The 115,343-nt window shown below is 69.3% G+C and carries 93 protein-coding genes, 1 tRNA gene and 5 pseudogenes (1 of these 99 running past the window's edge); 51 read left to right on the top strand and 48 right to left on the bottom strand.

What is annotated here, in order from left to right:
* Together ACTWP9_RS10075 and ACTWP9_RS10070 are read right to left on the bottom strand one after the other, a co-directional pair.
* Window positions 1–741, bottom strand: the 5' portion of a protein-coding gene (locus ACTWP9_RS10075) for an NAD(P)/FAD-dependent oxidoreductase (protein WP_443245693.1). Its footprint begins 702 nt before the window's first position; only the first 741 of its 1,443 coding nucleotides appear in the window; it begins with the start codon at window positions 739–741; its stop codon lies beyond the left edge, outside the window.
* A gap of 44 nt (window positions 742–785) precedes the next feature.
* Window positions 786–1,358 (bottom strand): helix-turn-helix domain-containing protein, encoded by a 573-nt coding sequence (locus ACTWP9_RS10070; protein ID WP_443245692.1) that lies wholly within the window; start codon window positions 1,356–1,358, stop codon window positions 786–788.
* A 689-nt stretch (window positions 1,359–2,047) separates the two neighbouring features.
* Here ACTWP9_RS10070 and ACTWP9_RS10065 point away from each other — a divergent pair.
* Together ACTWP9_RS10065 and ACTWP9_RS10060 are read left to right on the top strand one after the other, a co-directional pair.
* Complete coding sequence (locus ACTWP9_RS10065; RefSeq protein WP_443245691.1) at window positions 2,048–2,230, top strand: hypothetical protein; 183 nt, start codon at window positions 2,048–2,050, stop codon at window positions 2,228–2,230.
* Between the two features lie 132 nt (window positions 2,231–2,362).
* Window positions 2,363–3,856, top strand: coding sequence for a DUF4246 domain-containing protein (locus ACTWP9_RS10060; RefSeq protein ID WP_443245690.1), 1,494 nt, complete (start codon window positions 2,363–2,365; stop codon window positions 3,854–3,856).
* A 680-nt stretch (window positions 3,857–4,536) separates the two neighbouring features.
* On the opposite strand, the gene ACTWP9_RS10055 is transcribed toward ACTWP9_RS10060, so the two are convergent.
* Complete coding sequence (locus tag ACTWP9_RS10055; RefSeq protein WP_443245689.1) at window positions 4,537–4,959, bottom strand: YjbQ family protein; 423 nt, start codon at window positions 4,957–4,959, stop codon at window positions 4,537–4,539.
* A 466-nt stretch (window positions 4,960–5,425) separates the two neighbouring features.
* On the opposite strand from ACTWP9_RS10055, the gene ACTWP9_RS10050 reads away from it, so the two are divergent.
* Window positions 5,426–6,523, top strand: a complete 1,098-nt coding sequence (locus tag ACTWP9_RS10050; RefSeq protein WP_443245688.1) for an NAD(P)-binding domain-containing protein — start codon at window positions 5,426–5,428, stop codon at window positions 6,521–6,523.
* A gap of 25 nt (window positions 6,524–6,548) precedes the next feature.
* Here ACTWP9_RS10050 and ACTWP9_RS10045 read toward each other — a convergent pair whose 3' ends face one another.
* The 5 genes from ACTWP9_RS10045 to ACTWP9_RS10025 form a co-directional block, all read right to left on the bottom strand.
* Window positions 6,549–7,568 (bottom strand): LacI family DNA-binding transcriptional regulator, encoded by a 1,020-nt coding sequence (locus ACTWP9_RS10045; RefSeq protein ID WP_443245687.1) that lies wholly within the window; start codon window positions 7,566–7,568, stop codon window positions 6,549–6,551.
* 169 nt (window positions 7,569–7,737) lie between these two features.
* Complete coding sequence (gene rhaS, locus ACTWP9_RS10040) at window positions 7,738–8,817, bottom strand: rhamnose ABC transporter substrate-binding protein (RefSeq protein ID WP_443245947.1); 1,080 nt, start codon at window positions 8,815–8,817, stop codon at window positions 7,738–7,740.
* Window positions 8,818–8,912: 95 nt separating this feature from the next.
* On the bottom strand, window positions 8,913–9,881 hold the full coding sequence (locus ACTWP9_RS10035) for an ABC transporter permease (protein WP_443245946.1): 969 nt from the start codon (window positions 9,879–9,881) through the stop codon (window positions 8,913–8,915).
* Window positions 9,882–9,964: 83 nt separating this feature from the next.
* Entirely contained in the window at window positions 9,965–11,002 is a 1,038-nt protein-coding gene (locus ACTWP9_RS10030; RefSeq protein WP_443245686.1) for an ABC transporter permease, read from the bottom strand.
* Entirely contained in the window at window positions 10,999–12,618 is a 1,620-nt protein-coding gene (locus tag ACTWP9_RS10025; protein WP_443245685.1) for a sugar ABC transporter ATP-binding protein, read from the bottom strand. The genes ACTWP9_RS10030 and ACTWP9_RS10025 overlap by 4 nt, the downstream gene beginning before the upstream one ends.
* A gap of 248 nt (window positions 12,619–12,866) precedes the next feature.
* On the opposite strand from ACTWP9_RS10025, the gene ACTWP9_RS10020 reads away from it, so the two are divergent.
* The 6 genes and pseudogenes from ACTWP9_RS10020 to ACTWP9_RS09995 all read left to right on the top strand — a co-directional run.
* A complete protein-coding gene (locus ACTWP9_RS10020; protein ID WP_443245684.1) occupies window positions 12,867–16,112 on the top strand; it encodes a family 78 glycoside hydrolase catalytic domain in 3,246 nt (1,081 codons plus the stop codon).
* A gap of 243 nt (window positions 16,113–16,355) precedes the next feature.
* Window positions 16,356–17,549 (top strand): L-rhamnose isomerase, encoded by a 1,194-nt coding sequence (rhaI, locus tag ACTWP9_RS10015; protein ID WP_443245683.1) that lies wholly within the window; start codon window positions 16,356–16,358, stop codon window positions 17,547–17,549.
* Window positions 17,537–19,093 carry a rhamnulokinase gene (locus ACTWP9_RS10010; RefSeq protein WP_443245682.1) on the top strand — a complete coding sequence of 519 codons (1,557 nt, stop codon included), beginning with the start codon at window positions 17,537–17,539 and terminating at the stop codon, window positions 19,091–19,093. The genes rhaI and ACTWP9_RS10010 overlap by 13 nt, the downstream gene beginning before the upstream one ends.
* Entirely contained in the window at window positions 19,084–19,836 is a 753-nt protein-coding gene (locus ACTWP9_RS10005; RefSeq protein WP_443245681.1) for a (Fe-S)-binding protein, read from the top strand. Before ACTWP9_RS10010 ends, ACTWP9_RS10005 begins: the two co-directional genes overlap by 10 nt.
* 112 nt (window positions 19,837–19,948) lie before the next feature.
* A complete protein-coding gene (locus ACTWP9_RS10000) occupies window positions 19,949–21,481 on the top strand; it encodes a lactate utilization protein B (protein ID WP_443245680.1) in 1,533 nt (510 codons plus the stop codon).
* Window positions 21,478–22,113, top strand: a pseudogene (locus tag ACTWP9_RS09995) (LutC/YkgG family protein); the annotation flags it as partial. The gene ACTWP9_RS10000 and the pseudogene ACTWP9_RS09995, both read left to right, overlap by 4 nt.
* Window positions 22,114–22,355: 242 nt before the next feature.
* Here the strand turns inward: ACTWP9_RS09995 and ACTWP9_RS09990 are convergent.
* The gene (locus ACTWP9_RS09990; protein ID WP_443245679.1) at window positions 22,356–23,420 is read right to left on the bottom strand and encodes a LysR family transcriptional regulator; all 1,065 of its coding nucleotides are present in this window, start codon (window positions 23,418–23,420) and stop codon (window positions 22,356–22,358) included.
* A 239-nt stretch (window positions 23,421–23,659) separates the two neighbouring features.
* Between ACTWP9_RS09990 and ACTWP9_RS09985 the strand changes: the two genes are divergently transcribed.
* From ACTWP9_RS09985 to ACTWP9_RS09970, 4 genes are all read left to right on the top strand, one after another.
* Window positions 23,660–24,268, top strand: coding sequence for a hypothetical protein (locus ACTWP9_RS09985; RefSeq protein ID WP_443245678.1), 609 nt, complete (start codon window positions 23,660–23,662; stop codon window positions 24,266–24,268).
* Window positions 24,269–24,400: 132 nt separating this feature from the next.
* Window positions 24,401–25,144 (top strand): MBL fold metallo-hydrolase, encoded by a 744-nt coding sequence (locus tag ACTWP9_RS09980; protein WP_443245677.1) that lies wholly within the window; start codon window positions 24,401–24,403, stop codon window positions 25,142–25,144.
* Window positions 25,145–25,217: 73 nt separating this feature from the next.
* Window positions 25,218–26,024, top strand: coding sequence for an ABC transporter ATP-binding protein (locus ACTWP9_RS09975; protein WP_443245676.1), 807 nt, complete (start codon window positions 25,218–25,220; stop codon window positions 26,022–26,024).
* A gap of 100 nt (window positions 26,025–26,124) precedes the next feature.
* A complete protein-coding gene (locus ACTWP9_RS09970) occupies window positions 26,125–27,225 on the top strand; it encodes a questin oxidase family protein (RefSeq protein WP_443245675.1) in 1,101 nt (366 codons plus the stop codon).
* An 89-nt stretch (window positions 27,226–27,314) separates the two neighbouring features.
* Here the strand turns inward: ACTWP9_RS09970 and ACTWP9_RS09965 are convergent, their stop codons facing one another.
* Window positions 27,315–27,824, bottom strand: a complete 510-nt coding sequence (locus ACTWP9_RS09965) for an O-acetyl-ADP-ribose deacetylase (protein WP_443245674.1) — start codon at window positions 27,822–27,824, stop codon at window positions 27,315–27,317.
* Window positions 27,825–27,995: 171 nt separating this feature from the next.
* Here ACTWP9_RS09965 and ACTWP9_RS09960 point away from each other — a divergent pair, with 171 nt between their 5' ends.
* On the top strand, window positions 27,996–29,297 hold the full coding sequence (locus ACTWP9_RS09960; RefSeq protein WP_443245673.1) for an exo-beta-N-acetylmuramidase NamZ family protein: 1,302 nt from the start codon (window positions 27,996–27,998) through the stop codon (window positions 29,295–29,297).
* Window positions 29,298–29,333: 36 nt separating this feature from the next.
* On the opposite strand, the gene ACTWP9_RS09955 is transcribed toward ACTWP9_RS09960, so the two are convergent.
* Window positions 29,334–31,178 carry an ABC transporter ATP-binding protein gene (locus tag ACTWP9_RS09955; protein ID WP_443245672.1) on the bottom strand — a complete coding sequence of 615 codons (1,845 nt, stop codon included), beginning with the start codon at window positions 31,176–31,178 and terminating at the stop codon, window positions 29,334–29,336.
* A gap of 113 nt (window positions 31,179–31,291) precedes the next feature.
* Between ACTWP9_RS09955 and ACTWP9_RS09950 the strand changes: the two genes are divergently transcribed.
* Together ACTWP9_RS09950 and ACTWP9_RS09945 are read left to right on the top strand one after the other, a co-directional pair.
* Entirely contained in the window at window positions 31,292–31,738 is a 447-nt protein-coding gene (locus ACTWP9_RS09950; protein ID WP_443245671.1) for a MarR family winged helix-turn-helix transcriptional regulator, read from the top strand.
* A 133-nt stretch (window positions 31,739–31,871) separates the two neighbouring features.
* Window positions 31,872–34,841: an FAD-binding and (Fe-S)-binding domain-containing protein gene (locus ACTWP9_RS09945; RefSeq protein ID WP_443245670.1), complete on the top strand. Its 2,970-nt coding sequence runs from the start codon at window positions 31,872–31,874 to the stop codon at window positions 34,839–34,841.
* Between the two features lie 119 nt (window positions 34,842–34,960).
* Here the strand turns inward: ACTWP9_RS09945 and ACTWP9_RS09940 are convergent, their stop codons facing one another.
* The gene (locus ACTWP9_RS09940) at window positions 34,961–36,394 is read right to left on the bottom strand and encodes an alpha-amylase (protein ID WP_443245669.1); all 1,434 of its coding nucleotides are present in this window, start codon (window positions 36,392–36,394) and stop codon (window positions 34,961–34,963) included.
* Between the two features lie 384 nt (window positions 36,395–36,778).
* On the opposite strand from ACTWP9_RS09940, the gene ACTWP9_RS09935 reads away from it, so the two are divergent.
* Entirely contained in the window at window positions 36,779–38,188 is a 1,410-nt protein-coding gene (locus ACTWP9_RS09935; protein WP_443245668.1) for a Gfo/Idh/MocA family protein, read from the top strand.
* A gap of 156 nt (window positions 38,189–38,344) precedes the next feature.
* On the opposite strand, the gene ACTWP9_RS09930 is transcribed toward ACTWP9_RS09935, so the two are convergent.
* The gene (locus ACTWP9_RS09930; protein ID WP_443245667.1) at window positions 38,345–39,187 is read right to left on the bottom strand and encodes a L,D-transpeptidase family protein; all 843 of its coding nucleotides are present in this window, start codon (window positions 39,185–39,187) and stop codon (window positions 38,345–38,347) included.
* A 300-nt stretch (window positions 39,188–39,487) separates the two neighbouring features.
* Between ACTWP9_RS09930 and ACTWP9_RS09925 the strand changes: the two genes are divergently transcribed.
* Entirely contained in the window at window positions 39,488–41,566 is a 2,079-nt protein-coding gene (locus ACTWP9_RS09925; RefSeq protein WP_443245666.1) for an ABC transporter transmembrane domain-containing protein, read from the top strand.
* A gap of 110 nt (window positions 41,567–41,676) precedes the next feature.
* The gene (locus tag ACTWP9_RS09920) at window positions 41,677–43,407 is read left to right on the top strand and encodes an ABC transporter ATP-binding protein (protein ID WP_443245945.1); all 1,731 of its coding nucleotides are present in this window, start codon (window positions 41,677–41,679) and stop codon (window positions 43,405–43,407) included.
* Between the two features lie 26 nt (window positions 43,408–43,433).
* Here ACTWP9_RS09920 and ACTWP9_RS09915 read toward each other — a convergent pair whose 3' ends face one another.
* Window positions 43,434–44,231 (bottom strand): metal-dependent hydrolase, encoded by a 798-nt coding sequence (locus tag ACTWP9_RS09915; RefSeq protein ID WP_443245665.1) that lies wholly within the window; start codon window positions 44,229–44,231, stop codon window positions 43,434–43,436.
* Window positions 44,232–44,406: 175 nt separating this feature from the next.
* Here ACTWP9_RS09915 and ACTWP9_RS09910 point away from each other — a divergent pair, with 175 nt between their 5' ends.
* Window positions 44,407–46,935 (top strand): DEAD/DEAH box helicase, encoded by a 2,529-nt coding sequence (locus ACTWP9_RS09910; RefSeq protein WP_443245664.1) that lies wholly within the window; start codon window positions 44,407–44,409, stop codon window positions 46,933–46,935.
* A gap of 52 nt (window positions 46,936–46,987) precedes the next feature.
* Window positions 46,988–47,911, top strand: a complete 924-nt coding sequence (gene tesB / locus ACTWP9_RS09905) for an acyl-CoA thioesterase II (protein ID WP_443245663.1) — start codon at window positions 46,988–46,990, stop codon at window positions 47,909–47,911.
* A gap of 88 nt (window positions 47,912–47,999) precedes the next feature.
* On the opposite strand, the gene ACTWP9_RS09900 is transcribed toward tesB, so the two are convergent.
* Together ACTWP9_RS09900 and ACTWP9_RS09895 are read right to left on the bottom strand one after the other, a co-directional pair.
* Window positions 48,000–48,998: a DUF6397 family protein gene (locus tag ACTWP9_RS09900; RefSeq protein ID WP_443245662.1), complete on the bottom strand. Its 999-nt coding sequence runs from the start codon at window positions 48,996–48,998 to the stop codon at window positions 48,000–48,002.
* Between the two features lie 102 nt (window positions 48,999–49,100).
* Complete coding sequence (locus ACTWP9_RS09895) at window positions 49,101–49,493, bottom strand: roadblock/LC7 domain-containing protein (RefSeq protein WP_443245661.1); 393 nt, start codon at window positions 49,491–49,493, stop codon at window positions 49,101–49,103.
* A 194-nt stretch (window positions 49,494–49,687) separates the two neighbouring features.
* On the opposite strand from ACTWP9_RS09895, the gene ACTWP9_RS09890 reads away from it, so the two are divergent.
* Window positions 49,688–50,302, top strand: a complete 615-nt coding sequence (locus ACTWP9_RS09890) for a class I SAM-dependent methyltransferase (protein WP_443245660.1) — start codon at window positions 49,688–49,690, stop codon at window positions 50,300–50,302.
* A gap of 54 nt (window positions 50,303–50,356) precedes the next feature.
* Here the strand turns inward: ACTWP9_RS09890 and ACTWP9_RS09885 are convergent, their stop codons facing one another.
* Complete coding sequence (locus ACTWP9_RS09885; protein ID WP_443245659.1) at window positions 50,357–51,277, bottom strand: oxygenase MpaB family protein; 921 nt, start codon at window positions 51,275–51,277, stop codon at window positions 50,357–50,359.
* 133 nt (window positions 51,278–51,410) lie between these two features.
* Between ACTWP9_RS09885 and ACTWP9_RS09880 the strand changes: the two genes are divergently transcribed.
* Window positions 51,411–52,196, top strand: a complete 786-nt coding sequence (locus ACTWP9_RS09880) for a hypothetical protein (protein ID WP_443245658.1) — start codon at window positions 51,411–51,413, stop codon at window positions 52,194–52,196.
* A 64-nt stretch (window positions 52,197–52,260) separates the two neighbouring features.
* On the opposite strand, the gene ACTWP9_RS09875 is transcribed toward ACTWP9_RS09880, so the two are convergent.
* Window positions 52,261–52,443 carry a hypothetical protein gene (locus tag ACTWP9_RS09875; RefSeq protein ID WP_443245657.1) on the bottom strand — a complete coding sequence of 61 codons (183 nt, stop codon included), beginning with the start codon at window positions 52,441–52,443 and terminating at the stop codon, window positions 52,261–52,263.
* Between the two features lie 244 nt (window positions 52,444–52,687).
* On the opposite strand from ACTWP9_RS09875, the gene ACTWP9_RS09870 reads away from it, so the two are divergent.
* A complete protein-coding gene (locus tag ACTWP9_RS09870) occupies window positions 52,688–55,594 on the top strand; it encodes a DEAD/DEAH box helicase (protein ID WP_443245656.1) in 2,907 nt (968 codons plus the stop codon).
* A 35-nt stretch (window positions 55,595–55,629) separates the two neighbouring features.
* Window positions 55,630–56,985, top strand: coding sequence for an SWIM zinc finger family protein (locus ACTWP9_RS09865; RefSeq protein WP_443245944.1), 1,356 nt, complete (start codon window positions 55,630–55,632; stop codon window positions 56,983–56,985).
* 59 nt (window positions 56,986–57,044) lie between these two features.
* Here the strand turns inward: ACTWP9_RS09865 and ACTWP9_RS09860 are convergent, their stop codons facing one another.
* Together ACTWP9_RS09860 and ACTWP9_RS09855 are read right to left on the bottom strand one after the other, a co-directional pair.
* Window positions 57,045–57,845 carry an SGNH/GDSL hydrolase family protein gene (locus ACTWP9_RS09860; protein WP_443245655.1) on the bottom strand — a complete coding sequence of 267 codons (801 nt, stop codon included), beginning with the start codon at window positions 57,843–57,845 and terminating at the stop codon, window positions 57,045–57,047.
* Between the two features lie 153 nt (window positions 57,846–57,998).
* Complete coding sequence (locus ACTWP9_RS09855) at window positions 57,999–58,598, bottom strand: hypothetical protein (RefSeq protein WP_443245654.1); 600 nt, start codon at window positions 58,596–58,598, stop codon at window positions 57,999–58,001.
* A 278-nt stretch (window positions 58,599–58,876) separates the two neighbouring features.
* Here ACTWP9_RS09855 and ACTWP9_RS09850 point away from each other — a divergent pair, with 278 nt between their 5' ends.
* The gene (locus ACTWP9_RS09850; protein WP_443245653.1) at window positions 58,877–61,930 is read left to right on the top strand and encodes a glycoside hydrolase family 2 TIM barrel-domain containing protein; all 3,054 of its coding nucleotides are present in this window, start codon (window positions 58,877–58,879) and stop codon (window positions 61,928–61,930) included.
* A 50-nt stretch (window positions 61,931–61,980) separates the two neighbouring features.
* Here ACTWP9_RS09850 and ACTWP9_RS09845 read toward each other — a convergent pair whose 3' ends face one another.
* From ACTWP9_RS09845 to ACTWP9_RS09835, 3 genes are read right to left on the bottom strand one after another with little or no spacing between them, the layout of a single operon-like run.
* A complete protein-coding gene (locus ACTWP9_RS09845) occupies window positions 61,981–62,790 on the bottom strand; it encodes an SAM-dependent methyltransferase (RefSeq protein ID WP_443245652.1) in 810 nt (269 codons plus the stop codon).
* A 58-nt stretch (window positions 62,791–62,848) separates the two neighbouring features.
* The gene (locus ACTWP9_RS09840; protein WP_443245651.1) at window positions 62,849–63,085 is read right to left on the bottom strand and encodes a DUF397 domain-containing protein; all 237 of its coding nucleotides are present in this window, start codon (window positions 63,083–63,085) and stop codon (window positions 62,849–62,851) included.
* A gap of 3 nt (window positions 63,086–63,088) precedes the next feature.
* Complete coding sequence (locus tag ACTWP9_RS09835; protein ID WP_443245650.1) at window positions 63,089–63,961, bottom strand: helix-turn-helix domain-containing protein; 873 nt, start codon at window positions 63,959–63,961, stop codon at window positions 63,089–63,091.
* Window positions 63,962–64,098: 137 nt separating this feature from the next.
* On the opposite strand from ACTWP9_RS09835, the gene ACTWP9_RS09830 reads away from it, so the two are divergent.
* The 5 genes from ACTWP9_RS09830 to ACTWP9_RS09810 all read left to right on the top strand — a co-directional run bounded on the left by ACTWP9_RS09830 (window position 64,099) and on the right by ACTWP9_RS09810 (window position 68,423).
* Window positions 64,099–64,596: an ATP-binding protein gene (locus ACTWP9_RS09830; protein ID WP_443245649.1), complete on the top strand. Its 498-nt coding sequence runs from the start codon at window positions 64,099–64,101 to the stop codon at window positions 64,594–64,596.
* A 139-nt stretch (window positions 64,597–64,735) separates the two neighbouring features.
* Entirely contained in the window at window positions 64,736–65,554 is an 819-nt protein-coding gene (locus ACTWP9_RS09825) for a transporter substrate-binding domain-containing protein (RefSeq protein WP_443245648.1), read from the top strand.
* Complete coding sequence (locus tag ACTWP9_RS09820) at window positions 65,551–66,330, top strand: amino acid ABC transporter permease (RefSeq protein WP_443245647.1); 780 nt, start codon at window positions 65,551–65,553, stop codon at window positions 66,328–66,330. The genes ACTWP9_RS09825 and ACTWP9_RS09820 overlap by 4 nt, the downstream gene beginning before the upstream one ends.
* Before the next feature lie 14 nt (window positions 66,331–66,344).
* Complete coding sequence (locus tag ACTWP9_RS09815; RefSeq protein ID WP_443245943.1) at window positions 66,345–67,247, top strand: amino acid ABC transporter ATP-binding protein; 903 nt, start codon at window positions 66,345–66,347, stop codon at window positions 67,245–67,247.
* 135 nt (window positions 67,248–67,382) lie between these two features.
* On the top strand, window positions 67,383–68,423 hold the full coding sequence (locus tag ACTWP9_RS09810; protein ID WP_443245646.1) for a sigma-70 family RNA polymerase sigma factor: 1,041 nt from the start codon (window positions 67,383–67,385) through the stop codon (window positions 68,421–68,423).
* A gap of 28 nt (window positions 68,424–68,451) precedes the next feature.
* On the opposite strand, the gene xylA is transcribed toward ACTWP9_RS09810, so the two are convergent.
* Window positions 68,452–69,618, bottom strand: coding sequence for a xylose isomerase (gene xylA, locus ACTWP9_RS09805; RefSeq protein ID WP_443245645.1), 1,167 nt, complete (start codon window positions 69,616–69,618; stop codon window positions 68,452–68,454).
* A gap of 144 nt (window positions 69,619–69,762) precedes the next feature.
* Between xylA and xylB the strand changes: the two genes are divergently transcribed.
* The 6 genes from xylB (at window position 69,763) to ACTWP9_RS09775 (ending at window position 77,178) form a co-directional block, all read left to right on the top strand.
* A complete protein-coding gene (gene xylB / locus ACTWP9_RS09800) occupies window positions 69,763–71,211 on the top strand; it encodes a xylulokinase (protein ID WP_443245644.1) in 1,449 nt (482 codons plus the stop codon).
* Between the two features lie 117 nt (window positions 71,212–71,328).
* Entirely contained in the window at window positions 71,329–72,588 is a 1,260-nt protein-coding gene (locus ACTWP9_RS09795) for an ROK family protein (protein WP_443245643.1), read from the top strand.
* 168 nt (window positions 72,589–72,756) lie between these two features.
* Window positions 72,757–73,413 carry an N-acetylmuramoyl-L-alanine amidase gene (locus ACTWP9_RS09790; protein WP_443245642.1) on the top strand — a complete coding sequence of 219 codons (657 nt, stop codon included), beginning with the start codon at window positions 72,757–72,759 and terminating at the stop codon, window positions 73,411–73,413.
* Window positions 73,414–74,616: 1,203 nt separating this feature from the next.
* Window positions 74,617–74,739 (top strand): hypothetical protein, encoded by a 123-nt coding sequence (locus ACTWP9_RS09785; protein WP_443245641.1) that lies wholly within the window; start codon window positions 74,617–74,619, stop codon window positions 74,737–74,739.
* A gap of 109 nt (window positions 74,740–74,848) precedes the next feature.
* Window positions 74,849–75,619, top strand: coding sequence for a bestrophin-like domain (locus ACTWP9_RS09780; protein WP_443245640.1), 771 nt, complete (start codon window positions 74,849–74,851; stop codon window positions 75,617–75,619).
* Between the two features lie 98 nt (window positions 75,620–75,717).
* Window positions 75,718–77,178, top strand: a complete 1,461-nt coding sequence (locus ACTWP9_RS09775; RefSeq protein WP_443245639.1) for an acyl-CoA synthetase — start codon at window positions 75,718–75,720, stop codon at window positions 77,176–77,178.
* Window positions 77,179–77,210: 32 nt separating this feature from the next.
* Here the strand turns inward: ACTWP9_RS09775 and ACTWP9_RS09770 are convergent, their stop codons facing one another.
* The 4 genes from ACTWP9_RS09770 to ACTWP9_RS09755 all read right to left on the bottom strand — a co-directional run bounded on the left by ACTWP9_RS09770 (window position 77,211) and on the right by ACTWP9_RS09755 (window position 83,447).
* Window positions 77,211–78,380, bottom strand: coding sequence for an MsnO8 family LLM class oxidoreductase (locus tag ACTWP9_RS09770; protein ID WP_443245638.1), 1,170 nt, complete (start codon window positions 78,378–78,380; stop codon window positions 77,211–77,213).
* A 97-nt stretch (window positions 78,381–78,477) separates the two neighbouring features.
* Window positions 78,478–79,155 (bottom strand): response regulator transcription factor, encoded by a 678-nt coding sequence (locus ACTWP9_RS09765; RefSeq protein ID WP_443245637.1) that lies wholly within the window; start codon window positions 79,153–79,155, stop codon window positions 78,478–78,480.
* Window positions 79,156–79,249: 94 nt separating this feature from the next.
* Window positions 79,250–80,527, bottom strand: coding sequence for an FAD-dependent monooxygenase (locus ACTWP9_RS09760; protein ID WP_443245636.1), 1,278 nt, complete (start codon window positions 80,525–80,527; stop codon window positions 79,250–79,252).
* A gap of 229 nt (window positions 80,528–80,756) precedes the next feature.
* Window positions 80,757–83,447, bottom strand: coding sequence for an ABC transporter (locus ACTWP9_RS09755; RefSeq protein WP_443245635.1), 2,691 nt, complete (start codon window positions 83,445–83,447; stop codon window positions 80,757–80,759).
* A gap of 82 nt (window positions 83,448–83,529) precedes the next feature.
* On the opposite strand from ACTWP9_RS09755, the gene ACTWP9_RS09750 reads away from it, so the two are divergent.
* A complete protein-coding gene (locus ACTWP9_RS09750; RefSeq protein ID WP_443245942.1) occupies window positions 83,530–84,984 on the top strand; it encodes a lipase maturation factor family protein in 1,455 nt (484 codons plus the stop codon).
* Here the strand turns inward: ACTWP9_RS09750 and ACTWP9_RS09745 are convergent.
* Both ACTWP9_RS09745 and ACTWP9_RS09740 read right to left on the bottom strand, forming a co-directional pair.
* Window positions 84,952–86,049, bottom strand: a complete 1,098-nt coding sequence (locus tag ACTWP9_RS09745; protein WP_443245634.1) for a glycosyltransferase family 2 protein — start codon at window positions 86,047–86,049, stop codon at window positions 84,952–84,954. The genes ACTWP9_RS09750 and ACTWP9_RS09745 overlap by 33 nt on opposite strands.
* A 474-nt stretch (window positions 86,050–86,523) precedes the next feature.
* Entirely contained in the window at window positions 86,524–87,909 is a 1,386-nt protein-coding gene (locus ACTWP9_RS09740; protein WP_443245633.1) for an NAD(P)/FAD-dependent oxidoreductase, read from the bottom strand.
* A 219-nt stretch (window positions 87,910–88,128) separates the two neighbouring features.
* Here ACTWP9_RS09740 and ACTWP9_RS09735 point away from each other — a divergent pair.
* Together ACTWP9_RS09735 and ACTWP9_RS09730 are read left to right on the top strand one after the other, a co-directional pair.
* Window positions 88,129–88,202: transfer RNA gene (locus ACTWP9_RS09735), tRNA-Pro, on the top strand.
* A 1,001-nt stretch (window positions 88,203–89,203) separates the two neighbouring features.
* Window positions 89,204–89,529: pseudogene (locus ACTWP9_RS09730) on the top strand (transposase); the annotation flags it as partial.
* Between the two features lie 58 nt (window positions 89,530–89,587).
* Here ACTWP9_RS09730 and ACTWP9_RS09725 read toward each other — a convergent pair.
* Window positions 89,588–89,977: a hypothetical protein gene (locus tag ACTWP9_RS09725; RefSeq protein ID WP_443245632.1), complete on the bottom strand. Its 390-nt coding sequence runs from the start codon at window positions 89,975–89,977 to the stop codon at window positions 89,588–89,590.
* Between the two features lie 639 nt (window positions 89,978–90,616).
* Between ACTWP9_RS09725 and ACTWP9_RS09720 the strand changes: the two genes are divergently transcribed.
* The gene (locus ACTWP9_RS09720; protein ID WP_443245941.1) at window positions 90,617–90,934 is read left to right on the top strand and encodes a transposase; all 318 of its coding nucleotides are present in this window, start codon (window positions 90,617–90,619) and stop codon (window positions 90,932–90,934) included.
* 292 nt (window positions 90,935–91,226) lie between these two features.
* Here the strand turns inward: ACTWP9_RS09720 and ACTWP9_RS09715 are convergent.
* The 8 genes and pseudogenes from ACTWP9_RS09715 to ACTWP9_RS09680 form a co-directional block, all read right to left on the bottom strand.
* Window positions 91,227–91,376: pseudogene (locus ACTWP9_RS09715) on the bottom strand (D-TA family PLP-dependent enzyme); the annotation flags it as partial.
* Window positions 91,377–91,665: 289 nt separating this feature from the next.
* Entirely contained in the window at window positions 91,666–92,094 is a 429-nt protein-coding gene (locus tag ACTWP9_RS09710; RefSeq protein ID WP_443245631.1) for an alanine racemase, read from the bottom strand.
* 141 nt (window positions 92,095–92,235) lie between these two features.
* Window positions 92,236–93,654, bottom strand: a complete 1,419-nt coding sequence (locus tag ACTWP9_RS09705; protein WP_443245630.1) for a pyridoxal phosphate-dependent decarboxylase family protein — start codon at window positions 93,652–93,654, stop codon at window positions 92,236–92,238.
* Window positions 93,647–94,273: a helix-turn-helix domain-containing protein gene (locus tag ACTWP9_RS09700; protein ID WP_443245629.1), complete on the bottom strand. Its 627-nt coding sequence runs from the start codon at window positions 94,271–94,273 to the stop codon at window positions 93,647–93,649. The genes ACTWP9_RS09705 and ACTWP9_RS09700 overlap by 8 nt, the downstream gene beginning before the upstream one ends.
* Window positions 94,274–94,428: 155 nt before the next feature.
* Window positions 94,429–94,995 (bottom strand): DUF6262 family protein, encoded by a 567-nt coding sequence (locus tag ACTWP9_RS09695; RefSeq protein ID WP_443245940.1) that lies wholly within the window; start codon window positions 94,993–94,995, stop codon window positions 94,429–94,431.
* Window positions 94,996–95,547: a hypothetical protein gene (locus tag ACTWP9_RS09690; RefSeq protein ID WP_443245628.1), complete on the bottom strand. Its 552-nt coding sequence runs from the start codon at window positions 95,545–95,547 to the stop codon at window positions 94,996–94,998.
* Window positions 95,540–96,118, bottom strand: a complete 579-nt coding sequence (locus ACTWP9_RS09685) for a hypothetical protein (protein ID WP_443245627.1) — start codon at window positions 96,116–96,118, stop codon at window positions 95,540–95,542. Before ACTWP9_RS09685 ends, ACTWP9_RS09690 begins: the two co-directional genes overlap by 8 nt.
* A complete protein-coding gene (locus ACTWP9_RS09680) occupies window positions 96,115–96,330 on the bottom strand; it encodes a hypothetical protein (protein WP_443245626.1) in 216 nt (71 codons plus the stop codon). The genes ACTWP9_RS09685 and ACTWP9_RS09680 overlap by 4 nt, the downstream gene beginning before the upstream one ends.
* Window positions 96,331–96,404: 74 nt before the next feature.
* On the opposite strand from ACTWP9_RS09680, the gene ACTWP9_RS09675 reads away from it, so the two are divergent.
* Window positions 96,405–96,665: a hypothetical protein gene (locus ACTWP9_RS09675; protein WP_443245625.1), complete on the top strand. Its 261-nt coding sequence runs from the start codon at window positions 96,405–96,407 to the stop codon at window positions 96,663–96,665.
* A 396-nt stretch (window positions 96,666–97,061) separates the two neighbouring features.
* Here the strand turns inward: ACTWP9_RS09675 and ACTWP9_RS09670 are convergent, their stop codons facing one another.
* The 4 genes from ACTWP9_RS09670 to ACTWP9_RS09655 form a co-directional block, all read right to left on the bottom strand.
* The gene (locus ACTWP9_RS09670; RefSeq protein WP_443245624.1) at window positions 97,062–97,412 is read right to left on the bottom strand and encodes a helix-turn-helix domain-containing protein; all 351 of its coding nucleotides are present in this window, start codon (window positions 97,410–97,412) and stop codon (window positions 97,062–97,064) included.
* A gap of 127 nt (window positions 97,413–97,539) precedes the next feature.
* Window positions 97,540–97,908: a tyrosine-type recombinase/integrase gene (locus ACTWP9_RS09665; RefSeq protein ID WP_443245623.1), complete on the bottom strand. Its 369-nt coding sequence runs from the start codon at window positions 97,906–97,908 to the stop codon at window positions 97,540–97,542.
* A 44-nt stretch (window positions 97,909–97,952) separates the two neighbouring features.
* Window positions 97,953–98,489, bottom strand: a complete 537-nt coding sequence (locus ACTWP9_RS09660; RefSeq protein WP_443245622.1) for a hypothetical protein — start codon at window positions 98,487–98,489, stop codon at window positions 97,953–97,955.
* Between the two features lie 107 nt (window positions 98,490–98,596).
* A complete protein-coding gene (locus ACTWP9_RS09655) occupies window positions 98,597–98,998 on the bottom strand; it encodes a hypothetical protein (protein WP_443245621.1) in 402 nt (133 codons plus the stop codon).
* Window positions 98,999–99,600: 602 nt separating this feature from the next.
* Here ACTWP9_RS09655 and ACTWP9_RS09650 point away from each other — a divergent pair.
* Window positions 99,601–100,074 carry a HEAT repeat domain-containing protein gene (locus ACTWP9_RS09650; protein ID WP_443245620.1) on the top strand — a complete coding sequence of 158 codons (474 nt, stop codon included), beginning with the start codon at window positions 99,601–99,603 and terminating at the stop codon, window positions 100,072–100,074.
* Between the two features lie 954 nt (window positions 100,075–101,028).
* On the opposite strand, the gene ACTWP9_RS09645 is transcribed toward ACTWP9_RS09650, so the two are convergent.
* Window positions 101,029–103,599: a DUF7737 domain-containing protein gene (locus tag ACTWP9_RS09645; protein ID WP_443245619.1), complete on the bottom strand. Its 2,571-nt coding sequence runs from the start codon at window positions 103,597–103,599 to the stop codon at window positions 101,029–101,031.
* 5 nt (window positions 103,600–103,604) lie between these two features.
* Complete coding sequence (locus ACTWP9_RS09640) at window positions 103,605–104,027, bottom strand: hypothetical protein (protein WP_443245618.1); 423 nt, start codon at window positions 104,025–104,027, stop codon at window positions 103,605–103,607.
* Window positions 104,028–104,837: 810 nt separating this feature from the next.
* On the opposite strand from ACTWP9_RS09640, the gene ACTWP9_RS09635 reads away from it, so the two are divergent.
* On the top strand, window positions 104,838–106,364 hold the full coding sequence (locus ACTWP9_RS09635; RefSeq protein WP_443245617.1) for an alanine/glycine:cation symporter family protein: 1,527 nt from the start codon (window positions 104,838–104,840) through the stop codon (window positions 106,362–106,364).
* Between the two features lie 552 nt (window positions 106,365–106,916).
* Here ACTWP9_RS09635 and ACTWP9_RS09630 read toward each other — a convergent pair.
* The gene (locus ACTWP9_RS09630) at window positions 106,917–107,423 is read right to left on the bottom strand and encodes a MarR family winged helix-turn-helix transcriptional regulator (RefSeq protein ID WP_443245616.1); all 507 of its coding nucleotides are present in this window, start codon (window positions 107,421–107,423) and stop codon (window positions 106,917–106,919) included.
* 94 nt (window positions 107,424–107,517) lie between these two features.
* Here ACTWP9_RS09630 and ACTWP9_RS09625 point away from each other — a divergent pair, with 94 nt between their 5' ends.
* The 6 genes from ACTWP9_RS09625 to ACTWP9_RS09600 all read left to right on the top strand — a co-directional run bounded on the left by ACTWP9_RS09625 (window position 107,518) and on the right by ACTWP9_RS09600 (window position 113,758).
* Window positions 107,518–107,970, top strand: a complete 453-nt coding sequence (locus ACTWP9_RS09625) for an SgcJ/EcaC family oxidoreductase (RefSeq protein WP_443245615.1) — start codon at window positions 107,518–107,520, stop codon at window positions 107,968–107,970.
* A complete protein-coding gene (locus ACTWP9_RS09620) occupies window positions 107,967–108,749 on the top strand; it encodes an SDR family NAD(P)-dependent oxidoreductase (protein ID WP_443245614.1) in 783 nt (260 codons plus the stop codon). The genes ACTWP9_RS09625 and ACTWP9_RS09620 overlap by 4 nt, the downstream gene beginning before the upstream one ends.
* Before the next feature lie 328 nt (window positions 108,750–109,077).
* Window positions 109,078–110,112, top strand: a complete 1,035-nt coding sequence (locus ACTWP9_RS09615; RefSeq protein ID WP_443245613.1) for a zinc-binding dehydrogenase — start codon at window positions 109,078–109,080, stop codon at window positions 110,110–110,112.
* 41 nt (window positions 110,113–110,153) lie between these two features.
* Window positions 110,154–110,876, top strand: a complete 723-nt coding sequence (locus ACTWP9_RS09610) for an HAD-IA family hydrolase (protein ID WP_443245612.1) — start codon at window positions 110,154–110,156, stop codon at window positions 110,874–110,876.
* A gap of 1 nt (window position 110,877) precedes the next feature.
* Window positions 110,878–112,077 carry a flavin monoamine oxidase family protein gene (locus ACTWP9_RS09605; protein ID WP_443245611.1) on the top strand — a complete coding sequence of 400 codons (1,200 nt, stop codon included), beginning with the start codon at window positions 110,878–110,880 and terminating at the stop codon, window positions 112,075–112,077.
* Between the two features lie 892 nt (window positions 112,078–112,969).
* A complete protein-coding gene (locus ACTWP9_RS09600; RefSeq protein ID WP_443245610.1) occupies window positions 112,970–113,758 on the top strand; it encodes an SDR family oxidoreductase in 789 nt (262 codons plus the stop codon).
* A gap of 108 nt (window positions 113,759–113,866) precedes the next feature.
* On the opposite strand, the gene ACTWP9_RS09595 is transcribed toward ACTWP9_RS09600, so the two are convergent.
* Both ACTWP9_RS09595 and ACTWP9_RS09590 read right to left on the bottom strand, forming a co-directional pair.
* Window positions 113,867–114,769 carry a LysR family transcriptional regulator gene (locus ACTWP9_RS09595; protein ID WP_443245609.1) on the bottom strand — a complete coding sequence of 301 codons (903 nt, stop codon included), beginning with the start codon at window positions 114,767–114,769 and terminating at the stop codon, window positions 113,867–113,869.
* Window positions 114,770–114,844: 75 nt separating this feature from the next.
* Window positions 114,845–115,132, bottom strand: a pseudogene (locus tag ACTWP9_RS09590) (transposase family protein); the annotation flags it as partial.
* Between the two features lie 6 nt (window positions 115,133–115,138).
* On the opposite strand from ACTWP9_RS09590, the pseudogene ACTWP9_RS09585 reads away from it, so the two are divergent.
* A pseudogene (locus ACTWP9_RS09585) lies at window positions 115,139–115,343 on the top strand (hypothetical protein); the annotation flags it as partial.

Below are 115,343 nucleotides of genomic sequence, written 5' to 3'. Positions count from 1 at the left end.
GGTCGCGGCAGATACGGTTCCGCGCGTGGTGGTCACGGCACCGGGCGCGATGCGTGTGACGCGCGTGTTTTCGAGGATGCGTACGCCCTTGGCCTCCACGGCCTCCGCGAGCCCGTGTGTGAGCTTGGCGGGGTCGACGCATGCGGTGGTGCGGGTCAGCAGGCCGCCCAGCGCCGGGGCGATGGCCACCCGTTTCTTGACGGCGTCGGCGTCGAGGAGTTCGAGGTCCTCCGGGCGGTATCCGGCTGCGAGGTCCGCCGCGTGGGTCAGCTCCAGGCGTTTCAGCGCGGCCGGTGTGGTGGCCACGCGCAGGTGCCCGCCCCGGTGCTGATCCGCCTGGATCCCCTCCTCCTGAAGTATGCGGAGCGTGTCGTCGATGGCGCCGTCCATCTCACGCTGGAAAGAGGTGACGGCGGCGGCACCGTCCTTCCCCCGCTTGCGCGCGGCCTTGGCGTACACGGCCCGGTTGCCCGGAACGAGAGCTGAGAGCCAGCCGCCGTTGCGTCCGGAGGCGCCGTAGCCGACCTCCTTCGCCTCCAGAACGGTGATCTTCGCTCCGGGGCGTTCCACGGCGGCGTGATAGGCGGTCCACAGTCCGGTCAGACCGCCGCCGACGATGACGAGGTCCTGCATCGCCTCGGGCAGGCCGCCGGACCGGCGGTCCGAGGAGCCGGTCCGGCCGTTCGCGGCGCGGGAGGCCCTCATCCAGTGCGAGATTTCGCCGTTTCGGTAGGCGCTCATGGCTGTCTCCAACGGTGGACGGGCGGTGATCCGGCAGTGCGGACTCAGTAGGTGGGGGGTGCTATCGCCCACAGGACCCGGGCCTCTTGCGTCCCGGTGGTCTCGGCGACGCGGTGGGGGTCGCTGCTGAGGTAGTGGATCGAATCCAGCGCGGAGAGCCTGTGGTGCTGCTCGCCGACCCACACCTCCACCTCACCGGAGAGCACCAGGAGCAGCTCCTCGGAGCTGCCATGGGTGTACGGCTCCACACCGGTGGAACCGCCCGGAGCGAAATGGCCGAGGAGCACCTCCAGGTGATCGAAGGCCCCGGGAGTGAGTTTGATCTTCGTTGCGCCCTCACCGAACGACATGCCATGGGCGTCACGGAACCGCAGAACCGGACTGGCCACGGCTCCGCCCTGATCGAAGAGGTCACCGACGTTGAGCTTGAGGACCTCGCACAACCGCTGAAGCGTGCGCACGCTCGCGTTCACCTGATCGCGCTCGACCTGGGAGAGGTATCCCTCGGTGAGACCGGTCTGGTGGGCCAGGTCCTTGAGTGTCAGATGAAGGGCCCGTCTGCGCCGGCGCAGCCGGGCACCGACGCCGGAACGGGAGTCGGGCTGGTCATTCGGCATGGGCGAGAACCTAACAGTGGTTTGTCCTCACCACAATGAAATCTGCTCTCATCTAAGTTTTCTTTGATGAGGGCGCAGGTTCGCCGAAACGGGTGGCGATGGTCCGGAGCTGTCGAACCGGTGGAGCGAGCGCTCGACGAGGTTGCGGACGGCGAGTCCGGTCCCTACTCCGCTGCTCCCCTGCCGCCTCGGCGGGCGGGGTCAGCCGAAGAACGACAACCTGACCCGGCGTCTCGCGTTGTCGACGTTCGTATCCGCCAAACTCCGTCAGGGCGACCCAGGTCAACCAGCTTCCGACATGCACCAGTCGGGGCTGTGGCCATCCCCTCTGGGGATGGCCACAGCAACCCCATCACCGTCCTGCGCGTGTGCTTGTCGACCCGGTCGGTCCAGAGAAGTACCAAACTCTTCACCTCGGAACAACAACCTGCGGACGTACGTGACCACGGCCTCGCTGTGGAAGCCCAAGAAGTCGTCCCCGTAGGCCCCCTGCGCGTTGCGTGCTTCATGCGATCGTCCAGGGCCGAGCCCAGACTGACGGGTGCCAGCGGTCCACAGCAGGTGCCATTAGGCGAAGGGCTTGCCACAAGCCGCCGCCCTCGCCGAGGGCCGCAGCGCGGCTCATCTCAGCTCTGTTGCGGCATCTGCGTGCGGAGCGGGCGACGTAGGGGGCCGGCATCTTCCGGTGCTTGGGCGAGCGCACGATCTCCTGGCTGTACGGCTTCCGTCGCCCACGAATCCGCTGGGAACGACGCGACGACGTCCACGAAGCCTTCCTCGGCCTCGCAAACTGCCTCAGCATCCATCGCCACGTCCAAGACCCGGAGGACAACGAGTTCTGCGTACTTCGCACCCTGACACCGCAGAACTGACCAAGGATCAAGAGGCATCTTTCGCCCGAGGCCGCGGTCCTGTGCTCTCTCGGCATGCGACGGCGCGGGGGTGTGTCAGTCCCCTGAAGTAGCCTTCCCGCCACCACGCACCACCTGGAAGGACCTAGAGAGTTGACTGACCTGGCCGCGTTCCCACTGCCCTTCGCCGCTTTCCACTCGATGTCGATGGCGCCGCCCAGAACCCGGCGGGAACTGGAGATGATCCAGTGCAGCGCCCACATACGGTCGAAGCCGGACTGGTTCGCCAAGATGAAGGACTCCGAAATCGTCGCCAGGTGGAGGCAGGAAGCGGCCGACCAGGGCATGACCGAGGCGCAGATTCGTTATGTGCTCGCCGAACTGGCGCACTACGCCGAGCTGCGGGACGGGCGTACGGGCATCGAGGTGTCCGCCGTCGACGGCGTGTGGCAGTCGGACGCGCTGGTCGACGACGAGCTCAGGTCCCGGCTGCGTGAGGCGGTTCGGGTCCTGGAAGAGGTCCCCGAAGCGGAGCAGGACTGGCATCCGGGATCCGACGGCCAGGTACTGGATCTGGTTCACCCCTCGCTGTTCTGCAACGTACGTGAGGTGAGCGGCGGACCCGAGCGGGCATGGAAGAGCCCGGCGAGGAACGACTGGACGAAGTACCAATTCTCGGAGAAGTTCCAGTGGCTGCCCACGGACGTCAAGGTCGGTGACGACGGCAACGTTTCCTTCCTCTCCTACGTCAACAACGTCCACCCCGTGGAGCACCGCGAACTCGCCGACGTACTACCGGATTTGTTCGGCCGCATGCTCCCGCTCTTTGAGAACGTACTCACTGATCTGCGCCACCCGCGGCCCCTGCGGATCGAGGCGGATCCGTACTCCTGGTACGACGACAGCGAGCCGGTCGCGCCCGACAACGACGACGCAGACGCGTACGCCACCTATGAGGAAGCCATGGACGACTGGTGGGCCAACCGCCGCCCGGTCGTCCCGGACGCCCCGGAGTTCAGCGCTCCTACGGCACCCGACGACACCGCTCGGGTCGACCTGCGCGGCCGGCGCCTCCAGGTCATAGCGAAGCTCGCCACCATTCAACTCACCCCGGGCAAGCCCGAATACGCCGGCGGCTCCTGGCATGTCGAGGGGATGATGAACGAGCGGATCGTCTCGACCGCCATCTACTACTGGGACAGCGAGAACATCACCGAAAGCCGGCTGAGCTTCCGGGCCGCGATCGACGACCCGTCATACGAGCAGAACGATGACACCGGCATGAGTGACGTCTACGGCCTGGACGACGAGGACCCGCTGAACCAGGTCCTTGGTTCGGCATCGACGCCGGCGGGCCGCTGCCTGGCGTTCCCGAACATCCTGCAACACCGCGTCGGCCCGTTCCGCCTCGCCGACCCCACCCGGCCGGGACACCGCAAAATCCTTGCGTTCTTCCTGGTCGACCCGTCGAAGCAGATCGTCTCGACCTCCGACATACCGCCGCAGCAGCCATGGTCCGACACCTCGACCATGACACTGGAGCAGGCCAAGGGCTACCGCGAGCAGCTCATGCATGAACGCAAGTTCTTCGTCGACGAACAGAACGAGCAGCTCTTCGAGCGAGAGTTCTCCCTCTGCGAGCACTGAGCCACGCCCCACTGCTCACACCGCACGCCTTACTCGGCAACGCAGCTGGGGTCCGTGCAGCGCATCCGCACGGGCCCCAGCACTTGGAGGTTCTAACAAGGGCTTGGACGTGGCGATGGGTGATCGGGCAGGGTCGAGGCAGAGGAAGACTTGGTGGATGTCGTCGCGGCGTTCCCAGACGCGTCAGTTCACGGTGGGCTGCGTCTACTGCCTATTCACCGTCGCTTGGTGTGCGGCGCCTGAAGGTCGGGCGCCGCAGCCGGCGTAGGGCGGTCATGCGTGGGTGCTTTGGTAGGGCTCAAGGATCGTGGAGACGATGCCAGGCCCGCCGGGCACGCGGCGCGGCCTTCGAGAGGCCGCAGTTCGGCCGCAGCTCTGCGGAGCCAATCGCTACAGGGGCCGCCGTGGCAGTGTCGGCGGCGGTGACTTCGACTTGAGCGAGGCCGACCGCCTCAGCAGGCGTGGGTGCGGAGAACTTCGGGGTCCATGCCCCTGTGGCGTCGGCCGTCTCCTTGCGTGCAGTGTCCTCGATGACACGGACCGCACGCCTGGCACCATCCAAGTCCTCTCGGTCATCTGCATGATCTTTGGAGAGGGCGAACCGCCACTCACGTCGTACAGGGAGACCAACTGCGGACCGACTCGGCTCCGTGTAGGGCCATTCCAAGCGAGCTGACGCGCTACCCGAGGAAGCTCAACCGAACCCGACGGTCGGGGTTGTCCCGATTGGTGTCCACCAGGCAGACCGACTGCCAGGTGCCCAGCGCCAGTTCTCCGCCGACGACGGGCAGCGTGGCGTGCGGGGGTACGAGGGCGGGGAGGACGTGGTCGCGGCCGTGGCCGGGGCTGCCGTGCTTGTGCCGCCAGCGGTCGTCCGCGGGGAGGAGGTCGCGGAGAGCGGACAGCAGGTCGTCATCGCTACCGGCGCCGGTCTCCAGGAGTGCCACGCCCATGGTGGCGTGCGGCGCGAAGACGTTCAGCAGCCCGTCCCGGCCCTCAGCGACGTCCCGTAGGAAAGACTCGCAGTCACCGGTCAGGTCATGGACCGTCTCCTGTGAGCCGGTCCTGACGTCGATCTCCAGTGTCGTGAAGCGCTCAGCCATGGGTCGATCTTCTCAAAGAAGGTCCCCGAAGCGGCCGATGCCGAGCGCGGCCAAGGGGCTGAGGGTTTCGGGAAGTGGGCCCAAGAAGTACGGGGGGAACCTCCCGGGCCCAGGGGGTGACTATCGATCACCCATGGAAGTGATGGCCGAACAGTCTCTCGAGCAGTGCCCAGAGGGCGCGTGCCCCCAGCGCGACCGCGAGCCGGCTGCCGACCCCGTCTCCCCTCCCCTTGTGCTGTCGGGAGGTTTGTGACGCTTCTACCACTTCGCACCTCATCTCCGGGGCCGCGTCCCTGCACCGGTGTGAAGGGGCGCCCCCCTCTTCCCGAGATGAGCCGCGCTCAGCATACGAGGCCGTACGGCATGGCCGCAGGACAACCCCGCAAGAATCATGGGGAGTTGGGCACGTAGTCCGCCGACCGGGACCCGCGGGAAGGTTTCGGGGCTCCGGAGCGTTCGCAGAGGCATGAACAACGTGGCGGTCGTGGTCGTCGGTGCAGGTCAGGCGGGGCTCTCCAGCGCGTATCACCTGCGGCGCACGGGGTTGGAGCCCGGTGTGGACTTCGTCGTCCTGGATCATTCGCCCGCGCCGGGCGGTGCGTGGCAGTTCCGGTGGCCGACGCTGACCTACGGCCGGGTGCACGGTATGCATGCGCTCCCCGGCATGGAGCTGACCGGCGCGGATCCGGAGCGTCCGTCGTCCGCGGTGATCGGGGAGTACTTCGCCGCCTATGAGCGCGCTTTCGGGCTGCGGGTACGGCGGCCCGTGGAGGTGCGCGAGGTGCGGGACGCGAGCTGGGGCGGACGGCTGCTGGTGCGGACCTCGGAGGGTGACTGGGCGGCACAGGCCGTGATCAACGCCACCGGCACCTGGGACCGGCCGTTCTGGCCCCGGGTGCCGGGACAGGAGGTCTTCCGAGGCCGGCAGCTGCACACGGCGCAGTACCCGGGGCCCGAGGCGGACACCTTCATGGACAAGCGGGTGGTCGTCGTCGGGGGCGGGACGTCTGCGGTGCAGCACCTGATGGAGATCGCCGAGGTCGCGCGGGAGACGCTGTGGGTGACGCGTCGGCCGCCGCTCTTCCGCACCGGTGCGTTCGGCGAGGAGGAGGGCCGGGCCGCCGTCGCGCTGGTCGAGGAGCGGGTGCGGGAGGGTCTGCCGCCACGCAGCGTGGTGTCGGTGACCGGGCTGCCGATGACCGAGGCGGTGCGGCGCGCCCGGGAGAGCGGGGTGCTGGAGCGGCACCCGATGTTCGCGCGGCTCACCGAGGACGGCGTCGAGTGGGCCGACGGCAGCCGTGCCCCGGCGGACACGGTGCTGTGGGCGACCGGTTTCCGCCCCGTCGTCGCCCATCTGGCGCCGCTGCGGCTGCGTGAGCCGGGCGGCGGCATCCGGCTGGAGGGCACCCGGGCGGTCCGCGACCCCCGCGTCCATTTGGTCGGCTACGGCCCCTCCGCCAGCACGATCGGCGCCAACCGTGCGGGGCGGTCCGCCGCACGGGACGTGCGGGCACTGCTGTCGGGCGCGGAGGAGCGGGCGGCGGTGCCTGCCTCCGCCGCGTAACCCGGCCGGGCGCTGGACTGTGTGGTCAGCCGCGCGACGGCAACGAGGACGCCCGTACGACAAGCTCGGGCTGGAGGACGATGCGCTGGTGTTCGTGGCGGTCCGCGTCCTCGCCGGTCTCCTCGATCAGCAGGTCGGCCGCCGCCCGGCCCATGCGGTAGGCGGGCTGGCGTACGGAGGTGAGGGGGACGGCCGCCGCAGCGGCGAACTCGATGTCGTCGTAGCCCACCAGGGCCACTTCCTCCGGGACGGCGACGCCCGCCCCGTACAGCGCCTGCAGCACACCGAGGGCCATCAGGTCGTTGGCGCAGAAAACGGCGGTGGGGCGCGGTGACATGCCCAGCAGCCGGGCGCCCGCGTCGCGGCCGGCCGCCACGTCCATCCGGGCGCCCTCGATGTGCCGCAGCTGGGCGCCGGTGCCGGAGGTGCGCAGGACCTGGGTGGCGCCGGTGTGCCGGTCGCGGCACTGGCTCAGATGCATCGGTCCGCTGACATAGGCGATGTCCCGGTGGCCGCTTTCGAGCAGATGGCGCACGGCGAGCCCGGCGCCCTCGATGTCGTCGACGGAGACCGAACACCCTTCCGCGCTGGGCACCACGCGGTCCACGGAGACGAACGGGATGCCGTGCCGTTGGAAGGCGGTGAGGTTGTCCCCCGTCGTCTCCGTGGGGGTGATCAGGACGCCGCGGACGCGCTGTTCGGCGAAGAGGGCGAGGTAGTCGGCCTCTTCGCCGGGGCTCTGCGCGCTGTTGCAGAGCATCACGCCCAGCCCGGCGGCCCGCGCCGCCCGCTCGGCGCCCGTGGCGACGTCGACGAAGAACGGGTTGGCCATGTCGAGAACCAGCAGGGCGATGATGCGGCTGCGCCCGGCGCGCAGCTGGCGGGCGGACTCGCTGCGCACATAGCCGAGCCGTTCGATGGCGGACTGCACCCTCACGCGGGTCTCCTCGGCCACCATGGCGGGCCGGTTGATGACGTTGGAGACCGTGCCGACGGAGACCCCGGCCGCGCGGGCGACCTCCTTGATTCCGACCGTCCGGCTCACCTGTGCGCTCCGGTGGCTTCCGATCGCCCGCGCCGCTTCCGCCGCACCTGTCCAGCCCCTCCCTGCCGGCCCGCCCGGCCCCGTCCGAAGTCGACGTCCCGGTTCGGGGTGACGCCGCACGGGCCCAAGTTTCGCAGAGGCCCGGATTTCCTCAGCAGCCGGAAGTTTCTCAGAAGTCGAAGTCGTCGATGTTCTTGCTGGTGAACACCGTGGGAGGACCGAGGACGACTTCGCCGTCCTTGCCGACCGTGTACTCCCCGAGCTTCCCCGCCTTGAACTTCTCGCCCTCCTTGCCGGTGATCTGCCCGGAGGAGAGGGCCGCGGCGGCGTAGGCGCCCAGGTAGCCGAGCTTGGAGGCGTCCCACAGGGAGAACTGCTCGATGGTTCCGTCCTTGATGTACTTGCGCATCTGGTTGGGCGTGCCCAGTCCGCCGAGGGTGACCTTGCCCTTGTACTTGGAGCCACTGACGTAGCGGGCCGCAGCGGCCAGTCCGACCGTGGTGGGCGAGATGATGCCCTTCAGGTCCGGGTACGCCTTGAGCAGTCCCTGGGTCTCCTGGAAGGACTTCTGGTCGACGTCGTCGCCGTACGCCGTCTTGACGAGCTTCATGTCCTTGTACTTCGGCTTCTTCAGCTCGTCCTTCATGATCTTGATCCAGGTGTTCTGGTTGGTGGCGTTCTGGGTCGCCGAGAGGATCGCGATGTCGCCCTTGTAGTCGAGCTGTTCGGCCATGTCCTTGACCAGGCCCCGGCCGATGTCCTCGGAGCCCGCCTGGTTGATGAACAGGTGGCGGCAGTCCTTGCCCGCGTCGGAGTCGTAGGTGACGATTTTGACGTCCTGCTTCATGGCCGCCTTGAGGGGCCCGCACACGGCGTTGGGGTCGTTGGCGGCGAGCAGGATGGCGTCCTGGCGCTGCTGGGTCAGCGTGTTGATGTAGCTGACCTGAGAGGACGCCTTTGCGTCGGAGGGGCCCACCTCTTTGCCCTTGCCGTCGAACTCCTTGGCGGCCTTGATGCCGCCCTTGTCGACGACGGTCATGTAGGGGTTGTTGATCTGCTTGGGCAGGAAGGCGAGCTTGAGACCCTTCTTCAGTGGCGCGTCCGGGTCGGCCTTGGTGTTCTGCGCCTTCTCCTTCGCGTCGTCCTTGGCGTCGCTCTTGGTCGTACCGGAACAGCCCGCGAGGGTGACGCTCAGGGCGCAGGCCGCCGCGGTGACGGCGAGGACGCGGGAGCGGTGATGCGGTCGCATGGACATGGCCTTTCGGGAGGGTGCGGGGGGACCTGCGGTGGAGCTGCGGAGGCGGGTGGGTGACCGCCGGGGGCGCACCCATCGCTGCCGCTGCGTCAGGGGGTCTCGCCGACCGCTTTGCGGCGGTGTTTGCGGGCGGTGAGCAGCGAGATCACTCTGGGGGTGAGCACCGAGACGATCAACAGCACGCCGGTGACGATCACTTGGATCTCGTGGGAGACGTCGTTGAGCGTCAGGAGGTTGTTGAGCACGCCGATGAGCAGCACCCCCGCCACCGCTCCGCCCAGCGTTCCCTTGCCGCCGTCGAAGTCGATACCGCCCAGCAGTACGGCGGCGACGACGGTCAGTTCCAGGCCCAGTCCGTTGTCGGCGCGTGCGCTGCCGTAGCGCAGGGTGTAGACGATCCCGGCGAAGGACGCCACGAAACCGCTGACGGCGAAGAGGATCAGCTTGAGGCGTTTGACCCGGACCCCGGCGAAGTAGGCGGCGTCCTCCTGCGCGCCGACGGCGAACAGAGCACGGCCGAAACCGGTGCAGTGCAGCACGACGGCGGCGGCGACGGCCAGCACGGCGAAGAGCGCCAGCAGATACGGCACGAAGGTGCCCGGTACGGTCTCGGTGTTGCTCGCCCACTGGGCGTAGGTCTCGGGAAAGTCGGCGACGGCCTTGTTGCCCAGCACCACGGAGGCCAGCCCTCGGTAGAGGGTGAGGGTGCCGATGGTGACGGCGAGCGAGGGCAGTCCGACCCGGGTGACGAGCCAGCCGTTGAGCAGTCCGCCGAGCAGCCCGACCACCAGACAGACCGGCACCAGCGTCTCGAAGGTCCACCCCGCATCCCACAGTGCCCCCGCCAGGGCGCTGGAGAGGCCGAGCATGGAGGCGACGGACAGGTCGACCTGGCCCGCGACCACCAGCAGGGTCATCGGCAGCGCCAGCAGGGCGATCTCCGCGGTGTCGTTGAGGGCCGCCGCCAGGTTCGCCGTATCGGAGAAGCCCTCCGTGGTGCCGGTGCCCACCAGGAAGGCGGCGACCAGCAGGGCACCGACAGCCGCGTCCCAGCGCAGGAAGCGGCCCGGGCCGCGACCGGTCGCACGGCGGTCCTCGGCAGGCGGCGTGGGCGTGTCCGCCGGCGCGGCTGGTGGTGCGTTCACTGCCTTCTCCTCTTCCTGAGCGCACGGGTGCTGCGGCTGCGCACGACCCGGTCGGTGCTGATGGCGGCGAGCAGCAGCGCACCGGTGATGGCCTGCTCCCAGAAAGAGCTGACTTTCAGCACGACCAGGGCGCTGCCGATGGTGGTCAGCAGCAGCGCGCCCAGCGCAGCGCCCCACACGGTGCCCACTCCCCCGGTGATGGCCACGCCGCCGACGACGACCGCGCTGACGACGGTCAGCTCCCAGCCGTTGGCCGCGTCGGCGACGACAGTGCCGAAGCGGGCCAGCCACAGCGCACCGGCGAACCCGGCGACGGCACCGGAGAAGGCGTACGCGGTGAGCACCCGGCGGCGGATGGGGATGCCCGCCAGGCGGGCGGCCTCCGGGTTGGAACCGATGGCGTACAGCTCCCTGCCGCTGCGGTAGGTGCGCAGGAAGTAGCCCGTCGCGGCGAGCACCAGTGCGGAGATGAGCGGCAGGTAAGGGACGCCGAGGACGCTGCCGCTGCCCAGGGTGAGGATGTCGTCGGGCACGGTGGCCGCGTTGATCTGTTCCCCGTGCGCCCAGGCATGGTCGACGCCCTGGATGACGTACAGCATGCCGAGAGTGACGACCAGCGCGGGCACCCTGCCGAAGCTGACGAGGGCACCGCTGACGAGCCCGCAGGCGGCGCCCAGGGCGATGCCGAGCAGGACGAGGGTCAGCGGCCCGTGGTCGGTACCGGAGACGAACGAGCCGCAGGCGAACGCGGTCAGCCCGACGACGGAGCCGACGGACAGGTCGATGTTGCGGGTGAGGACGACGACGGACTGTCCGGTGGCGAGCAGCACCAGGATGGCGGAGTTGAGCAGCAGATCCTTGATGCCCTGGTCGTCGAGGAAGGAGGGGTTGACCAGCCAGGTGACGAGGATCAGCAGGACGAGGGCGCCGCCGATGCTGTACTCGCGGACCCGCAGCACGGTTTCGGCGGTGGAGCGGCCGGTGCGCTCCGGCTCGGTGCTGGTGGCGGTGGGGGGCGGCAGGGTGGTGCTCACGCGGCGCCTCCTTCCGGCCCTTGCGGCGTTCCCGAGGTCTGCGGTGCTGCCGCTTCTGCCGGGCCTTCTGCTCCTGCCGGGTCTTCTGGTCCTGCCGGTCGGCTGCGTCCGGTGGCTGCCGCCATCACGCTCTCCTCGTCGGCGCGGTCGCGGGATATCTCGGTGACGAGGCGGCCCTCGTGCATGACGAGGACCCGGTCGGCCATGCCGAGGACTTCGGGCAGGTCGGAGGAGATCATCAGGATGGCGAGCCCTTCGGCGGCCAGTGAGGTCAGCAGGCGGTGCACCTCGGCCTTGGTGCCGACGTCGATGCCGCGGGTGGGTTCGTCGACGATGAGCACCGCCGGCTCGGTGGCCAGCCACTTGGCGAGGACGACCTTCTGCTGGTTGCCGCCGGAGAGCACGCTCACGGAGTCGGAGAGGCGGTCGTACTTCAGCCGCAGTTTCAGCCCCCAGTCCCCGGCGCGGGCCCGCTCGGCGGCACGGCGGACGAGTCCGCCCCGGCCGAGGCTGCCGAGGCCGGTGAGCCCGATGTTGCGCTCGATGGAGGCTTCCATGACCAGCCCGCGTTGTCTGCGGTCCTCCGGTACGAGGGCGACTCCGGCGCTCATGGCGGCGGTGGGTGAGCCCGCGCGGAGCACCTTCCCGGCGACCCGGACCTCCCCCGCGTCGGGGCGGTCGACGCCGAAGACCGCCTGGGCGACCTCGCTGCGCCCCGCGCCCACCAGTCCGGCCAGCGCGACGATCTCCCCTTTGTGCACCTCGAAGGAGATGTCGCGGAAGACGCCTTCGCGGGTGAGCCGGTGCACAGTGAGCGCGACCTCACCGGTGCGGGCCTCCTGCTTGGGATAGAGCTCCCCCAGGTCGCGGCCGACCATCCGGCGGACGAGCTCGTCCTCGGTCAGGCCGGCGAGGGGTTCGGAGGCGACGAGCCGGCCGTCGCGCAGAGTGGTGACGCGCTGGCACAGTTCGAAGATCTCGCCGAGCCGATGGGAGATGAACAGCACGGCCGCGCCCTCGGCGCGCAGGGCCTCGACGACGGAGAAGAGCCGCGCCGTCTCGCTCCCGGTGAGCGCCGCTGTCGGCTCATCCATGATCAGTACCCGCGCGTCGAAGGAGAGCGCTTTGGCGATCTCGACGATCTGCTGGTCGGCGATGGACAGTCCGCGTGCGGCCCGGTCCGGGTGCAGGTCGACGCCGAGCCGCTCCATCAGCGCCGCGGTGGCCTCCCGGACGGCGGCATGGTCGATCCGGCCCAGGGTGCGACGGGGCTGACGGCCCATGAAGATGTTCTCGGCGATGGACAGGTCACCGAAGAGCGTCGGTTCCTGGTAGATGACCGCGATCCCGGCATCCCGCGCGTCGGCGGGACCGGGGAAGGCGGCAGGGGAACCGTCGAGCAGCACGGTGCCGCTGTCGGGGGCGTGCACACCGGCGAGGATCTTGATCAGCGTGGACTTGCCCGCGCCGTTCTCTCCCGCGAGGGCGTGCGCCTCCCCGGCGTACAGCTCGAGATGCACGCTGCGCAGCGCACGCACGCTGCCGAAGGACTTGTTCACCCCCTTCAGCGCGAGAACCGGCGCCTGGTCGGCGCCGGCCGGTGCGGTACTGCTCATGCTTCTCCTCCGGTGCGGGCATGGCAAAGGAATTGACGGCGAGTCAATTGTGGTGAGGCGGAAGTGAAATGATTCAAGATGCGAGAGCAATGGACGGGAAGCTAGCCCCAACTCACAGCCGGGTCAAGGGGGTGGGAGGCAGCTGAATCCCCAGCACTGACGAGGGTATTGACCGCCTCTGGCGAACACCTCTACGTTCCGCAAGCCGGGCACTGAATCGTTTTTAGTACGGCTTCCAGGAGGCGCACGTGATCAGCAGACGCCAGATCCTCGCCACAGCCACCGTCACAGCCGCCGTTTCGGGCACGGTGCAAGCGCTGCCCGAGCTGACCCCGCCCGCTTTCGCGAACACCGACGGGCACGACGGCGAGGGAGGCGAGGAGCTGCACATCGGAAGCACCACTATCGAGTACGCCGACCGGCCCCTCGGGCTGGACACTCCTCGCCCCCGGCTGAGCTGGACCCTCCACTCCCGTACCCGCGGCCAGCGGCAGACCGGCTACCGGATCCGCGTCGCCACCTCCGCCGCCGGGCTGCGTTCCCCCGACGTATGGGACAGCGGCAAGCAGAAGTCGGACCGGTCGGTGCTGGTGCCCTACGACGGCCCGGCGCTCCGTCCCCGGACGCGCTACCACTGGTCGGTCCGCGTATGGGACAAGGACGGCCGGCCTTCCGCGTGGAGCGAACCGACCTGGTGGGAGACCGGGCTCGGCCCACAGGCGGACCGGCACGCCGACTGGATCACCGCGCCCCCCGCGCTGGTGGCACCGCCGTCCGTCGAGGACGCCGCCTGGGTGTGGTTCCCGGAGGCAGGCGGTACCGGACGGGCACCGGCGGCCACCCGCTGGTTCCGCGGCACCTTCGAGGTCTCGGGAAAGGTCGGCAAGGCAGAGCTCGTCCTCGCCGCCGACGACGGCTTCACCGCGTGGGTCAACGGCAACCGGGCGACAGACCGCGAGGCGGTGGGCGTACAGAAGTCCTGGAGCCGACCGGCGCGCGCCGATGTCACCGAGCTGGTGCGCGCAGGCCGCAACGTGCTGGCCGTCTCCGCGCGCAACGCCGAGGCCGGCGCGGCGGGGCTGCTCGCCGTCCTGGAGGTGACCACGGACGCGGGCACCTCCCGCTTCACCACCGGTGCCACCGGATGGCGTGCCACAGCGGATGAACCAGAGGGCGACGACTGGCGCGGCCCGGGGTACGACGACAGCGGCTGGCGACAGGCACAGAAGATCGCGGACTGGGGCGCGGATCCATGGGGCAAGGTGCGCCCCCAGCAGAGCCCCGCACTGCTGCGCCGCTCGTTCCGGCTGCCCCGTGGCCCCGTGGCACGCGCACGGCTGTACGCGAGCGCGCTCGGCCTGTACGAGGCACGCTTCAACGGAGAGCGCGTCGGACGCGACCAGCTCACCCCCGGCTGGACCGACTACCGCAAGCGTGTCGCCTACCAGGCGTACGACGTGACCGACATGGTGCGCGACGGCAACAACGCGCTGGCCGTCACCCTGGCGCCCGGCTGGTACGCCGGGCACGTCGCCTGGTTCGGGCAGCAGCAGTACGGCGAACTCCCGGCGTTGCTCGCCCTGTTGGAGGTCACCTACCGGGACGGCCGCACCGAGCGGGTGGCCAGCGACGGCTCGTGGCGCTCCGCCATGGGGCCGCTGCTGACGGCCGATCTGCTGATGGGCGAGGAGTACGACGCACGCAAGGAGGCGAAGGGCTGGGACCGGCCCGGGTTCGACGACACGGCCTGGCAGCCCGCCGGAGCGATGGCGGGGAAGACCCCGGAGGTGGTCGCCATGACCGATGCGCCGACCCGGGTGATGAAGGAGATCGAGCCGGTCGACGTCAAGGAGATACGGCCCGGAGTCCACCTCTTCGACCTCGGCCGGAACATGGTGGGTTCGGTCCGGCTGAAGGTCGCAGGTCAGGCCGGCGAACGGGTCACCCTGCGCCACGGCGAGGTCCTGGACCAGGACGGCACGCTCTACACCGAGAATCTGCGTACCGCGCGCCCGGTCGACACCTACACCCTCAAGGGCACCGGCCGCACGGAGACGTACGAGCCGCGCTTCACCTTCCACGGCTTCCGCTACGTCGAGGTCTCCGGCTATCCGGGCACCCCTGGCAAGGACGCCGTCACGGGGCGCGTCATGCACACCTCCGCACCGTTCACGATGGAGTTCTCCAGCGACTCGGAAATGCTCAACCAGCTGCACCGCAACCTCACCTGGGGCCAGCGCGGCAACTTCCTGTCCGTACCCACAGACACTCCCGCACGGGACGAGCGGCTCGGCTGGACCGGTGACATCAACGTCTTCGCACCCACCGCCGCCTACGTGATGGAAGCGGCACGGTTCCTCACCAAGTGGCTGCAGGACCTGCGCGACGGTCAGCCGGCGGAGGGGAACGAGAAGGGCGCCTTCCCCGATGTGGCCCCGTTCTTGGGGACCGTCGGCAAGGGTGTCGCCGGGTGGGGCGATGCCGGGGTGACCGTGCCGTGGAATCTGCACCGCGCATACGGGGATGAGCGCGTACTGGAGGAGAACTGGCAGGCGATGCGTGCCTGGATCGACTATCTGGAGGCGCACAGTGAAGGACTGCTGCGTCCTGCGGAGGGCTACGGAGACTGGCTCAACGTCGACGACGAGACCCCCAAGGACGTCATCGGCACGGCCTGCTTCGCGGATGTCACCGATCTGGTGGCCCGTACAGCACGACTGCTGGGCAAGGACGCGGCACCGTACGAGGAGCTGTCCAAACGCATCCGCAGCGCCTTCAACGCCGCCTATGTGGACGGCAACGGCCACATCAAGGGAGACACCCAGACCGGGTACGTACTGGCCCTGTCCATGGATCTGCTGCCGACGGCCGCGCTGCGGCGTGCGGCAGCCGACCGGCTGGTGGAGCTGATCGACGCCCGGGGCGGCCATCTCTCCACCGGTTTCCTGGGCACTCCGCGGCTGCTGCCCGCGCTCTCCGGCGCCGGGCACACAGAGGTGGCGTACCGGCTGCTGGAGCAGCGGACGTTCCCCTCCTGGGGCTATCAGATCGACCGGGGCTCCACGACGATGTGGGAGCGGTGGGACTCGATCAAACCGGATGGCAGCTTCCAGGACGTGGGGATGAACTCCTTCAACCACTATGCCTACGGTTCCGTCGGCCAGTGGATGTACGAGAACATCGCCGGGATCTCACCCAAGGAGCCGGGCTTCCGCGCCATCACCGTGAGGCCGCGGCCGGGCGGCGGTCTGCGCAGTGCCTCGGCGCGGTTCGACTCCCTGTACGGCACCGTCGCCACGCACTGGACGCGCGCGGAGGACGGCAGGTTCACGCTGGATGTGACGGTGCCGGTGAACACCACCGCTCAAGTGTGGGTGCCTGCACGGCAGCGGGAGCAGGTCACACAGGAGGGCGCGAGGTTCCAGCGCGTCGAGGACGGTTGCGCCGTCTTCCTCGCCGGATCGGGGAAGTACCGCTTCGTGTGTCGCGCATAGCTGCCGGCCGGCGCCGCAGCTGCACCGTTCCCAGGGCCCCGGGCGCGGGCAGGCACCGCAACTCCCCTGCCCGCGCAAGCCCTTGACGTCCTCGGCGGGGCGGTCTACTTTCGGTCCGGCCAATGCTCTGAATCGTTTCACTGCACGCTGCCCTCTCCGAGCGGCTCCGCCGGAGATCGCTCTTCCGTGACATCGCCCGCCTCTTCGGCACATATCCAGCGCCGCGTCCACTCAAGGAGCCGTATGCCTGAGCAGAACCTCGCGCTCGTGAAATCCGCGCTGAGCGAACAGCGGATCGAGACGCCGTCATGGGCGTACGGGAACTCCGGTACGCGCTTCAAGGTGTTCGCACAGGCCGGCGTCCCGCGTACGGTCCACGAGAAGCTGGACGACGCGGCACGGGTGCACCAGCACACCGGGGTGGCACCCCAGGTGGCCCTGCACATCCCCTGGGACCGCACGGACGACTACGCCGCACTCGCCGACCACGCCCGCGAGCGCGGGCTGCAACTGGGTGCGATCAACGCGAACGTCTTCCAGGAGGACGAGTACAAGCTCGGCTCGGTCACCAACCCGGACCCCGCGGTACGGCGCAAGGCACTGGATCATCTGATGGAGTGCGTCGACATCATGGACGCCACCGGTTCGCGCGACCTGAAGCTGTGGTTCTCCGACGGTCTCAACTACCCGGGCCAGGACGACCTGCGGGCCCGTCAGGGGCGGCTGGCGGAGGCGCTGTGGGCCGTCTACGAGCGGCTGGGAACCGAACAGCGACTGGTGCTGGAGTACAAGCTGTTCGAGCCGGCCTTCTACGCGACGGACGTGCCCGACTGGGGCACCTCCTACGCGCACTGCCTCAAGCTCGGCCCCAAGGCGCAGGTCTGCGTGGACACCGGCCACCACGCCCCGGGCACCAACATCGAGTTCATCGTCGCCTTCCTGCTGAGCGAGGGGAAGCTGGGCGCGTTCGACTTCAACTCGCGCTTCTACGCGGACGACGATCTGATGGTGGGCGCCGCCGACCCCTTCCAGCTGTTCCGCATCATGTACGAGGTGCGCGCGGGTGGCGGCCTACCCGGCACACCGGAGAGCGCCGAGAGCGACCCGGGGATCGCCTTCATGCTCGACCAGTGCCACAACATCGAACCCAAGATCCCCGCCATCATCCGCTCGGTGATGAACGTCCAGGAGGCCACCGCCAAGGCCCTCCTGGTGGACCGGGAAGCGCTTCGCGAGGCGCAGCGGTCCGGGGACGTGCTGGGTGCCAACGCCGTCCTGATGGACGCCTACAACACCGACGTGAGGCCGCTGCTGGCCGACGTACGGGAAGAGCTGGGCGCCGACCGCGACCCGGTGGCGGCCTACGCGGCCTCCGGCTGGGCTGAGACGATCGTGCGCCACCGGTTGGGCGGCCGGCAGGCGGGATGGGGGGCGTGAGGCACCCCGCCGCTGCCCGGGGCGTGTTCGCCGCCGTCGACCTGGGCGCCTCCAGCGGCCGGGTCATGCTCGGCCGGGCGCAGGACGGCAAGCTGGCGCTGGAGGAGGTGCACCGGTTCGCCAACCGGCCGGTGCGGGTGCTCGGCACCCTGCACTGGGACGTACTGGGGCTCTACGCGGGCGTGCTGGACGGGCTGCGTGCCGCAGGCGCTGCGGCGGGCAACGGCCCGGAAGAGCCGGCCTCCGTCGGCATCGACTCCTGGGGCGTCGACTACGGGCTGCTGGACGCGGACGGCGCCCTGCTCGGCAATCCCGTGCACTACCGCGACGCGCGCACCCAGGACATGCCGGCCGAGGTCGGGAAAGTGCTGCCTGCCGACGAGCTGTACGCGCACACCGGTATCCAGCGGATGCCCATCAACACGCTGTACCAGCTGGCCGCCGCCCACGGCAGCCGCCAGTTCCAGGCAGCGCACCAGTTGCTGCTCGTCCCCGACCTGATCTCGTACTGGCTGACCGGGCAGCGCGGCACCGAGCTGACCATCGCCTCCACCACGCAGCTGATCGACCCGCGGACCCGCAGCTGGTCGGAGCCGGTGCTGGACGCGCTCGGGCTTGATCCGAGCCTCTTCCCCCCGCTGCGCTCCCCCGGGGATCCGGCCGGGCAGCTGCTGCCCGGCGTGCTCGGGGAGACGGGACTGACGGGGCCGGTGCCCGTCACGGCAGTGGGCGCGCACGACACGGCGTCCGCCGTCGCGGGAGTGCCCGCACAGGGCGGCAGGTTCGCCTACATCGCCACCGGCACATGGTCGCTTGCCGGGGTCGAGCTTGCTTCCCCGGTGCTCAGCGAGGAGAGCCGCGCTGCGAACTTCACCAACGAGCTGGGCGTGGACGGCACCGTGCGCTATCTGCGCAACATCATGGGGCTGTGGCTGCTCCAGGAGTGCCTGCGCGCCTGGGAGGCGGAGGGCACACCGCAAGAGCTGGACGCCCTGCTGGAGTCGGCAGCCCGGGCGCCTGGGCTGCGCTCGGTCGTGGACGCGGGTGGTGCGGAGTTCCTGGAGCCCGGGCAGATGCCCCGGCGGATCGCCGAGGCGTGCCGCCGCAGCGGCCAGCCGGTGCCGCGCGACCCTGCCGAGACCGCACGCTGCGTCCTGGACTCCCTCGCCCTCGCGCACCGGGAAGCCGTCTTCGACGCCCGGCGGCTGTCCGGGCAGGAGGTGGAGACAGTGCACATCGTCGGCGGAGGAGCGCGCAACGCACTGCTGTGCCAGCTGACCGCCGACGCCTGCGGGCTGCCGGTCGTCGCCGGGCCCGTGGAGGCCGCGGCATACGGGAACGTGCTGGTCCAGGCGCGTACGGCCGGAGCGGTGACCGGTCCGCTCTCCGCGCTGCGGGACCTGGTGCGCAACAGTGTGCGGCTGCGACAGTATGCCCCGACGGCTGATCACTCCTCGTGGGAACAGGCCGCAGCGCGCGTCCGTACGGACGTGCCCCGGGAGGGCCGGCAGCGCGAGGACGGAAGGGAGGCATCGTGCGCGTAGCACTCTTCGTCACGTGCATCAACGACGCGCTCTATCCACGTACGGGGCAGGCCGTGGTGACGCTGCTGGAGAGACTCGGGGTGCAGGTCGATTTCCCCGAGGCCCAGTCGTGCTGCGGCCAGCCGCAGTTCAACACCGGCTACCGGCACGCCACCGAGCCTCTGGTGCACCGTTACGCCGCGGCGTTCGAGGGCTACGACCACATCGTCGTCCCCTCCGGCTCCTGCGCAGCCATGGTGCGGGAGAACTATCCGCGCATCGGCGCGAAGGCGGCAGCCGAGGGGCGGGGCGGAGTGCTGTCGGCGGTGGCCGAGCGGACGGTGCCGCGCACCTACGAGCTGACGGAGTTCCTGGTCGACGTCCTGGGGGTCACCGATGTCGGCGCCTACTTTCCGCACACCGTCACCTACCACCCGACCTGCCACGGGCTGCGCATGCTCGGCCTGGGCGACCGGCCGCGCATGCTGCTGGAACAGGTGAAGGGCCTCGAACTGCGCGAGCTGGAGGGCGCCGAGGAGTGCTGCGGCTTCGGCGGCACTTTCGCCGTCAAGAACGCGGCCGTCTCCTCCGCCATGGGCGCCGACAAGGCTCGTCATATCGAGGAGAACGGCGCGGAGTCGGTGTGCACGGTGGACAACTCCTGTCTGCTGCACATCGGCGGCACGCTCTCCAGGGTGGGCTCGCGGGTGCGCCCCGTACATCTGGCGGAGATCCTGGCGAGCACGGCGGAGTCACCGCTGTGAGCTGGGGGCACAGCCCAGCGGTAGCTGGGGGAGCATGCGCGGCTGCCGGGCCGCGCCCCGACACAAAAGCCGCAGGCTGCCGCGGGGGCGGAGAAGCGAACGGAGAGGTGCTGTGAGTGTCACTTATTTGGGCATGCCGCCGTTCCCGCAAGCCGCCGCGGTCTCCACCAGGGACGAGCGGCTGCGCGGCAATCTGCGGCACGCCACGCACACCATCCGGGACAAGCGGGCCGGTGCGGTGGCCGAGCTGGCGGACTGGTCCGCACTGCGGACAGCAGGGGCACAGATCAAGGACCGCACCCTGCGCCATCTCGACCACTATCTGGAGCAGTTGGAGGCGTCGGTCACCGCGGCGGGCGGCACCGTGCACTGGGCGGCCGACGCGCGCGAGGCCAACGAGATCGTCACGCGGCTCGTGCGGGAGACGGGTGAACGGGAGGTCGTCAAGGTCAAGTCGATGGCCACGCAGGAGATCGGTCTCAACGAGGCGCTGGGGCGCGCCGGGATCTCGGCGTACGAGACCGATCTGGCGGAGCTGATCGTGCAGCTGGGCGATGATCACCCCTCGCACATCCTCGTTCCGGCCATTCACCGCAACCGCGGGGAGATCCGAGATATTTTCCGGGACCGGATGGGCAGCTGGGGGCGCCCGGCACCGGAAGGGCTCTCGGACCGTCCCGCCGAACTGGCGGAGGCCGCGCGGTTGCACCTGCGGGAGAAGTTCCTGAACGCGAAAGTGGGGATCTCCGGCGCGAACTTCATGGTCGCCGAGAGCGGCACCCTGGTGGTCGTCGAGTCCGAGGGCAACGGCCGGATGTGTCTGACGCTGCCCGAGACTCTGATCTCGGTGGTCGGCATCGAGAAGGTCGTCCCCACCTGGCAGGACCTGGAGGTCTTTCTGCAACTGCTGCCGCGCTCCTCCACTGCCGAGCGGATGAACCCGTACACCTCCACCTGGACGGGAACCACGGAAGGGGACGGCCCGCGTGACTTCCATCTGGTGCTGCTCGACAACGGGCGCAGCGACACCCTGGCAGACCGGGTGGGCCGGCAGACGCTGCGCTGCATCCGCTGCTCGGCCTGTCTCAACGTGTGCCCGGTCTACGAGCGCGCGGGCGGGCATGCCTACGGTTCGCCTTATCCGGGGCCGATCGGCGCGATCCTCACTCCGCAACTCGACAGCATGGAGACTGGGCTGGACGCCTCCTTGCCGTACGCGTCGTCACTGTGCGGTGCCTGCTACGAGGTGTGTCCCGTGGCCATCGACATTCCCGAGGTGCTGGTGCACCTGAGGGAGCGTGTCGTTCAGGGCGGCACGGTGACGGTGCGCGGGCAGCGTACGACTGTGCGGCCCGCCAAGGGACACGCGGCCGAGCGTGCCGCCATGCGGGCGGCCTCCTGGACGTTCGACCATCCGCACGCCCTGCGTACCGGGGAGCGGCTGGCCGCCCGGGCGCGGCGCCTGGTGCCGCGCAGGCTTCCGGGGCCGGGCCGCGCATGGACGGACACCCGGGATGTGCCGCAAGTGCCGGCGGAGTCGTTCCGCGACTGGTGGCGGCGCACCCGCGGGCCCTCGGCCGGCGCCCCGGCGAGCAACAGCAGCCTCAGCACGGACGGCACCGGGCAGCAGGAGGGCACTCGATGAGCGGCCGCGAGACCGTGCTCGGCCGGGTCCGCCGCGCCTTGGCCGATGTGCCCCGCAGCGAGCGGCCCGAGCAGACTCCTCTCGTACGCGATTATCTGCGGGTGCACGGCCGACGCTCCGCGCAGGAGACGGCACGGCTGCTCGCCGCCCATCTGACGGACTACCGGGCGCACGTGCACCACAGCACCCCGGAGGTCCTGCCGGAGACGATCGCGGGGCTGCTGGCGCAGCGGGACTCGCACAGTGTGGTGACACCTGCCGGAGTGCCTGAGGAGTGGCTGCCCGACGGGGTCGAGCTGGTGCGGGACTCCGCGGCGCTGACCCCGCTCGGCCTCGACGCGGTGGGGAGCGTGGTGACGGGATGCGCGGTCGCCGTGGCCGAGACGGGCACCCTCGTGCTGGACGCGTCCGAGGACCAGGGGCGGCGCCGCATCACTCTCGTTCCGGATCACCACATCTGTGTGGTGCGGGTGCCGGAGCAGGTCGTCGACTCAGTACCGCAGGCTCTCGAACGGCTGGATCCGGTCCGGCCGCAGACGTGGATCTCGGGCCCCTCCGCCACCAGTGACATCGAACTCGACCGCGTGGAGGGCGTGCACGGGCCGCGCACACTCGATGTGGTGCTGGTCGCCCCAGAGGGCTGGGCTGACCCGGACGCGGCCGCGGAGGACACGGCGGCCGGACGGACCGGGGCGGACGAGAAGACCGTGGAGGCTGGGCAGACCGGGGCGGCCGGGGCAGACGAGCAGGCCGGGGCCTCCGGGCAGACCCGGGCGGCCGGGTCGGCGGCCGGAGACCGACCGCCGGCGAGCCCGACCGCCGGGCTCCGCCGGTAACGCCGCGCCGGAGGTCGGGCTCGCTGCCTCCCGGCGCATCAGCAGACCGGTGCGGCGAGCGGTGCGGCCTCGCGCCGCGCCGACTCCCGTTCCTCGTCGCGGATCCGGGCGTGCTGGCGGGCCAGCTCCTCCCACAGCAGGCTGACCGGGTGGTCGGGGTCGAGGCTCTCCGGATCGCTCCGGCGGAAGGCACCGACGAGCACTCGCTGGCTCGTTCCCATGTCCTCCGCCAGCGGCAGGGTGCGCAGCCCCTGCGCCTCGGGGAGCCTTCCTTCGGCTATCGCCTCGCCGATGCCCTGGGTGACGAGCATGCTGCCGTACAGCACACGGGAGCTGAGGAGTTCGAAGCCGTAGTGGGCCGAGTCGATCTCGGCAGCTATCCGCATCCGGCGGCGGTACTCGGGGCCGAACCAGCCGCGCAGCACACTGGGGATCAGCCCGTCGCCGGACACCACAAGCGGCAGTCTGGGCAGACTTCGCACGCCCACCGCCCTGCTGCCCTGTCTGCTGTCCGGTGCCAAATCGCTGTCCGGCTGGTTGGTGACCAGGCAGAAGCCGCCGCGCCGCCACTCCATGACCTCGTAGCCGGTGAGCCGGACGTCCTGCTCGGCCGCTTCCGTCGTCTCGGCAGCCCCCGCAGACGCCGAGACGAGGATGCTGCCGCACACCAGGTCCAGTTCATGGCAGCGGAGCTTCTCCAGCAACGCTCCGCTCCGGACGTGCGCCATGGTCAGCTCCACCCCTTCCCTGGTGAACCGGTCGTTGACCTGCTCGACCGCGTTCAGGAGGTAACCGAGTGTGTAGCGGGTCGAGCCGACGCGCAGGCTACGGCCGCGCCGTCTGCGGGCGGTGTCCAGCCCTTCGCGCCAGCCGTCGAGCGTTCCCCGCGCCAATCGGGCGAGTTCCTCGCCGGTGCGGGTGAACTGCACACGCTCGCCACGGCCGCGCTTGCGCAACAGCGGCTCTCCGCAGTGTTCACCCAGTTTGCGATTCATGGTGTCGAGCTGCTTCTGGATGCTGGACTGTTCCCGGCCGAGCCGCCGGGCAGCGCCCAGTGCCGTGCCCTCCTCGTAAACGGCGAGCAGGGTTCGGAGTTGGTCCATCGTTGTATCGAGCAACCCGGGCGGGTAGTCGGACGTGCTTGGCAGGGGCATATGTGCTGTTCACTCTCCTTGATCAGGTGCGGGCAGGGTCCAGCAGCCTAACTTCCCTGTGCTGTCCACGAGTTCATGTGCCCTGTTCTTCACATTCCTTTTCGGAACCGGTGGTTCGACCGGGTGTTCCATGTAAGGGTCGAGCTGTTCGACTTCCCCTATGCAACTTTTGCAAGGAGTTTCCGTTCGTGAACCACCCACAGACCGCCCCCCACAGCGGCATGCCCTCCCCCGTCGGCATGCCGGCCGGCTATCCGGGCACCGGCCACCGGGCAGCCGGGCCGGTCGGGAGACCGGGCCTCGTGGTCGCCATGCTGGCCGTCACCGTGCTGTCCGCCCTCTCCGGAGCACTCAGCGCGCTGGTCGTGTACATCGGCGGCAAGGACCTGGCCGACGAGAACGTCCGCAAAGCGGTGGACAGCGACCCGACAGCGGTCGGACTGTCCCCGGGAACGGATTCGGCCGACATCAAGCAGCTGTCGAGCACCATGTGGGACAGCGTCGTGACCGAGTGGCAGAGCACCATGTCGGCGCGCGCCACGGTCGCCATGGTGTTCGCCGTCGCTGTACTGCTGCTCGCGCTGGGTGCACGGAAGGGCGCCGTATGGGCGCGCGTGCTGCTGACCATCGTCGTCCTGTTGTCGGCTGCCTTCCCGCACGCCCTCGTCCTGCGGGACGCCGCCCCGACCGGGCTGTACTCGGCAAGCCTCGGCGCCATCCTCCTGGGACTGGTCGCGGTCGTGCTGGCCTGGCTGCCGCCGGTGGGGCGCTACAAGAAGGCGCTCCAGGGCCGCTGACGCCTGTCCGCCCTACGTCTCAACGCCGGTGCCGCCGCCCCGCCACAGGCGGGAGTTCGCTGAGCGCGCAGCGGCTAAGCCCCCGGCGTAACGCCATGGAGCCACGCCGGGGGCCCGGCATACGGTCGCGCCATGAAACCCCAGACAGTGCGTCCGCTTCTGCATGTGATCCCGTTTCCTGTCGGGCAGGCGTACCTGTGGCGGGACGGTGACGCTCTCACACTCGTCGACACCGGCCCGCCCGGCAGCGCGGACGCGGTGGAGGACGCCATCCGGCGCAGCGGGGCCGAGCCGGCGGCGCTGCGCCGTATTGTGCTCACCCACTTCCATCCCGACCACGCGGGCTCGGCCGCCGAGTTGGCCAAGCGACACCGGGCGGAGGTGGTGGCGCACCGCGCGGACGCGCCCGTAGTCCGTGGCGATGCGCCCTCCCCGCCGCCGGACATGGCCGACGCACCGGAGTGGGAGCGTGCCCTCTTCGATCAGGTGCACGCCCCGTTGGGCATCACAGCGGACGCTCCGAAGCTGTCACTCGCTCCGCCCTGCCGGGTGGACCGCGAGGTGGACGAGGGCGACGTGCTGGACTTCGGCGGCGGAGCCACCGTGCTGTCCGTTCCGGGGCATACGGAGGGCAGCATCGCGCTGTTGCTGCCCGATCAGCGCACGCTGTTCACCGGCGACACGGTCGCCCAGATCGAGGACGGGCCAGCGCCGGGCGTCTTCAACCAGGACAGAGGGCGCACCGTGGCCGGGTTCCGGCGGCTGTGCGCGCTGAGCGCGAAGGAGAAGGTGGAGACCGTCTGTTTCGGGCACGGTGCACCACTGGCCACTGGTGGCGGTGAAACACTCGCGCGGACTGCTGCAAGGTACAGCTAGTTTGGTCGCCGCACGGCGCGCGGAGCCGGGTGTTCCGTGTGCGTCCACCGCGCAGCAGGTCCGGGAGGCCCCTATGAACCAGCCCTCATCCCGCCAGGTCGCCTCGATCGAGGGGGTCGTCGTCCGGCGCGTGACCTCGGACCAGCTCATTCTCGACGGGATCGACTGGTCGGTGCGGGCCGGTGAGCACTGGGCGCTGCTGGGGGCCAACGGCGCCGGAAAGACCACCCTGCTGAAGCTTCTCGGCGCCGTCATGCATCCCACCGCCGGCAGCGTGGAGGTGCTGGGCAACAGGCTCGGCAGGGTGGACGTGCGCGAGCTGCGCGCCCACATCGGCCATGTGTCCACCGCGCAGCGCGTGCCCCAGGACGCGACTGCCCACACCGTGGTACTGACAGGCGCCACCGGCACCGTGCAGCCACTGTGGCGCAAATACGACGACGAGACCCGCCGGCTGGCGAGCGACCTGCTGTCGGAGCTGGAGTGCAAAGAGCTGGCCGACCGGCCCTTCGGGGTCTGCTCGGGGGGCCAGCGGGCCCGTGTCCTCATCGCCCGGGCCCTGATGCCCGCACCGTCACTGCTGCTGCTGGACGAGCCCTTCAACGCGCTCGACCTGCCCTCCCGCGAGGACCTGATCGACGCGCTACGCCGACTGGCAGCGGACCGCCCGTCCCTGGCGACCGTGACGGTCACCCACCACCTGGAGGAGCTTCCTCCCACCACCAGCCACGCGCTGCTGCTGCGCGAGGGCAGGATCGCCGCGTGCGGTCCCGTCTCCGAGGTGCTGACCGGGGAGCTGATGACGCAGTGCTTCGGCCGCCCCATCGAGGTCACCCGCCAGGACGGCCGCTGGCTGGCCCGCTCCGGCCGGAGGGCGTGACCCCGGGTTCTTCTCCCGGCCTGCCCTAGGGCTTTCGAGGGAGACCGGGTCGGTCTCGCGCCCGTTACCGGGAGCCGTTGCCGGTCGTAGCGTCCCCGGTATGGACCCAGCAACGAGAAAAGCAGGCCGCGGTGACACCACCGGGACGCTGGACGAGGCACTGGAGCGCCTGCACACCAGTGGCCCGGAGCGCGAGGGGTGGCTCAGCAACCATGCGCCCATGGCCGTCGAGGCGCTGGTTCGGCACGGGCAGGCCCCTGTCGTACACCGCTGGATCGACGCCTACCGTGACAAGCTCGAGGACATGCCAGGGCAGGACTCGCCTGTGTCCGAGTCGAACTGGCGCGAGGCTCTGGGCGATCCGCGGCGCCTCGCGGACTGGATCCGTCACTTCACACACCAGGTCGAGGAGCACCCCTGGCAGGAGGTGCTCGCCCTCTGGTGGCCGCGGCTGCTGCCGGGCATCTCCGCAAGCGCCACCCACCCCGTGATCCGTACGGGGCACGCCGTGCGGGCCCTGCTTGCGGACGGCGGCCGGACCGCGCCGCGCCGTGCGGAGCTGGCACACGCGCTCGGGTACTGGGCGGCCCGGCACAGCGTGCTGCCCCGGATCGCACACCTGCCCGTGGAGGGGTCCGCGGAAGCGGGCTACGACGCCGTACCGCTGATCGCCGACCAGAGCGGCGGAATCCGCGAGCGGCTCGCCCGCATCACGGCACTGCCGCAGCGGCCGCACCCTGCGGGGCGTACCGGCCAGAACGGTGCTGCCGGGCCCGGCAGCACGGATCCCGACAGCGCCCGCGCCGACCTGGAGGAGATCGTGCGTGCGGCCACCCATCGGTACGCCACCCACGCACACGGCTCGCCGGTCATGCTGGTGCACGCGGCGACCGCGCCCAACGCCGTGCTGCGTGTCCTGCCTGCTCTTCCGCGCACCCTGTGGGCCGCCGGCGTGGATGCCGCCTGGGCCGCGAGCGCGGCCGTCACGGCCGTGTACGCGCCCGCTGAGGGCGCGCCCGTCCCCTCCGCCCTCTCGGTCGCACCGGAGGAAGCCTTCGCCCGTGCGGCGGTCCACGGGGACGAGCACGCCATCAAGTTCCCGGACACCGCACTGGATGTGGCAGCCCGCGCCGACGACGAGGACCCGCTCGCCGTGACGGCGGTGCTGCGCGCGACGGAGCTGATCGAGCCGGGGGCGTGAACGAACCCCCGGTGGGCGGCGCAGCAGCCGTCACGAGGGCGCGGCAGCCGTCCCGTGCGGCCCCTTGGTTCAGAGGGCGGCCGCGGGGCTCAGAGAGCAGCCTGGAAGGCGTCGTAGGAGCGCTGGTCGAACAGGACGAGACGCAGCTCGGCGAAGCCCTCGCCCTCCTCCCGCAGCGTACGTACCGCGATGCGCGCGGCGTCGTCGAGCGGCCAGCGGTAGACGCCTGTCGAGATGGCGGGGAACGCGACAGTGCGGGCACCGAGTTCGCGTGCCACTCGGAGGGACTCGCGGTGGCAGGAGGCCAGCAGCTCCGAGCGGTCCTCCTCCTGGCGCCACACCGGGCCCACCGTATGGATGACCCAGCGCGCCGGCAGCCGTCCCGCTGTGGTGGCGACGGCCTTTCCGGTGGGGAGGCCGCTCCCGTAGTGCGAGGCGCGCAGCTTGCGGCACTCGGCGAGGATGTCAGGGCCGCCCTTGCGGTGAATGGCGCCGTCCACCCCGCCCCCGCCCAGCAGCGAGGAGTTGGCGGCGTTGACCACGGCGTCGACGTCCTGTTCGGTGATGTCGCCCTGCACCAGGGTGATGTTCGTCGGCATGACCCCATCCTGGCGCCGCACACGTCACCGCGCACACCGGTTACCTGCTGCGCTCCTCCTCCGGGCTCCCGGTCGGCTGTCCGCTGCGCGCCCTCTGGTCGGCGGTCCCGCGTTCGTATTAGCTGGCACTACCGCCTGCTGCACTCCCGGACGCTGGAAGGACGGTCCCTCATGACCGCTGCACCCTCGCGCCGTTCACTGCTGGCCGGTGGCACGGCAGCCGCCGTCGCCGCTCCGCTGCTCGCCCGGTCCGCCGCGGCGGCACCGTCTGGACAGACCGTCGGCGGACACGGCGCACGGCCGGTGACGCCGGGCGCCGATGTCGCGGCGGCCGAGGGCTGGCACATCCTGCGGGACCGGAAGGTGGGTGTCGTCAGCAACCCGACCGGCGTACTGCGGGACGCCGGGCATGTGGTCGACTCGATGGCGGCCCACGACGGACTGAACATCGTGGGTGTCTTCGGCCCGGAGCACGGCTTCCGGGGCAGTGCACAGGCGGGCGAGTCGGAGCCCGAGTTCAAGGACCCGCGCACCGGACTGACCGTCTACGACGCGTACGGCGCCGACGGCGCGAAGATGGCGGCCCTCTTCCGCAAGGCCGGTGTGGACACCGTTGTCTTCGACATCCAGGACGTCGGAGTGCGCTTCTACACGTACATCTGGACGATGTACCACTCCATGGTGGCCGCCCGGCAGACCGGAGCGTCCTTCGTCGTGCTGGACCGGCCGAACCCGATCGGCCGCCGCGCGGACGGGCCCTTGCTGAGGCCCGGGTTCGCCTCCGGGGTCGGGCTCAAGCCGATCATCCAGCAGCACGGTATGACCGTCGGCGAGCTGGCCCGCTACTTCAACGGCGAACTGCTGCCCCACGAGGGGGACGGCGGACAGGCGGAGCTGGAGGTCGTTCGGGTGCGCGGCTGGTCGCCCCGCACGACGGCGCAGCAGACGGGGCTGCTGTGGGTGCCGCCGTCCCCGAACGTTCCGACGCCCGACACTGCGACCGCCTACGCGGGCACCGGGTACTTCGAGGGGACGAACCTGTCCGAGGGACGCGGCACCACGCTGCCGTTCCAGTTCATCGGCGCGCCCTTCCTGGACTACCACTACAGCGACCGGCTCAACGCCCTGCGGCTGCCGGGGGTGCGCTTCCGTGAGGGCTACTTCGTGCCCACCTTCAGCAAGCACCAGGGAAAGACCTGCGCGGGCGTACAGCTGCTGGTGACCGATCCCGTCCGCTACCAGGCCGTACCGACAGCGGTGGCCATGCTGCTGGAGGCGAAGAAGTACGACGGCTTCGCCTGGCGCAAGGATTCCGACCCCGAGCGGCCGTTCTGGATCGACAAGCTCTCGGGCTCGTCCCGGCTGCGGGAAATGCTCGACGCGGGCCGCAGCCTGGAGGAGATCACCGGTGCGTGGCGCTCCGAGGTACGTGACTTCGAACGGACCCGGCAGAAGTACCTGCTCTACCGGTGAAGCGTCGGCCGACGCCCGGCAGGTGCACCCCAGTGGTCACCCGCTCACCGCCACGTCCGCGGTCTCGCTGTCACGCCGCACCAGTGCGGCGTATTTGCCGTCCGCGGCGAGGAGTTCGCTGTGGGTGCCGCGTTCGGCGATCCGGCCACCGTCCAGGACGACGATCTGGTCGGCGTCCCGGATGGTGGAGAGCCGGTGCGCGATGGTCAGCGTGGTACGGCCCTGCGACAGTGCGTCGATAGCCTCCTGGACGGCGCGTTCGGTACGGGTGTCGAGCGCGCTGGTGGCCTCGTCCAGGATCAGCACCGGCGGGTCGCGCAGGATGGTGCGTGCAAGGGCCAGGCGCTGCTTCTCGCCGCCGGAGAAGCGGTAGCCCCGCTCGCCGACGACGGTGTCGTAGCCGTCGGGCAGCGCGGCGATCTGATCGTGGATCTGCGCCGCCCGCGCCGCTTCGCGCAATTGCTCGTCCGTGGCGTCCGGCCTGGCGAAGCGCAGGTTGTCGGCGACGGTGGCGTGAAAGAGGTAGGTCTCCTGGGAGACGACGCCGACGGCTGCCGAGAGGGTCGCGAAATCGAGGTCCCGTACGTCGGCGCCGTCGAGGGTGACGCGGCCCCCCGTCACATCGTAGAGGCGGGGCACCAGGTAGCTGAGAGTGCTCTTGCCGGAGCCGGTGGCCCCCACCACGGCGAGGCTGCTGCCTGCCGGGACGGTCAGATCGATCCCGCGCAGGGTGTACCCGGTGTCGTGCGCGGGGCTGCCGGGCGGGTGGGCGTCGTAGGTGAAGTCGACGTTCTCGAAGCGGACTTCTCCGCACACCCGCGGTAGTGCGACCGGTCGGGACGGCTCGGTGATGGAGACGGGCAGGTCGAGGTATTCGAAGATGCGCTGGAAGAGGGCCAGCGAAGTCTGCATCTCCACGCCGGTGGTGAGCAGCGAGACGGTGGGCCGCAGCAGCCCCTGCTGGAGGGTGACGAAGGCGACGAGGGTGCCGATGGAGAAGGCGGGGCCGCCGAACTGGGTGAGCATGCCCGCCGTCCAGTAGAGCAGCGCGGGAATGGCTGCCATGACGATGCCGATGGTGGACATCCGCCAGCGTCCGGCCATGTTGGAGCGGATCTCCAGATCGACCAGTCTCTCGGACTCGTCGGTGAAGTTCTTGGTGAGCGAATCGGCGCGGCCCATGGTGCGGCCGAGCAGGATGCCGCTGACCGACAGGGACTCGGTGACGATGGCGGACATCGCGGCCATCTGCTTCTGCCGCTGTGTGGTGATGTGCTTGCGCTCCCGGCCCACCCGGCGGCTCACCCACACGAAGAAGGGCAGCAGCACCAGCGAGGCGAGCGTCAGCCGCCAGTCCAGCGCGAGCATGGCGACGATCGTGGCCACCACACTGGTGAGGTTGGAAACGAGCGAGGTGGCCGTAGAGGTGACGGTCGCCTGCATGCCGCCGATGTCGTTGGCGATACGGGACTGGACCTCACCCGTCCGGGTCCGGGTGAAGAAGGCGAGCGGCATCCGCTGGAGCTTGGCGTAGACCCCGGTGCGCAGGTCGTGCATGACGCGCTGGCCGACCGTGGTGCTGATGAGCGTCTGGAGTACGCCGAAGACGCTGGTCACGACGGCGGTGACGATCATGCCGAGGGCGAGCAGCGACAGCAGACCGGTGCGCTGCTGCGGAATGGCGACGTCCAGGATCTCGCGCAGCAGAAACGGCGAGGCCACGGAGACCAGGGAGGAGGCCGCCACCAGGAGACCGACCAGTGTCAGACGGCCGCGGTAGGGCCGGAAGAGGCGCAGGATGCGGCGCACCTGTGCGGGCTGCTCGGGGGCTGTCTGGGTGTCCTTCGGTGACGGCGTCCAGCCGGGTGCTTCACGGTGCAAGGGGCTCCTCGGAGTGGGTCTGGAGGTCTGGCGCGTATGCGTGCAGCGGCTTATGGAGCATAGTTCATCGTTACCTATACTCACAATGAATTGTCCCCTGATAGCCTGCCCGCATGGTCCACCACCCCTCCGACGAACCCGCCTCCGACCTGGCTGACCAGCTGCTGCGCCTGACGAAGCGGATCAACCACGCACACCGGCAGAACTTCGCCCCGCTCGGCGTCACGCCCGCGCAGGGCCGAATGCTGCGTACGGTCGCGCACAGCCCGCAGCCGCCCCGGATGGCGGACCTCGCGGCACGGCTGGGCGTGGTGCCCCGGCAGGTCACCAGCCTGGTCGACGCCCTGGAGGAGCGCGGCCTGGTGCGCCGCGCCCCCGACACGGCGAACCGCCGGGTGATCCGTATCGAACTCACGGACGGCGGCTCCCGGGCCCTCACCGAGTTGCGGCAGGCGCGCAGGAGCGCCGCGGAGGAGCTGCTCGCCCCCCTCACCTCCGGGCAGCGCGACGAGCTGAGTCGGCTGCTGGCGCTGCTCGACGAGGCGGAGGGGCACGACTGACGAGGCGACGGCGACGGCAGTGAGCATTACCCGGCGGGGACGACCCTCGCGGCCGGTGTCGGTGGGGCGAACTAGCATGTGGCACACATAAAGCCGCACTCCCGCCCCACCCCCCGCGCGCCCTGGAGATGCCATGCCCCTGCTCGAACCCAAGGCCGGCGCGCTGCGCCCGCGGACCGGCGCGGGCCACTCCCCCGCCGCCGACCGGGTCCCCGAGGCGCAGGCACAGGGGACGCCACAGCCGCTGCGCGGAGACCTGGAACGGCTGCTGGGCGCCGACAAGGTGCTCTCGAAAGTCTCCGACCTGGTGCGCTACGCCTCCGACGCGAGTCCGTACCGCTTCGTCCCGCAGGTCGTCGTACTCGCGGAGGACGTGACCGATGTCGCCGCCGTCCTCGCGTACGCACGGGAGATGGGCCGGGACGTCGTCTTCCGCGCCGCAGGGACGTCGCTGAACGGGCAGGCGCAGGGCGAGGACATCCTGGTCGATGTACGGCGCCACTGGGCGGGCGTGGAGGTGCTGGCGGAGGGCAGGCAGGCCCGGATCCGGCCGGGGACCACGGTCTTCCGCGCCAATGCCGCGCTGGCGGCACACGGACGGCTGCTCGGCCCCGATCCGGCCAGCGCCATCGCCTGCACGGTGGGCGGGGTGGTCGCCAACAACGCCTCCGGGATGACGGCCGGCACCACGCGCAACTCCTACCGCACGGTCGCCTCCCTCACCTGTGTGCTGCCCAGCGGCACCGTCGTGGACACGGCCGATCCGCACGCGGGCGAGGAGCTGGCCCGCGCCGAGCCTGCGCTGTGCGAGGGACTGCTGGCGCTGAAGGCCCGGATCGAGGCCGACGCGGAACTGGTCTCCCGTATCCGCGCCAAGTACGAACTGAAGAACACCAACGGATACCGGCTCGACGCCTTCCTGGACGGCAGCACCCCGGTGGAGATCCTGCGCGGGCTGATGGTCGGCTCCCAGGGCACTCTGGGCTTCCTCGCCGAGTTCGTCTTCGACACCCTCCCGCTGCACCGGCGCACCTCCACCGGACTGTTCTTCTTCCCCTCGCTCTCGGCGGCAGCCGCTGCAGTGCCGCGCTTCAACGGGGCAGGGGCGATGTCCGTCGAGCTCATGGACGGCAACACGCTGCGCGCCTCCGTCAGCGTCTCCGGCGTGCCGCAGGACTGGGGCGAACTGCCGAAGGAGACCACGGCGCTGCTGGTGGAGTTCCGCTCCCCCGACGATGCCGTACGCGAGGAGCGGGAACAGGCGGCCCGCGAGGTACTGGCCGGACTCGAACTGGTCGCGCCGGTGGCCTCGGTCACCAACGAGCTGACCCGCGACCCGGCCACGATCGCCTCGTACTGGAAGGCCCGCAAGGCGTTCGTCACCGCGGTCGGCGGCTCCCGCCCCTCAGGCACCACACTGATCACCGAGGACTTCGCCGTACCACCCTCCCGGCTGGCCGAGACGTGCGAGGCACTGCTGGAGCTCCAGGAGCGGCACGGTTTCGACGCGGCTGTCGCGGGCCACGCGGCGCACGGCAATCTGCACTTCCTGCTGGCGTTCGACGCCGCCGACCCGGACGACGTGGAGCGTTACGCGGCCTTCATGGACGAGTTCTGCCGGATGACGGTGGAGCGCTTCGACGGCTCGCTCAAGGCCGAGCATGCCACCGGCCGCAACATCGCCCCCTTCCTGGAGCTGGAATGGGGCAGCGAGGCGACGGAGCTGATGTGGAGCATCAAGCGTCTGCTGGACCCGACCGGCGTACTGGCGCCCGGCGTACTGCTGGACCGTGACCCGCGGGCGCATCTGCGCGGTCTGAAGTCGATCCCGGGTGTGGAGGCACTCGCCGACCCGTGCATCGAGTGCGGCTTCTGCGAACCCACCTGCCCCAGCGAGGATTTGACCACCACGCCCCGCCAGCGGATCGTGCTGCGCCGCGAGCTGATGCGCCAGCCCTCCGGCTCCCTGGTAGGCGAGAACCTGCTGGCCAGCTACGGATACGACGCCGTCGACACCTGCGCGGGCGACTCGACGTGCAAGCTCGACTGCCCCGTCGGAATCGACACGGGCGCGCTGATGAAGACGTTGCGGCACGCCCGGCACTCATCCCGCGAGGAGCGCAACGCGGCCCGCGCCGCACGGCACTTCGCGCGCGTGGAACGCTCGGCACGGCTGGCGGTGGCCGCTGCGGACCAGCTCCGCAGGCGCCTGCGCGGCCGTGAGGGGGATCTGGGAGACCGGCTGCTCGGCGCGGTCACCGGCGCTGCCCGCAAGGCTGTCAGCCCCGACCTGGTGCCGGAGTGGCTGCCGGAGATTCCCGCCCCCGCCGCCAAGCGGCTCCCGGCGACGAGCAGACAGCTCGCCGCAGCGGTCTACTACCCGGCCTGCGTGAACCGCATCTTCGGCGACCCCGACGGCTATGCGGGGCTGTCACTGCCGGAAGCCATGGTCATCGTCTCGGCCCGGGCCGGCCGCCCGGTATGGATACCCGAAGACGTCACCGGCACCTGCTGCGCGACGATCTGGCACTCCAAGGGCTACGAGGCGGGCAACACGCTGATGGCCAACCGCATGGTGGAAGCCGCCTGGCGGTGGACGGACGGCGGCGAACTCCCCCTCGTCGTCGACGCGTCCTCCTGCACCCTGGGCATCGCGGAAGAGGTCGTGCCTTATCTGACACCGGCCAACCGCAAACTCCACGAAGGGCTGACGATCCTCGACTCGCTCGTATGGGCCGCGCAGGAACTGCTGCCCCACCTCACGGTCGAGCAGCGCGTTGCCTCCGCCGTGCTCCACCCCACCTGCTCCATGCGGCATCTGGGCGACGAGGCGGAGCTGCGCACGGTGGCCGAGGCGTGCGCGGAGGAGGTGGTGGTGCCGCTGGATGCCGGATGCTGCGCCTTCGCGGGCGACCGCGGACTGCTGCACGAGGAACTGACCGCCTCCGCGACGGCCCGCGAGGCAGCCGAGGTGACAGAGCGCCCCTACGACACGTATCTGTCGGCCAACCGGACGTGCGAGATCGGCCTGGACCGCGCGACGGGCAACCGCGGATACCACTCCGCCCTCCAAGAGCTGGAGTTGGCCACACGACCGCGGTGACCGACAGTGACATGTGCGCGGGCCCGGCGCCGAGCGGAGCGGCGGAGGCGGGGCAAGCGGGCCGCCGATGAACGGAGCGTGAGGCGGGCGGGCCGCCGATGAACGGCCCGCCCTGTGTGTCACTCGGTCGCGTTCACATGGAGGGCGACCGCTCCGTGTGCCGGGACCGTCACCTGGGTGCTGCCGTCGGCGGCGACCGTGAACTTCTGTGCACAGCCGCCCTGCGCGGCGGCGGCGTTGCAGTACGTACCGGCGGGCAAGGAGGTCTGGAAGGTCCTGCTCAGCTCGCCGTCTCCGTTGTTGAGGGCGAGGAAACCCTTGTTGCCGCGGCCGAAGGCGAGAGCCTGTCCCTCGGACCACCAGTCCGTCAACTCGGCCGTGCCGACCGCGTTGCGGAAGCCGACCATGCCGGTGATCTCGGGCTTGGCATGGGCGCCGGTCCACCCCTCCTCCCCGGTCGGCGGCCCGGCGTCGTGATCGCTGAACGTGTAGCCGGAGAAGACGTTCGGTGAGCCGTAGGGATGAGCCAGCTGGAAGATGTTGGCCAGTGTGTAGGCGGCGTCGTCCTTGTAGGTGAGAGTGGAGCCGTTGCGTTCGGTGTCCCAGTTGTCGACGAACGTACGGGCCGCCCCGCTCTCCAGCATGCCGTCGCCGACGGTCCGCAGCGAACCGAGATCGCCGCCCTGGAAGGCGCTCTTGAGCCGGCGGCCGTAGCGGAACTCGTCCACATCACCGATCTCTGTGTACTCCCCGGGCTGCACCGCCTCGCCGTCACCGTGGATGACCTCGCTGACCCAGAACCCCGGGTCCTGGGTCATCTTCGCCTTGATCGCCGCCACATCGGCGGCTGCCATGTGCTTGGCGGCGTCGACGCGGAAGCCCGCCACTCCGAGGGAGCGCAGGTCGTCGAGGTACCCGGCGATGGCCGTGCGTACCTTCTCGCTCCCGGTGTCCAGGTCGGCAAGGCCGACGAGTTCGCAGTTCTGTACGTCGTCGCGGTTGGTGTAGTCCTTGATGTCCTTGCGGCAGGCGTGGAAGTCGGCGTCCTCGTAGGTGCCGGGGTAGCCGTACTTGGTGTACTGGGTGCCACCGGTACCGGTGCCTGAGCCGGAGGTCATGTGGTTGATGACGGCGTCGGCGATGACCTTGACGCCTGCCGCCTCGCAGGCGTCGACCATGTTCGCGAAGTCGTCGCGGTCGCCGAGCCGTCCGGCGATCTTGTAACTGACCGGCTGGTACGACGTCCACCACTGGTCGCCCTGGATGTGCTCGGTCGCGGGTGAGACCTCCACATAGCCGTAACCGGCCGGTCCGAGGGTGTTCGTGCACTCCTTCGCGACGGACGTGAACGGGCGCTCGAACAGGGTCGCGGTGACGGTCTTTTCACCGGGCGGCGCGGCTCGCCCTGCCGCGGGCTTCGCCGACGCGGCGGAGTTGTGCGCGGAGGGCGTGGCGGCGGAACGGGCCGCCTGAGCGTGCCAGGGCGTTGCCGTCATCAGGCCGCTTGCCGCCAGCACTCCCGCCGTACTGACGCTGAGCAGTCGCTTTCTCATCGTGCGGCTCCTTCGGTGTGCGGGCATGGGAGATGCCCGGGAAGGCAGCCAGGCGCCTGGGCCACCGTGGGGGGTAGTGAACGCGCCGTCGGGCTGCGTGCGTTCACAGGTGGTACGGCCGGGAGCCTGCTACTGCCCGGCAGTTGCGTCAAGAGATTGCGCAAAGATTTCCAACGAGTTGCAGCAAGTTTTTGCAGCACGGAAGCCCATCGATGAGCACGGAAGTCCATCGATGAGCAACGAGAGTCCAAGCACGGGCCCTTGCGCACCACTGGTCTCAACCAGCAAGGTCCTGAGCCGAGTTCACGCATCCGGCAATCAGAGAGCCAGAGAGCTGAGCTGGAAGCCAGAGAGCTGAAGAGCTGGAGAAGTGCGGGAGACCCGATGAGTGACGACCAAGGATTCAGTCGCCGTTCCGTCCTGCGGTCCGCCGGAGCCGCAGGCGCCGGGCTGGGCATCGGCGCGCTGGGCGCCTCGGCGGAGGCGGCATCGTCCGGGACCGCCTCCGCCGCCCATCAGAGCGGGAGCGCCGCCGCACCGCCCCGTCAGGGCGAGACGATGATCGGCGTACCGTTCGAGGAACGCGGCACCGTCCGGGTCGGCATCATCGGCCTGGGACAGCGTGGCGGCAGCATGATCGACCTGTTCCTGGCGCTGGGGAGCGTGCGCGTGGTCGCGCTGTGCGACCCGGTACGGGAGAAGACCGAACGCGCCGCGAAAAAGGTCACCGACGCGGGTCAGCCCGCGCCCGCCCTGTACACCAAGGGCGACCACGACTTCGAGAAACTGTGCAGCCGGGGAGACCTCGACTTCGCGTACGTGGCCACCCCGTGGGACTGGCACTTCGAGATGGCCAAGGCCGCGATGAAGGGCGGCAAACACGTCGGCGTCGAGTGTCCCGCCGCGCTGGAACTGGGACAGCTGTGGGAACTGGTCGATCTCTCGGAGCAGACCCGCAAGCACTGCATGCAGCTGGAGAACTGCGTGTACGGGCAGAACGAGATGCGCGTACTGCGGATGGCTCACGAGGGGCTCTTCGGTGACCTGCTGCACAGTGCCGGTGCCTATCTCCACGACCTGCGCGGGCTGATGTTCGACCCCGACTACTACGAGGGGCCCTGGCGCCGTAAATGGCATACGCGGCTGAAGGGCGATCTCTACCCGAACCACGGGTTCGGCCCCGCCGCGAACTACATGGACGTCAACCGCGGCGACCGCGCGGTCCGCATCGCCACCTTCGGCTCTCCCTCACTCGGGCTGGCCGCCTACCGCAAGGAGCACATGCCGCCGGGCCACGAGAGCTGGAAGGAGACGTACATCGAAAGCGATATGTCGATCAGCCTCGTCCAGACGGCCAAGGGCAGGGTCATCCGGCTGGAGCACGACGTCTCCAACCCTCACCCCTACTCCCGTATCAACATCCTCGGCGGCACAAAGGGTGTATTCGAGGACTACCCACCCCGCATCTATCTGGAGCCGGACATGACCGGTGACGAGTGGGGTGACTTCGGAAAGTACAAAGACCACGACCACTGGCTGTGGAAAGAACACGCCAATCCACCCGGCGGGCACGGCGGCATGGACTACATCATGCTGTTCCGTCTGATGCAGTGCATGCGCCTCGGCCTGGTGCCCGACTTCGATGTGTACGACGCTGCAACGTGGACCTCCCCCGTACCGCTCAGCCACGCTTCGATCAAGGCCCAGGGCACGCCGCAGGAGATACCCGATTTCACCCGCGGTCTGTGGCGGAAGAAGCGACCGGGTGTCGACTCGGAGAAGCCCAAGGGGTGATGGCTACGGCGCCGGTGCCGTCAGCGGCTCCGGTGCCTGGGTCAGTACTTCAGCACGTCAGCACTTCAGCGCGTGTCAGAACCTCAGCGCTTCAGCTCTTCAGCGCTTCATTTCTTGGTACTTCAGTCCTTGAGGCCGCTTCAGTTCTTGAGCGCATCAGCCCTTGAGCGATGCCTTGTCCCCCATCACCACCACGGGGTGCTTGTCCGGGTCCAGCGTGCGCAAGAGGGTCTGCATACCGGACTTGGACAGGCTCACACATCCCGATGTGCCGCTGCCATGATCCATGTGCAGCCAGATGCTGCCCCCCTTGGCGGAACCCTGCGGGCGGGTCGGATCGAGGGGGGAAGTCCCCTTGACGCGGTTGTAGTCGATGGCGATGACATGGTCGAAGTCGTGCCGGGTCTTCTTCGGCCAGTAGGAGGGAGGGGTGAACGCCGAGTTCTCTGTGTACGGCAGCTTGGCGTCCCGCGCCGGCAGCACACCGCCCGCGTCGGAGAGGGTGAAGACGCCGACCGGGCTGCGCTTGTCGCCCTGGCGGTGATTGTGCGTCCAGCCCTTCTTGCCGTTGTGCGCGGCCCAACTGTGCTCCTCGCGCCATTTTTTGCCGTGCCGGCTGTAGAGCCGCACCGTCGCATCGGCCGAGTTCTTGCCCTTGCCTTCGACGGCCACCACCTGGGTGGCGTTCTCGGGGATCTTCGACTGGAGGCGGTCACCGACGCGGGGAATTCGGGTGGGGTCCTTGATCAGTTCGGCCTGCGGGGTGTGCTCGGACGACTTCTCCTCCTTCGTGCCGGCGGAGTCCTGATCTCCCCCGCCGTCTCCGCCGCAGCCGGACAGCAGCAGAGCGAGCGCCGTTCCGCCCGCTGCCGCCACCAGTGCCGCCCTGCCTTTGGCCCGCGCCCTGGCTCTTGCCGCCGACACATCCCGGGGACGGTCTGCGGCAGCCCCGTGCCAAGTGGTCCCGGTGCCTGTACTTCCTGCCCGACGCATGCCCATGCCCTCCATCCTCGCATTGGCCGGAAGTGTGCTGACGACCGGGAAAACCCGTTGCCATTCGGCAGGTGACCGGGTGGGATCGGCCCACACCCGCCGGACTGTGCCGCCTGCCCCATGCCCATCTCCCGGATGCCGCCCCCCATTTCCGTACTGCAGCAGTTTCCGTACCTGCAGCAGTTTCTGTACCCGCAGCAATTTTCGTACCCGTAGCAGTTTCCGTACCCGTAGCAGTCCCCGTGCCTGTAGCAGTCCCCGTGCCTGTGCCTGTGCCCGTGCGGTTTCGAGACCCTCTGGAACGTCATGCAGATTCGCGACCTCCCCTTCAGCGACCCCGGCGATCCCGATGTCCGGTCGGGATTCCGACTGCTTTTGTGGCTGGGGCGCAAGCAGCTGGGCGGCCAGTTCAAGGCGCTTGCCTGGGGCGTGCTGCAACTCGCCTCGATCGCCTCGTTCCCCGTCGTCGCCGGGCTGGCCGTGACGGCTGTGGTGCACCGTTCGGGCAGCGATCTGGCACTGGCCGGGGCTGCTATGGCGGTGGTCACGCTCGGTGTGACGGTCGGTGACACGATGCTGCACAGGGTCGCCGTCAGCAACTGGATCACCGCTGCCGCACGCATCCAGCAGCTGCTGGCCCTCCGCACGGCAGCGCTGGGAGCCACGCTCACCCGCCGGGTCGCCGCCGGAGAAGTCGTCGCTGTCTCCACAGGAGACATCGAGCGCATCGGATGGTGCGTCGAGGCAGTGTCGCGCTTCAGCGCAGCACTGCTGACGACCCTCGGCGTCTGCGTGGCACTCGTGGTCTACGAGCCGCAACTGGGCCTGCTGGTCTGCGCGGGCATGCTCACTCTGGCGCTGACCGTACTGCCGCTCCTGCCGAGAGCGACCCGGCGCGCCGACGCCCAACGCGAGCGGACGGGGCGGGCAACGGAGCTGGCCGCCGACACGGTCGCCGGCCTGCGGGTCCTGCGCGGCATCGGCGGTGAGGACCTTTTCCTCACCCGTTACCGGCGGGCGTCCCAGCAGGTGCGGCACGCCGCCGTACGGACGGCCCGCATGTGGTCGTTCATCGAGGCCCTTCAGGTTGCGCTGCCAGGGCTGCTGCTGGTCGCCGTCGTCTGGCACGGCACCCGGCTGGCGCTGGACGGGCGCATCGCGGTCGGTGAACTGGTCATGGTCTACGGCGCGGTCAGCTTTCTGCTCCTTCCCCTCCAGCTCTTCGGCGAGTTCGCCATGTCGTACTCCTTCTCCCGACCGTCCGCCGCCCGCGCGGCACGAGTGCTGGGACTGCGGCGACCCGACGAGAACTCCGACAGGGCGGCGCCCGGTCCACCGGAGACACGGGGCACATCCAGCGAGGGCGATCACGGGGAGGGTCCGTTCCCTGGTGCGCGCGAGCGTGACGGGCTGTACGACCCCGTCACCAGACTGCACGCCCCCGCTGGGTTGCTGACCGCCGTGGTCTGCGGTGACCCGGACGCAGCCGGGCGGCTCGCGGAACGGCTGGGCGGGCACCCCACTTCTGCAGCCGATGCCCCGGGCGAGGCCGCGAGCGTGAACGCGACGGGCGAGAGCGGAGACGTCCCGGGCGAGAGGAGCGGCAGCACCGGCGAGGGCGAGGACACCCCGAGCCGAAGCAGGGACGCCCCGAGCGAAAGCGACGACACCCTGAGCGGAAGGGACGACGCCCCGAGCGGAAGCCGGGACACCCTGAGCGAGGGCGGAGGCGAGGAGCGGCAGACTCCCGCCTCCGTGCTGCTGGACGGGGTGCCGCTCGACGGTATGCCGCTGGAACAGGCTCGTGCCGCCGTTCTCGTGCAGGACAAGGACCCGGTACTGCTCTCCGGCACGCTCGCCGGACTGTTGGACGTGCCCTCCTCCGGCAAGGTAGCTACCGCCCGGGCGCTGGAGGCGGCCCAGTGCGGTGATGTCCTCGGGGCGCTGGTGCAGGGCAGTCCGGACGCGGAAGGCGATCCGATGCGGGCCCGGATCACCGAGCGGGGCCGGTCCCTCTCCGGCGGACAGCGGCAGCGTCTCGCTCTGGCACGGTCACTGATCACCGACCCCCGGGTGCTGATCCTGGACGAGCCCACCTCTGCAGTCGACTCGCATACGGAGGCCCGCATCGCTCGTGAGCTGGCCAAGCTCAGGTACGGCCGGACGACGGTGGTCTTCTCCTCCAGTCCGCTGCTGCTCGACCGCGCCGACCGCGTCGTCTTCATCCACGGAGCGAAGGCCGCGGCCACCGGCACCCACTGGGAACTTCTCCACTCCGACGGGGCATACCGGTCCGTCGTCACCCGCGAGCCGCAGGGCGCCGCTCCGGTGTGGGCGAACCCGCGGGCCAAGAGCGCACAGACCGAGGGAGTCGAGTCCGCGTGAGCCACAAAACCACCCCGGCGGCGGGTGAAGGCCGCCGGAATCCCCAAGCGTGGCGCGCCGAACGCTTCGGCGTACCCGAACCCGACTACGACCCGTCCGCGCCCGAGGACGTGACGATCCTCCCGGTCGGCTCCCCCGCGACCGTCCGGTCCTACGTACGCGAGCTGTTGCGGCGGCACAGGAGCACGTTCGCGCTGCTCGTAGCCGTGAACAGTGTGGCCGTCATCGCCTCGATGGTGGGACCGTGGCTGCTGGGCGGACTTGTCGACGATCTGGCCGCCGGGGAACCCGAGCTGCAACTCGGACGTATCACCGCGCTGTTCGCCCTCGCACTGCTGGTGCAGACGGTCTTCACCCAGCAGGTACGGCTGCGTGGTGCGGTGCTGGGCGAGGAAATGCTGGCCGACCTGCGCGAGGACTTCCTCGTCCGCTCGGTGGGGCTGCCGCCCAGTGTGCTGGAACGCGCCGGGACGGGTGACCTGCTCTCCCGGATCACCACCGACATCGACCGGCTCGCCGACGCCATGCGGAAGGCCGTCCCCCAGCTGGCAATCGGCCTGGCGTGGGCGGCGTTGCTGGTTGGGGCACTGTGCGTCACCGCACCGCCGTTGGCGCCGGCCATAGTGATCACGCTGCCCGTGATGCTGGCCGGCTGCCGGTGGTACTTCCGCCGGGCACCGCACGCCTACCGGGCAGAGGCTGCGGGCTACGCGGCGGTGGCGGCAGCACTCGCCGAGACGGTGGATGCGGGCAGGACCGTGGAGGCGCACCGCCTGGGCGCCCGCCGGGTGGCGCTTTCCGAACGCCGCATCGCCGAGTGGACGGCCTGGGAACGCAGGACCCTCTGGCTGCGCACCGTGCTCTTCCCCGCCATCAATCTCAGCAACATGCTGATCATGGGCGGCGTCCTGCTGCTGGGCGGCATTTTCGTCCTCCAGGGGTGGATCAGTGTCGGTCAGCTGACGACCGGCGCGCTGCTCGCCCAGATGCTCGTCGAGCCCGTGGGCCTGATCCTGCGCTGGTACGACGAGCTCCAGACCGCCCAGGTCTCGCTCGCCCGGCTGGTGGGAGTGCGGGAGATCGAACCGGAGGGCGGCAGTGGTACCGCCCCCGGGGGCAAGGACGTGCGCGCCAGTGACGTGCGCTTCGGCTACCACGCCGATGTCGATGTACTGCACGGCGTCACGCTGGCGGTCGCCCCGGGCAGCCGGGTCGCGCTGGTCGGCCCCTCGGGGGCGGGGAAGTCGACGCTGGGACGGCTCCTGGCCGGGATCTACGGACCGCGACGGGGCGAGGTCACCCTGGGCGGTGCCGAGTTGAGCGAGCTGCCGGCCGAAGAAGTGCGCCGCCATGTGGCACTGGTCAACCAGGAGCACCATGTCTTCGTCGGTACCCTGCGCGACAACCTTCTGCTGGCCCGGCAGGATGCCGACGACGCAGAGCTGTGGACAGCGCTGGGTGCGGTGGACGCCGACAGCTGGGCGAAGGCGCTCGCGGACGGGCTGGACAGCGAGGTCGGCTCCGGCGGGCTGACTGTCACCCCGGCACAGGCTCAACAGATCGCGCTGGCCCGGCTGGTGCTGGCCGACCCGCACACGCTCGTCCTCGACGAGGCGACGTCGCTGTTGGACCCACGGGCGGCCCGGCACCTGGAGCGTTCCCTCGCCCAGGTCCTGGAGGGGCGAACGGTGGTTGCAATCGCGCACCGCCTGCACACCGCGCACGACGCGGATGTCATCGCGGTGGTGGAGGACGGCCGCATCAGCGAACTGGGCAGCCACGAAGCACTGGTGGCAGCGCACGGCCCGTACGCCGCGCTGTGGCGCTCCTGGCATGGCTGAGCCCAGGAGCCGAATGGGGGAGGGTGTCAGCTGCCGACGAACCCGAGAGCGACGACACTGCCGGCCCCGCCCAGCACCATGAAGGCGGGCATCAGTATGGCGTTCTCCACCCAGGCTCCGGCGCGGAAGCGCATGAACTGGGGGGTGCCCAGCGGATACCACCGCTTGCCCGCTATCGGGATCGGCCAAAGGAACGGACAGCCGGAGATGGTCAGGGCGTCGCCGATGTTGTGCACCATCGCGCCCAGCACGATCGGCAGTCCCATCCACAGGTACTCCTGGCCGTCCCCGGTGAACAGCCAGTCCGCACCGTTGCCCGGCTCCTCCAGCACTCCGGCGAGGATCCAGGCGCAGGAGGCTCCCAATAGCCACACCAGCACATCGCTGGAGACCCGGGCCATCCGCCACAGCAGGCCCTCCACGGCGAGCACCACATGGATGAAGAGGATGACCAGCACTGCCCAGCGGCCCCAGATGGCGGCGGCCGCGGCGAAGCCCGCACCTATGAAGAGCGCCCAGGGCCAGGTGTGGGTGAGCGTTCGATGCCCTCCCGAGCGATGCCGCTCCCCGCGCGAGCGGGTGCCGTTGTAGACGACGGTGGACAGCTTGTCGACCACTCCGCACAAGGCGTGGGAGAGAGGGCCGAAGGCCCTGGAGATGGTGGCGGACTTCTGATCTAGGTCGGGCGCCAGCGCTGCCCCGGCACACAGCAGCGCGCCGACGACCACCACAGGCCAGGGCATCGGATGGTCCAGCACAGCCGCTGCGGCCCCTACGCCGAGCCAGGCAGCAGCCCCCGACAGCGAGTGCGCCGGTCCCATCATGCGTATCCCCGCCCTGTCCTTGGTGTCGCGTCTCTCGCGGCCCCGCCGCCGGGCCCGCGCCCCGCGCCCCCGCGCTGCTTCCGCCCGGGCCTGATGCCGGTTCGGCAACACAGCGTAGCGTCCGGTGATCAAGAGGAGCCCACCGGTTCCGTGATCGGCTGGGGCAGCAGGCAGTATGGGAGGCGTGACAGCCACCCTTATCGATCAGATGCCGAGCGACGCCGATCCAGATGCCCTCTTCGAGTCCTTCTCCGGGTGGGCGGAAGAGCGGGGCATCTCGCTCTATCCCGCCCAGGAAGAGGCTCTGATCGAGGTGGTCTCCGGGGCGAACGTGATCCTGTCGACCCCGACGGGCTCGGGCAAGAGTCTGGTCGCGGCGGGCGCGCACTTCGCCGCACTCGCCCAGGACAAGGTCACCTTCTACACCGCCCCGATCAAGGCGCTGGTCTCCGAGAAGTTCTTCGACCTGTGCAAGCTCTTCGGCACCGAGAACGTCGGCATGCTCACAGGTGACGCCTCGGTCAACGCGGACGCCCCCGTCATCTGCTGCACCGCCGAGGTGCTGGCCTCCATCGCGCTGCGTGACGGGGCGAACGCCGACATCGGCCAGGTGGTGATGGACGAGTTCCACTTCTACGCCGAGCCTGACCGGGGCTGGGCGTGGCAGATCCCGCTGCTGGAGCTGCCGCAGGCGCAGTTCATCCTGATGTCGGCGACGCTGGGTGATGTCTCGCGCTTCGAAGAGGATCTGACCCGCCGCACCGGCCGTCCCACTGCCGTTGTGCGCTCCGCGACCCGCCCCGTGCCGCTGTCGTACGAATACCGCACGACGACTCTGACCGAGACGCTGACGGAGCTGCTGGAGACCCATCAGGCACCGGTCTACATCGTGCACTTCACGCAGGCGCAGGCCGTGGAGCGGGCGCAGGCGCTGATGAGTATCAATATGTCGACCCGCGCGGAGAAGGAGGAGATCGCCAAGGTCATCGGCAATTTCCGCTTCACCACGAAGTTCGGCCGCAATCTCTCCCGCTACGTACGGCATGGCATCGGGGTGCACCACGCGGGGATGCTGCCCAAGTACCGGCGACTGGTCGAGCGGCTGGCCCAGGCAGGGCTGCTGAAGGTCATCTGCGGCACGGACACCCTCGGTGTCGGCGTCAATGTGCCCATCCGGACCGTCCTGTTCACCGCGCTCACCAAGTACGACGGCAGCCGGGTCCGCACGCTGCGGGCACGCGAGTTCCACCAGATCGCGGGCCGGGCCGGGCGGGCCGGCTTCGACACCTCGGGCTTTGTCGTCGCGCAGGCACCCGAGCACGTGATCGAGAACGAGAAGGCGCTGGCCAAGGCCGGTGACGATCCGAAGAAGCGTCGCAAAGTCGTGCGCAAGAAGGCCCCCGAGGGCTTCGTCAGCTGGGGTCAGCAGACCTTCGAGAAGCTGATCGCCTCCGAGCCGGAGCCGCTGACCTCGCGCTTCCGGGTGACCCACGCCATGCTGCTCTCCGTGATCGCCCGTCCCGGTGACGCGTTCGCACAGCTGCGGCGGCTGCTGGAGGACAACCACGAGGACCGCCGCTCCCAGCTGCGGCACATCCGGCGGGCCATCGCGATCTACCGTTCCCTCCTGGACGGCGGCATCGTCGAGCGGCTGGACGAGCCCGACTCCGAGGGGCGCACCATCCGGCTGACCGTCGACCTCCAGCAGGACTTCGCCCTCAATCAGCCGCTCTCCACCTTCGCGCTCGCCGCGTTCGAGTTGCTGGATCCCGAGTCGCCCTCCTACGCGCTGGACATGGTGTCCGTGGTCGAGTCGACGCTGGACGACCCGCGCCAGATCCTCGCCGCGCAGACGAACAAGGCCAAGGGCGAGGCCGTCGCCCAGATGAAGGCGGACGGGATCGAGTACGAGGAGCGGATGGAGCGGCTGATGGACATCAGCTACCCCCAGCCCCTCGAAGAGCTGCTCTTCCACGCCTACGGTCTCTACCGCAAGTCCCACCCCTGGGTCGGGGACCATCCGCTCTCCCCCAAGTCGGTCATCCGCGACATGTACGAACGGGCGATGAGCTTCAGCGAGTTCGTCTCCTTCTACGAGCTCGCCCGCACGGAAGGCATCGTGCTCCGCTACCTGGCGAGCGCATACAAGACTCTGGAGCACACCGTCCCCGACGACCTGAAGTCGGAGGATTTCCAGGACATCGTCGAGTGGCTCGGTGAGATGGTCCGCCAGGTCGACTCCAGCCTGCTGGACGAGTGGGAGCAGCTTGCCAACCCGGAGGACGAGACGGCGGAGGAAGCCCAGGAACGCGCCGACCAGGTCAAACCGGTCACGGCCAACCCGCGGGCTTTCCGCGTCCTGGTGCGCAACGCGATGTTCCGCAGGGTGGAGCTGGCCGCCTGGGACAAGTTGGCCGAGCTGGGCGAACTGGACGGGGAGGCCGGCTGGGACGAGGACACGTGGGCGGAGGCCATGGACGCCTACTGGGACGAGTACGACGAGCTGGAGACGGGCCCGGACGCGCGCGGTCCCCGGCTGCTGCGGATCGAGGAGGTCCCGGAGGACCGGCTGTGGCGCGTCCGGCAGACTTTCGCCGACCCGCGTGGTGATCATGACTGGGGTATCTCGGCCGAGGTCGATCTCGTCGCCTCGGACGAGGAGGGCCGTGCGGTGGTCAAGGTGACCGGCGTGGGTCCGATGTGAGCGCGGCACCGAGCGTGACGGCCGCCCTGGATGCGAGAGAGGAACGCACGAGATGACCGGGCCCAGCCCTGCCGAACGCCTTGTCGACCTGCTGAACCTGGAAGAAATCGACCTCAACATCTTCCGGGGCCGGAGCCCCCATGAGTCGCTCCAGCGGGTCTTCGGTGGGCAGGTTGCCGGACAGGCGCTGGTGGCGGCCGGGCGGACCGTGGCCGAGCAGCGTCCCGTGCACTCGTTGCATGCGTACTTCCTGCGTCCCGGCATTCCCGGTGTGCCGATCGTGTACCAGGTGGAGCGGGTCCGGGACGGTCGGTCCTTCACCACGCGTCGCGTGGTCGCCGTCCAGCAGGGCCGCACGATCTTCAATCTGACCGCCTCCTTTCATGTACAAGAGCCCGGTTTCGAGCACCAGATGCCGATGCCCCGGGTGCCGGAGCCGGAGAGCCTGCCGCAGCTCGCGGACGAGATCCGCGAACGCCTGGGCTCGCTGCCTGAGCCGCTGGAGCGCATGGCCCGACGTCAGGCATTCGACCTGCGCTACGTGGAACGGCTCCGGTGGAGCCCCTCCGAGCTGGAGGGGGTCGAGCCGCGCAGTGCGGTGTGGATGCGTGCGATCGGATCGCTCGGCGACGACCCGCTCGTACACACCTGCGCGCTCACCTACGCCAGCGACATGACGCTGCTCGACGCGGTGCGCCTCCCCGTCGAGCCGCTGTGGGGGCCGCGGAACTTCGATACCGCCTCACTGGACCACGCCATGTGGTTCCACCGGCCGTTCCGCGCCGACGAGTGGTTCCTCTACCAGCAGGAGTCACCCATCGCCACGGGTGCGCGCGGTCTCGCCCGGGGCCAGATCTTCGACCGCGAAGGCAGATTGATCGTCTCGGTGATGCAGGAGGGGCTGTTCCGCCCGCACAGCCCGGAGCGGGACGCGTCCCCGGCTCAGCAGCCCCAGGGACAGACCCCCTCGCCCTGAGCGCCTCACCCCCGCTGCACGTCCGCCACAGATCTCCGGCACGCCGCGGGACGGAGTCCAGGTCGACATCGGCACACGAGTGGACCGGTCATTGGGCGGGACGGGCGGCGGGCTTCGGCCTGCGGCGTCGCAGGAGGGACCAGCGCTTTCGGGGCACCGGAGTCGTGGGCGGCCCCACCACCGGCCGAGCGGTGCCGGGATCAGGCCATCCGGTCGTCTCCGGGACCGGCTGGATCGTGCGCCCCTCCCCCGGGTCGGACACCGCCCCGGACCCGGCCAGGCTACGGCGAGCAGGCGTGGCCGGGACCGTCTCCGCGGCCCTGGCCGCCTCCAGGTCGGCGTCCAGCAGGATCCGGTACCAGCGGATCTCCTCCTCCCCCTCGGCCAGGCACAGTTCCTCCAAGATGTCCCGTGTGGCCTCGGATCCGCTGCGAGCCCCCAGGAAGCGCGGCCGCAGCCTCTTGAGGCGGGCCCGTTCCTCAGGGTCGGGCACGGCTGCGGTGAGGGTCGTGTCATCGAGAACGCTTGCTCGTACCGCGGCCTGCTCCCAGCAGCCGACAGCATGCCGTGTCAGCTGCCGCACTCGCTTCCCCCGCCAGCGACGGGCGCGATGGTCGGTGCCGGCCTGCAGCCCGGCCCGCATGCCCGCGGGCAGCCGCCCGGTGAGCAGCGTCGGATTGTTCTCCGCGAAATTCCGCAGCTCTTCCGCCAGATAGAGCCAGACCACCGTGCGGTAGCGGTTCACATAGAAGCCGGCCGGTACGAAGCAGCCCGCCCTCGCGAGGCGCGCAAAGCGGGAGGGGCTGATATCCAGCAGTTCGGATGCCTCGCCGGCCCCCATGACGCGCAGCCGCTCCCGCAGTCCGCCGGGGAAGTCCGGCGCCCTTTTGATCCGCTTCAGCTCCTGGCGTGGCACCCTCCGGGGTCCTCCCGGCGGCCCCGGCACGGTGCGCACCTCCTCGGTCTGCACCGCCAGTTCGAACTCCCTGGGCCGCAGCCCCAGCTCCTTCGCGGCCGTCCGAAGCGCTACATCGGCCGTGTTCCGGAACAGCGCCGGCGCGCGGCTGTCCACGGGCTTGTCTCCCATGTCGTCATCCCCCGTCGGTATTCGACTACCTTGCGTGAGAACGACGATAGCCCGGCGCCGCGATTCTCGCCGAGCCTGTGGATAACTCTGCGAAACCGCAGGTCAGTTACTGTTTCGTGCGGCTAGCCCAAGGTGCTCACCGACGCGGTTGACCAACAGCGTCATCTCGTAGGCGACTTGGCCGATGTCCGCTTCGGCCTCCGCGAGGACACACAGGCAACTGCCGTCCCCCGCGGCCATCACGAAGAGCACCCCCTCATCGAACTCGATCATGGTCTGCCGCACCCGGCCGGCCTTGAAGTGCTGGCCTGAGCCCTTGGCCAGGCTGTGCAGCCCGGACGAGACCGCGGCCAGATGCTCCGCGTCCTCGCGCTCGAGATCATGGCTGCTCCCCGTCACCAGCCCGTCATTGGACAGGACCAGCGCGTGCCGGACAGACGAGATCCGCTTTGTGAGGTCGTCCAGCAACCAGTCGAGTCCCGTGTTCAGTGCCACCACGCGCCCCCTTATCCTCGGCATCTGCCGTGCCACCCTTACCCACGAGAGCACGGTCAGCAACCACGAGGTCCAGTTCTGTTGCGCACAGTTACTCCCCTGTCGCACCTGTCACAGTCGCATCGCCGAGCGGGGCACGGTCTTCCGCATCAAGGCTGCGCACCAGGACTGCCGCAGGCGCGAACATAGGGAGCATGACATACGACTTGGCAGACGATCGGGGCGCGGTCCGGGCATTCTTCGGCGAGCGGGCCGCCCGCTGGGACGCACGCTTCCCCGACGACGGTCCGGCCTACTCGGCGGCCGTGAACGAAATCGGTCTACTGCCCGGCGCTGCGGTGCTCGACGCCGGGTGCGGCACCGGACGGGCCCTGCCCGCGCTGCGTACCGCCGTGGGTCCGGACGGAACGGTGCTGGGCGCCGATATCACCCCGGCAATGCTGGACGAAGTCGTCCGGGCGGGCCGGGACGAGGCAGCAGCGCTGTTGCTCGCGGACGTCTCCCAACTGCCGTTGCAGGACGGCTGTCTGGACGCGGTCTTCGGAGCCGGGTTGATCTCTCACCTTCCCGGCCCGGAGAGCGGACTGCGCGAACTGGCCCGGATCGTTCGCCCCCGGGGCCGGCTCGCGCTCTTCCATCCGGTGGGCCGCGCCGCGCTGGCAGCTCGGCAGGGCCGACAGATCACCCCCGATGACATCCGGGCCGAACCACGACTGCGCGAACTGCTGGCCGCGACCGGCTGGCGGCTGGTGTCGTACGTGGACCAGGACGACCGGTATCTGGCACTGGCGGAGCGGGAAGCTGAGTGAGGGCGGCCGGCGGGGGGAACCATGAGGCGGCGGCCCGACCCGGGGCGGCAGCTTTCAGGGGCGCCCCTGCTCCTCCTCCGGAACCTGCCGCACCGGACAGGCCGATACCCCCGCACCGCCCCCGGCCGGGAAGGTGCCCAGGTCCGCGATGCGGTAGCCGTTCGGATAGCCGGGGTAGCCCTTGATCTCCGGGTTCTGCCGCGCATAGTGCGGGCTACGGCGGGGCGGCAGCAGTCGAATGCCCCGCCCGCGAAGCCGCAGCGCGCCCCGCGTCAGCCGACGGGCGAGAGGGCTGGGATCGGCGTAATGGAAGGCCCGCAGCAATGAGTCGTCCAGCAGCGCCAGGCTCGCACCGCGCACCAGCGGGGCCAGCGGACGCGGGTACCAGGAGGCCATCAGGTCGAGCGTGGCGTCGGAGACCTTCCGCGCCCCCTCGTCCCAGCCGAAGTAGCTTGCCTCGTAGGAATCGAGACACTCCTCGAACCCCTCGTAGCTGCCGGGGATTTCTTTGATGCCCATATGGCGCCCGAGTGTGCGGTAGTAGTGGCTGACCGCCCGCAGTTCGTGGTGGGTGAGACGCCGCCAGCCGTAGTTATCCAGCCAGCGCTTGGGCATGACGACAAAGGTGGACAGGACATAGCGCATGTCGTCGTTGGTGATGTCGTAGGCGCGGTGCATCTGGTTGATCCGGCGGATGGCGGTGCGCCCCTGCTCACTCTCGAAGCCGTGCTCGAGGACGGCGTCCAGAAGGAGCGAGGTGTCGTCGTAGCGCTTCTGCGTGCGGTCGGTCAGCTCGGCGGTCCGGGCCAGCAGTCCGCCGATGCTGGGGACGGCGTAGGTGCGGTACAGAGCGAGTTCCAGGGCCCGGGTGAAGTCCCAGGGGAACTCATAGACGGCGATCAAGCGGTAGATCTCGTGCGAGTCCTGTTCCGGGTCTAGCTGGAGGATGTGCTTGAGCCGGTCGTACCGCCGCACTTGTGCCCCTCTCTTCGATCCTGGCGTCTGTCACGGAGACATTTCAGCCGTCCGTCCCGGACACATTCCGTCTGTTGCGGAGGCGCTCCGGGGGCTATGGTCACCGAGATCCGCCAGGAAGGGGAGGCCACCGGTGGCTGCGGAAGAGGAAGATTCGCTCTATGTACTGACTGCTGTGCTACTGACGCCCGCGCAGTTCCCAAGTGTGCTGGGGGACGACTATCCCGCGGCCTGCGCCGTGCTGGAGCTGGAGCCCTTTGCCGAGGGGTACGGGCTCGTGCTGGGACAGGACGGAGCGGGTGCGCGCTGGACCGTGGTGACGGAGGACGTGACGCAGGTGGCCTGTGCCATCGCCTCCTGGGACTGTGGCATGGAGGCCGACCTGTCTCCGGACGAGCGGGACGTCGTCACGGTGCTGCCGGGCTGGCCGCTGGCACTCGCGGTCTCCGCACCGGGCCTGCCTGAGCCGCACGACCCCGTGCTGGAGGGAGACCTGGAAGGGAGCGGCCCGGTTCTCTCGCCCCCGGACACCTCTGGTTGGGGTCCGGCACAGCGACGGCTCGGCGCGGACGAGATTGCGCTCCAGTGGGCGCAGTGGCGGGCGCAGGCCGAGGATGACGTGGAGTTCGTGGAGTCGGTTGAAGAGCCCGACGACCAGGTGCGGCGGGTTCTGGAGGAGGTACGGGGCTATCTGGAGACGCCCCCGCCCCCCGGGCGAATACGGTCTGCGTTCGCCTCGGGTGATGCCCGTACTCTCCGTGCCGACGGCCCTGGCTGGAGTGTGGTGGCGCGTACCGACGACATCGCATTCGTCCTGCTGGACGAGGCTCCCGGCGAGGTGCGCCCGGTGGGCCGCGGCCGTGAACTGCCCCAGTTGCTCACGGCTCTCGACGGCATTGCACTGCGCCCGGCGGCGTGACGGCACATGCCGAAAACCCACGCCGCCAGCACACCGGGGCACTCACCCGGCCGGGCTGTACGCGCTAGCGGTTGAGCTCCTTACGGCTGACTCTGCGCAGCCTCCGGCGCTGTGAAGGGTCCAGCACCAGATACGCGATCGTCGGCACGCCTACGATCACCAGCAGCGCGATCCAGAACGACGTCAGCCACCACAGCAGCAGCCCTACCGCCACCCCACCGACAGCGATCTTTGCTCGGTTGGTCATCTCGGTACCTCCTCCGCACCGGCGGGGCACCCGCTGCTGCCCAGTCCGGTGGCTCCGCCTCTCACTCCATTGAACGCCATTCGGACGCGGCAGGTTCCCTTCGCGCCATGGCAGGCGGATTTACGGCCTGGGCAGAGGCGTCGCACCTTGGCCCGGCGTGATGTACCCTCGACCGCTCCGTCCGCTAGTCAAATTTGAGGAATGCATCAGCACTGTGGCAGAGACCCTGGCAAGCACTTCCTGGATGTCCCAGCTCACCCAATGCGTGACCCTCTTCCTGCCGGCAGACCCGCCGCGCCGCTCCCGGGTCGTCTTCCGGCATCCAGAGGGAGCCGTCCCGCACACCCACAGCCCCTCCCCCGCCGAAACCGTCGAGCTGGCCGTCGTCGTCCCGGCTGAGGACGGTGCGGAGACGCGCACCGTGCCCACGGTCACGCTTCCGGTAACCGAAGCCCTTCCGGTGCTCACGCGGGCGTACGCCACACGTGAGGAGAGCGGCACTGAACCGACTGCGGCCTTCTGGGGTGCCGCCACGCTGTTCGCCCTGCGGCTGGCCGCGCAGGGGCGGTTGCTGCCGGGGTTGAGCCCGGCCGGCTACGACGCATGGCGGATGGGTCCGCTCACCGGCGACGACATCGCCATGGTGGCCGAACTGGCCGCCGCGATGCCCCCGGACGCCCACGCCGTGCCGCTGCCCGGAGCCGACCCGATCCGGATGCCGGAGCCCAGCCCTCTGTTGAAAGCCTTCCTGGACGCCGTCGCCGACAGCCTCCCTCGTACTCCAGCTGCCCAGCTGGCGGCGGGAGGGCCCGCCTTCACCGGGGACGAACCGCTCGCCGTACCAGAACTGCGGGAGTGGGCCGCCGACATCGCGGCAGGCATCGATGCGGGAATCCGGCTGTCACTGCGGATCGAGATCGACGGTCTGCCGACCTCCCGTGACGACAGCGAGCACGCGCCGAGCGAACAGAACGCAGAGCCAGGCCCCAGGTTCCGAGGCGTGCTCCAGCTGCACGCGCCGAGCGACAGCACACTGATCGCCGATGCGGCGGAGGTGTGGGCGGGCACCTCACCCCTCGCCGAGCGGTTCGGCCCGCGGGCGCGTACCGACGCGCTGCTCGCGCTTCGCCGGGCGGCAGCGGCCTGGGGCGCGCTCACCCCGCTGCTCACGGCGGCGGTGCCGGACGCCGTCGAGCTGGCCGACGAGGAGATCGCCGAGCTGCTGGGGGCTTCCGTCCCGCGTGCCCTGGCTGCAGCCGGTGTCCAGGTGCACTGGCCGCGTGAGTTCGCTCGTTCGCTCACTTCTCGCGCGGTGATCGGCCCAGGTGACGACGAGGGTCGGCCTGACGGGAGCAGGCAGGACCGGAACGGTCCGGGGCTGCCCTCGCTGCTCTCTCCGGACGCACTGCTGCGCTTCGACTGGCGCTTTGCCGTGGGCGACCAGGAGGTTACCCGCGCCGAGCTCGACCAGCTGGCCGAATCCGGACGTCCACTGGTGCGGCTGCGCGACCAGTGGGTGCTCGTCGACCCGCAGGAGATACGTGCCGCACGTCAGCGCGAGGACCACAAGGTCGGCACTCTCGAGGCACTGGACGCCGTGCTCACCGGCGCCGCCGAGCGGGACGGCGAACGCGTCGAGGTCGAGGCCACCGGGTGGCTGGAAGCGCTCCGGGAACGGCTGTCCGACCCCGAGCGCCGTGAGGAGCCTCCGCTGCCTCCGCCCGCCGAGCTGAGGGCAACGCTGCGCGACTACCAGTTGCGCGGTCTGGACTGGCTGCACCGGATGACCTCGCTGGGTCTCGGGGGCTGCCTCGCCGACGACATGGGCCTGGGCAAGACGATCACCCTGATCGCTCTCCATCTGCGCCGACAGCACACAGTGGCCACTGCGGGGCCGACCCTGGTGGTGTGCCCCGCCTCCTTGATGGGCAACTGGCAGCGGGAGATCGAACGGTTCGCCCCCGGGACCCCCGTTCGCCGCTTCCACGGTCCGGGCCGCTCGCTGGAAGAACTGCGCGAGGACGAGTTCGTGCTGACCACCTACGGCACGATGCGACTGGACACCGACCGGCTGGCCCCCGGCGACGGCGAAGCGTGGGGCATGGTCGTCGCGGACGAGGCCCAGCACGTCAAGAACCCGTTCGCCGCCACCGCCAAGGCACTGCGCACGCTCCCCGCGCGGGCGCGCGTGGCTCTGACGGGAACCCCGGTGGAGAACAACCTCTCGGAGCTGTGGGCGGTCCTCGACTGGACCACCCCCGGGCTCCTGGGCCGGCTGGGCACGTTCCGCAGGCGCTACGCCGACGCTGCGGAGGGCGGCGATCCCGTGGCAGCCGAGCGGCTGGCCCGGCTCGTACGGCCGTTCCTGCTGCGGCGGCACAAGACGGACCCCGGCATCGCGCCTGAGCTGCCACCGAAGACGGAAACCGACCGAGCGGTCGCCCTGACCACCGAACAGGCGGGGCTGTACGAGGCCGTCGTACGGGAGAGCCTGGCAGCGCTGCACGGAACCGCCGGGTTCGAGCGGCGCGGTCTTGTAGTCAAGCTGCTCACTTCGCTCAAGCAGATCTGCAACCACCCTGCGCAGTACCTCAAGGAGAGCGACGGCCGGTTGCCGGGGCGTTCCGGAAAGCTTGAGCTGCTGGACGAACTGCTCGACACTCTCCTCGCGGAGGAGGCGAGCGTTCTCGTCTTCACGCAGTACGTACAGATGGCGCATCTGCTGGAACGTCATCTGGCTGTCCGTGGTGTGCCGACCCAATGCCTGCACGGCGGTACACCAGTGGCGCGGCGTGAGGAGATGGTGCGCCGCTTCCAGGAGGGTGCCGCGCCGGTGTTTCTGCTCTCCCTCAAGGCGGCCGGAACAGGGCTCAACCTCACCCGGGCGAGCCATGTCATCCACTACGACCGCTGGTGGAACCCCGCGGTCGAGGCCCAGGCGACCGACCGCGCCTACCGCATCGGCCAGACGCAGCCCGTCCAGGTCCACCGGCTCATCACGGAGGGAACGATCGAGGACCGTATCGCCGACATGCTGCGGCGCAAACAGGCGCTTGCGGATGCCGTACTCGGCTCCGGGGAGACCGCACTGACGGAGCTGACGGATGCAGAGCTGGCAGAGCTCGTCGAGCTGCGGAAGGTGGAGCGTTGAGCGAGTACGGCATGACGTACGAGGAGGACGCCGGGATGGACGGGAGCGGCACGACGGAGGGAAGCGGTACGGCGGACGGGAGTGGTGCCGGTGACCGCGAGCGGGTCTTTGCACCGCTGCCCCCCGCCCACGGCCGGAGCTTCGCCCGTACCTGGTGGGGGCAGACGTGGCTGAAGGCGCTGGAGGACACCGCGCTGGACGGCAAACAGCTCCAGCTGGGCCGCCGTTTCGCCCGGCAGGGAGCCGTGGGTGCCGTCTCCGTGCGCCCTGGCCGTATCACCGCTGTGGTGCTCGGATCGGACCGGACGCCGTGCCGGGCCGATGTGCTGCTGCGCGAGCTGGACGAAGACGAGTGGGACCGACTGCTCGAAGTGATCGTCGAGCAGTCCGGCCATATCGCCGCCCTACTGGACCGCGATATGCCGCCCCGGCTGGTGGAGGACGCGGCGGACGTCGGCTTGGAACTGCTGCCGGGCATCGGTGATCTGGACCCCGAGTGTGCCTGTGGAGCCTGGGACCACTGTTCGCACACCGCCGCGCTCAGCTACCAGACGGCGCGACTGCTGGACGAGGATCCGTTCGCACTGCTGCTGATGCGCGGCCGGGGAGAAAGTGAACTGCTGGCTGCACTGCAGGAGCGCAGTGCGGCAAGAGCCGCCGGAAGGGCCCCGGGCTTCGGGCCGGCGGCAGCGGACCGGGAGGAAGAGCCCGAGGGGGTGGACGCGGCGGAGGCGTTCGCTCTGGGGATGCTGCTGCCCCCACTGCCCGAACCGCCCTCCCCCGTGCGTGAGACGGGGCAGATCGTGGCTCTGGAGGGCGGTTCTTCCGGCGCGCCGGGACTGGACGTCGACGCACTCTCCTTCCTCGCCTCGAACGCCGCAGCAACGGCTCGCCGCATGCTCGCCACGGCCGTCTCCCCGGGCCACGGCGCCCGGCCGCTGCCGAGGCCGCTGACGGCCTGGGAGGACGCCGTACGGCTGGCGGCGGCTCGTCCCCGGCGGGCGGTGACCGCCCGGCTCGCGGAGGGGTGCGGGCGTACGGAGAAAGAGCTGGAGGTCGCCGTGCGCGCCTGGGAGTTCGGCGGCGTGGAGGCACTGACCGTCCTGGAGGAGGACTGGTCACCTTCACCTGAGGCACTCCGGCCGGCGGCCGAACAGCTCGATCTCGCCTGGGGCGAGGGAGAGGCCCGTCCGGCGCTGCGTGCCTCGGGCACGCGTTGGACCGCGGTGGGAACGGATGCCCAGCTGCGTTACGGGCCGGACGGCCGGTGGTGGCCCTACCGCAGGCAGCGGCGCTCGTGGTGGCCGGCGGGCGGCCCGGAACGGGACCCGGCGGCTGCGCTGGCGGTCGCGCTGGCCGACGACGAGGAACAGGACGCCGGGGCGGCCTGAGCGCGCCTGTGCCGCCGCCCTTGCGAGCAGGGCGGCGGCACAGGCGGGGGGGTGTTCCGTCAGGCGAGGCCGTCCAGGACCGGGAGATAGCCGCCGGACTGTCCAGCGGCGGTGGGGTGGTAGGACTCGTCCACCGGGAGGGTGACGCTGTGCAGCCACTCGTCGCCCGAGCAGATCTCATGTCCCGAGAACGTGGGGCGTACGTCGCCGAAGCTGAAGCCGTGGTCCGCTGCGCGCTTGGCGGTGACATCGTTCAGATCGTCGGAGGCCGCGTTGATGGCCTCGCGGGACTTCTCGCTGATTCCCACGGCGCAGTCGCCGCCGAGCTTGTAGATGTGGGGGTAGCCCAGCACGACGACCTTTGCGGAGGGCGCCTTCTCGGTGATGGCGTTGTAGACGCCGTCGAGCTTGCCGGGCAGCGTGTTGTTGATGTAGTCGCGGGCTTCCTGGATGCGCGTCATGCAGGCGCTTTCGCCCTGGGTCACGCAGGTGGTCATGGCGTCGGCGAACCCGGCGTCGTTCCCGCCGACGCTGATGCTCACCAGGCCCGTGGAGGAGCTGAGCGGGCCGAGTTGGCCTGCGAGCACGTCGTCGGTGCGCGCGCCGGAGCAGGCTGTGAAGTCGAACGATGAGGGGGAGTTGGCGGCGCTCCAGAGCTTCGGGTATGCGTTGGCGCTCCGCTTGCAGTCGCCTCCCTCGTAGTCGCCGGCGCCCACTCCGGAGGAGTAGGAGTCGCCGAGGGCTACATAGCCGGTGGCGGCGGCCTCTTCGGCGGACGCGGTTGCGGCGCCGGTGAGGGAGGAGAGTCCGAGGAAGACGACGACGGCGGTGGCCGTGGACGCCCATCTGCGCTGCTTCATGGGGCCTCTCATGGATAGGCACGGAAGGAACAGCTGTCACATCGATCGCGGCGGATTTACCCCGCCTACGATGCGTCCATGCCAATCACGGAGTTCCAACTACGCGCGGAGACCGTCGTGTTGTGGTGTTGCGGGAGCGCGCGTGTGGATCCGTCACGCAAGTGGTTTGGAGAGCTTCTTCCCCTTGCCCGCCGTCAGGCTGCAGATGACGTAGCTGAATCCCGTGCCGGAGTTCTTCGACTTCGGATACGAGATGAGCGTTCCGCCCACCGTGCCAGGCGGCTGCTTGGCCGCTTTGTTCCGCAGCGTGGTGCGGCACATCGAGTCCGCCTCGCGCCGCACGGCGTCATCGGTGCTGTAACTGCCGGTGAGCTTCTTCCGGCTGACGACCTCCGCGTCGTGCGACGTGTCGCAGTCGCGGGTCACCACGGAACCCTCGCGCTCCTTGGACCGGTTGTAGCAGTCCCCCTCGTGCAGCAGGAAGGCAGGCAACGGCACGTCACTGGAGTCGTTGTCAGGGCTCGCGGAGGGCAGCTCGCCGTCCTCGCCCGGCGTCGGGAAATCGGTCGCCTCGCCGTCCTCTGAAGGTGTTTCGGTCGGCTCGCCGGGCTCGTCGGAGGGCGAGGGCGACGCTGTCGCGGGTGGCTTCCTGTCGGCGGAGTCACCCGTGCCCGAGTCGCCTCGGGTCAAGTAGAGGACGGAGGCGGTGATGAGTGCGAGGGCGAGGACCGCCGCCGCGACAACGGCGGCCACGGTCTTGCCTCGGTTGCCGCCGGGTGGCGGAGGCGGCCAACTGCCGCCCGGCGCCGGCGAGCCAAAACCACCGGAGCCGGGAGGCCCGAACCCACCGGGCGGCCCCACGGGAGGTGGCGGGGTGCCGGCGGGCGGTTGGTTCGGCGGCGGTGGCATCGTCATGCCCATCACTGTGTCATGTTGCGCTCACCCTACGCATTTGGGTTGCCAAGTACGCATACGAAAGCGCCTGCTGGTGGGAGAGAAACAACAAGAACCAACAGAAACCGAGGAGATGAATGAGCACTCCCCTGTCGGCCGGTCAGCCACGATCCTCCGCTCCGCCACCCGTGCCGTACTACGAGGACGTCTCCCCGGGAACCGGCTGTCTGGCTCCGCGCGCGTGGACGCCGGGCTCGGACGCGCGCTGCCTCACGCTGTCCGGCACCGTGTGGAAGTTCCGCCTCTCCCCTACCGCGGACCGGCACGACGATGCGTTCGCCGACCCGCACTACGACGACACCCAGTGGGCGGAACTGCCCGTTCCCTCCCACTGGGTGCTGCACGGACACGGCGCGCCCGCCTACACGAACGTCCGCTATCCCTTCCCGGTCGATCCGCCCCACGTTCCGGACGAGAACCCGACAGGTGACCACCGGCATGTCTTCGATCTGCCGGACGACTGGCCGCTGCCTTCAGGCGACACAGACACCGCACTGCACGGCTCCCCGGTGGAGGACCCCGGCGAGACACTGCTGCGCTTCGAAGGAGTGGAGTCGTGCGCACGCGTCTGGCTGAACGGTCAGGAGCTCGGAAAGTTCCAGGGCTCCCGGCTGCCGCACGAGTTCGCCGTCGGAGCACTGCTGCGACCGCGCGGCAATGTGCTCGCCGTCCGGGTCCACCAGTGGTCCGCCGCAAGCTATCTGGAGGACCAGGACATGTGGTGGCTGCCGGGCATCTTCCGGGAGGTCACCCTGCTGCTCCGCCCGGTCGGTGCGGTGCGCGACCACACTGTGCACGCCGAATTCGACCACACAACCGGCCGCGGCACGCTGCGCGTCGAAAGCGACCCACCCGGGCGGATCACCGTACCGGAGCTGGGATGGGAACTGAGCACCGGCGAGACGGCGACCGGGCAGGTAGAACCGTGGACTGCGGAGTCGCCTCGGCTCTACGACGCCGAACTTGCGGTCGGAGATGAGCGGATCGCCCTGCGCGTCGGATTCCGCACCGTGGTAGTCGAGAACGGACTGTTCAAAGTCAACGGCCGCAGAGTGCTGCTGCGCGGTGTCAACCGGCACGAGTTCCATCCGGAGACCGGACGCACGGTGGACCACGAGACCATGCGGCGCGACCTGGTGATGATGAAACAGCACAACATCAACGCCGTACGCACCAGCCACTATCCGCCGCATCCCGCCTTCCTCGACCTGTGTGACGAACTGGGCCTGTGGGTGGTGGACGAATGCGACCTGGAGACGCACGGTTTCGTCGAACTCAAGGACGCACGGAACCCCGTGAACGACGAACGATGGACCCCCGCCCTGCTCGACAGAGCGGCCCGCATGGTGGAGCGGGACAAGAACCATCCCTCCGTCGTCATCTGGTCGCTGGGCAACGAGTGCGGAGGCGGTGCCGGACTTTCCGCGATGGCCCGCTGGATCCGGCAACGGGACCCTTCCCGGCCCCTCCACTACGAGGGCGACCACACCTGCCCGGACAGCGACTTCTACTCACGTATGTATCTGCCGCACGCCGGGGTCGAACTGGTGGGGCGGCGGGAGGAGCCCGCGCTGGACGATCCCGCACAGGACGCACGCCGCCGAGCGCTGCCGTTCATCCTGTGCGAGTACGCACACGCCATGGGCAACGGCCCGGGCGGACTGAGCGAGTACCAGCGGCTCTTCGAGACGTATGAGCGCTGCCACGGCGGTTTCGTGTGGGAGTGGATCGACCACGGTCTCGCGCGACGCACCGAGGACGGCCGGACCTGGTTCGCCTACGGGGGCGACTTCGGCGAGGAGGTGCACGACGGCAACTTCGTGTGCGACGGACTGGTCTTCCCCGACCGCACCCCCTCACCCGGTCTTGTCGAGCTCAAGAAAGTGATCGAGCCGGTCCGAATCGGTCCCGGTGCGGCTCCCGGCAGTGTGCTGGTCACCAACGGGCACGACTTTCTCGGTCTGTCCCACCTCGCTCTCGAGTGGTCGTACGAGATCGAGGGCGAGCAGGTGAGCGGCGGCATGTTGCCGCTGCCCGAGGGGCCCGTGCCGCCGGGAAGTTCCGTGGACCTGCCGCTGCCCTCCCCGCCGGAGACGGTGCGGGCCGGAGAGGCATGGTGGACCGTACGCGCGGTCCTGGCCCACCCGACCCCATGGGCCGACCGCGGCCACCCGGTCGCCTGGGGGCAGCTGCGCGCCGCCGAGCGGGAGTACCCGCCGGCCACCACCCTGCCCTCGGTCCCCGCCGCGCCACGCCGCTACGAGGCGCCAGACGGCCCGGAGAAGCGCGACGGCGGTGGTGGGCAGGTCCGGCTGGGACCTGCGGTCTTCGCGGCGGACAGCGGTGCCCTGCTGCAGCTGGGCGGCATCCCTCTCCAGGGACCGAGGCTGGATGTGTGGCGGGCGACCACCGACAACGACGATGGCGCTCCCTTCCAGCCGGACGTACGGAACGGCCCGCTGTGGCGCCGTCACGGACTGCACCGGATGCGGCACCGGACGGACAGCGTGGAGCTGACGCAGGACGCGCTCGTCGTCCGTACCCGGGTGGCCGCTGCTGCTTCCGCGCTGGGCCTGCGCACCGTCTACCGGTGGACGGGGACCATCGACCGGCTGCGGCTGACGGTGACGGTCGAGCCGGAGGGCAACTGGCACTTCCCACTGCCCAGACTGGGAGTGCGGCTGGGGCTACCGGAAAGCTACGGCCATGTGAGGTGGTTCGGCGGCGGTCCGGGCGAGGGCTACCCGGACACCACAGCAGCGGCGCGTACCGGGCTGTGGCGCAGCACCGTGGACGCGCTCCAGACGCCCTATGTGCGCCCTCAGGAGAACGGTGCACGGCCGGACGTCCGCTGGGCCGAGCTGACCCGAGGCCCTGAGGGGCCGGGGCTGCGGGTCGAGGCCGACGGAATGTGCTGGTTCACAGCGCGCCGGTGGACGGCCGAGCAACTGGATGCCGCGGAGCACACCACCGACCTCGTCGCCGGGGAGACGGTGTGGGTCAATCTCGACCATGGGATGCACGGCATCGGCTCACAGTCGTGCGGGCCGGGCGTGCTGCCGCAGCACCAGCTCACCGCGGAGCCGGCCGAGTTCGGGTTCACCTTCCTGGAGGCCGCCTCCGCAAGATGATGGCGGGACGGGTGCAGCAGGCGGGCCGGTGGCTGCCACCGGCCCGCTGCTCACTTCACTCCCACGCCGCCATATCCCATGTGACGCTTGAGGCTCTCGCCCGTGGGCACGGGTCCGTCCGGCCGCCACAGCGGCGGCTGGACCAGGCCGGGCTCGAGGAGTTCGAAGCCTTTGAAGAAGCCGGAGATCTCGTCCCCTGTCCGCCACTGGGCGCTGGAGGTGGATTCCTCGTTGTAGACCTTCTCGACCTTGCCGAAGCCCTCGTTGTCGTTGAAGTCCCGTGTCGCGTGGCTGAGGACCAAGTGGCTGCCTGCGGGCAGCCGCTCGGTGAGCGTGCGCACGATGCCCGCCGCGTCCTCGGCGTCGGTGATGAAGTGCAGCACGGCGAGCAGCATCAGCGCGATCGGCTCGTCGAAGTCGATGAGCTCCTGGGTGACCGGGTGGTCGAGGATCCCCTCAGGATCACGGATATCGGCGAGGACGAAGCCGGCGTTGCCGGAGTTGGTCAGCTTCGCTCCGGCGTAGGCCGCCACGATCGGGTCGTTGTCCACATAGGCGACCCGTACCTCCGGGTCCACCTGCCGGGCCACCTCATGGGTGTTCGGCGAGGTGGGGATGCCGGTGCCGATGTCGATGATCTGGCGGATTCCGCTGTCGACGACTGTCCGCACGGCGCGGTGCATGAAGTCGCGGTTGCTGCGGGCCGTGATGCCCACGTCCGGCAGGGCGGCAAGGACTCTGTCCGCCGCGTCCCTGTCGGCCTCGTAGTTGTCCTTCCCCCCGAGGTAGTGGTCGTACATCCGGGCCGGGTGCGGCCTGGTGGTGTCTATCTGCTCCGGGCTGAAACCAGCCTCCGACACGTGCTCTCTCCAACTCGTCGGTCTGTCCGGACCGGGCCTGCGTGATCCGGTGCTGTGTTCAGGCGACCAGGAAGTCGGCTTCCCCCGCCTTGGCCGCCTGGATGAAAACCGAGATGTCACTCCGGCTGCAGATGAGCGCCGGGCCGTCGGGATCGGTGGACTGGCGCAGTGCGACGCGGCCGTCGGCGAGCTTGAGCGCCTCGACGCAGCTGCCGCCGTTGCCTCCGCTCCAGGGCTTGCGCCAGCCCTCGCTGCCCAGGTGTGCAGCGGGCATCCCGTTGTAGATACGACCCATGGTTCAGATCTCCTTGCGCAGTGCACTCAGGACCGCCCGGGTCCGCACCAGCGGCACGGCCTGGGCGCTCATCCGGTCCAGTGCCTCGAGGAACACGCTGACGTCGTCGCGCTGGTCGAAGTAGACCGCACCTACAAGGCTCTCGGCGCAGACCATGTCTGGCAGTTCGTCGAGAGGGAACCGGAAGAGGTGGAAGGGGCCGTACATGGCCGGATGCGGACCTGCGCTGAACGGCATGATCTGGAGCGCCACGTTCGGCCGCTCGGTGACCTGGATGAGGTGGTCGATCTGCTCGCGCATCACCTCTGGAGAGCCCAGTGGGCGCCGCAGGACCGTCTCGTCGATGACGGCCCACAGCAGCGGAGGGTTCGTCTCCCGGGTGAGCACCGTCTGACGCTCCATACGCAGCGCCACGCCCCGCTTGATTTCTGCCTCGGGCGCGTGCGGCATGCCTGCGCGCAGCACCGCCCTCGCATAGCTCTCGGTCTGGAGCAGGCCCGGCACATAGTGCGGCTCGTAGGCGCGGATGACCTCGGACTCGCTCTCCAGGCTCACGAAGACGCTGAACCACTCGGGCAGCACGTCGCGGTACCGGTGCCACCAGCCGGGCTGGTTCGCTTCCCGGGCGAGCGAGACAAAACCGTCGATCTCGTCCGGATCGGTCACCCCATAGGTGCGCAGCAATTTCTCGACATAGGGGACCTTGAGCCCGACCTCGGCCTTCTCCATCCGGCGGATGGTGGCGTGAGTGACGTCGAGAGCTCTGGCCGCCTGCTCGAAGGTCACTCCCGCACTCTCACGCAGGTGCTGAAGCCTCTTGCCCAGCACCACGCGCAGCACGGTGGGCGCCGCACCGCCCGTCCGTGAGTCCGCCACAGCCGCTCCCCTCCAACTGACTTCGTTACGAAGAAGTTTGGCATGTGCCAGCGCTCATGCACACCCTGTCAAACGCAGTTCTGCAATTTACAGATTGATCCTTGCCATACGCGAGTGACGAACCGCATAGTGGACCTGTGGCTGCCCCCCATGACGCCCTGCCTTTAGAACACCGGCCTGATGGCGCGCCGACGACCCGTCCGCTGCGCGACGCCTTCCATCTGCCGGCCCGCGACACCTCTGTGGCTCTGGCACGCGCGCGCGTGCTGGAGAGACTGCGCGAGTGGTACGTCGACGACGAGTCCAACGCCGACGCCCAGCTACTGATGTCGGAGCTGTTCACCAACGCTGTGCGCCACACGGACAGCGAGAAGGTCAGCTGCGAGCTGTGGGTCATCGGCGTGCGGCTACGGCTGGAGGTGGCGGACGAGGGTGGCGGCAACTCGGTCATGCGCATCGAGGACGCGGACCGGGGCCGGTCCGGCGACGACGAGCGCGAGAACGGGAGGGGCCTGCTGCTGGTCAGCGTCCTCGCCGACGACTGGGGCATACGCAAGGCCCGCACGGGCGGTTCCGAGGGGGTGACGGGGCACGCTGTGTGGGCCGAGCTGGAATGCCACAGAACGCACGGCTGACCCCGGGCTCACTGCTGGCATAGACACACAACTGACATCAAACGCACAGCTGACATCGCCCCGCGCCGATGGCAGGATGCACGGCATTTACCGGCCATGATCGGGCTCCATTGCCGACCTGTCCCCTTGTGGAGGCGCTGTGTCCGCACGATCCGCGCGTAACCGACAGCACCGGATATCCCTGACGGCTGTACTGACGGCCGCGCTTCTGACAGCCGTCACCGCCTGCTCCAGCACAAAGACCTCCGGCAAGGGCGGGGAAGAGGTGCAGCTGGTGAACGCGGGCAAGCTCACCACTTGCACCCACCTTCCGTACGAACCGTTCCAGTTCAAAAAGGGCAAGGAGATCGTCGGGTTCGACGTCGACCTGGTCGATCTGGTCGCCAAGGACCTCAAGGTCGAGCAGAAGATCGTGGACACCCCGTTCGAGGGCATCCAGACCGGCGAGGACCTGAACGCGAGCAAGTGCGATCTGGCCGCGGCCGGCATGACCATCACCCCCGTCCGCGAGAAGAACCTCGATTTCTCCGCCTCCTACTTCGAGGCGACCCAGGCCCTGCTCACCAAGAAGGGCAAGAAGTACGACTCCCTCGAGGACCTCAAGGGCAAGGAACTGGGTGTCCAGCAGTCCACCACGGGCGAGGAGTACGCCAAGAAGCACGCCAAGGGCGTCACCACTCGGCAGTACGAGGACCTCGGCCTGCTGCTGACCGCCGTCAAGACCGGCCAGGTCGACGCGGGCATCAATGACAACGGCGTGCTCTACGACTACGCCAGGAAGAACCCGGACACCAAGGTCACCACGGAGTTCGACACCGGCGAGCAGTACGGGATCGGCGTACGCACCGGGAACGACGCTCTGCGCAAGCAGATCAACAAGACCCTAAAGAAGGCCAAGGCCGACAAGCGCTACGACAAGATCTACAAGAAGTGGTTCGGCACGGAGCCCAAGAAGTGAGCCGCCGCAACCGCACTCGCGCCATCCGCACCGCCCAGTACGGGGTCCTGCTGATCGTCGTTCTGGTCTTCGTGTTCGCTGCCGACTGGGGCGAGCTGCGCCGTGCGTTCTTCGACGTCGAGGTGGCCAAGAAGCAGTTCCCGGACGTCGTGACGACAGCCTTGGTCAACACGGTTGTCTATACGGTGCTCGGTTTCGCTTTCGGACTGGCGCTTGGCCTGCTGCTGGCGCTGATGCGGCTGTCGCAGGTATTGCCGTACCGCTGGCTGGCCGTCGCCTACATCGAGTTCTTCCGGGGCGTGCCGGCCCTGCTGGTATTCATCGCGCTCGGTTTCGGCGTACCGCTGGCCTTCCAGGTGTCCATCAACCAGTACGTGACGGTGATGCTGGCCCTGGGCCTGGTGGGGGCTGCCTATATGGCGGAGACGATCCGTGCGGGCATCCAGGCCGTCCCCAAAGGACAGACGGAAGCGGCACGTTCCCTTGGCATGTCACCGGCCAGGGCGATGGCCTCCATTGTCATCCCGCAGGCGTTCCGCATCGTGCTTCCGCCGCTGGCCAACGAGCTCATCCTGCTCACCAAGGACTCCTCGCTGGTCTATCTGCTCGGGCTGTCGATGGACCAGTACGAGCTGGCCAAGTTCGGCAGGGACGCGCTCAACCAGCACCGCAGCCTCACTCCGATCCTGATCGCGGGGCTGTTCTACCTGGCCATCACGCTGCCACTGGGCCATCTGGTGCGCCGCTTGGAGGCCCGTACGGCAAAGGCGAGGTGACCGGAGTGAGCGAGATGGCCGGCACGAACGAGACAGCCGGAACAGACGGAACGGACAGAACAGCCGGAACGAAAGAAACGGATGGAACAACCGGGGACGGCACGGCGGCCATCGAGGTCGTGGGGCTGCGCAAGTCCTTCGGCGAGCTGGAGGTGCTCCGCGGTATCGACATCACCGTGCGGCGCGGAGAGGTCGTCTGTGTCATCGGTCCGTCCGGTTCGGGCAAATCGACGCTGCTTCGCTGTGTGAACCTGCTGGAGGAACCCACATCCGGCACGGTGCGTGTCGCCGGCTCCGAGGTCACCGACCCGGAAGTGGACATCGACCGGGTCCGGCGCCGTATCGGCATGGTCTTCCAGGCGTTCAACCTCTTCCCCCATCTGACGGTGCTGGGCAATCTGACCATCGCGCAGCGGCGCGTGCTGGGGCGCGGCAAAGCGGAGGCGGCGGAGGTGGCCCGGCGCAATCTGCGCCGCGTGGGGCTGACCGAGAAGGAGGCCAGCTACCCTGCCCAGCTCTCGGGCGGCCAGCAGCAGCGGGTGGCGATCGCCCGCGCACTGTCCATGGGCCCCGATCTGATGCTGTTCGACGAGCCCACCTCGGCGCTGGACCCGGAGCTCGTCGGCGATGTGCTGGCGGTGATGCGCGGACTGGCCGATGAGGGGATGACGATGCTGGTCGTCACCCACGAGATGAGCTTCGCCCGGGAGGTCGCGGACCGGGTGATCTTCATGGACGACGGGCTCGTCGTCGAGGAGGGCCCTCCGGACCAGGTCGTGGGCGATCCGCAGCACGCGCGCACCCGCGCCTTCCTTTCCCGGGTACTCGATCCGGCAGCCGCTGAGGTGCTGGAGGGCGAGCCGCCACAGCCTCGGCCCGGCCGGGACCACGAGGAGGTGCACAAACAGCCTCGGTAACCGCCGCGGGGAACGGCTCCGTCCGCCATGCTGGAGGGAGCAGGCTGTCAGACCCGTGCTCTACATTCACTCTCACCGACGATGAGTGTTTCGCCGGTGCCGTTGGGTGACCGGAGCAGACGAAAGGCAAGGACGATGGCAGACAGCCCCCGCACGGCGGACGCTCCCGTGGACCAGCCTCTCGGCAGCGCCGAGGAGCTCCTGGAGCAGGCGAAGCCATACCGCAACGAATTGCTGGCGCACTGCTACCGAATGCTGGGCTCGGTGCACGACGCCGAGGATCTGGTGCAGGACACGTATCTGCGCGCGTGGCGGGCCGGCGACCGCTTCGAGGGCAGATCCTCGCTGCGTACCTGGCTCTACCGGATCGCCACGAACGCATGTCTGACCGCGATCGAGCAGCGTGGCCGCCGCCCGATGCCCTCCGGTCTCGGCGCGCCGAGCGACGACCCCGAGCGCCCGGTGACCGAGTCCCCGGAGGTCCCCTGGCTGGAGCCGATCCCGGACGCGATGTTCTCGGGATCCTCCGGGCCCACGGACCCGGCCTCGGTGGTGGTGAACCGCTCGTCGATGCGGCTGGCGCTGGTGGCCGCCCTGCAGCATCTGCCGACCCGGCAGCGTGTCGTCCTGCTGCTGCGGGACGTGCTCAAGTGGCGGGCGGCAGAGGTCGCCGAGCTGCTCGGCACCACGACGGCGAGCGTGAACAGCGCCCTGCAACGGGCCCGTGCGCAGCTCGAGCAGGCGGCGCCGGTGGAGGAGGAGCTGACCGAGCCCACCGATCCGGCGGCGCGGGAGCTGCTGGACCGGTACGCGGCGGCGTTCGAGCGCTCCGATGTGACGGCCATCGTGGACCTGTTCAAGGAGGACGCCGTCTGGGAGATGCCTCCTTTCCCGCAGTGGTTCCGCGGCCGGGAGAACATCGTGCGGCTCATAGGGGCCCAGTGCCCCATCGGCCGCGACGAGGGTCTCATGCTGCCGACCTCGGCCAACGGCCAGCCGGCCTTCGGTCTCTACAGCCGGCGGGAGGACGGCGTCTACCGGCCGTTCCATCTGCAGGTCCTGACGCTGCTGGACGGACAGGTCGCCCACGTGGGTGCGTTCTTCGGGGACGACCTGTTCGCGACGTTCGGTCTGCCGGCCCAGGTGAGCGCGGAGGAGGCCGCTGCTCGACGCTGAGCCGCTGCCCGGCGCCGGGCGGGCCGGCTCAGACGCCCAGCAGGTGGTCCATAGCCAGCTGGTCGAGGTGCTCGAAGGCCATGCCCCGCTCGGCCGCCGCCTCGACGTCGAAGTCCTCGTAGGCCGTGCGGTCGGCCAGCAGGGCGCTGGGCGTCTCGTCCCGGTCGAGCGTCGGCCGGGTGAGCTCGTCCAGCCGGGAGGCCCGCAGCGCCTCCTGGACGGTCGGGTCGGCGCGGAAGGCGGCGGCGCGCTCGCGCAGGATGAGGTAGTTGCGCATGCAGCCTGCCGCCGAGGCCCACACGCCTGCGGTGTCCTCGGTGCGCGGCGGCTTGAAGTCGAAGTGGCGCGGCCCTTCGTAGCCCCCGCTCTCCAGCAGGTCGACCAGCCAGAATGCGGCCCGCAGATCCCCCGCGCCGAACCGCAGGTCCTGGTCGTACTTGATGCCGGACTGGCCGTTGAGGTCCAGGTGGAAGAGCTTGCCCGCCCACATGGCCTGGGCGATGGCGTGCGGGTAGTTGAGCCCGGCCATCTGCTCGTGCCCGACCTCCGGGTTGACGCCGAAGAGCTCGGAGCGCTCCAGGCGTTCTATGAAGGCGAGTGCGTGGCCGACGGTCGGCAGCAGGATGTCGCCGCGCGGCTCGTTGGGCTTCGGCTCCAGGGCGAAGCGCAGGCCGTAGCCCTGTTCGGTGACGTACTCGGCCAGCAGGTCGAACGCTTCCTTCATCCGGTCGAGTGCCGCCCGGATGTCCTTGGCGGCGCCGGATTCGGCGCCTTCCCTGCCGCCCCAGGCGACGTAGGTGTGCGCGCCCAGTTCGGCGGCCAGGTCGATGTTGCGCATCGTCTTGCGCAGGGCGAAGCGCCGCACGTCGCGGTCGTTGGCCGTGAACGCGCCGTCCTTGAAGACGGGATGGGTGAACAGGTTCGTCGTCGCCATGGGCACCGTCATGTCTGTCGCGTCGAGTGCCTGGCGGAACCGTTTGACGTGACCGTCCCGTTCGGCCTCGGGAGCGCCGAACGGGATCAGGTCGTCGTCGTGGAACGTCACCCCGTAGGCGCCCAGTTCGGCGAGGCGGTGCACCGACTCGACCGGGTCGAGCGGCGCCCTGGTGGCATCGCCGAACGGGTCCCGGCCCTGCCAGCCCACCGTCCACAGGCCGAAGCTGAACTTGTCCGCGGGTACGGGCTCGTAGCTCATCCTGCCGTTCCTCTCCCGTGCACCTCCCGCGCACCGTCGCCCTTGTGCGAACACTCGGGCATCGCGACGCGAGGCTATTCGTCATGGCCGTTTACAAATTAGTATGCGCACATCACCGGCAGCCAGGGAAGGGAGCGGCAGGCCATGACCGCACCGGAAGGCCCGTTCGTCATCGGGGTCGACAGCTCGACCCAGTCCACCAAGGCCCTCGTGGTGGACGCCCCGACCGGCCAGGTGGTCGCCCGGGGCCAGGCCCCGCACACCGTCTCCCCGGGCGACCGGCGCGAGACGGACCCCGAAGAGTGGTGGCAGGCGCTCCGCACCGCGGTGGGACAGTGCGGGCGCGCCGCGAGCGAGGCCGCGGCCGTCTCCGTCGCGGGCCAGCAGCACGGTCTGGTGACGCTGGACGCCGCGGGCCGCCCGGTGCGCCCGGCGTTGCTGTGGAACGACGTACGGTCGGCCCCCCAGCGCGACCGCCTGGTGGCCGGTCTCGGCGGCCCCAAGGCGTGGGCCGAGCGCGTCGGCAGCGTGCCTGCGCCGGCCTTCACCGTCACCAAGTGGGCCTGGCTGAGGGAGAACGAACCGGAGGCCGCACGATCGGCCGCGGCCGTGCGACTGCCGCACGACTTCCTGACCGAGCGGCTGACCGGACAGCCGAGCACCGACCGCGGTGACGCCTCGGGTACGGGATGGTGGGCCTCGGCAACCGAGTCCTACGACGAAGAGATCCTGCGGCTCGCCGAACTGGACCCCGCGCTCCTGCCGCCCGTACGGGGCACCGGGGAGGCGGCGGGCACGGTCCGGGAAACGGAGGACGGGTTCCTCACAGCAGGCACTCTGGTAGCGACCGGCACCGGGGACAACATGGCCGCAGCGCTCGGCCTGGGACTGCTGCCCGGGCAGCCGGTACTCAGCCTCGGCACCTCGGGCACCGTGTACGCCGTTTCCGGCCGTCGCCCCGCCGACCCCACAGGGACCGTCGCGGGCTTCGCGGACGCCCGCACCGGCTGGCTGCCACTGGCCTGCACCCTCAACTGCACGCTGGCCGTGGACCGGATGGCCGCACTGCTCTCCCGGGACCGCGAGGACGTCGAGGCAGGTGGGCGGGTCACAGCCCTGCCCTTCCTCGACGGCGAGCGCACCCCCGACCTCCCGTACGCCACCGGGCTGCTGAGCGGACTCCAGCACGCCACCACAGGCGGCCAGGTGCTCCAGGCCGCCTACGACGGCGCCGTCTTCGCGCTGCTGCGCGCACTCGACCTCGTCCTGGCCGAGAGCGACGAGAGGAGTACGGCACAGGACGCGCCACTGTTGCTGATCGGCGGGGGCGCCAAGGGCACGGCCTGGCGTGAGACGGTGCGGCGACTGTCGGGGCGTGCCGTACAGGTGCCGCGCGCTCAGGAGTTGGTGGCGCTGGGAGCCGCCGCGCAGGCCGCGGGGCTGCTGCTGGGCGAGGACCCGGCCGCGGTCGCCCGCCGCTGGGGCACCACCGAGGGTGCCTCGTACGAACCGGTCGAACGGGACGATGCCACGCTGACCCGGCTCACCGAGACGCTCGAGAACGCGGGGGCGCTGCTCGGGAGACGGCCGTGAACGGGTAACCGGAGCCGGCAGCGCACCGGTCGGTCGTCCCTACGCAGCAGTCGCCCCCGACCATGGGCAGCGGCGCAGGCAACGGCGAGCGCTCTGTTCGCCTGAGAAGGAGCCCCCATGGCAGCTCAAGCACCCGGCTCCCAACGGGAGATACGCAGGCGCAATCTGTCGCGCGTGCTGTACGCGGTGGCCGAGCAGGGGCCCTCCTCCCGTGCGGCCGTGGCGGCGCGCCTAGGGCTGACCCGTACGGCCGTCTCAACACTCGTCGACGAGCTGCTGGGCAGAGGTCTGCTGACCGAGCAGGGGCCGACGCCGCCCGACGGCGGACCCGGTCGCCCCGGCACCGCGCTCGCGCTCACCCACCGTGGGCCGTGCGGGCTGGGCGCGGAGATCGGGGTCGACCATCTCGCCGTCTGTGCGGTCGATGTACGCGGTCAGGTGCGTGCCCGCGGGGAGACCGGGTCCGCGGGCCGGAACAGCGAGCCGGGCGTGGTGCTCGCCCGGCTGCGGCGGCTGGTGGACGAGGTGGCCGTACAGGCGTGCGAGCTGGGGCTGAGCCCGGCCGCTGTCGCGGTTGCCGTGCCCGGGCTGGTCGCCCGGGGGACGTCGACAGTTGTCCACGCGCCGAACCTGGGCTGGCACGACACGGACATCGCTCCCGCACTCGCGAAGATGGGAACAGACACACGATCAGCGGCTGAAACAGGGACGCCGACGGAGGCAGCGGGTAAACCGTTGCCGCTCATCGTCGACAACGAGGCCAACCTCGGGGCGCTCGCCGAGCTGTGGCTGGACAGCGGCAGAGTCCCCCGCGACTTCGTGCACGTCTCCGCGGAAGTCGGCATCGGTGCCGCCGTGGTACTCGACGGCGAACTGCTGCGGGGTAATCGAGGGTTCGCGGGGGAGATCGGCCATATGCCCGTCCGACCGGACGGACCGCGCTGCGCCTGCGGGGGCCAGGGCTGCCTGGAGCAGTACGCGGGCGAGCGGGCACTGCTGCACGCTGCGGGTATCGCCGCCGACGGCCCCAGGGACGCCGCCCTGGCCGCGCTCCGGGACCGCGCTGCATCCGGGGACGAGCGGGCGCTGCGAGCGCTCGAAGAGGCCGGGACGGCGCTGGGGCTGGCCCTGGCCGGGGCCGTCAACCTGCTGGACCCCCGCGCCCTGGTGCTGGGTGGCGTCCTGGCCAGGTTCGCACCGTGGCTGCGGCCGTCGCTGGAGAGGGAACTGAGGGAGCGTACGGCGGCACCTGGCGCCCTGCCCGAGTTGCTCGTCTCGGGGTTGGGTGCGGACGGGCCGCTGCTGGGCGCCGCCCATGCCGCCGTGCGCGGGGTACTGGACGACCCGCTGTCGTACCGGGCCGGAATCGGGGGATAACTGTCTGGACAGTCGGAATACTGTCCCTGGAGCGGCCACAGGTCGGTCCAATGGCACACTCCGACGACTCTTGGCAGTCCCCCAGGCGGCTGCAATCATCAACGCGCGTCAACTCGCGCTGTACGTGCCCCCATTCCCCTCCACCTCTTCCCCCCACTGGGAGACACGATGGACTCAGCACGCCAGTACCACGCATCCGGACAGTCCCGCCCGAACCTCCCAGCACGCCGCGCGCTGCTGCGCGGCGGGGCGGGCTTCACCCTCGCCGCAGGACTGGCCGGCGCCTCACTCCTCTCGGGCGGAGCCGCGGTGGCCCGCTCCAGAGGCCCGCTCGCCGTCGACTACCCCAAGGCTGAGTGGGTCCCCGCATCCAGCTCCAACTACACGACCGCGAACCGGCCGGCCGAGTACCCTGTCGAGCTCGTGATCATCCACGTCACCCAGGAGTACTACGACGACACGCTGGCCATCTTCCAGAACCCGGACAAGGCAGTTTCCTCGCACTACGTAGTGCGTTCAGCGGACGGCCATGTCGCCCAAATGGTGCGGGAGAAGAACGTGGCCTGGCACGCGGGCAACTGGGACTACAACACCCGCAGCGTCGGCATCGAGCACGAGGGCTGGATCGACGAACCGGACAAGTGGTTCACAGAGGCGATGTACGAGGCGTCGGCAGCGCTGACGGCGGACATCTGCCGTCGGAACGGCATCCCGCTGGACCGCCAGCACATCATCGGCCACAACGAGGTACCCGGCGCCGACCACACCGACCCCGGCGCGCACTGGGACTGGGCGCACTACATGGAGCTCATCAAAGCCCAGTAGATGGTCCGATCACGTCGCAGAAGACGATCGCGGCACAGCCCCAGCAGGTGACCGCTCGCGGGCCCGGAAGACCGGCCGACCGGGCCCGCATCGTCCACCAAGGCAACCGACTCCGGAAGCTCCATCCCCCGAGGGTCCTTGCGCCCGAAGATCCCCCTCTCCGGTGATCAGCGGCGCCCCGCAGACCAGCGACCCGACGGTCCGTGACGCCGAAGCTCGGAGCGGTAGCACGCGCCCCCGGGCGGGAACCGCGCGGCGATTCAACAGCCGCCTCCCATACGGCCGTTCGGGAGTGCGACCGGCCGGAAGCGCAAGCACTTCAACCCATCGTGTGACTACCGACCGGAAGCCTTCTGCCCGTCACAGACTCCCCTCCATCCTCAGGATGTGGGACGACGGAACAGCGGGCGGGACAGCAAGTGGCACAACACCCGAAGCAGACGGCAGACGCTGACAGCAGTGGCACTCACGTGCGCGGTGCTCGGCACAGCGGCGGGGACGGCTGTCGTGGCCGCTTCCCCGGAGGCCGCGCAGCCGACGGACCGGCGCCCATCAGCCGTACTCGCAGCAGCAGCCCTGCCTGCCGCTGACCCGCAGCCGGGCGCAGACGCAGCACACCCCAACGCGGCTCAGGCAACGAAGGCGTCATCGGCAACCGCCCCCGTGTCCCCGGCGCCCGCGACACCGCACCGCACTCCCTCTCCTGTTCCGTACCCGTTCACTGCTGCTCAGCGCCCCGGTTCCGACGCCGACGCCCACCTCTCCGTCAACGCGGACGGCACTCATCTGACTGCGTCAGCCGGACAGGCCGGCGGCTGTCCTGGGGCTTCTCTGACCGTGCAAACCGGGGACGGCGTCGATCTGCACCTCGCAGCGGGGCACCGGCCGTGTCCCCCGCGCCCGCCCCGCCCCACACCCTCGCCGACGCCGCCACCGCCCCCGAGGCCGAGCCCTCCCGCACCCACTCCGCCCTCGCCTCCCCCCTCCGGCACACCGCCGAAGGCTCCGGCCTCGAAGCCGCCCACGACTCCTGCACCCGCGGAACCGAAGCCCGCCCGGCACCCGGTCGGTGCTGCTCAGCGGCCGGCGCGCCCTTCGCCCAAGGTCTCCCGCTCCTCTCCGGAACCCTCGCCCTCCCGCAGCGTGTTGGCAGTTCCGCAACAGCCGACTCCCGACCGCCAACGGCCCGACGGCAGCATGTCCATGGTCACCCGCACACTCCTGATCGTCGCTCCGGCCGTACTCGCGGCCGCCGCGCTCCGCCCCCGTACCAACAGTTCCGGGGCAGCGGCGGCCGGTGGCACCTCCGGTGCGAACAGCGGCTGAAGTCCCCGCCCCCGCCCCGGCTCCGCGCGGTCATCCCCCGATGCCACTGCTGCACCCCCACCAACTCACGCCGCTTATGCCCCGTCGTTTCGCGCTCTGTGGAGGACTGTTGTCCGAATGGCTCATGCTGATCCTCAGCCTGTTCGCCGCCTGTCTGGTGGTCGTCGCCGTCGTCGTCCTCAAACGCCGGCGCGCCGACTCGGAGGATCCTTCCGAGACCCCGGACGTGATCGAGTACATGACGATGATGATCGGCGTGGTCTATGCCATTGTTCTGGGGCTGGCGATCGCCGGCGTCTGGGAGGCACGCAACGCCGCGGAGGGGGCCGTGTCGCAGGAGGCGCAGGCGCTGCACGAGGTGAGCGAGCGGGTGGCCGTGTACCCGGCCCACGAACGCGACCGGGTGCGGAAGGACATCAACGCCTATGTGCGGTACGCGGTCACCACCGAGTGGTCGCACATGGTCGAGCACGGCGAGCTCACCGACCGGGGCGCCCATATGCTCGACCGGCTTCGCAAGGATGTGGCCTCCTACAAGCCGACCACCAACCAGCAGGCACAGACGTACCAGGCTGTGGTCGACCAGGTCGCCGAGGCCGACTCGGCCCGTACCGAACGCGGATCGAGCGCCGGGCCGACGATGCCGGGCGTGGTGTGGATCGGGCTGTACGCGGGTGCCGTGGTCGCCGTGGGCATGCTCTTCGCGCTCCAGATTCAGCGCTCGGGCAGGGAGCTGGCACTGGCAGGCATCTTCAGCGCCCTGATCGCGTTCCTGCTTTTCCTCGTCTGGCACTTCGACGCACCGTTCGCCCGCGGTCTCGACGAGCCGACGGAGACGTTCGCGACGCTGTTCCCGCAGGCGGCCGGCTCCTCGGGGTAGGCGGCTATCCGGGATATCCGGCTCCTCCGAACGAGCGGGCGACGAGGCGGGTGAGATGCTGGCGGTACCCAGAGGCGAGAGATCACAAAGGAGTCCGGGTGTCCCTGCTCTTTCCCGCGCTGCACACGGCGTCCTCCCATACGGCGCTGCGCTTCGGTGACCGAGCCCTCAGCTACCGGCAACTGGTTGCCGTGGCGAGCGATCTTGCTGCCCGGCTCCACACGTCGGCGCCCGTCGCGGTCTGGGCGACGCCCAGCCTGGAGACGGCGGTGGGCGTGGTCGCCGGGCTGCTGGCGGGGGTCCCCGTGGTTCCGGTGAATCCGAAGAGCGGCGCGAGCGAGCTGACGCACATCGTCACCGACAGCGCGCCCGGCACAGTGCTGGCCGAGACCGGAGCGGAGCTCCCCGAGCCGCTCGGGTCACTGCTGCGCACGGACATCGAGATTTCGGCCGGGACGGCCGACGAACAGACCTGGGTGCTGCCCACCGAGCCGAACCCGGAGACCGCGGCGCTAGTCGTCTACACCTCCGGGACAACCGGACCGCCCAAGGGTGTGGTCCTCTCGCGGCGCGCCATCGCCAGCAATCTGGACGCACTGGAAGAAGCGTGGCAGTGGACGGCGGACGACGTAGTGGTGCACGGCCTGCCGCTGTTCCACGTGCACGGGCTGATCCTTGGTGTCCTCGGCCCGCTGCGCCGCGGGGGAACCCTGCGCCATCTGGGCCGCTTCAGCATCGAGGGAGTGACCCGGGAACTGGCCGGCGGCGGAACGATGCTGTTCGGCGTGCCGACGATGTACCACCGTCTCGCCGACGCTTGTTCGAGCGATCCGGACCTGGTGTCGGCGCTGGCCGGGGCGCGACTGCTCGTTTCCGGTTCGGCCGCCCTGCCGCTGCACGACCACGACCGGCTGACGGCGGCGGCCGGCCAGCGCGTGATCGAGCGCTACGGAATGACCGAGACGCTGATGAACACCAGCGTCCGGCCTGACGGAACGTCCCGCCCGGGCACTGTCGGTATGCCGCTGCGCGATGTGGACGTCCGGCTGGTGGACGATGCGGGCAAACGCCTTCCCGCGGAGGACACCGAGACTGTGGGCGAGCTACAGGTACGCGGGCCGAACCTGTTCACCGAATACCTCAACCGCCCTGACGCGACAACCGAAGCCTTCGACGGCGGCTGGTTCCGCACCGGCGACATGGCGACCCAGGAGGAGGACGGATCAGTACGCCTCGTCGGCCGCAAGGCCACCGATCTGATCAAGAGCGGCGGCTACAAGATCGGCGCGGGCGAGATCGAGAACGTGCTCCTCAGCCACCCGGGCGTCGCCGAGGCGGCCGTCACGGGCGAGCCCGACGACGACCTGGGCGAGCGCGTCGTCGCCTGGATCGTCCCCGCCTCGCCGCATCAACAGCCGCTCGCCGAGGAGCTGTCCGATCTGGTCGCCGACCAGCTCGCACCGCACAAGCGCCCCCGCGAGGTGCGCTTCCTGCAGGCCCTGCCGCGCAACGACATGGGCAAGGTGCTGAAGCGGGAGCTCCCCGGTCAGCAAGGATGACGCCGCCGGCCGAAACCCCCTTACTGGCCAGGTCAGCTAACGGTCGACGGCTCGGGCATGCCCACCAGTCCGGCGGCTTCGGCCAGACGGCGGTAGGAGCCGATCCGGTCGTCGGGGTCATACGTGTTGAGCGTCAACAGGATCTCGTCGGCGCCCGTACGCTCCACCAGTCCGGCCAGCGCGTCGGTCACCTGTGCCGCGGTCCCGCGCAGCTGCGACTGGCGAGCCTCGTCGAACGCGGCACGCTCCTTCGCGCTCATCGCGCGGCCCTGCACCTCTTCGGGCGCAACGAGCGGGGTGAAAGTACCGCGAGTGCGGGAGAGTGCCGTGGCCCACGCCTCCGGAAGCTGAAGCAGCTCCGCTTCCTCACGGGTGTCGGCAGCAGCAGCGTTCACGGCGACGACCACGTACGGCGCGGCATGTGCGGTGCCGTACGAGACAGCGTCGTGCGTTGCAGTTCCTTGCGATGTGGTGTCGTGCGTTGCAGTTCCTTGCGATGAGGTGCCGTGCATTGCAGTTCGTTGCGATGAGGTGCCGTGCAACTTTGTGCCGTGCAACGCAGGGCCGTCCGCGCGTGGCCGGAAGGCTGCCCGGTACGTCTCCACCGCCTCCCGGGTCCGGCGCTCGTCGCGGGAGGCTCCGATCACCAAGGGCAACCCGTGCGCGGCCGCCACTGCCGCGCCCGAGCCCACCGCCAGTACGAACGGCGGCACACGCAGCCCCTCGGCGGGCCGAGCGTGCACGGGGCCCGTGCCGTCGAAGTAGCCGAGCAGCTCGGAGAGCTGTGCACTGAAGCCGTCTGCGGCGTCCTTGCCGACCCGCAGTGCCTTGCGGATGCCGTCGGTGAAGCCGACAGAGCGACCTAGCCCCATGTCGATACGGCCAGGGAAGAGCGACTCCAGCACCCCGAACTGTTCGGCAACCACCAGCGGCTGATGGTTGGGGAGCATCACTCCTCCCGTACCGACGCGGATCCGGGACGTGGCGGAGGCCACCGCCGTGGCGAGCACGGTCGGCGCGGAGCCGGCGATCCCGGGGACGGCATGGTGCTCGGAGACCCAGAAGCGCAGGAAACCCAACTCCTCCGCCTGCTGTGCGAACCGCACCGTCTCACGGAGCGCCTGACCAGGGTGCTCGCCCTCCCGGATGAGGGAGCGGTCGAGTATGGAGAGGGGTACCGGAAACCGAGGCGATGAAGTCACATCTGTTGCAACGCCTGCGAGCCCCACGGATTCCCCAAGGGCGGCTTCCCACTGTTCAAAGAGGGCTGCCGTTGCTGCCACTGCTCCTGGCTGTTGGCTACTCCTCGTCGACTCCGGCCTCTTCCAGCAGACCGGCGTCATGGACCAGGAGGGCGATCTGGACGCGGTTGTTGAGGTCGAGTTTGGTCAGTATGCGGGAGACATGTGTCTTGACCGTCGGCACGCTCATATAGAGCGACGCCGCGATCTCTGCGTTCGCCAGTCCGCGGCCTACGCCCAGCGCGACCTCACTTTCCCGTTCGCCGAGTGCCGCGATGGCCTTCCGGGCGCGTGCCCCGCGACTGTCGTGACCGGCGGGGGTTACGTGCTGGATGAGCTGGCGGGTGACAGCCGGCGACAGCACCGGCTCACCGGAGGCCACCTTGCGGATGGCAGCCAGGATGTCGGCGGGAGGGGTGTCCTTGAGCAGGAACCCGGCGGCTCCGGCGCGCAGGGCCCGCAGTACATGCGCGTCCGCGTGGAAGGTGGTGAGGACGACAACCTCGGGCGCTTCTTCGCGCGCCCGCAGCGTCTCGGTGGCGGTGAGCCCGTCCACGGTCGGCATCCGGATGTCCATCAGAACGACGTGCGGACGGTGCTCCGCGACCTGCGGAAGCACCTGGCTGCCGTCCGCAGCCTCGCCCACGATCTCGACGTCCGGGGTACCTTCCAGCATCAGCCGGAGCCCGGCCCGCACGAGGGCGTCGTCGTCGACAAGGAGCACGCGGATGGTCATGCACATACGGTAGCCAGCCGCCCGCACGCGCCTCACCCCTGCCCTCGTTCCGCCTTCGCTTCCCCGGGAAAGGCGGTGCGATGGCATGTGGCGCTCAGGCGTTGGCGCTCGCATCGTCACCGACAGGGGTGTCCCAGTCGATGCGGTACGCCAGCAGCCACTCGCTGCCGGAATCGTCCTCCTGCCGAGGGTCGTCCTGCAGAGGACGGGCGGGCGTCCCGGCGGGACGAGGGAAGACCTGGTCGTTCAGCTGAGCGCTGCGTTCGACGACGGCCTCCACCCGGTCCCGACGCAGCGCCTCGAAGCGGGCGAACGCCTCCCCGGCGCTGGGGAGGTCACGCAGGCACTTGGCAAGCACGACGCTGTCCTCGATCGCCATGGAAGCGCCCTGCGCGGCGTTGGGCGCCGCTGCGTGCGCCGCGTCGCCGAGCAGCACCATGGAACCGCGGTGCCAAACAGGGGTACAGGCAACGTCATAGGCGTTGGTGGCGACGATTCCACCGCTCGCCCGGACGATGTCGGCGGCCGGTGAGGCGTCGTCGGAGAACAGGGAGACCACGTGGTCCCGCCACCGAGCCGTCCCCTCCGGCGTTCCGGTTGCCAGTTCCTCCTGGCTGAGCTGCTGACCAGGGGTGTTGGCGAACCACCAGACCTCACCGTCGGGCGCCATGGTGCAGCCGATGAGGGCCCGCCTGCCGCGGATCATCCGGTAGGTACCGGGTGCCGGTGCGGCTTCCGGAGGAACGCTGGGGGCGTAACCGCACACGGTGATCTGGCCGGTATGGCGGGGCGCGGGCGCGTCGGGATCGATGAGGGTGCGGGTCACGGAGTGCAGGCCGTCGGCTCCGACGAGCAGATCGCCTTCGGCGTGGGTGCCGTCGGCGAAACGGGCGGTCACCCGGCCGTCGGGCGCGGTGTCGGCAGCCACGAGACGCTTGCCGTGCTCGATGGTGACGCCCTGGCGCGCCGCCTGGTCGTGCAGCGCACGATAGAGGGTCGCGCGCCGGAGCGTACGGGGGCCGAGGAAGCTGTGGCCGTCACTGATGCGGCCGTTGCCAGTACCGCTGTTCCCACCACCACTGATTCCACCGGTGCTTCCGCCACCGACAACCGGCCGCACGCCCAGGCTGTCGCCGGTGTGCGCGAGCATTTCGACACGCTCGGCCGGAAAGGACACGTCGAGTACGGCTTGGTGGGCGTCGACGGTACGCAGCGCCTCAAGACCGTTGTGAAAGAGCACGAGGAAGGCACCCGCATCATCGGCACCGGCCGGGTACGCCTCATAGACGGTCGAACTGATCCCGGCCTTCCGCAGCGAGATCGCCGTCATGGCTCCGGCGATACCGCCGCCGACGATGAGCGCGTGCCTCATGGTGCCTCCTGGTTGGTACGCGATCCATTCAGTGCTGCCCTCCCGTACGGACCACCTGCAGGGGCCGCTGGTTGCCTACGGAGAGCTGCCGGATGTGCGACCACGGTCGGCGCCGGGCGCGGCGGCGGGTCGAGACAGTTGAACGCGGGGAGATGTGGGGAGACGGGTGGCGCTGGGTGAGGTCGCGCGGGGAGCCACGCCCTCCGATGGGCAACTGAGGGCGCAGCGGTCACCCGTTCAGGGCAGCTGCGAGATAGGCGGCAGTGACGCTCGTACGAGAGCCTGCCACCTCTTCCGGCGTTCCGGCAGCGACGATCCGGCCGCCCCGGTCCCCACCCCCGGGACCGAGGTCGATGACCCAGTCGGCGCCGGACACCACCGCCAGATCGTGTTCGACGACGATGACGGTGTGTCCGGCCACGACCAGTCCGTGCAACTGCCGCAGCAGTACCTCCGTATCGGCTGGATGCAGCCCGGTGGTGGGCTCGTCCAGAAGGTAGAGGGTGTGTCCGCGGCGGCTGCGCTGGAGTTCGCTGGCGAGCTTGATCCGCTGCGCCTCTCCCCCGGAGAGCTCCGTCGCGGGCTGCCCCAGCCGCAGATACCCGAGACCCACGCGCTGCAGAGCGTCCAGTCCGCGCCGGGCCGCCGGGACGTCCGAAAGGAAGGAGGCGGCACCATCGACCGTCATGCCCAGGACATCGGCAATGGTCGCGCCCCGGTAGGTGACCTCCAGGGTCTCGGAGTTGTAGCGCGCCCCATGGCAGTCCGTACAGGGCGCGTACGTACCAGGCAGAAAGAGAAGCTCGACGGCGATGTACCCCTCGCCCTGGCAAGTCGGACAGCGACCCTCGGCGACGTTGAAGGAGAACCGTCCCGCGCTGTAACCCCGCACTTTGGCCTCGTCAGTGGCCGCGAAGACCTTCCGTACGGCGTCGAAAAGGCCCGTGTACGTCGCCAGGTTGGAGCGCGGAGTGCGTCCGATGGGTTTCTGGTCGACCCGCACCAGCCGGTTCACCGACTCCAGCCCCTCGGCCGCCATGACGCCGAGGCCGCGGTCCTGCGCGACCGCCCCCTCCGGCTCCTCGTCCTGCGCCTCTTGGCCTGCGCCGGTCCCAGCTGCCGCGGCGGCTGCCCCGGTGCCGGTGTGGTCGGCGACGAGATCGGCGAGGACCTGGCTGACCAGCGTGGACTTACCCGAGCCGGACACGCCCGTGACAGCCGTGAACAGGCCCAGCGGAAATTCCACATCCAGCCCCCGCAGATTGTGCTGCGTCGCCCCGGACAGCGACAACCACCTCTCAGGCCGCCGCCGCACAGTCCGCCCCTGTCCCTCCGCTCCGCGTCCGGAGGTGGCGACGGTGGACGGCACGGGGCTGACAGGGACTCCCGCGGGCGTCCCGGACGCGGCAGGTGTGCCCGGGGTGCCCGGCGTGCCAGGTCTGCCGGGCGCTGCGGGCTCGGGGGAAGCGGTGGGTACTGTGCGTGCGTCGGTTTCCGACGGGAAGAGGTAAGCGCGTGTGGCCGAGCGCGCCGTGCCCGCCAGCCCGTGGACAGGACCGCTGTAGAGCACCTCGCCCCCGTGCTCGCCCGCCCTGGGGCCGACGTCCACGATCCAGTCCGCCCGCCTGACCACCGCCATCTCGTGCTCGACGACGAACAGCGAATTTCCCGCTTCCTTGAGCCTGTCCAGAACTGTCAGCAGTGCCTCGGTGTCCGCGGGATGCAGCCCGGCTGACGGCTCGTCCAGCACATATACGACCCCGAACAGGCCCGACCGCAACTGGGTGGCCAGCCGCAGCCGCTGCAACTCCCCCGCCGAGAGCGTAGGAGTGGGCCTGTCGGTACTCAGATAACCCAGGCCCAGCTCGACGAGTACATCGATGCGGGAGACGAGGTCCTGGCAGAGGGCTGCGGTGACGCTCTGCTGGATCCCTTCTTCAGGCTGCTGCCATGCTGCCTCGGGGGCCCCACCCCCCTCCCCACCCCCCAAGCCCCCACGAAGCACCTCCGCGAGCCGTTCCAGCGGCAGCGCCGCCAACTCGGCGATGTCCCGGCCAGCGAACGTCACTGCCAGGGCCTCCGGGCGCAGCCGCCGCCCGCCGCACACGGGACAGTCCGCGCTGACCAGGAACCGCCGCACCCGCTGCCGCAACGTTGCACTCTTCGTCTCCGCGAAGGTGTGCAGCACATACCGCTTCGCGCTCTGGTAGGTGCCCTGGTAGGGCCGCTGGATACGGCCTGCCTCACGCACCGGGTGAACGGTGACGACCGGCTGCTCGTCGGTGAAGAGCAGCCACTCCCGCTGCTCGGTCGGCAGCTCCCGCCACGGGCGGTCGATGTCGTAGCCGAGCGCCGCGGTGACATCCCGCAGGTTCTTGCCCAGCCACGCCCCCGGCCAGGCGGCGATGGCGCCCTCGCGGATGGTGAGCGACGGGTCCGGCACCAGCGATTCCTCGGTGACCCGGTGCACGATGCCGAGCCCGTGGCACTCCGGGCAGGCACCCGCCGCCGTGTTGGGCGAGAAGGCGTCCGAATCCAGCCGCTCGGCGCCGTGCGGATAGCGTCCTGCCCGCGAGAAGAGCATCCGCAACGAGTTCGACACGGTGGTGACCGTGCCGACGGACGAGCGTCCGGTCGGGGTCGAACGCCGCTGCTCCAGCGCCACTGCCGGCGGCAGCCCGGTGACCTCCTCGACCCGCGGCGCTCCGACCTGGTGAATCAGTCGCCTCGCATAGGGCGCCACCGACTCGAAGTAGCGTCGCTGCGCTTCCGCGTAGAGCGTGCCGAACGCGAGCGAGGACTTGCCCGAGCCGGACACACCGGTGAAGACGACCAGCGCGTCCCGCGGAATGTCCACGTCCACGCCGCGCAGGTTGTGCTCGCGGGCGCCCCGCACTCGTACATAGCCGTCGTCGCTCATCCGTCCATGATCGGCTACTCGCCCGATGCTTCGCCTCAGCGGCCCCGCCAAGGGGCGTGAGGGAGGCGCACGGGTGGTACTCATGGCCGCCATGGAGTGGTTCACGCCGTGGTTCTCGGCTCCCGGGTACGAGCTGAGCCGACTGGTCCTCCAGCGCGCCCTGGCCGCTCTCTATCTCGTCGCTTTCTTTTCGGCTGCGATGCAGTTCCGGGCGCTGCTCGGCGAGCGCGGGCTGGTGCCGGCCGCCGTGTTTGTGCGGCGGGTGCCGTTCCGGGCCTCTCCGAGCCTCTTCCACTGGCGGTGTGACGACCGCTTCACCGGGGTCTGCGCCTGGGTGGGGGTCCTGCTGGCCGCCGCCGTGGTGGTGGGGGCCGCGGATGCCGTGCCCCTGTGGGCGTCGATGGTGATGTGGGCACTGCTGTGGTTCCTCTATCTCTCGTTCGTGAACGTCGGGCAGATCTTCTACAGCTTCGGCTGGGAGTCGTTGCTGCTGGAGGCGGGCTTCCTTGCGATCTTTCTGGGTAACGCGGAGACGGCACCGCCTGTGCTGACCCTGTGGCTGATGCGCTGGCTGCTCTTCCGATTGGAGTTCGGCGCGGGGCTGATCAAGTGGCGCGGCGACGAGTGCTGGCGCAAGCTGACCTGCCTGTACTACCACCACGAGACCCAGCCGATGCCCGGACCGCTGAGTTGGTATTTCCACCACCTCCCCAAGCCCCTGCACCGGGTGGAGGTGGCCGCCAACCATGTGGCCCAGCTGATCGTGCCCTTCGGGCTGTTCTGTCCGCAGCCCGTTGCCACGGTCGCGGCGGGATTGATCATCATCACGCAGCTGTGGCTCGTTCTGTCGGGCAACTTCTCCTGGCTCAACTGGATGACGATCGTTCTCGCCTTCGCCGCCGTCGACACCTCTCCCCTTACGGGCACCCCCTCCTTCGATCCGACTCCCCTGTGGTTCGCCGTCGTGGTGTGCGCGGCAACGGCGCTGATCGTCGTGCTCAGCTACTGGCCCGCACGTAATCTGCTCAGCCGGACCCAGCAGATGAACCGGTCCTTCAACCCTCTCCATCTGGTGAACACCTATGGGGCGTTCGGCAGTGTGACCCGCGTCCGGCAGGAGATCGTGCTGGAGGGCACGGACGAGGAGCAGGTCACACCGGACACGGTGTGGCGTGAGTACGAGTTCAAGGGAAAGCCGGGGAATGTGCGCCGGCTGCCGCGCCAGTTCGCGCCGTATCATCTGCGTCTCGACTGGCAGATGTGGTTCGCCGCGCTCTCCCCCGCCTACACCGCGGGCTGGTTCGAGCCGTTCGTCTCCCGTCTGCTCAAGAATGATCCGGCAACACTGCGGCTGCTGCACACCAACCCGTTTCCGGAGCAGCCCCCTACGCACGTACGGGCGTTGCTGTATCGCTACCGCTTCACGACACGGGAGGAGCGGCGGGAGACGGGCGCGTGGTGGCACCGCGCCTTTGTCCGTGAGTTCCTGCCGCCCGTCGCGCTGTCAGGGCAGCGCGGTGGCAGGCGTCCCTGGTGACACAGGAGAGGGGCCGCGGCCCTTCTCGTAGACGGTCAGTCCGCGGGAGAGGCGCAGTGGGACCAGTACGAGTTCGACGAGTACGGCTTTCCACGCGTACCAGAGGTTGACGGCCTTGGTCGGGTATACGCAGGGCAGATCTGTCATCACCTTCGTCAGCCTCAGTCCCCGTTTGCGCGCCGCGTAGAGCAATGGCGGGATGGTGCACAGGAGTTCCGTTCCGACCCACCAGGCAAGCGTCTCCGGAACCGGCATCCCGAAGCCGACCGTCAGGATCACCGGCGTGCACCACCACAGGGGTGCCAGGAGGATTTCGACGAGTGCCAGCAGCACCCATACGGCCAGTATCGGTTTGCGCCAGATCAGCTCTCCGGCGTGTACGCGGAGGTTCTGGCAGAAGCCGGCCATCCAGCGCCAGACCTGTTTGCGCAGGTAGAGCAGTGATTCCGGGTCGGCAGCCCAGGCGACGGCGGCGCTGACGTAGCGGGCCCGGCGCCCGGCGATCTGCTGGCTCCAGGTGTAGTCCATGTCCTCGACGATGGTGCGCTCCGGGAAGCCGCCGGCGGCCGTCAGCTCTCGGTGACGGAACACGGAGCAGCAACCGGAGCAGACCATCGGGCTGTTGGCCCGTTCCTGGATGGGGCGGTGCCAGTGGAAACCGTGCAGATACTCCACCGAGCGGCCCCGTTCCCACACGGTCCGGGCGAACCGGGTCTGCACATTGCCTGCCGCAACCACGACGGAGGGGTCGTCGAACACGGGCAGGATGCGTTCGATGTAGTCCGGCGCCAGGACGGTGTCAGCGTCCACGGCCAGGACCAGGTCGCCGCGGCAGTGCGGCAGCGCGTGATTCTGCGCCTTGGCCTTGCTGCCGAGGTTGGCCGCCGGCCGCAGCACCTCCACTCCGTAGGCCCGGGCCACTTCGCCGGTGCGGTCTTCGGAGGCGTCGTCCACGACGATCACCTGCTCGGGTTGCACGGTTTGGGCGAGTACGGACTCCAGTGTTGCGGGGAGTCCTGTCTCTTCGTTGTGGGCGGGGACGATCACCGTCACACGGCCGTGCATGCGGTACCCCTCCCCTGCTCTGCGTTCCTGCTGGTCCGCCTCGCCCGACCCCGGACCCGGTCGAACGCTCCCTTGGCCAGGGCGGCGGCGCCGACGGTTCCGTAGACGAGCATGCTCAGACCGATGAGTGGCAGTCCCCCGTGCATACGTTGCTTCCTCTCGTTCTCTCTCGTGCTGTGCGCGATGCACTGCGTGCGTACGACGTGGCACGACGCCGCGGCGGTGTGAGCGCCACCGGGCGTATGCCGTCGCGCTGCACAGTGCGAGCGGATCGGCGTCAGCTTCGGCTTCGGCCGTCCGGACCCGCTACGAGAAAGCTAGCTGTGGATGCTCGCTCCGTGGTCGGCGTCTTACTTTCCGTGGATAACCGGCCGGTTGTGCATAACTCCGTCACCCAGGCGGGTGAGGGAGCAGCCACGGAGCAAACGAGAGGTGCCGGGGAGGACGAGGCGGAAGAGCGTACGGGGTCGTGGCTCAGGGGCTCGGCACCCGCGCGATCTCGGGCGATGACGACTCCAGCGGTACGGACCAGGACCTCACCAGTCCCAGCTGCGCCGCCTGCCTCGGCAGCACCGCGTCCAGGGCCCAGTCCGCCAGCACGCGGATCCGGTTCCCCGGCATGGCGGCGAGGTGGTAGCCACGTGTCACGAGGTTGGCGAGCGGCCCGGAGAGCGGAACTCGCAGCGGGTTCGCCGCGGCCTTGACCCCACCGAGGTCGACCATGAAGCCGAGGTCATGGTGTTTGTAGGGGCGCGACGCTCCGTAGCCGAACGAGGCGGCGAGATTACGGCCCGCGATCTTCCCCTGCCGTACCGCGTGCTGGGCCGTCATCGGCGTGATCTCCCCAGGCCGGGTCAGATCGGGCACTGCGGCTGCATCACCGCAGGCCATGACTTCCGGCTTGCCGGGCACTCGCAGATACTCGTCGACAATGATGCGGCCCTGCTGGGTCTCCAGCCCGAGGTCCTGGACGAGGGGGTCGGGCCGGACGCCCACGCACCAGATCAGCGAACGGGTGGAAACGAACTCCCCGCTCTCCAGCAGCACACCCTCGCTCGTCGCCTCTTTGACCGAGGTTCCGGTCCGAACGTCGACGCCCCGCTCGGTCAGCACCTTGTGGGCCGTGTCCGAGAGGCGTTCGTCCAGCTCAGGCAGCACGCGAGGGGCAATGTCGAGCAGCAGCCAACGGGTCCGCCGCCCCTCCCTTTGCTGGACGCCGACTGTCCCCTTCTCCTGCTCGTCCTGCTTGTCATCTCGGCTGCTGTGCTGTCGACCGCTGCGCTGTCGACTGTGCTGCCGGGCGAGGGATTCGGCGAACATCTGGCCGTGCGCCGCCACCTCCGTGCCCGTGTAGCCCGCTCCGACGACCACGAAGGTACGGCGGGCTGCGGCTTCGTCCGGGTCCTCGGAAGCCGCGGCCAGGGCGATCTGCCGGTTGACGTGATCGCGCAGGTAGAGGGCTTCCGGCATGCCTCGGAAACCGTGCGCGTACTCAGCCACTCCGGGGATCGGCAGCAGCTTGTTGACGCTGCCGACGGTCAGCAACAGCCGGTCGTAGTCGAGCTCTCCGGAACGCCCCTCGGGATCGACGTACTGGAGCCGACGCTGATCGAAGTCGACACTGCCGACCTCACCGAGAACGAGCCGTACGCGGGGCAGCGTGCCCGCCAGCGAGACGGACACCCGCCGCGGCTCCAGGACCCCGGAGGCCACCTCGGGCAGCAGGGGCAGGTAGAGGAAGTAGTCGTTGGGGTTGACCAGCACGATCTCCGCGGCACCACGGAGCGTGCGCGAGAGGGTACGCGCCGCCTGGTATCCGGCGAATCCAGCTCCGACGATCACTATGCGGGACCGGCTCACGACCGAGACCTCCTCCCAGAAGCGAGGCCGAAGCCACCCGCGGCCCCGGCCGTCTGTCGCAGAACAGCCGGAGTTCCCGCCCGCCACCCCACCAAACCCAAGGGGGCGTCCGCCGCACGGCCGTTTCAGAGGAGGAGGGGGTGAGCGAGCACCCCCTGAAGTGCTGTATTGTTCTTTGTGCGCGAGCGGCGAGGGGCAAGCCCCGAGCCGGACGAGCACCGGGACGTGGCGCAGTTTGGTAGCGCACTTGACTGGGGGTCAAGGGGTCGTGGGTTCAAATCCCGCCGTCCCGACTGCGAAGGTCGCAGATCGGAAGCCGTTCCAGCATGTGCTGGGGCGGCTTCTTTCGTACGCGCGTTTGCTCCCATGAGGGGAGCCCTCTGGGAGCACTCGCGCTCCCACGCTCCCAGCCGTCAGCAGTGCCCGTTTTCTCCGTTCCACGATCGGGTCGCGGTTGTGCGCGGTACGCCGCTGCTGCGCGCCGTCGTCAACGGTGCGGTATCGCCACGCCCCGGCGGTTGGACCGGTGTTCCCGGACATGGGGCACAAGAGCCCCTTGACCGCACGGGAGGGCGGGGCCGGCCGCTACGGCCTTGCGGCTGACACGCTCCCCGCCCCTTCCTCGCATCGGGAAGGGCCTTTGCCCAGGCCAGCGCGGCAGTGCCGGTCGCCCCGTGACGCAATCCCACGCCTGGGGCGGGCGGATGACACTTGAGCACGGGTGGGAGCGTATCCGCGAGAGCGGGAGCGCCTGTGGGGGCGGTAGCACGCTGCAGGGGCCGTTCCAGCGGGGCCGATGCATGGGGAGTCGGATCCGGACGGGACAGAGAGCTGACGACGGCCGAGCGTGAAGGGCTGTCCCTGCTGCGGAGGTTGGCCGCCGAGTAGGGCGAAGCGGTTGAGGTGCTGCAAAGGGCGCCGGTCTTCTTCGCGAAAGAGAGCGACTGATGAGCGCGATGTACGCCTTCATCGAGAGGGAAGACCACCCACAGCATCGCTCTCGTGCGTCAACTGCTGAAAGGGGCCCGCTCCCCCCTTGAACACCTGGCGGGCCGAGAAAGACCCGGCGGACCACGCAGGCCGAGCAGGTCGGCGGAGCAGCCGTTGACCAGTTCGGCCAGGAGGTGGCGCAGGGCGGTGAGGGAGCCGTCTGCGGCCTCGTAGATCAACGCCGCACAGCCCTCGGCGTCTGGAACGTCAACTACAACTACCGCCGTCCCCCACAGCAGAGCAGGAGGCCAGCCACCGGCCTCCTGGCTGGCCGACCACGTCACCAACCTTCTAGCCTCCTACACCGGTCGCGGGCAACCGCAACGACTGCGAGGCGTGGGAGCTGTCCGGAGCCAAGGCCGCCGTCGGCCCCACGACGGTCATTGCGGACGGCGGCTACCGCGGCACTGGCCTGATTATCCCGCACCGCGTTGAGAAGGGCCAGGCCGAACTCTCGGTCTGGAGAGAGGAACACAACTCCTCCCACCGCAAGGTCCGCCCCGGATCGAGCACGCCTTCGCCCGCATGAAGAACTGGAAGGTCCTCCGTGACTGCCGCCTGAAGGGCGACGGCGTGCACCAAGCGATGCTCGGCATCGCCCGCCTGCACAACCTCACCCTCACCGGCTGAAGCAGAAACAAGCAGGTCACCCCCCACGCCGCAGATCAATGACAGGGCCCACTTCAAGCTAAGAGTCAGCGGAGGCGACGTCTCCATTTGCCTGTCGACTGACAAGCCCGTGGTCGGTAGCCCAGGTGCGCAGTTCGGTCTCAGCTTCCTCGCGAGACAGGGAGCCGCGGTCGAGGTGGAGTTGCTGGAGATGCCGGATGGCCGCCCCAATCGTCCGGCCCTGAGGTATGCCGAGCAGCGCCATGATTTCCTTGCCGTTCAAGGCCGCCGGAACCCCGGGCAGCCTCTCGTAGACAGCCCGCTCGGCTGCGGCACGAGCCTCCCGCTCGCGCTTGGCCTGCTCGATCGCGCACCACTCGTCGTAGTCGGCCACCCCGTAAGCGTCCAGCGCGGCCCGGCGCCAGTCCGCCTCGTCCCGTCCCCGGCCCAGACCCACTTCCAAGAACAAGTCCCAATACTCCGGCGCACCGGAGGCGGCTGGCACTACTCCAAGCCGAGCAAGTACCGCGTTGATCGGCCAGTCCTCCCGGCGACCCCTGAAGTCTGAGGTGTGCACAGGCCCCCATTTCCGCGCGCCGTTCTCCCACAGGCTGGCGGTCTGGGATCCGTCTCCACCCCAGAAATCCGCTTCCACATGGGCGACCGGCCCGCCCTGCGAGAGATCGCACAGTGCCGCCACAGGGTCCCCGCAGAGCGCGGTAGGCGGTACAAGCAACCCCATTCGCTGCTTCAGCGGCGCAACCCACACATGCGGCACTGAGCCAACCGCGCTCCGTAGGCGATCGAAGTCACCTATGACGGCGTCGAGTCGGTACGTCATCCGCGCACGGTAACCGCGCCCGCTGGAACGGGCCACCAATATCGCGGTTGTTACCGATCCCTCGAAGCGCCGTTGTCCGTGGAAGGCCCTTCACAACTGCCGCCTCACAGGCGATGCCATCCACCACTGCGATGCTCGGCATCACGAGGCTGCACAATCTCACTCTCGCCGCACCGGCGACAGCCGAGACATCGGCCATCCCCACCCCCGACGGGCAGAAGAGCAGTTGCGGGACACCTCTTGGAGGGCGTCTGGTCTCAGTAGTTGGTGTTTCGGCATGTTCTTGTGACTGCTGGCGATGAAGGTCGTTGCACGCCGTGTGAGTGCTCGCGTCCCTACCGCAGTGATGTGTCCGATGTTCGTTGGGCCTTGACCGAGCCCGTCTTCACGGAAGGGCAGGCACGGCGAACCGGGCCGGGCACAGCTGCTCGGGTGCATGACTTGCGGGAGATCGTGAATGCGATCTTGTACGTCAACCGGACCGGCATCCCATGGGAGTACCTGCCGCACGATTTCCCGCCGTACAAGACCGTCTACGACTACTGCGAAGTGGGAGGCCGACGGGACCACGCAAAGGGTTCATGACCTCCTGCGGGACCGGGCCCGCCGGGCACAGGGACGCACGACGGCCCCGTGCGCGGCAGTACTGGACGCTCAGAGCGTGAAGACCTCGTCCAACGTCGCCGAGACCGACCAGGGCATCGATGCGGGCAAGAAGATCAAGGGACGTAAGCGTCACCTGGCCAGAGGTCGACGACGTTGCCCTGCCGGGTGACGACCAGTTCGTCGGCAAGATTGACCGCCGAGCAGACGCGGTTGGGGCGACGGCTACGAGCGCGCCCAGGGGCGGAGCCTCGGTGCCTTTTGGGAGGACGACCGTGGCATGGTGTTCGGAGAGCGCGGTGACCGATGCCTCGGGGGACTCTGGCAGGTGTCCATGGCCGGCCACCCACGGGGTGGTGTCGGCGTCGAGGACCTTGCTGCCCGCGTCCAGTACGAAGCGCCCCTTGGCTGGGGCGCTTACCACCGTCGCGGCGGCGACGAGGGCCAGGTGGTCCGGCGTGCAGGAGCCGAGGGCCAGCTGGGCGGCGTCGTTGAAGACGTAGACACCGGGCCGGAGTTCGTTGACGATGCCTGGCTGCCGGCGGCCGGCGGCCGGCGTCGAGCCGCCGCTGATCACCCGTGCCGCGAGCCGGGCGGCGAAGAGTGCTTCGGTGGCTCGCCGAGCGCTCGCTCTTCGTCGCGGGCCGCTCGCTCGCGGGCCTGCGCGTCGTGCCCGTAGCTGTGCCCAGGAAAGGTGAAGACGCCGACGACGTTCAGTCCGGTGTCGGCTGCAGCTTCACCAACGGAGACGGCGTCGGCGGGACGGACGCCGGTGCGGTGGTGCCCCTGTCGATCTCGACCGGCAACTCGACCGGCCGGGCGAAGCCCCGCACGGCCTCTCCCATGCACTGTGCGCCCTCCGGTGAGTCAGCGGCCAGGCGCAAGGCCACTGTCTCCGCGAGCCGCCGTAGCCGTCGGGCTTTGTCGTTGTCAATCCACAGCGGGTAGGCGATGAACAGGTCGGTGACGCCGTGGCGGGCGAACGCCTCGGCTTCGGAGATGGTGGCGACCGTGAGGCCGACGGCGCCGGCCGCGAGCTGGCGGTCGGCTATCGGCAGGCTCTTGTGGGTCTTGGCGTGCGGGCGCAGCGCGAAGCCTCCGGCGCGGGCGTGCTCCACCATCCGCGCGATGTTGCGCTCCATGACATCGACAATCGATCACCAGCGCGGGGCGTGGTCAGGCCGGTGGAGAGGCTCTGAACATGGGCATACCTGTGGTGTCGGAACGACAGGGGATCACGGTCGGCTCCTGTCCCGTCCCACCGACGACCCGGTGCGGGTGGCTCATGCGGTGATCTCCCCTGCTGCGGTCCGGATTTCGTCCAGCAGCACGGTGAGGTCGGCCTCGATGGTGTCCGGGTGGAGGACGCAGGCGCGCAGGGCTGCCGTGCCCGAGAGCCGGGTGCCGGTGAGAAAGGCCCGCCCGCGCCGCTGTACGGCGGCCGGGATGGCCTGGTTCAGTGCCTCTGTCGTGCCGGGGTCGAGGGCCTTGGGCCGGTGGCGGAAGGCGACGACGGAAGTGACGGCCGGGGCGAGCAGGTCGAAGTCGTCGGAGGCTTCGATCATGTCGGCGAGGATACGGGCGAGTTGGGCGGTTCGCTGCACCAGGTGGGCGATGCCGTCGCGGCCGAGGTGCGCGATCGTGGCCCAGACACGCAGTGCGCGGAACGGACGGGTCTGTTCGGGGCCGTATTCGGAGAACCAGCCCAGGTCGTCGGCCTCGTCGTCGCGGAGGTAGGGCGGTACGAAGCTGAAGGTGTCGCGCGGGCCGACGGGGTCGCGGAAGAGGACGCAGCCGGCGTCGACGGGTACGCCGAGCCATTTGTGCGGATCCAGTGCGAGAGAGTCCGCCCCTTCCAGACCGGCATAGACGGGGCGGATTCCTTCGTCAAGGATGCCGAGCGCGCCGTAGGCGCCGTCGACGTGGAACCACAGTCCGTGCTCGTGGGCGATGTCGGCGACTTCCTCCAGGGGGTCGACGGCGCCGGTATTCACCGTTCCGGCGCTGGCCGCAACGAGCATCGGACGCACGCCAGCCTCCCGGTCCGCCGTGATCAGGCGGCGCAGTGCACCGGTGTCCATCCGGTATGCGCCGTCAACCGGGACCGTGCGGAGGTACTGGCTGCCCAGGCCGAGGAGTTCCGCGGCCTTGCGCACACAGCTGTGTCCCTCGGCCGACAGATAGACCGCCAGTGGAGGCTGTCCGTACAGGCCCGTCTCGCGCACGTTCAGGCCCTGTTGGCGGATCGCCCCCTGCCGGGCGGTGGCCAGCGCGATGACGGTTGCCATGGAGGTCCCGCTGGTCAGCAGTCCGGCACCCGGCTGGTGCGGGAAGCCCACCAGCTCCGCCAGCCACCGCACGGCGGTGCGCTCCAGCAGGACGCCGGCGTGTTCTCCCCCGGCGCAGCTGGGGTTCATGGCCGCGGCCAGCGGGGCAACCAGGACTCCGGCTGGTGAGGGCGGGGAGTTGACCCAGCCGAAGAACCGGGGATGCCCGTTGCCCATCGGATAGGGCAGCATCCGCTCCCGTACGTCGTACAGCAGTTCCGCCAAGGGGCGCCCCGCGCCGGGCAGCGGCTGCTGGGCGAGCCAGGAGCGGTCCCCGTCGGCCACCGGCCGCCACACCGGCCCGTCGGCTACGGCGGCCAGGTGATCGGCTGCCGTGTCCGCGGCAGACCGGCCCGCTTGTCGCAGGTCATTCATGGGGCCCTCCGGGCAGGGGACGGCGGTGGGCGTCGGCGGCCTGGCCGAGGGCCATAGCCAGGTAGTACACGCACGTGTCGGCGGAGTCGTTGGCGAAGGCGTGCCGGCGGTTGCCGGGGAAGTAGGCGGCGTCCCCACCCGCCAGGCGGTGGGGGACGCCGTCGACGGTCAGGCGCAGTTCCCCCGTCTCCACCGCCACATACTCGTGCGATCCCAGGGCGTGTGGGGAGAACTCCCCGGCGTCCACGCCCGGTTCCAGGGTGGTGCGCATGAACTCGAACTCGACGCCCGGAAGGACGGGGGACAGGATCCGCCGTTCCCACCCGGAGGGGTCCCGCACCACGTGCTGCTGGGCGCGGTGCAGGATCACGACACCGGGGCGTACGGGTTCGTCGAGAAGTCGGGCGATCGAGGTCCCCAGCGCGGTCGCGAGCCGGTCGAGGACCAGCACACTCGGCGTCTTGGCACCGCGCTCCACCTCGGACACCATGCTCCGGCTCACCCCGCTCAGCTCGGCGAGCCGCTCCACAGCCATGCCCCGGGCCCGCCGCTCGGCCCGGATCCTGGCCCCCAGCTCGGCCATGGACAGGCCACTGGACAGGGCGTTTCCATCACTCATTGCTCCACTATAGCGATTACTCTCCTCTATAGAGGCACTCCTGCTGCTTCGGGCTGCAGACAGCCGGGAGGAGAGCGCTCTCGCCTGCCTTGCCTCATCGTGCACTGCGTGGTGGCCCCGCCCGGCGGGGCCATCGCTTCTGGTTCGGATCAGGATCAGGGGCCTGCCCGCATGGACTTTCGTGGGGCGAGCCGGAGCGACGCGATGGTTTCTTCCGATTCCTCACGTTGTTTCGCGAGTCCTTCGGCGCGGATGCGGGCCTCGGTGAGGTCTCTGGCCAGGGCCTGATTCTGGTGTTCCAGGTCCTGGATCCGATTGACGAGATCCGCCTGTGCCACGTTGTCGATTTCCGCGCCCAGGGCAAGCTGGACGCGTCGCTTCAAGGTGCCACATTCGCGTTTGAGTTCCTGGATCTCCTCACGGGCGAGCGCGAGGTCGGTGTGCACGCTGGCGGGCGTGGCCCGCTCAGGTCGGGGAACCGCGGCTGCTTCCATGCCGTGTTGGGCCTGGTCGCTCATCGCGTCCCGGATCACGGCTTTGACCGTGGGGTTGTTGTAGACGAACCAGGTCGATACATCCGCTTCTCGTGCCACACGGGCGAAAGAAACGCGCGGTCCGGCTGTGAGTAGGTCACGGCTGGCATCCTGCGCGCGGGCGGACTTGGAAGCGCTGTCCGCTTGGCGGGCCGACGCAGGCGGGTCACACGGGCGTCGGGGGACGATTCAGTTCCGCTCATGTGTGCTCCGGATGCTCAGCCCGTCCACGGGAATGAAGGCCACGGCCGAGCGTGCCTTGCGCAATTCTCGCGCCGCTTCTTCAACGGCCGTTCGTTCGTGCTCAGGCAGCTCTTCCAGGGTGTGCCGCATCTGGTTCAGCGACTTGTTGTAGCCGGCGATCTGGTCGTCGAAGTTGCGGGTGACGCAGTCGGCGGCGCCCATGGCCAGGGCTGCTTCCTTGTCGGCCCGCAGCTCGGCGACCTGCTGCTCCAGGGCCGACAGGTAGGAGAGGTCGGGGCGGTAGAAGTCGCAGTCGGCACACTGGAAGCGGATACGGCAGTGCTGCCCGCCAGCCTTGACGTTGCTGGGTTCGCTGCATCCGTCGTAGGGGACGGCGACGGTCTGGCCTTCATAAGCCAGTGCGTCGCGGTAGCCGTGCGGATTGCCGTGCCGGTCGATGGTCAGCCGAGCGACTGTCTCGACAGCTTCGCGTTTCCGCTCCAGGGAGACCTTTAATGGTGCAGTCGGATATTGGAACTGTCGGAATGCCTCAGCCATTGCGGACCCATGCGGTGAAGTCATCAGCGAGTCCTGGCGGGTTGGCAGCTTCGGTTCGGCGGGCGATTCCCTCGTAGTACTCCAACTCGTGAACTATCACCGGTACTCGCCTTCCGAGAGTGCTCTCGATGACGCCGACATCGTGGAGATGGCGGGCGAGACTGACGCACGTCTGGTTGAAGTTCGCCTCGATCTGCGCGGCGATCGGCCCGACGGTTGCCATCCAGTCCTCGGGGGCGGTGGGCTCCTCGTACCAAAGTCCGAGTTCGCTGATCCACCGGTGGCGCGCTGCCGCTCCGTCAGGGTCCCGAGCGAGGTCGCCGATCACAGCCAAATCGTTCTGGAGCCAGAAGGCATAGTTCCAGCGAGCTTCTGCCTCGTCGGAGGCGTCCGCGATGCTTCGTCGAAACTGACCTTCGGTGTTGTATCCGATGGTCAGGACGGGCTGTCGGGGGTCGTCGTCCTCGTTGTCTATGAAGAACGAGACGACGTAGATGTCCTTCGCATCGGCGGCCGTGATCGAGCTGATCGCCCTCGTAGCGATCGTCTTGAGGTGGTCCTGGAAGGTCACAGAACTGGAGCCTTTCGAGTGCGATTGCTGACGTCGGCTGCGTAGGCGGCCCAATCTCCGGCGGCTGCCCGTTGCCATTTGACGGCGACGGTGATGTCGATGCCGAGGGTGCGGGCGAGGACTGCGGCGGGTAGCTCGGTGGCGAGCTGGAACAGCGCCGTCGAGCGGGCTTCCGCGAGCCGGATGCCGAGTTTGCGGAGCCGTTCGCCCATGGCCCAGGCACTGATCGGGCGGCCGGCTGACCTCCGGGGAAGAGCCAGGTCGAGTCTGTTCGGCCGAGGACGGCATGACTGCGGCGAATCTCGGCCTGTCGGAGGGCCAGTTCAGCAACGGGTGCGGGAAGCTCGACAGGGACGGCGCCAAGGCGAATGCGGACAGTTCCGTTCGTCTCCTCGATGTGGTCGACGGTGAGCCGGGAGATCGCCGCGGGCCACTGGGCATAGAGGAGCAACAACAGGCCGGCGAGACGGTCTTCGGGCTTGAGGGTTGCGTCGTGCAGCAGGCGTCGGGCGGTGGCCCAGCGGGCCTCGTCGTCCATCGGCTGTGAGGGGCCGTTCCACCGCTCGGCCGGGAAGTTGAGATCACAGGTGATCTTCTGGGAAAGGGCCCAGCGCACGAAGTGGCCTGCCTCTCGGCGGAGGGGGACATCGTCGCTGGTCATCCAGCGTTCGAGGTCGGCCTGTCGGCAGGAGGCAAGGGTCAGGTTCTGTTCCTTGAGCCAGTCCAGGAGGTAGACGGCCGCCCGCAGATGTTGGCGTGCGGTCGCGAGCTGGTAGTGCGTGACCTCCTTGCCGCGGCTGCGGCGGCGGCGCGCGGCCGCCCGCGACCGCGGTGACCACGGCCCGGATCGTCTCGGCGCCGAGTTGCTTCTCGACGCCGGCGACGAGGTCCGTGATCAAGCCGACCGGGTCTGTGACGGCGCGGTCGAGCTGGTCAGCCGTGGTCATGACCGGTCAACACCACTGATCCGTGCTCGCTTTGGACGCAGTCCGCCGAGTTCCTCCGCGTCGGGTGCCGAGCCGCCGGCGGCTGCCTTCTTCGGCTTCTTCACGGTCCCGGCAGCCGCGATGGGCTCGATGAGGTCGTCCATGGTGCAGTCGAGGATGTCGAGCAGGGCCATGAGGATCTTCAGGCTAAGTCGCTCCGGTCGCTCGACGACGAGCCGGTAGACCTGGCTCGAGGACAGGGCGATGCCGCGCTCCTTCAGCGGCGGGAGGAGGTCGGTGGTGGAGAACATCCCGCGGTCGGCCATGACTTTGCGCAGGTGCCAGTGGTAGTCGAGCTTGGCGGCCATCGCCGGATCCCTCCTGTCAGGCCCCGGCGAACGCCGGGGCCAGTGCCTTGTGCAGTGAAGTGTTCATGAAGTCGTCGCTGACGTGTGTGTAGATGGCCAGGGAGCTGTCGCACTCGTGGCCGACCTGCTACTGGATGAAGCGCCGGCCCACCCCGTCCTCGGTCAGATGCGTGACGTATGAGTGGCGAAGTCCGTGTGGGGTCAACTCTTTGGGCTGCCCCAGGGCGTCCCGGTATGCCTCGAACCGGTCGTTGATCGAGCCGGGCTGCAGGCGGCCCCCGCGCTCGGTGATCCACAAAGCCGGATGATCGGGGAATCCGAAGCGCGGGCGGACGTTCTCGACGTAGTCGGCGACTGCCTCGACGGCCCAGTCCATCACTGACAACACGTTCCGCCGCCGCGGCGGTTGTCCCTTCTTGGCCTTGCCGTAGCGGACGGTGAGTGTGCCGTACCGGCCGAACTGTCGGGCCTGCGGATTGCGTCCGAGGTCGACCACATCGAGCTTGGACGTCTCGGTCCGGCGAAGCCCTCACCCGTAGATCACCTTGAAGAGGGTGGCGTCGCAGTAGGCCGCCAGGGCGCCTTGCGTTTCGTCCGTACCGCTCGTTCGACCTGGTCGTCGGCGTAGTCGAGGAAGAGCTGCAGCTCTTCCCGCGTGAAGGGCCGCGCCTCCGGGTCGCCTTCGTAATCCTGCAGGTGAGGCAGGGCATTCCACTCGTGACAGATCGCCACCGGGAAGGTGCCGAAGGCTTCCTCGCATGCCGGACCCCAGCCGTAGCGGGCGTCGATGAGGAGCTCGGTGAACAGCCGGACAGTGCCCTGGTAACTGCGAACCGTGGATGGCGCCAAGTGCTTCTCGCTCGTCAGCGACGCCGACCATTCGTTCAGATGGGCGGGCGTCCATCGCCACGGGTACTCGTTCGTGAAGTCCAGGAACCGGCGGATCAGCCGTTCCCTCGGGTCGATCGTGTCGTCCTTCAGCCCCCGAGATTTCTGCTGAGCACGCCAGCCCCGCAGCATCGCGTCGAACATTGCGTCCTCGGGACGCAGCTGGACCACCCCGGAGACGAGCTCCATATGGGCCGCCCCGGCCAGGGCCACCTCGCGCTGATGCACCACTCCAGACCATCCCTTCTGGAGGGCAGATCATGCATCAGAAGGGATGATTTCGGCAACATCCCTGCTCAAAAAGCTAGTTCGTAGGCTCCACGAACTCCTTTCGACTCCCGTCGCGACCAGGTGACCTGCGACTTCTCGCCCGTCTGATGCAATTCCCGAGGGTTGTAGTAGCCCATGGTGGTGTCTGCTTCGCGGTGATCCATCAGCTCGCGCAGGTGGTCCACAGGGACGCCGGCGTCTGCGTGCCGTGGTGTGTAGGCATGTCGCAGTCTGTAGAGAACGATCTCCGCTCGGTTGTACGGCACGGGGTTGCCTTGGTCGTCTAGCCCTTCGCCGAACAGGACTGGGATGCTGTCCACCCAGGTCCGGAAGATCTTGGCGGAGAAGTGGTGCGCGGACATGTGGCCGCGGCGGGTGCGATTCTGGCCAGGGGCGGGGAAGAGCCATTCCTCTGCGAGTGCGCGCACGGGAAGGTCCGACGGTTTCTTCCCCCATGCCTCGATGTCGCGTGCCGTGTCCTCGGTGATGGGACGTCGGCGCCCGTAGCGGCGGCGTTTGAGGTAGTCGTAGATGAGGGTGGCTTGCCGTCGACTCGCTGGACGCAGCCGCGTCGGAGGCGGGCTGCTTCTTCCGGACGGCGGCCGGTGTCGCGCACGATGCCGTAGCACGCGGCGTACATCTGCGTGTAGTCGTCGGTGGTCCAGCCCTTGCGCTCACAGCTGGTGCCGATCAGGTGCAGGTGCGTGCTCGTTAAGCTGGGCGATGACGTGCTCGGGGATCGCGCGGCCGAGGTCGTCCTCGGCATCCTCCTCCGGGGTCCCATCTGGTGGAAGGCCGGGGACAGCGCGAAGGCGCCGGGAACCTGGTCCATGAGGCCGAGCAGGCGAGCGCGGTCGAGGAATCTGCGCCAGTGGCCCAGCCCTGCCGCTGGGCCCACAACCCAAGCTCGAAGGCGAAGAGCAGTCGCAGGGCCGGTCGCAGGCGCTGAAGGGAACGCAAGCCCTGGCAACACCCTGACCTCTTCGTTTATCCCTGAGACCAGGCGGCGACCGTCTCCTATGCTCTGGCCGTGGACGGATATCAGGGCCTGACCGCATTGATCGAATCGGCCTGGGAGGAGCTGAACAGCTCCGATGCGGACCGCCGGGACCTCTGCCTCGATGCCGTCAGCGACGTCCTGGAGACGGGCCGTCTGACGCAGGACGACGCCGAGCGGGCCGTCGAGCGTCTCGTCACCGTCGCGCTCTCCGACGAGGGCTACCCAGTGCGGGAGTCCGCGCTACACGCAGTCTGCACGGCCTCCACGCACTACGAACTTCCCTACCGAGTGGTGGAGCCGCTCGCCGCCGGGACGGATGGCTTCGCCCCCTTGCTCCTTGCCTACGTCCTGGCCATCCTCGGCTGCACTCACGACCAGGCGGCGCTGCCGATCGTCGAGCGGCTCCTCCACCATCCCCACTCCGAGGTGCGCAGGGAGGCGGCGGAAGCGGTGACGGAACTGCGCTGGCACCACCGGGAGTCCGCCCAGGACAAGACGGCTTAGCTCCTGGAACTCAGCGGCTCAGTCGTCAAGGCAACTGCATTGGCCGACAGCGGCCAGCGATCGGAATCCCTACGGGGTAGGCCCGAAATCGGGCCCACCCCCGCCTGACCTGCTAGTTTGGCTAGACGCGGACGATCCGTTATCCGTGCGCGCTACACATTGAACCGGAACTCGACCACTCACCACCATCAACCCCTCCCCCGGCCCACCCCGCCGTGGAGCACGACGTCCGTGTCGGGGCCGTCCCCGCGAGGCGCCCTCACGTGTGGCGGTGAGGACCGTCGTAAGAAGCACTTGGCTCACGGGGGGTTGACCGGAGACGGGGCGGCGACCGGGAAGCCCCGTCTGCGGTCACTGGCGGGCCCGGGTGAGTGGTGGGGCTGATCAGTTGGCAGGGAGGGTTGGCTCAGCAACGCAAAGCGGCCTCGCAGCCGGCACGGAGCCAGAGGCTTCTCGGCTCTGGTAGCGGGGACAGGCCGAAGCGCTCATCGATGCCGGTCGGGAGCGCGATCGTTGCCGACTACTTCGATACCGCAGAGACCCGCGCCCTGCCCTGGAAGCGGCGTCCGCTGACTAGCAGCTTGCCGCTGTGCCGAGTCATTGAACCCACGATGGCGTTGCTGGCGTCGTCGATCAGGTGGCTTTGTGCGCATGGTTCTGGCTCAAGTGCCGTTGCGGGCATAAGAGGAGTGATGGCTGGCTCGATTCGTGGACGCAGCAGTCGATGCCTACAAGTGGGCCACCGGAGACGAACCACTTCCTTCGCCGACACCCGGCGCTCCCGAGGCGGCCTACACGCTCCGCTCTCGCCCTTCACCGAATTGCGGCGGGCAGCTTGAGCATCAATCCATCCCGCTGCCTTCAGGGAGTTCACCAAGTCCACCCGCCAACCAGCACACCACAGTGCCGCGCCGCACAGGCCAAGCTGAAAACCTGACCCGAACCGCTGGAACCCTAACGCCGACCATCACCGGTGAGGGAAGCGAGCTGATCGAGGATCGACGGATCGCTGATCTTCTCGTCCTCGGCGAGCAGGAGCACCTTGCTGAGGATGATGCTCGTCAACTGGTCCTCGTCGGCGAACGGGAGAAACAGCCGTCGGTGTGCCGTGGTGCCGAACGAGGCAGGCACCACGCAAAGGTGGCCGCCCGGTTCGACGTGGATGCTGCCGCTGGTGAGGTGCACCCGGTAGGTGGCCCGGGTGCCGCGTACCACGGCTGAGTGCCCTTCGACGGTGACCCGGGCCAAGCCGAGGTCGGCAATGAGTGCCGCGAGCAGTTGCGCCCGGCCCGCCGCCTGTGCCGGTGACAGGTACGCCTCCGGCTCGGTGCCGGCGACCGACACCACGAGGTCCAGGTCTCGCATGACCTCGGAGAACACTACCGGCGGTACATCGGCCAGTGGCACTGGTGTGCCGCCGACGCTTCCTGAGCCGGTCGGGGCGCCGTAGCGGACGGGGTCTCGATGGCCGCCGTTCAGGAAGCGGACCTCGCCGACGAGGACGTCGCCCATGCCGAAGTAGCCGTGGAAGTCGCAGCCCAGAGCCGCGATGAGGCCGCCGCCGACCATACGGGTCGCCTGGTGGTCGTCGTACTCGCCGTGGGTGTACCAGCCCCGGCCGGACAGCAGCTGAGCCGCCGCCTTGCCGTTGACCGTCTGACCGGCGAACCGCCCCGACACGTCGCCGGCCTCGCGTTCCGCCGGGGTGAGCACATACAGCTCCCGGAATGCCTGCTTGACCGGCTGTTGGAGCCGACGCCGCACGATCTTCTCCTGCCAGTCGGCGAGCACCCGCCGCTCGTGCAGTTCGACGGGGTGGACGGCGGTGACGGGGCCGGTGGTGTCGACCTGGTCGAGCAGGTCGATGACGCCCGCTCGGTCCCGCCAGAGCAGCGCGGGCAGCATCGCCGCTCCGGCGGGCAGCGACAGCAGTCGGGCCAGCTCGTCCGGCGCCAGCGTCCCGGCGGTGGCGACCAGCCGCTCCAGCAGCCCGGTCCGCATCCGGCGAGCCTGGTCCCGCAGTCGCTTCTGGTGCTCACGCAGCTCCTGGTAGCCGGGGTCGGCGCGGACGGCGGTCGGCGCCGACTTCAGCGTCTTGCCCGCCCGGCTGACCGTCATGGCCGGGGCGGCGCCGTCGAACCGCAACGCGATCCGGTAGTTGCCGACTTCCGTCTCCGTGGGGGTCTCGGTGGCGATGCGCGCCTCGCAGTCCCATTCGAGGCGGCTCGCGTCCGGGACGCCGGCCACCTGTGCCAGGTGGTCGAGGGCGATCGCGATCGCGGCGGCGTGGCTGTGTTTGCGGTTCGGGCCGAGCTTGGTGCCCTTCTTCGCGGACTCGCGCAACGCCAGGTAGCGGTCGAGGACCGTCTCGTCCGGAGCGAGGGGCAGCATCCCGAACGCGGCGATGCCCTGCAGGGCGTTGTGTTTGACGCGCTTCAGCACCTGGGCGCGGTTCCAGCCCATGGCTGCCGAGACCAGTTCGTTCGGTTCGAGTTTCAGCAGGCCCCGTGCGGCGTCCTCGCCGGCGTGCTCGACCGCGGCGAGGAGGGCAGCCCGGTCCTGGCGGGTGACTTCGCCGACTGGCACTGCCCGGATCAGGCGCAGCAAGGGCGCGGCACGTTCCAGGCGGAACAGCGGTAGCAGTGCGTCGGCGTCCCCTGCGCGCTGCCGCCACTCGAACGCCCGGCGCTGCTTCTCCACCGGCTCCTCCTGCAGCAGGTCGAGCAGGGTGGCGCGTTCCTCGTCGGTCAGTTCCGCCGTCCCCAGGTGGTCGGCCACCCGCTGGTCGCCGTGCCAGGTCAGCGCCGCCCGGACGAACCGCAGGCCGCGCGGTACCAGCCCCTTTGGCAGTTCGTCCCAGTCAGCCGGAGCTGGTGCGGAGACGAGCCGCCAGGTCAGCGCATCCACGTGTTTCCGTACGGCGTCCGCGCAGGCCGGCGGCGGACTGGTCGTGTCGTCGAACGGCGAGCGGCCGAAGATGGCGTAGCCGAGGTAAGGGTCGTCGGCGAAGGCCCGTTCCACCACGGTGGCGTCCAGGGCGCCCGCTCGGTGCAGGGCATCGAGGATCTGCGCCACGGTCTCCCGCCCCAGACTGCCGAGCGGGGTGAAGACGAGCACCCGCAGCAAGTGGGTGTCGGTGGCGGCGATGGCCCGCTCCGCCACCTCGTCCAGCAGCAGCCGGTGCCGGACATCGCACCCGGGGAAGGCGGCGAGCAGGGCTTTCCGGTGAGCCGTCGGCCACGGCGCGGTCAACAGTGCGGTGACATCGTCTTCGCGGTCGACCGGGAAGACCGCGTCGTAGAGCTCGTCGAGTTCCGCGACGATGTCGTCGAGGTGTGGTGCCAGATTGCCGATCGTGTGGTCGTCGCCTTGCTTGATCCGCAGCCGGATCTCCGCGGCGGTGTCCCGCAGGGCCGCCAGGTCGTCGGCCTTCGCTGCGGTCCGCGCTCGGTCCACCAGCCGCCACAGTGCCTGGCGCTGTTCGCGGACGACGTCGATGTAGTCCTCCGGTATGAATCGGTCCACCGCAATCAGCCTCCCACCAGCGGCACCAGCCGCAGGAACACAACCGGCTCACCGAGTCGAAGCGTGACCTCCTCGTCCAGGTCGACGACCTGCCGTCCGCCGACGAAGACCACGAACGTGCCCCGGGCGAATGCCCGGTGAGCCCGGGATGCCTCCTCGGTCACGTCCGGGTCCGTCAGGGGTTGCTGCGGTGGCTTGATCACACCGGTGGAGGCCTGCACCCGGAGATCGTCGTTGGACAGATACTGGCGGTGGAGGATCCGCCGGCTGCGGACCGCGTCGGCGCGCAGCTCCCTGATCTGCTCCTCGACCGCGCGCCGGATGAGCTCCCGCGCCGTCGTACGGTCGTCAGCCAGCCGGATCAGCACCGTCGGCAAGCAATCGCCGGGCGGGCCGGGTATCCGGCTGCGCACCTCGACGTCGATCATGGCCATCACCATAGAACAGCGGTCTGACAGTCCGGCCAACGTCGCGATGGCCGGATGTTCGCCTCCCTCGGTTCGCCATCGATCGGTCTGCGCCGGATCAGCCTTCTCTCCACGTCTCGCCGTCGCGCCGGTCACGTACGTGCCTCACCGCGAGGCCCGCCTCCCTGCCAGTGGGGTCCCCGCCCCGGCATCCCGCCGACTCAAGGGGCGTGTAGTGCCAGGCACCGACTGCACTGCGGGCAACGGAGACCGGGTCGAGATCCGCATACCCGCCCACAACGGTGACGGCACCGCCGCCGGGGTCGGAGATCGGCACGGCAACGGGGCGCAAGAGGAGATGACACGTATCTCGTGCGTGATGTCCCGTGGGGCCTGGATGAGGAGGTGGCCGGACCCGTGAACCAGGGACAGCGGTTGTACCGGGGCCCGGCCCCACCCCGACCGCACGGGAAGCTGCGGGGCTCGCCCAGCATATGGACGTAGGTGTCCGGTGAACGGATCCCCCTTTCCCTATAACGGTCTGGTTTCGCTCGCTGGAGTTTTCGACACTCGCTCAGCTGATGTGATCCACATCACTAAAGAATCCGAAGAGGTCGTGGTAAAACTGCGCAACTCCACAGGTGGTACCACCCCTCGCCGCAGTGTGGAGCGACCGGCGCGCACCGGTAGTACGACCCAGGGAGATCACGCTCCGAGTCCGCGGAGCGCGAACCCAGGGCCGCCGATCGGACAACGGCGTTTACTCATAGACCGCACATCTTCCCGGCGCGACCTCCCCTGCGGCAGTAGTGCGCCATCGAGGTAACCACCGTGTCACTCGACTCCATCACCACGTCCGTTGACAAAGCCGTCAGCGGATTCTTCGAGCCCATAGCCACCTGGCTCGGGGAGGTCGTCTTCTACTCCGTCCCCGTCGCCGGTACGGAGCTGCCCCTCATCGTCGCCTGGCTCGTCATCGCGGGTCTGGTCTTCACCGCCTGGTTCGGGCTGGTACAGATACGCAGATTCAAGCTCGCCGTCGACGTGGTGCGCGGGAAGTACGACGAGAAGGGGTCGGCCGGTGAGGTCAACCACTTCCAGGCACTGACCGCCGCCGTATCCGGCACCGTCGGTCTGGGCAACATCGCCGGAGTGGCGGTCGCCGTGTCCATCGGTGGCGCCGGCGCCACCTTTTGGATGATCCTCTGCGGCCTGCTGGGCATGGCCACCAAGTTCGTCGAAGTCACCCTGGGCGTGAAGTATCGCGATGTACACGCCGACGGCACCGTCTCCGGCGGCCCGATGCACTACCTGCCCAAGGGCCTGGCCGACCGCTTCGGCAAGAACGGCAAGACCTTCGGCAAGGTCCTCGCGGTTCTCGCCTCCTTCATGGTCCTGTTCTTCGGCCTCTTCGGCGGCAACCTCTTCCAGGTCAACCAGTCCTACGCCCAGCTCGTCTCCGTCACCGGCGGCGAGAACGGCGCCCTGGGCTCGTCCGCCGGCGCCCTGTTCTTCGGCATCCTGGTCGCCGCGCTCGTCGGCATCGTGCTGCTCGGCGGTATCCGCTCGATCGCCAATGTGACCAGCAAGCTCGTGCCCGCCATGGCCGGCATCTACATCGTGGCCTGCCTGATCGTCATCCTGGTTCACGTGACCGCCGTGCCCGCCGCGATCGGCACCATCATCGAGGGCGCCTTCAACCCGGAGGGTGTCGCGGGCGGTGTCCTCGGCGCACTGATCATCGGCTTCAAGCGGGCCGCCTTCTCCAACGAGGCCGGTCTCGGCTCCGCCCCCATCGCCCACTCCGCGGTCAAGACCAAGCACCCCGCCAGCGAGGGTCTGGTCGCGCTGCTGGAGCCGTTCATCGACACCGTCATCATCTGCACGATGACCGCGCTGACCATCGTCATCGCAAGCCCCGACAGCTGGAAGGTCGGCAACGCCGAAGCCGAGGGTGTCACCGTCACCTCCGACGCTTTCGCGACCGTCCTGCCCTGGTTCCCCTACGTCCTGACCCTCGCGGTGCTGCTCTTCGCCATCTCCACCGTGCTGACCTGGGGCTACTACGGCCTCAAGGCATGGTCGTACCTCTTCGGCCGCAGCAAGACCAGCGAGATCACCTACAAGGTCGTCTACACCCTGTTCGCTGTAGCAGGCTCCCTGCTGACCCTGCAGACGCTCATCGAAATGGCCGACGCCGTGCTCTTCACGCTGGCCGTCATCAACATCATCGGCCTCTACCTCCTCGCACCGGTCGTCAAGCGCGAGCTGAACTCCTTCCTGGAGTTCGTCCGCGCCCGCAAGGCCGGTGAGACGGTCGAGGACGAAGACCAGGAGTCGGTGGAGACCACCGTCTGACCGCTGCCGCGGCCCGGCTCCTGAGCGGGCCCGTGCACACCTCGCGCCTTGGTGTGCACGGGCCCGCTCGTATGTCCGGATGCCGCGTATCAGCAGCTGACACATGCCGCGTATCAGCAGGTCAAAGGTGACCCGGCGGGGCATGTGGCAGGCGGTTAAGACGCGTTGTAAACAACGCGTCGACGCGTCGTTCTGTGGCGGTTGGATCACGACGCGCGGTGTGCCGGGAAGTCTGGTCGGCGTCCCTGGGCTCGTATGCCCTCAAGCCGATCCCTCCGGAGGCCCACGCATGGCTGCCGCCCCACGCTGGCGTTCCCCCTTCCTCGGCCTGCTCCCCCTCCCCGAGCGCAACGCCGTGGTCCGAGCGCTGAGGACGGAGACCGTCGGCGGGCTGGTGCTTCCCGCCGCCGTCGTGGCGTGCGCACCACCCGCGACAAGGGCGAGACCGCATCTCCCGCCGAACGGACCTCCCACCTGCTCCACCCCGTCTCGGCGGGCGTCGTGGTGCCCCTGTTCGCGCTCTTCGGGCTCTCGCTGAATTTACGCGACTGCTCATTTCTGCGACGGCGCCGCTTTCCGTGTCTGACCTCGTCGGCCGCCGGTGGTGTTTGCCCGGATCTCTTCGGTGGCCGCGCGGAAGGCGGGTGCGGCGCGGGCGAAGTAGTCGAAGAGGAGTGCGCGCTGCTCGGGGGTGTAGTGGTCGAGGACTTCGGCCAGGTGGCGGCGGGCGGGGCCGACGACGTCCTCGATGCGCCCCAGAGCGTCGGGGACCGGTTCGACGATCACGCGCCTGCGGTCCTCGGGGTCGGCTGCCCGGCGGGCGAAGCCGGCCTTTTCCAGGCGGTCGATCAGGCGGGTGGTGGCGCCGGTGGTGAGCCCGGTGCGGGCGGCGAGCTCTCCTGAGGAGAGGGCGCCGTGGAAGGCGATGAGGCTCAGTGCGTACCACTCCGAGGTGTGCAGACCTGCGGCTTCCGCGCTGGCCAGACCTTGCAGGCCCACTGCGTCCAGGTACTGACGGAAGATCACGTGCTCCCCCTCCCCGCCTTCTGCGTTTGCCATCGCCGGAATCACCTCCTACATTTAGCTGCATGAACGCAGCTACTTCTCGCGTGCAGTATCTGTCTGATTCTAACGAGTAGGGACGTGATCCGCCATGCAGGGTCAGCAGCAGGAGATCGCCGCGGTGAAGGCGGTGCTGGACGGCCTGGTCGCCGCCTGGGGGCGCAACGACGCGGAGGCATACGGCGCGCTGTTCACCGAGGACGCCAGCTATATCAGCTTCGTGGGCACTGCCTACCGGGGGCGGCGCGACATCGTGGAGAGCCATCGCGCGCTGTTCGCGAAGTTCCTCAAGGGCACGAAGCTCGCCGACGAGGTCCTCGACATCCGCTTCTACGGACCGGGTGTGGCCGTCGTCAACGGTCGGGGCGACACCTACAAGGGCAAGCGGCCGCACAAGCTCAGCAAGGTCCAGACGTACACGCTGGTCCGGAACGCCGACGGCCAGTGGCGCGTCGCCGCCTTCCAGAACACCCAGCGCAAGCCGGTCATGGAGAAGATCTCGTTCATCTCCTCTCCCGGCACCATCCCCCAGGGGCAGAAGTGAGCCCTCACGCCGGGCCCGGGGGGCGGCGGGCGCTGGTCACCGGCGCAAGTGCCGGTATCGGCCACGCCTTCGCCCGTCGACTGGCCCAGGCCGACTATTGCGTTACGGCCATCGCCCGCAGCGAGAACCGTCTGCGGGACCTGGTCGGCGAACTCGGCCCCGGCCACCGCTTCCTGGTAGCCGATCTCACGACTGAAGAGGGCCTGCGGCGGGTCATGGACGATCTGTCCCACCGGCCGGTCAACCTGCTGGTGAACAACGCCGGCACCGCCCACCACGGCCCCTTCACGCGTACCCCGCCCGGCGACGCTGCCACCACCATCCGGCTCAACTGCGAGGCCATGACCGCCCTCGCGCACGCCTTCCTCGCCCACGCAGGGCCAGGCGACGCGCTCATCAACGTTTCCTCCACCCTCGCCTTCGCCCCGACTGCGGACCTCGCGGTCTACAGCGCCAGCAAGGCGTTCGCGACCGCGCTGTCCGAGGCGCTGTGGTACGAGCACAAGGACCGCGGCATCTACGTGATGGGCCTCTGCCCCGGCCCGACCGCCACCGAATCGGCTGCCGACACCCACCACGGCGTCCCCAGGGCCCTTATCCAGACGCCCGAAGAGCTGGTGGCCCACACGATGAAAGCCCTCAACCGGCGCAAGCGCCCCACAGTCGTACCCGGCCCCGCCAACACCCTCTTCGCTCTGGCCGCGCGCGTCTTGCCGCGCAGCATCGTTGCCTCGCTGAACGGCAAAGGCTCCGCTTCGAAGGCATCAGCCGACCGGTGAGGCACCATCGCGCCACCTTGACCTACGAGCGAACGCACTGCCGGACTGGCTGTCCGAGCTCCCCTCGCTCAAGAAACGGGGTGGCCGCCTGGGCAACTCTCCGAGCGGGGCTGACAGTTGGCCGTGGAACTCGGCCGAGCGGCGGCGGAAAGACGGCATCAGCTATGCGGGGTCGAGCAGTCGGCGGCCGGGATCTGTCGTAGGGGTGACACCGGGATCTGTCGTAGGGGTGAGCACGGGCACGGAGGTATACCGACCGGTGAGTTGACTTCCCGACCGGGGACTGGTCTCCTGAGGTAAACAGATCGGTCTACCGAAGGGGATGACGATGAAGGCTGTACTGCTGACGCGCTACGGCGGACCGGAGGCGTTGGAGTTCCGGACGGACGTCCCGGATCCGGTCCCGGGTCCCGGTGAGGTGCGGGTACGGGTACGGGCGGCGTCGCTGAACAACACCGACATCTGGACCCGCGAGGGCGCCTACGGCTCGTCGGACGACCCGGACGCGCAGACCGGGTGGCGCCGGTCGTCGTTCAGTTTCCCGCGCATTCAGGGCGCCGATGTGGCTGGGGAGATCGACCAGGTCGGCGCCGGGGTGTCGGAGGCACGGGTAGGCGAGCGGGTGTTGGTCGACCCGATGATCTACGACGGTGGCGAGCGCGCGCTGGTCACCACCGACTATCTCGGCAGCGAGCGCGACGGCGGATTCGCCGAGCTGGTGGCCGTACCGGAGCCGAACGTCCATGCGGTCGGCGGTTCGCTGTCGTTCGCGGAGCTGGCGACGCTGCCGACCGCGGCTACCACGGCCATGCGCATGCTCGGGCGCGCAGGACTACGGACGGGCGAGACGGTGCTGGTGACTGGCGCCTCCGGCGGGGTCGGGTCGTCGCTTGTGCAGATCGCAAAGGCCCACGGTGCCCGGGTAGTGGCGGTCGCCGGCGCCGCGAAGCACGCGGCGATCCGGGCGATCGGCGCGGATGTGGTCGTCGCCAGGGACGCCGAACTCCCCTCGGCGCTGGCCGCGGTCGGGATCGAGGAGGTCGACGTCGTCGCCGACGTGGTGGCGGGCCCGTCCTACGGCGGTCTGCTGCAGGTCCTCGCTCCCCTGGGCCGCTATGTCGTCGCGGGTGCTATCGCCGGACCATTGGTCGAGACCGACCTGCGGACGGTCTACCTGCGTCAGCTCACCTTGTTCGGGTCGTCGTTCGGCACCCACGACGACTTCGCCGCGGTCGTCGACCTGGTCGATCGTGGTGCGTTCCGTCCGTTGGTGGCCGCTCGGTACCCGTTGGCCGACCTCGCGACCGCACAGAAGCACTTCGAGTCCAAGGACTTCGTCGGCAAACTGGTGGTGCAGCCGTGAGTCGGCGCGGAACCGAGAGGGGAACTCTGCGCGGATTCCGGGTGCTTACCTTCGACGTCGTCGGGACATTGATCGACTTCGAGGCCGGCATCGTGGAGTGTGTGCGCCGGGTAGCAGGACCGGGCGGCTCAAGGTTGAGCGGCGAGGAGGTTCTCGAGGCATTCGGCGTCGCAGAGGATGAGCAGCAACAGCGCACGCCGCAGCTGCCGTTCACGCAAATGCTGGATCCGATCTCGACGCGGCTGGCGGACCGCCTCGGCGTACCGGCTCTGGACGGCTGCGGAAGCCCGAGCCCATTGCGACTGTCCATCTCGGCATGGCCGGCTTTCCCCGACGCTCCGGATGCATTGGCTGCGCTGCATCGTCGGTTCCGTCTGGTCGCTGTGACCAATGCGGACAATGCCGCGACGCGGGCGATGAGCCGCACGCTCGGGGATCCTTTCCACGATTCGGTCACCGCGGAGGATGTCGGGGTGAACAAGCCTGATCCGCAGGTGTTCGCCTACTGCCTGGGCCGACAGAGTGTGCTCCAGATCGGCCGATCCGATGTGCTGCATGTGGCGCAGAGCCAGTATCACGACATCGGAGTGGCGCGTCGGCTCGGCTATGCGACGTGCTGGATCGAGCGGCGTCAGGGGCGGGACGGTTTCGGTGCCACGCCCGCCCCACTCTCGGTTGCCGTGCCCGATTACCACTTCGGCACGCTGGCCGAGCTCAGCGCCGTGGTGGAAGAGGTCCCGGCCGTGAACGGGATCGGTGACTGACATGCGTGTCACGGTGGTAGGAGCCGGACTGGCAGGGCTCGCGGCAGCACGAGCTCTTGAGGCGGCGGGGCACACGGTGCTGGTCCTTGAGGCCCGAGATCGGGTGGGTGGGCGAGTCTGGTCGCAGCAGCTGGACGGCGGAGTGTGGTTCGAGCGCGGTGCGGAGTTCATCGAGGACGGCCAGACCGCCGTGCAACAGCTGGCCGGTGCGCTCGGCATCCGGTTGCTGCCGACCGGGATGAGCTACTCCGACCGCGAACCGCGGGACTCCGTCGGCACGGTCGCCCGCAGCGATGTCCTGGCAGGCGTCGAGGCCCTCCGGACCGCGGCCAAGACGGGGACCGTTGCCGAAGCACTGGAGCGGATCGCTCTCCCGGGCCGGGTGCGGCGCGCCATCGCGGCTCGGCTGCGGGTGTCGTTCGCCCAAGCTCCTGCACGGCTTGGGGTGGAAGTCTTGCGCCACGACGCGGCGTCGTTCTCGGGCCGGGAAGCGTACCGATGCGAAGGGGGAAATCAGCAACTGGCGCTGCGTGCCGCTGCCGAGCTCAACGGGCAGATTCTGCTGCGCCACGCCGTCGAGTCGATCGCCTGGTCCAGCAACGGAGTGTCGGTGCGGTGGCGCGGTGGAGAAGCAGCCTCGGATGCATGTGTGGTGACCACTCCGGCGACGGTGTGGCGGCGCATCGACTTCGAACCGGACTTGCCGGCGTGGAAGGCCGATCTGCTGGACCGGATCGAGTACAGCCACGCCGCCAAGCTCGCGGCACCGCTGGATTCTCGCCCCGCTCCGAGCGCGGTGCTGTCGGTCGATCATGCCTTCTGGACCTGGACCGCAACCCGCGGCGGGCACCTGGCCGAATCGGCCGTGCACGCTTTCGCCGGTTCGTCCGAGGCGTTGCGCGGTCTCGAGGTGGCCGACGGGCCCAGCAGATGGCTGACCATGTTGCGAACCCTGCGGCCCGAGCTGGCAGTCGACCATCACAGCGCCGTTCTGAGCACCTGGGACGACGACCCCTGGGCGCTCGGCGCCTATTCCACCGGATCACTGGGTGATTCGGCCGACGTCGCTGCAATGCGGGCACCGGTGGGGCCGATCCATTTTGCGGGCGAGCACACGGCAGGCGACTGGTTCGCGCTCATGGAAGGCGCAATCCGTAGCGGGCAACGGGCTGCGGAGGACATTCGGAGCGGAACTGAATAAGGAGCACCGCGGATCGCACCACGACCTTCTTGATGGCCTCTCCCCCGTATTGCTGTCAGGGGCTGCACAGCCTCGATGGGCGTGGATCATCCAGCGCGCCTGTCGTGAATCTCGAACCTGAGGTACGGCAGGTACGGCCACGATGTGGTGAGCCGTGTCAGCTCATCGGCGGTCAAAGCGTTCGCGACGGGCAGCGACTCGGTGGGAGGGGGAGGAACCGGACGGTGGTCCCGGTCTCGCCGTCATCGGCGATCGGCTCCAGGCCACGCATAGACCAGCCAGCACCGGGCTGCTCATACCACATGCCACGGGACTCACGGAGCAGACGAATGCGTTCACCCATGTTGATGTCAGTCATTGGCTCTTCGGGCTCCGGTATGGCGGATGATCAAGAACGCAAGAAGTGCTCCTGATCGGCAACGGTAAGACTTTCCGGAGGTCTTGTCCGTTGTCGCCGAAGGAGCACTTCTCAGGTGAATCCGCGTATCGCGTCCTACTCGCGTGTCCGTGCGTGGGCGATACGGGACAGGTCGAGCGGTGCCAGCGCGTCCTGACGGTCCCGCCTGGCGGCGTCGAGCATCTCGTGCTGGCGGACATGCTTGCTGGGTGAGACCGCCGCAAAGTGGGGCTGGACGCGGCGGTGTCGTGGTGGAGCGGTGGAGGGGTCGCCTCGATCCGCTTCCTGCGCCGTTCACGGGCGGAGGGGCGGGGTGCTATAGGAATCCCCTATAGCGCCTGCTGACATTTGGTCTTTGCCGCTCGCTCTTTTCCGTACGTACCGTGAAACAGCTCGACGAGGTGCTCACCGCGATTTCTCCGAAGGTTCGCGCTCTGCGTACGTCGATCTTTCTTCCGTCGAGCGGCCAAACACGCAACCGAGAGGACCGGTGGCATGACCACGAGCGGAAACGGAGCGGGAACTCAAGAACTCGCGGGAAAGCGGGCCCTGGTCACGGGTGGTTCTCGTGGAATCGGAGCCGCCGTCGTGCGCCAACTCCTGGACGCGGGTGCCGTGGTGCTCACGACCGCCAGGTCGGCGACGAGCACGGTGCCGGAGGGGGCCACCTTCGTGGAGGCCGACGTGCGGACACGGGCTGGAGCGGAGGCGCTCGCCGCGGCCGCGCAGGAGGTACTCGGCGGGGTGGACGTCGTGGTCCACAACGCGGGCGGGGCGCGACCGCACGAGGACAGCTCGGCCATCCCTGACGAGGAGTGGCAGGACGCGCTGGACCTGAACTTCCTGGCGTCGGTGCGGCTGGACTCGCTGCTGCTACCGGGGATGCGGGAACGGCGTTCAGGGATGATCGTGCATGTCTCCTCGGCCGCGGTCCTCACCCCGATAGGGCCGTTCCTGCACTACACCACGGCGAAGGCGGCGCTGGAGAACTACAGCCGGGGACTGGCCTTGGAGCTCGCCCCGTTCGGAATCCGGGTCAACACCGTGTCTCCCGGCAGAACCGCCACCCCCGGCGGAGAAGCAACGCGGGAGCAGTGGGCGGAGGTATCCGCACGCATGGGCGCGGCGCCGGCAGAGACCAACGCCGACGACACCACACCGTTGGGGCGAGATGGTCAGTCCGACGACATCGCCAACGCGGTGCTGTTCCTCGTGTCCGACCGGGCGAGTTGGCTGACCGGGAGGAATCTCATCGTGGACGGCGGCGAATTCCCCATGGGCTGACGCCGACCGCATTTCGGAATGCCAATTTGACAAAGCACCAGTTTCGACAGGAAGAATTCAGCGGCGCCCGCTTCCTTCTCGGCCGTCAGGAAACCGGTGAGTCGGCCGTCAGGGCACCGGTGAGAAGGAAGCGGACTCCGGCTCCGACCAGGTCTCCTGCCGCAGGAGTTCGAGCAGGGCCGTCTCCGCCGGGCCCGCGTCGTGTCGGACCACGGCGATGACGGGCTGGGACACAACCGGGAACACCGGGCGCACGAGGTGCTCATGACCCGGGGGCACCGCGGAGGCCGGGACAAGCGTCACCCCCAACCCGTGTGCGGCCCAGCGCACGGCCGTCGCCGTCTGGGACACGCGGGCGACCGTGGTCGGGGTCAGCTCGTTTTCCCGCAGCACCTCCAGCAGTACGCCGTCGAGCGCACTGTCGCGGTCGAACCTCACCCACGGCTCCCCCTCCAGTTCGCACAACTCGACCCGGTCCGCAGCGAGCAGCCGGTGCCCGGCGCCCAGCACCACGACGAACTCCTCGTCGCCGAGGTGGTGGGCGTCGGCGGGGCTCCGCTCGCACGCCGCCATCAGAGCGAGGTCCAGCACGCCCCTGCGGCACAGCCGATCCAGCTCGGCGGAGCTCGGCTCCTCGAACACGGTGACCTCAAACCGCCGGAAGCGGCGACGCAGAGCGCCCAGCGCACCAGGCAGCTGCCGCGTGCCGAAGCCCATCTGCACCGCGACCAACAGCTCGCCCACCAGCTCGTCGGCACCGGCCCGCGCCGTCGCCCTCGCCCGCCGCGACGCGCTCACCGCGACCTCCGCCTCCCGCAGGAACGCGCGTCCGACCACGGTGGGCACCAGTCCGGTCGGCGTGCGGGCGAACAGTTTCACGCCGAGCTCCCGCTCCAGGCCACGGATCTGCTGTGACACCGACGGTTGAGCGACGTGCAGCAGCTCCGCCGCCGCCGTCACCGAACCCTCCTCGGCAACGGCCAGGGCGTATTCGTACTGACGAAGGCTCATCAGCTCCCGTACCCCTCCCTGCGGTGGGCCGCAGTCCCCCGCGCTGTAATCGTTGTAATCGTAAATGAGCGTTTTTCAACCTCGGTAGACCAGCTTCTCGATGTGGTGCAGGGCGAAAATGGCCTGCGGCGACCGTGGTTGCTCGTGACGCGCTGCAGGGCAGTTTGATCAGGACGCTCCAGGTCTTGAGGGTCTCGACGGCTCGCTCGCCGCGGGCGCGGACGCGGGCGTGGGTTTTGTTCACGGCTTTCTCTGCCGGGTAGACAGGTTCGGCCGTACTGACGCCGTTTGAACGGCGTACGCACCGTGCCGCCGACGCCTCGGCAGACCTTGTTCCGCGAAGGTCAAGACATTCGCTCTGGAAGCCTGATGGCTCCCTTGCTCGACCGCGTTGAGCGAGAGGACGAGGAGCTGAGCGGCGATCCCGTCATGTCGACCCGGGGCGCGGTGCGCGAGCTGCGTATGGCTGCCGCGGCAGAGCCGGTCGACGTCGACGCGGTGCATGAGCAGTCGACCGAGGTGGGTCTGTGCTCCTCCGAGGACCAGGACCCGGAGCGGCACATCGTGTCGCAGT

Origin of the sequence: Streptomyces sp. 3N207 (assembly GCF_052246355.1) — a bacterium.
GTDB lineage: Bacteria > Actinomycetota > Actinomycetes > Streptomycetales > Streptomycetaceae > Streptomyces.
Note: the sequence above shows the minus strand (reverse complement) of the source record. Positions and strands in the feature narration are given on the sequence as shown.

Excerpts from the sequence above, each read along its gene's own strand:
- ACTWP9_RS09615 (WP_443245613.1), top strand. The coding sequence starts at position 109,078 with ATGAAGGCTGTACTGCTGACGCGCTACGGCGGACCGGAGGCGTTGGAG.
- ACTWP9_RS09675 (WP_443245625.1), top strand. The coding sequence starts at position 96,405 with ATGACTGCGGCGAATCTCGGCCTGTCGGAGGGCCAGTTCAGCAACGGG.
- ACTWP9_RS09600 (WP_443245610.1), top strand. The coding sequence starts at position 112,970 with ATGACCACGAGCGGAAACGGAGCGGGAACTCAAGAACTCGCGGGAAAG.
- ACTWP9_RS10070 (WP_443245692.1), bottom strand. The coding sequence starts at position 1,358 with ATGCCGAATGACCAGCCCGACTCCCGTTCCGGCGTCGGTGCCCGGCTG.
- ACTWP9_RS09850 (WP_443245653.1), top strand. The coding sequence starts at position 58,877 with ATGAGCACTCCCCTGTCGGCCGGTCAGCCACGATCCTCCGCTCCGCCA.
- ACTWP9_RS09815 (WP_443245943.1), top strand. The coding sequence starts at position 66,345 with ATGGCCGGCACGAACGAGACAGCCGGAACAGACGGAACGGACAGAACA.
- ACTWP9_RS09630 (WP_443245616.1), bottom strand. The coding sequence starts at position 107,423 with ATGGCAAACGCAGAAGGCGGGGAGGGGGAGCACGTGATCTTCCGTCAG.
- xylA (WP_443245645.1), bottom strand. The coding sequence starts at position 69,618 with ATGAGCTACGAGCCCGTACCCGCGGACAAGTTCAGCTTCGGCCTGTGG.
- ACTWP9_RS09790 (WP_443245642.1), top strand. The coding sequence starts at position 72,757 with ATGGACTCAGCACGCCAGTACCACGCATCCGGACAGTCCCGCCCGAAC.
- ACTWP9_RS09940 (WP_443245669.1), bottom strand. The coding sequence starts at position 36,394 with ATGAGAAAGCGACTGCTCAGCGTCAGTACGGCGGGAGTGCTGGCGGCA.
- ACTWP9_RS09975 (WP_443245676.1), top strand. The coding sequence starts at position 25,218 with ATGAACCAGCCCTCATCCCGCCAGGTCGCCTCGATCGAGGGGGTCGTC.
- ACTWP9_RS09595 (WP_443245609.1), bottom strand. The coding sequence starts at position 114,769 with ATGAGCCTTCGTCAGTACGAATACGCCCTGGCCGTTGCCGAGGAGGGT.
- ACTWP9_RS09745 (WP_443245634.1), bottom strand. The coding sequence starts at position 86,049 with ATGCACGGCCGTGTGACGGTGATCGTCCCCGCCCACAACGAAGAGACA.
- ACTWP9_RS09980 (WP_443245677.1), top strand. The coding sequence starts at position 24,401 with ATGAAACCCCAGACAGTGCGTCCGCTTCTGCATGTGATCCCGTTTCCT.
- ACTWP9_RS09890 (WP_443245660.1), top strand. The coding sequence starts at position 49,688 with ATGACATACGACTTGGCAGACGATCGGGGCGCGGTCCGGGCATTCTTC.
- ACTWP9_RS09690 (WP_443245628.1), bottom strand. The coding sequence starts at position 95,547 with ATGGCTGAGGCATTCCGACAGTTCCAATATCCGACTGCACCATTAAAG.
- ACTWP9_RS09965 (WP_443245674.1), bottom strand. The coding sequence starts at position 27,824 with ATGCCGACGAACATCACCCTGGTGCAGGGCGACATCACCGAACAGGAC.
- ACTWP9_RS09660 (WP_443245622.1), bottom strand. The coding sequence starts at position 98,489 with ATGGAGCTCGTCTCCGGGGTGGTCCAGCTGCGTCCCGAGGACGCAATG.
- ACTWP9_RS09900 (WP_443245662.1), bottom strand. The coding sequence starts at position 48,998 with ATGGGAGACAAGCCCGTGGACAGCCGCGCGCCGGCGCTGTTCCGGAAC.
- ACTWP9_RS09970 (WP_443245675.1), top strand. The coding sequence starts at position 26,125 with ATGGACCCAGCAACGAGAAAAGCAGGCCGCGGTGACACCACCGGGACG.
- ACTWP9_RS10055 (WP_443245689.1), bottom strand. The coding sequence starts at position 4,959 with ATGGCTGAGCGCTTCACGACACTGGAGATCGACGTCAGGACCGGCTCA.
- ACTWP9_RS09840 (WP_443245651.1), bottom strand. The coding sequence starts at position 63,085 with ATGGGTCGTATCTACAACGGGATGCCCGCTGCACACCTGGGCAGCGAG.
- ACTWP9_RS09705 (WP_443245630.1), bottom strand. The coding sequence starts at position 93,654 with ATGAATGACCTGCGACAAGCGGGCCGGTCTGCCGCGGACACGGCAGCC.
- ACTWP9_RS09950 (WP_443245671.1), top strand. The coding sequence starts at position 31,292 with ATGGTCCACCACCCCTCCGACGAACCCGCCTCCGACCTGGCTGACCAG.
- ACTWP9_RS09710 (WP_443245631.1), bottom strand. The coding sequence starts at position 92,094 with ATGGAGCGCAACATCGCGCGGATGGTGGAGCACGCCCGCGCCGGAGGC.
- ACTWP9_RS09875 (WP_443245657.1), bottom strand. The coding sequence starts at position 52,443 with ATGACCAACCGAGCAAAGATCGCTGTCGGTGGGGTGGCGGTAGGGCTG.
- ACTWP9_RS09860 (WP_443245655.1), bottom strand. The coding sequence starts at position 57,845 with ATGAAGCAGCGCAGATGGGCGTCCACGGCCACCGCCGTCGTCGTCTTC.
- ACTWP9_RS10010 (WP_443245682.1), top strand. The coding sequence starts at position 17,537 with ATGGGGGGCGTGAGGCACCCCGCCGCTGCCCGGGGCGTGTTCGCCGCC.
- ACTWP9_RS09680 (WP_443245626.1), bottom strand. The coding sequence starts at position 96,330 with ATGGGCGAACGGCTCCGCAAACTCGGCATCCGGCTCGCGGAAGCCCGC.
- ACTWP9_RS09935 (WP_443245668.1), top strand. The coding sequence starts at position 36,779 with ATGAGTGACGACCAAGGATTCAGTCGCCGTTCCGTCCTGCGGTCCGCC.
- ACTWP9_RS09990 (WP_443245679.1), bottom strand. The coding sequence starts at position 23,420 with ATGGACCAACTCCGAACCCTGCTCGCCGTTTACGAGGAGGGCACGGCA.
- ACTWP9_RS09765 (WP_443245637.1), bottom strand. The coding sequence starts at position 79,155 with ATGACCATCCGCGTGCTCCTTGTCGACGACGACGCCCTCGTGCGGGCC.
- ACTWP9_RS09910 (WP_443245664.1), top strand. The coding sequence starts at position 44,407 with ATGGGAGGCGTGACAGCCACCCTTATCGATCAGATGCCGAGCGACGCC.
- ACTWP9_RS09760 (WP_443245636.1), bottom strand. The coding sequence starts at position 80,527 with ATGAGGCACGCGCTCATCGTCGGCGGCGGTATCGCCGGAGCCATGACG.
- ACTWP9_RS09870 (WP_443245656.1), top strand. The coding sequence starts at position 52,688 with ATGTCCCAGCTCACCCAATGCGTGACCCTCTTCCTGCCGGCAGACCCG.
- ACTWP9_RS09795 (WP_443245643.1), top strand. The coding sequence starts at position 71,329 with ATGGCAGCTCAAGCACCCGGCTCCCAACGGGAGATACGCAGGCGCAAT.
- rhaS (WP_443245947.1), bottom strand. The coding sequence starts at position 8,817 with ATGCGACCGCATCACCGCTCCCGCGTCCTCGCCGTCACCGCGGCGGCC.
- ACTWP9_RS09930 (WP_443245667.1), bottom strand. The coding sequence starts at position 39,187 with ATGGGCATGCGTCGGGCAGGAAGTACAGGCACCGGGACCACTTGGCAC.
- ACTWP9_RS10050 (WP_443245688.1), top strand. The coding sequence starts at position 5,426 with ATGAACAACGTGGCGGTCGTGGTCGTCGGTGCAGGTCAGGCGGGGCTC.
- ACTWP9_RS09810 (WP_443245646.1), top strand. The coding sequence starts at position 67,383 with ATGGCAGACAGCCCCCGCACGGCGGACGCTCCCGTGGACCAGCCTCTC.
- ACTWP9_RS09640 (WP_443245618.1), bottom strand. The coding sequence starts at position 104,027 with ATGATCGACGTCGAGGTGCGCAGCCGGATACCCGGCCCGCCCGGCGAT.
- rhaI (WP_443245683.1), top strand. The coding sequence starts at position 16,356 with ATGCCTGAGCAGAACCTCGCGCTCGTGAAATCCGCGCTGAGCGAACAG.
- ACTWP9_RS09945 (WP_443245670.1), top strand. The coding sequence starts at position 31,872 with ATGCCCCTGCTCGAACCCAAGGCCGGCGCGCTGCGCCCGCGGACCGGC.
- ACTWP9_RS09750 (WP_443245942.1), top strand. The coding sequence starts at position 83,530 with ATGGCCGCCATGGAGTGGTTCACGCCGTGGTTCTCGGCTCCCGGGTAC.
- ACTWP9_RS09625 (WP_443245615.1), top strand. The coding sequence starts at position 107,518 with ATGCAGGGTCAGCAGCAGGAGATCGCCGCGGTGAAGGCGGTGCTGGAC.
- tesB (WP_443245663.1), top strand. The coding sequence starts at position 46,988 with ATGACCGGGCCCAGCCCTGCCGAACGCCTTGTCGACCTGCTGAACCTG.
- ACTWP9_RS10025 (WP_443245685.1), bottom strand. The coding sequence starts at position 12,618 with ATGAGCAGTACCGCACCGGCCGGCGCCGACCAGGCGCCGGTTCTCGCG.
- xylB (WP_443245644.1), top strand. The coding sequence starts at position 69,763 with ATGACCGCACCGGAAGGCCCGTTCGTCATCGGGGTCGACAGCTCGACC.
- ACTWP9_RS09925 (WP_443245666.1), top strand. The coding sequence starts at position 39,488 with ATGCAGATTCGCGACCTCCCCTTCAGCGACCCCGGCGATCCCGATGTC.
- ACTWP9_RS09915 (WP_443245665.1), bottom strand. The coding sequence starts at position 44,231 with ATGATGGGACCGGCGCACTCGCTGTCGGGGGCTGCTGCCTGGCTCGGC.
- ACTWP9_RS09670 (WP_443245624.1), bottom strand. The coding sequence starts at position 97,412 with ATGGCCGCCAAGCTCGACTACCACTGGCACCTGCGCAAAGTCATGGCC.
- ACTWP9_RS09785 (WP_443245641.1), top strand. The coding sequence starts at position 74,617 with ATGGTCACCCGCACACTCCTGATCGTCGCTCCGGCCGTACTCGCGGCC.
- ACTWP9_RS09605 (WP_443245611.1), top strand. The coding sequence starts at position 110,878 with ATGCGTGTCACGGTGGTAGGAGCCGGACTGGCAGGGCTCGCGGCAGCA.
- ACTWP9_RS09700 (WP_443245629.1), bottom strand. The coding sequence starts at position 94,273 with ATGAGTGATGGAAACGCCCTGTCCAGTGGCCTGTCCATGGCCGAGCTG.
- ACTWP9_RS09865 (WP_443245944.1), top strand. The coding sequence starts at position 55,630 with ATGGACGGGAGCGGCACGACGGAGGGAAGCGGTACGGCGGACGGGAGT.
- ACTWP9_RS09960 (WP_443245673.1), top strand. The coding sequence starts at position 27,996 with ATGACCGCTGCACCCTCGCGCCGTTCACTGCTGGCCGGTGGCACGGCA.
- ACTWP9_RS09755 (WP_443245635.1), bottom strand. The coding sequence starts at position 83,447 with ATGAGCGACGACGGCTATGTACGAGTGCGGGGCGCCCGCGAGCACAAC.